Genomic DNA, 110,922 nt, shown 5'->3' on the forward strand with positions numbered 1-110,922 from the left:
GCGGCGCTCGGCGGCGAGTTCGGCGAGCTTGGTCTCCAGCGCCTCCCGGGCGTCCAGCACATCGGGCAGCCGACGCCGCCGCTCCACCAGGCGCTCCACGGGTTCGGTGTCGAGGCTGTCGCGGAGCAACCGCATGCCGCCGCCCTGGCGCACCTCGACCAGGCCCTGCACCTCCAGGACGACGATGGCCTGCTTGACGGAGGCGCGGCTGATGCCGAGCCGCTCGGCGAGTTCCCGCTCGGTGGGCAGCCGGTCGCCCGCGTGCAGCCCGCCTTCCTCGACGTAGGCGCGCAGCCGCTCCAGCACCTGCTCGTACAGGCGCTGACGGGTCATCGGGCGCAGTGCGTCGTCGGCCATGCGGGCTCCCCCCTGCTGCGGCTGGCTGCTGCGGTTGGTGACCGGCCCGATTCGCAGCGTAGCACCTCGTGGTCGATTGGCTCATCCAATGTGCCACCCATGTATTGACGGTTGAACCATCGCGCCCTCAACGTGAGTCGCGGCTGGGCCACTTGCGACGGGAGCGCGCTCGATGTCCGACGAACTGATCTCGATACTCGTGCTGGTGGTGGTCTTCGTGGTCGCCACCACCAGATCGATCAACATGGGCGCCCTCTCCTTCGCCGCCGCCTTCGGCGTGGGGGAGCTGGTCGCCGGTTTCGACGCGGACCAGATCTTCGCCGGTTTCCCGGGCGATCTGTTCGTGGTGCTGGTGGGCGTGACGTATCTGTTCGCGCTCGCGCGGGCCAACGGGACCACCGACTGGCTGGTGCACGCCGCGATCCGGCTGGTGGGCGGGCGGGTCGCGCTGATCCCGTGGGTGATGTTCGCGATCAGCGGCGTGCTGACCGCGATCGGTGCGGTGAGCCCGGCGGCGGTCGCGATCGTGGCGCCCCTCGCGCTGAGCTTCGCGGCGCGCTACCGGATCAGCCCGCTGCTGATGGGGGCCATGGTGGTGCACGGCGCCCAGGGCGGCGGCTTCTCCCCCATCAGCATCTACGGCTCGATCGTCAACGGCATCGTGGAGCGGGAGAAGCTGCCGGGCAACGAGGTCACCCTGTTCCTGGCCAGCCTCGTCGTCAACCTGCTCATCGCGGCCGTCGTGTTCGTCGTCTGCGGCGGGCTGAAGCTGCCCCGTACCGACCCCGCGGCCGCGGCCGCGTCGGAGGAGGAGAAGGAGGCGGTGGCGTCGGACGCGGACACCCGGCTCACCCCGGCCCGGATCGCGACCCTGGTCGCGCTGGTGGCCCTGGTGGTCGCGGTCCTCGCCTTCGACCTGGACGCGGGGCTCACGGCGATCACCCTCGCGGTCGCGCTCAGCGTCGTCTGGCCGGACCACGGCAAGCGGGCCGTCAACGAGGTCACCTGGCCCACCGTGCTGCTGATCTGCGGTGTCCTCACCTATGTCGGGGTGCTGGACGAGATGGGCACGATCACCTACGCGGGCAACGCGGTCACCGACATCGGCGTCCCGCTGCTCGCGGCCCTGCTGCTGTGCTACATCGGCGCGATCATCTCCGCCTTCGCCTCGTCCGTGGGCATCATGGGCGCGCTCATCCCGCTCGCCGTCCCCTTTCTCTCCCAGGGGCACATCGGCGCGGTGGGCATGATCGCCGCGCTCACGGTGTCGGCGACGGTCGTGGACATCAGCCCCTTCTCGACCAACGGCGCGCTGGTGCTGGCGGCCGCGCCCGACGTCGACCGGGACCGGTTCTTCCGCCAGCTGATGATCTACGGCGGCATCATGGTGGTCGTCGTCCCCGCCGCCGTGTGGCTGACGATGGTGGTCCCGGGCCTGGGCTGAGCGCCCCGGCCCGGGGCCCCGGGTTCAGCACATCGTGTAGTCGGCCCGGCTGCTGTTGTACGAGCAGGTGTCGACCGTGGTGCCGCCGCTCTTGCGGAGCGTGGCCTTGTCGCTGGTGTTGTTCCAGACGTAGGCGCGGCGGTCCTGGTACTTGGTGGCGGAGGTGTCCGAGCCGATGCCGGTCCGCACCGTCACGGTCTTGCCCGCGCCGAGGGTGTACGACGGGAAGGTGTACGCGTGGCGGCTCGCGTCGACCACCACCCACCCCTTGAGGCTCACCCCGCGCGAGGTGGAGTTCTTGATCTGCACATACTCGGCGTTGAGGCTGGTGTTGCTCCGGGTGTCCGAACCGGGAGAGTCGTAGTAGATCTTGTGCAGGTGCACGGAGCCCGCGGCCCCGGCGGGCGCCGCGGGATACAGCAGCGCGATGGCACAGCCCGCGGCAATCGCGGCGGCGGCCCTGGCGGTCGTTCGGAACATGACGTCTCTCCCCTTGCGTCGTGACGCGGTGGTGCGCACACAGACGGACGGACGGCCGCGCCCGAGATGGTTTGGGAGTCACGAGGTGACTCCCTCGGTGCGGCCGTCCGTCCGTCTTTCCCCCACCTGTGTGGGCAACCAGAGTGGACCGTGGGGCTCCGTGGCGGCAGGGCTGCGCGGCCCCTGATCCGGGGCCGTCCGGCCCTTGCGACACGCCGGGGTTGGTGCGGGGGCGCGTCAGCGGCCGTACTGCGCCCCGCCGTTGATGTGCAGGACCTGCCCGGTGACATACGCGGCCTCCGGGGAGGCCAGATAGCGGATGGCGGCGGCTATCTCGGCGGGCACGCCCGGCTGCCCGGTGAGCGTCTGCCCGATCTGCTGCGCGATGAACTCGGGAGTGCCGCGCTCGCCGAAGAACTCGGTGTCCTCGACATAGCCGGGCGCCACCGCGTTGGCGGTGACGCCCTCCGCGCCCAGCCGCTTGGCCAGTTCGAAGGTGTAGGTGTGCAGGGCGGCCTTGGTGCCGCCGTACGAACCGGGGCCGCGCAGCGCCGCCACCGAGGAAAGGTGCACGATCCGGCCACCGGGGCGGGCGATATGCGGAATGAGGGCTTCGGTCAGCAGGACGGCGGTGAGCACGTTGGCCGCGAAGTTGCGCTGGTACTGGTCGGCGATGCCTTCCAGGGTGCCGTCGTTGCCGGGCGCGACATTGCCGCCCGCGTTGGTGACGATCACGTCGACGGGGCCGTCGGCGGCGATCTCGTCGGCGGCGCGGCGGGTCTGCCCGGGGTCGCTCAGGTCGGCTCCGGTCCAGGTGACCAGGCCGTAGCCATGGGCGGCGTTCAGTTTGTCGGCCGCCGCGCGCAGCACCTCGGTGCGGCGTCCCACGATGACGACGCGGTCGCCGTCCGCGGCGAAGGACTCCGCGGTCGCCAGCCCGATGCCCGTACCGCCGCCCGACACCACGATCCGTCGCCCCATTACGGCCTCCATCGTGCAAATCGTTGAATCTCGATCATATGCGTGAACCGCACGCTAAGTAGAAAGGGCTTTCTCGTCAAGGGTGTTGGCTTGCGTTCTGTATTGACAGGTTCTGTCGCCAATGGCCGAATGATCGGCGCCCCAGCTTGTTCCAACAGCTGTTCCGGCAAGGAGGACATGTGCGTTTACGTTCGGCTCTCACCAGACCCGTGGTCGCGGCCCTCGTCATGGCGCTCGGCGTACTCGGTCTGCTGACCGGTCCCGGCCCCGCCGCGGCCGCCGCATCCGACGACCGCGATCCCGACCCCGTCGTCAACGGCCTGCGCGGCGACTACTACCTCCAGTCCGCCCCGGGCGCCTTCGACTTCCACGAACTCAAGGCGACCACCCTCGATCCGTCCCTCGACTTCGACAACCTGGAGCCGCGGCTCCAGACCGCCACCGGGCGGTCCGACGACGTCAGCGTCCGGTGGACCGGCCGGCTCGTCCCCGAGCGCTCCGGGACGCACACCTTCTCGATCACCGGCGACAACGGCTTCCGGCTGTGGATCGACGGCCGGCCCGTCATCGACCACTGGGTCGACGACTGGGACAAGGAACAGGTCTCCGGTCCGGTCGAGCTGACCGCGGGCCGCGCGTACGACATCAAGGTCGAGTACTTCGAGCACTACGGCGGCTCCAACTTCCACCTCGCCTGGACCCCGCCCGGCCAGGCCAAGGAGCCGGTCCCGGCGTCGGCGTTCCGGCTGCCCCCGGACTTCGGCTACGAGGGCCCGGTGAGCAGCGCCGTCCAGGCGGACGGCCGGACGCTGCTGATGGACTTCGCCCGTCCCCTCGCCGCTCCCCCGGCCGGGCTGACCGGCCACCTCACCGCCGTCATCGGCGGCGCGGCCTGGCCGCTGGGCCCGGCCCGGCTGGACCCGGCCGACCGCTCGCGGCTGCTGCTCACGCTGAAGGAGCCGGTGGTGGGCCGCGGCGGCGAGGCGATCGTGCGCTACGACGGCGAGGGCGGCCTCACGAACGACCAGGGGGCCGTCGGGCAGTTCCTCGCCTTCGGCGGCAACAAGTCGACATATCAGCTCAGCACCCCCTGGGCCGAGGACGTCGGCCCGGACAACGCCCACCCCGAATACCCGCGCCCGCAGCTGACCCGCGAGCGGTGGAAGAACCTCAACGGCACCTGGCAGTTCGCCGCCGCCGAGAAGGGCCAGGCACCCCCGTTCGGGCAGCGGCTGCGGGAAGACATCCTGGTGCCGTATCCGGTGGAGTCCGAGCTGTCCGGGCTGGAGCGCCACGAGGACCGCATGTGGTACCGGCGCACCTTCACCGTCCCCGCGAGCTGGAAGGTCGGCGACGGGCAGCGGCTGAACCTGAACTTCGACGCCGTGGACTGGCAGGCACAGGTCTACGTCAACGGCACCCGCGTCGCCGAACACCGCGGCGGCTACGACCGGTTCAGCGCCGACGTCACCGACGCCCTGCGCCCCGGCCGCACCCAGGAGCTGCTGGTCGGCGTGTACGACCCGACGGACGCCAAGGACGGCGAGAACCCGCCGATGGGCAAGCAGCGGCTGGACCCCAGCGGCATCTTCTACACCCCCTCCTCCGGCATCTGGCAGACCGTGTGGATGGAGCCGGTGGCGACCGACCACGCCGACGGCCTCAAGCTGACCCCGGACGTGCCGGGCAAGGCGCTCACCGCGGAGGTCCGCGGCGTACGGGACGGCGTGCCGGTCACCGCGACCGCGTACGACGGGAAGCGCGCGGTCGGCACGGCGACCGGGCGCACCGGCTCGGCGCTGAGCGTGCCGGTGCCCTCGCCCCGGCTGTGGTCCCCGGACGATCCGCATCTGTACCGGCTGAAGGTGACGGTCGGGCGGGGCGCGAAGGCCGACCGGGTGACAAGCTACTTCGGCATGCGCAGCATCGCGGTCGAGGAGGTCGACGGCAAGAAGCGCATGGTGCTCAACGGGAAGCCCTTCTTTTCGATGGCCACCCTCGACCAGGGGTTCTGGCCGGACGGTCTGCACACCGCGCCGACGGACCAGGCCCTGGCGTACGACCTGAAGATGCACAAGCGGATGGGGTTCAACTCCGTGCGCAAGCACATCAAGGTCGAACCCGACCGCTGGTACTACTGGGCCGACCGGCTCGGGCTGATGGTGTGGCAGGACATGCCGTCCATGAACACCATCGCGCCCTCGGAACAGGCGCAGGTCCAGTACGAGCGCGAGATGAAGGCCATGGTCGACCAGCACATCAGCAGCCCGTCGATCGGCATCTGGGTCACCTTCAACGAGGGATGGGGCCAGTACGGCGGACCGAAGGTGCCCGCGCTCGCCGAGGGCTGGGACCCGTCACGGCTCATCGACGGCGCCAGCGGCTGGAACGACACCGGCAACGGCGACCTCGCCGACATCCACGCCTACCCGGGCCCCGGCGAACCGCGCCCCGACGACAAGCGGGCGGGCGTCATCGGGGAGTACGGCGGTCTGGGCCTTGCCGTACCGGGGCACGCCTGGCCGGTGCAGCACACCTATGTGGGCGTGGACCAGGAGCAGTACACGGCCGAGTATCTGAAGCTGCTGGACAAGGTGCGGCAGCAGGTCGCCTGCCATGGGAACAGCGGCGCGGTCTACACCCAGATCACGGATGTGGAGGGCGAGCTGAACGGGCTCATCACCTATGACCGCAAGAAGGTAAAGCCCGATGTGGAGCGGCTGCGCCAGGCGCACCGGTCCCTGATCCGCGCGGCGGAGGACCCGGCGTCGATGGAGTGCACCGGCTAGACCGAGGAGCTGCGGCGCCCCGCCCGGTGGATCCCGGGCGGGGCGTCATGCCGGGCTTACTCGTCGACCCTGAGCGCGAAGTGGAGGAGCGGGCCCGCGAGGGTGATGGTGCCCTGGCCGTAGGCGGAGTGGTAGCGGCCGGTGCCGCCGACGATCGCCGTCTTGGCGGTGGCCGTCGCATGGCCCTTGTGGGTGACCTGATCGCTGAGCACCAGCGAGCCCTTCTTCAGGCGCAGCACCCGGGTGCACTGGACGACCAGCTTGTGTGCGGTGACGCGGACGGTGTCGCACCGCGAGGTGCCGTTGCCGGCGTACTTCTTGTTCTTCTCGGTGTACAGCTTCAGCCGGGTCTTCCAGCTGTCGCCGGGCTCGACGTGGCGGGGCTTGGTGCTGATCACGGTGACGCCGAGCAGGTCGACCTTCTCGATGTCCCCGCCCGCGGCGGCCCCCGCGGCGGACGGCGGGAGCAGGGTCAGGGCGGTGGTCAGTGCGGCGGTGGTGACGATGCCACGGACGGCTGACGGAATCATGGAACCTCCAGGCTCGGGGTGGGGTGTGACCGGCGGGCGAGCAGTACGGGAACTCAGTCGTCGACGGCGAGGGAGAAGCGGATCCGGTCCCGCCGCACGGTGACGGTGCCCTGGCCCTCGGCGTCGTTGTAGTGGCCGGTGCCGCCGAGGATGGCGGTCCTGGCGGTGACCGTGGCGCGGCCCTTGTGGGTGATCAGGTCACCGAGGATCAGCGAGCCCCTCTTGAGGCGCAGCACCCGGGTGCACTGGACGACCCGCTTGCGGGCGGTGACCTTGACGGCGGTGCACTGGGAGGTGCCGTCACCGGCGTGCTTCCGCTGGGGGGTGTACAGCCTCATATAGGTCGTCCGGCTGTCGCCGGCGGCACGGTCATCGGGTCTGTTCTCCGCAACCGTCACGCCGGTCACCGTGACCTTCTCGATGTCCTCGTCGCCCGCGTCCGCCAGCGCGACGGAGGCGGGGAGCAGCACACACGCGGTGGTCAGGGCCGTGGTGGTGACGACGCCGCGAACGGCTGAACTGATCATGGAACCTCCAGGCTCGCGGGATGCCCCGGACTTCCCGGAGCCCTGACCGGTCATTCCACGTAAATGATCACTTTTGGGCAAGGCGGCCCGCACAAGCGGCCCGTCGCGCCACCCGGACAGCTCCATCGCCTGGCCACGCGCGGGGCGTTTGTGGTCTTGAACGCCACCTCGCGCCGTGTCAGCGTGACGAACCGTCCGGCCCGTCCGACCATTCGGGAGACTCCTGGTGACCGCATCCCCCTCCCTGCCCGTGGACATCGTGCGCGCCCGTCGCCATGGCATCGCCGATCTGCTGGCGCGCAGCGCCGCCCGGCTGCCCGGCAAGACGGCCGTGGTGTACGGCGCGCTGCGCCAGACGTACGCGGAACTGGACGCGCTGGTGAGCCGCACGGCGGGCGCGCTGGCGGCGCGCGGTGTCGCCAAGGGCGACCGGGTGGTGCTGTACGCGCGCAACTCGCACGGCTATGTGGTGGCGTACTTCGCGCTGGCCCGGCTGGGCGCGGTGTCGGTGCCGGTCAACTTCATGCTGAGGCCCCCGGAAGTCGCGTACCTCCTCGCCCACTCGGGCGCGGTCGGTGTCATCGCGGGCGACGGCCTGCTGGAGGCGGCCGACGCGGCGCTGGCCGAGGCCGCGCCGCCCCGCCTCGTGCTGCGCGCGGCCATCGGCGGGGAGGGGCGGGACGGCTGGGAGGACTTCGCCGCGCTGGGCGAGGAGCACGGCCATCCCGTGCCCGACCCCGCGCTGGAGGACGACGATCCGGTCCAGCTGATGTACACCTCGGGGACGGAGTCGCGGCCCAAGGGCGCGATCATGACGAGCCGCAGTCTGATCTCGCAGTATCTGACGACGATCGTGGACGGCGGGATGGCGGCCGACGACGTCGAGGTCCATGCGCTGCCGCTGTATCACTGCGGCCAGTTGCACGTCTTCCTCACCCCGGACATGTACCTGGGGGCCACCTCGGTCATCCTGCCCGGCCCGGACCCGGCGGCGCTGCTGGCGACGATCGAGGCGGAGCGGGTGACCAAGCTGTTCGCGCCGCCCACCGTGTGGATCGGGCTGCTGCGGCATCCGGAGTTCGGGACCCGCGATCTGTCGTCGCTGCGGAAGGGGTATTACGGCGCCGCGGCCATGCCGGTCGCCGTGCTGGCGGAGCTGCGCCGCCGGTTGCCCGGGCTCGCGCTGTACAACCTCTACGGGCAGACCGAGATGTCGCCGATCGTGACCGTTCTGGGCCCGGCCGACCAGGAGCGCAAGGCCGGGTCGGCGGGGCGGGCCGGGCTCAACGTCGAGACGCGGGTGGTGGACGAGGACGACCGGCCCGTACCGCCGGGCACGGTCGGGGAGATCGTGCACCGCGGTCCGCACGCCATGCTCGGCTACTGGCGGGATCCCGAGCGGACCGCGGAGGCGTTCCGCGGCGGCTGGTTCCACAGCGGCGATCTCGGGGTCATGGACGAGGAGGGCTATCTGACGGTCGTCGACCGCAAGAAGGACATGGTGAACAGCGGCGGGGAGAACGTGTCCGGACGCGAGGTGGAGGAAGTCCTGCACGCGCACCCGGCGGTGGCGGAGGCCGCGGTGTTCGGTGTGGCGCATCCGTACTGGATCGAGGCCGTGACGGCGGTGGTGGTGGCCAGGCCGGGAGAGCGGGTGTCGGCGGAGGAGATCACGGCGCACTGCGGGGAGCGGCTGGCCGGGTTCAAGGTGCCCAAGTACGTGGTGGTGGCGGCGTCCCTGCCGAAGAACCCCAGCGGCAAGATCCTCAAACGGGAGCTGCGCGACACCTACGGACACCTCGGCACCGACGGTTGACGGTTCTGTGTCAACTGTTCGAGAGGGCTCCGGACCACGGTTTTAGGATGCGGTATTCCCCAGCCGTGACGACGAACCGCCCGAGGGCCCTCCATGAGCAAAGTCCTGAATCTTGACGCCCTACCCGAGCCATCCCGGCTCAAACGCGTGAAGCGACGGCGCCCAGGACTGCTGGTGGCCAATGTCGTGGTGCTGCTGTTCGCCGCGATGGCCGTGACCACGATATTCACCAACCCGCGCTTCGAGTGGGACACCGTCGGGAAATACTTCTTCGAGATCCGCATCATGAAGGGTATCGGTGTCAGTCTCGGGATGACCGCCGCGACCATGGCATTCGCCCTGGTACTCGGCACCGTTGTTGCGCTCATGCGGATGGGTTCCTCGCGGCTGATGTCGGCGGCCGCGGGCATGTTTATCTGGGTGTTCCGCTCGATTCCCATGCTGGTGCAGCTGCTTTTCTGGTACAACCTGGCGGCACTGTTTCCCACCCTGTCCCTCGGCATTCCCTGGGGCCCGCGTTTCGTCACCTTCGATGCGAATTCCCTGCTGGGTCCGCTTACCGCCGCGGTCATCGGTCTGACCCTGCATGAAACGGCATACGTGGCGGAGTTGATCCGTTCCGGTCTGCTGTCCGTACCGGAGGGTCAGCGTCAGGCGGCCGCCGCGCTCGGTTTGACCCCGACTCAGATCTTCTTCCGTATCACCCTCCCCCAGGCGCTGCGTGTGATCGTTCCGCCGATGGGAAATGAGCTGATATCTCTCCTCAAGGCCACATCTCTGGTCAGCGTGATCTCTCTGGCGGATCTGCTCTACTCGGTGCAGCTGATTTATTCGAAGAACTTCCAGACCGTTCCCCTGTTGATTGTGGCCGCGATCTGGTACATGATCATCACCGGCGTCATCACCCTCGTGCAGCAGCGCCTGGAGCGACGCCTGGGTCGACACACCCTGATACCGGCCGAAAAGGTCACCAAGGTGAAGAGGATCGAGCACTCGGTATGACCGTGGCATCGGAAAGGGAAGCGCAGCCCATCGTCTCCCTGCGCGGGGTCGTCAAGTCGTTCCGCTCCACAGAGGTGCTGCACGGCATTTCCCTGGATATCCACCGGGGTGAGACGGTCTGTGTCATCGGCCCGTCCGGGTCGGGCAAGAGCACGTTGCTGCGCTGCGTCAATCACCTGGAGGTCCCGGACGACGGCCTGGTCGTGGTCGACGGCGACGTCATCGGCTACCGGCTCCGTGGCACCTCCCTGCACCAGCTGGGCCCCCGCGAACTGGCCGCGCAGCGCTCGGTCATGGGCATGGCCTTCCAGAGCTTCAACCTGTTCCCGCACCTCACCGGCGAAGTGGCGCCCGCGCCGAGGAGCTGATGCGCCGGGTCGGGCTCGCCCACAAGCTGGACAGCTACCCCGAGCAGCTCTCCGGCGGCCAGCAGCAGCGCGTGGCCATCGCCCGGGCGCTGGCGATGCGGCCGAAGGTGATGCTGTTCGACGAGCCGACCTCCGCCCTGGACCCCGAGATGGTGCAGGAGGTGCTGAGCGTCATCCGGGACCTGGCCGGGGAAGGCATGACGATGATGGTCGTCACCCATGAGATGCGCTTCGCCGCCGAGGTCGCCGACCGCGTCGTCTTCATGGACGACGGGCGGATCGTCGAAGAGGGCCCGCCGGACCGGCTGTTCGCCTCCCCCTCCCATGAGCGCACCCGAACGTTCCTGTCGAAGGTCGGCGCATGAGCACCGAACGGCCCCTGCCCGCCAAGACCCGCGCCCGGCTGGAGCTGTGGGACGGCTACCGCTCGTACCACTACCTGGAGCCGGGCGCCGACTTCCGGGACTTCGAGCTGGTGCCCGCGGTGGGCCGGGTGCCCGGCTCGGCACCGGTGTGGAGCGAGGACGTCGAGGCCCGGGCGCGGGACTTCGAGGAACGCCATCTGGTGATCTCCGCGCACGACCATCTGTCGCTGCGGCCCGCGGACCCGGGTGACTTCGCCGCGTTCCGCCGCCAGGGCCGGGAGGCGATCCCGTACGAGGGCATCGCCCACTCGGGCGTGGACCTGTTCTTCGACGGCGGCCCCGCCGCCGTCAGCATGATCCGCTCGCACACCCCCTGGGACTGGGACGACGCGGTGAGCGATCTGGCCATGCGCCAGGCCGACTTCGCCCATCAGCGCCTGGTGGCCCCGGTGCGCACCCTGGAGGACGCGGAGCGGGCACGGGCCGGGAACCAGGTGGGCGTCGTGCTGACCCTGGAGTCCGCGACCCCCATCGGCAACGACGTCGACCGGCTCGATCTGCTCTACGGGCTGGGCGTGCGGCTGCTCGGGCTGGTGTACAGCGAGAGCAACCAGCTCGGCTCGGGGCTCGCGGACACCGGCGACACCGGGCTGACGGTGCTCGGCCGCCGCGCCCTGCGGCGCATGAACGACCTCGGCATCATCGTCGACGTATCGCACTCCGGGGACGCGACGGCGCTGGACGCGGTGCGCCGCTCCACGGACCCCGTGGTGATCACTCACGCCGGGTCGCGGGCGCTGTGGCCGACCCCGCGGATGAAGCCCGACGACGTGATCCGGGCGTGCGCGGGCTCCGGCGGATTCATCGGCGTCGAGGCGGCCCCGCACACCACCGTCACCACCCGGCACCCCCGGCACAGCCTGGAGTCGGTGATGGAACACGTGGAGCGCTGTCTGGACCTGGTCGGCATCGACCATGTGGCCTTCGGCCCCGACACCAACTTCGGCGATCACACCGCCTGGCACCGCACGTTCGCCCCGCTGTTCGGCAAGGACGACGCGCTCGACGGCCAGAGTTCGCAGCCGCCGCCGCACGAGCCGGTCGACTACGTCCACGGCTGTGAGAACCCCGCGGAGGCCGTCGGCAACATGATCCGCTGGCTGTTCGACCACGGCTACTCCGATGAGGACGTGGCGAAGCTCGCCGGGGGCAATGTGCGGCGCGTCGCCGAGACCGTCTGGGGCCGCTGACCGTCCCAGTCCCGTACCCCCCACGTCCCATCCGGATCTGCCGGATCTCCCGAAACGGAGCCCAGTCATGCGCCACCGATCTCGCGCCGCCGGGTGCGCCCTGCTCTTGTCCCTCGCGCTGACCCTCACCGCCTGTTCGGTGGATGACACTCCGGACGACAAGGGCAAGTCCAAAGAGGCCGTGCCCACCCCGACCCTCGCCCTGGAGCCGAAGGACGACGCCCTGGCGGCCCAGGTGCCCGCGGCGTACAAGAAGAAGACCCTGCTCATGGGCGTCAGCGAGTACGACCCGTATGTGACCATCGGCTCCGACGGGAAGATCACCGGCCTGGTCCCGGATCTGGCCAAGCAGCTCGCCTCCCAGCTCGACATCAAGATCAAGGTGGTGCGGACGCCGTTCGACGCGGTGATCCCGGGGCTGAAGTCCGGCCGGATCGACCTCAGCGCGCCCTCCGGTGACTTCGTCGAGCGCCAGAAGGAGGTCGACTTCGCCGACTTCGCGCAGAGCCAGGTGACCGTGATGGTGAACAAGGACAGCGGGTTCCGCCCGGAGTCCGGCATCGGCATCTGCGGACACAAGGTCGGCGTCGAGAAGGGCGCGGGCACCGAGAACGTCCTCGCGGGTCTCAGCAAGCGGTGTGCCAAGAAGGGCAAGAAGGCCGTGAGCCCGCAGGCTTACGCGGATCTGGCCGCCGCGAGCCTGGCCCTCCAGAGCCAGCGGATCGACGCGGTGGTCGCGCCCAGCGCCTCCAACACCAGCGTCAGCGAGAACTCGGACGACAAGTTCGAGACGCTGGAGCTGGAGGACATGCTGAGCCTCCCCGCGGCGACGGCGATCTACGGCATCCAGGCCAAGAAGGGCACCGGTCTCGCCGCCGTGATCGTCAAGGGGCTGCGGGAGATGCAGGAGTCGGGCACCTACGCGAAGCTGTTCGGCGGCTGGGGGATGCCACTGTCCACCATCACCCGGACGAAGATGCTCCTCAACGGCTCGAAGCAGTCCCAGGCCAAGTGAGCGCCACCCCCATGGCACCGACCGGGCGGACCGAGGCGGCGGAAGACCTCGGCGGAGGAGTGTGGCGGCACCTGTTGCGCGTACCCGTACGGGACGGGGTGGTCCTCGCCGCGGACCTGTACGCGCCCGAGGAGCGGCCCGGTCCCCGGCCGGTGATCCTGGAGCGCACCCCGTACGGCCGCCGCGACATCCGCGAGTCGGACCGCTGCCGACACGACGAGCCGGTGCCGACCCCCGAGGAGACGTCCGCGTTCTTCGTCCGGGCCGGATACCACGTGGTGCGGCAGGACTGCCGGGGCCGGGGCGACTCCGGGGGAACCTTCGTGAAGTACCTGGGCGAAGGCCCGGACGGCGCGGACACCCTCGAGTGGATCGCCGCGCAGCCCTGGTGCGACGGACGGGTCGCGATGATGGGCGTGTCCTACTCGGCGCACGCCCAGACGGCGGCCGCGGCCGAGTCCCCCGCCCCGCTGGCCGCGATGTTCATGGATTCCGGCGGCTTCGCGAGCGCGTACGAGGCGGGCATGCGGATGGGCGGCGCCTTCGAACTCAAGCAGGTCACCTGGGCGTTCCGGCACGGTGAGGAGAGCCCGGAGGCGGAGCGGGACCCGCTGGTGCGCAAGGCGTTCGCCGGGACCGACCTGCGGGACTGGTTCACCGTGCTGCCGTGGCGCACCGGCGTCTCCCCGCTGTCACAGGTCGGCCAGTACGAGCAATATCTGCTGGACCAGTGGCGGCACGACGCGTTCGGCGAGTACTGGCGGCAGCCCGCGATCTACGGGCGGGGGCACTACGACCGCTTCCCGGACGTGCCGACCCTGCACATGGCGAGCTGGTACGACCCGTATGTGCGCTCCACCATCGAGAACTTCACGGCCATGGGGCGGCTCAAGACGTCCCCGGCGTATCTGGTGATGGGGCCGTGGACGCACGGGGCGCGCTGTGTCACCTTCGCCGGTGACGTGGACTTCGGGCCCGCCGCCACGTTCAGCGACAACGTGGACACCTCGTATCTGACCTTCCGGCAGCGCTGGTTCGACGCGGTGCTGCGCGGCGGTGACCTCCAGGCGTTCCCGCGGGTGCGGTACTTCCTGATGGGCGGCGGCGACGGCCGCCGCGACGCGGCGGGGCGGATGCGGCACGGCGGCCGGTGGCACACCGACACCCGGTGGCCGCCGTCCGGGACCCGGGAGACCGCGTTCTACTGCCACACCTCGGGCGAGCTGAGCCGGGAGAGACCCACGGGCCGGGACGCGTGGGTCGAATACGACTTCGACCCGGGCGACCCGGTGCCGACCCTGGGCGGACAGGTGACCTCGGGCGAGCCGGTGATGGTCGGGGGCGCCTTCGACCAGGTGCCGGACGAGCGCTTCTACGGGGCGCGCGAGCCGTATCTGCCGGTGAACTCGCGGCCCGATGTGATCTCGCTGGTCACCCCGCCCCTGGACGAGCCGCTGGAGGTGGCGGGTCCCGTCACCGCCCGGCTGTTCATCTCCTCGACGGCCCCGGACACCGACTTCACGGTGAAGCTGGTCGATGTGCACCCGCCGAACGAGGACTATCCGCACGGGTTCGCCATGAACCTCACCGAGGGCATCTTCCGGTGCCGCTTCCACGCGTCGTTCGAGCGGCCCGAGCCGCTGGTGGCGGGCGAGGTGTACGAGATCGAGATCCCGGCGCCGGACACCGCCAACCGCTTCGGGGCCGGACACCGGCTGCGGGTGGACATCTCGTCGAGCAATTTCCCGCGCTTCGACGTCAACTCCAACACCGGTGAGCCCGAGGCCGTCACCCGGCGCAAGGTGGTCGCCACCAACCGCGTCCACATGGACGCCAGCCACCCCTCGGCAGTGCTGCTGTGGACGCGGCCCGGCTGACCGGACGCGGTGCGTGATGGTCGGCGCGTGAGGGCGCAGAGGGTCAGCGCATGATGGTGGCCAGCACGTCCTGCCCCAGCCGGAGCAGGGTGCCGGTGGCCAGCCGGTGGTACACGTACTTGCCCTCGCGCTCGGACTCCACGAGCCCGGCGTCCCGCAACTGCCGCAGGGTGCGCGACACCTGCGTATCGTCCAGGCCCAGCCGCTGGGCCAGTTCCGAGGTGGTGATCGGCTCGCCCAGCAGATGACGGCACAGCTCCATCCGGCCCAGCGACGCCAGCGCGGACATCCGGGCCCGCAGCTCCGCTTGAGTGAGCTGCCCGTCGGCCTGCCCCTCCAGCGCGGCGAACTGGAGCACGACGGGATGGGACTCCTCGTCCTTGACGGTCAGATGCGGCCAGACATGGACGGAGGGGACCAGGAAGAGCGGGCGCGGGCCGATGTCGATCTCGGCGACGGCCAGCTTGTCGTAGCGCACCCGCGCACCGCCCTGGGAGACGACCGCGGTGGGGCTGAGCCCGGCCAGCACCTCGGCCAGGCCGCTCCTGCGGACATCGGTGCGGAACCGCACCACGGCCGCCCCCAGCCGGTCGTACACCGAGCGCCATTCGGCGGCGAAGAACGCGGTGCCGCAGCGCTCCAGGAAGTCGATCAGCCGGGTCCGCGTCCCCTCGGGCGACGCCATCAGCTCGTGCGCCAACTCGCCGCGCCGGAACGAGCGCCGCTCGCACTGGGTGATGAAGCGGCAGGCGGCCTCCGGGTCGTTCAGCAGGCTGTGCGCGTCGGGCACCCGCTCCCGGAAGCCCAGCACCCCCTGCGCGCACAGCTCCGTGAACTCCTCCAGCGGCAGCTTCTCCAGCAGCCGCAGCTCGTCCTCGAAGGACTGGTCCAGCGGCAGCGCCAGCGGGAACAGCAGTCGGCAGCGCAGCCGCGCCCACAGGGGCGACAGGGCGCTCATCTCCTGTGCGAGCGACACGTCGAAGGTCGTGCCGAGGCGGCGCGTCCAGCGCTGCGCCTCGGGGTGGTGGTCCGGCTCGGCCAGGATGTGCAGCACCGACATGAGCTCGGCGAGCGGCGAGCGCCCGACGTGGATGTCGGCCGCTCGCGCTGACCGGAGGTTGAACGTGATCCCCACCCGCGCAGCGTACCGCCGGACACGGGCAGGGGAGGTGATCAGTCGCGGGGCAGGAGGGGGCCGAGCGGTCCGAGGTCCAGGTTCAGATCGTCCTCGGTGAGCCCGAAGTGCTCCCGCAGCTCCTCCATGTTCTTCTCCAGCGCCATCAACGTGAGCCCGAGCTTCTCGATCTGCTCGTCGCTGACGCCTCCCTGGTCGACGCGGCGCAGCGCCTGCCGTTCCATGAGCTGGCGCAGCAGCTCCACGATGGTCAGCACCAGACCGGCCAGGCTCTTGCGGACCGACTCCTCGTCCACCTCGAGCCGACGGGGACGGTCGCGGGGGTCGCGAGGGTCACGGGGGCGGTCGCGGGGGTGGTCAGGGCGGCGGTCGTCCGGGCGGCGCTCGATGCTCATCCTCGTCTTCCATTCGTACGGAAGCGATCAGCGCGCGAAGGGAAATGCGCACCAGATCGATGTCGGCGATGCTCAGGGTGATCTCCCCGGCGATCACGACGCCCCCGGCCAGCACCCGGTCGAGCAGATCGACCAGGGCCACCTCGCGCCGCTCGATCGCGTGGGTCACGTCGCCTCCTCGTGCTCGGGCGGCGCCGTGAACGAGTACGGCGGCCACGGCCCGCTCAGCTCCAGGTCGACGTCCGGGTACCGCTCCCCCAGCCCGGTCACCGCGGCGGTGAACTCCTCCGTCCGGTCGTCCGGCACCAGATAGGAGTTGTTGAGCACCATCCAGCCCTCGTACCCGGCCAGCCGCGCGTCCTGCGGCGGGTGTGCGGCGGTCGCGGCGGACAGCGCGGCGAGGGCGGTGTGGATCTCCTCCGCCCGCTCGGTGGCCCGCAGATGGGCGGTCTCCTTGTCGTCCCGCTGGGCGCGGCGGCGCAGCAGATAGGCGGTGCCGGGGCTGTCGCCGCCGGAAGGCCCCTCGTCGCCCGGGTCGGGCAGGAAGGCGCGCGGGTCGACGTACGCCTTGACGCCCCACTCGGTCCGTCCGGCCACCCGCGCCAGCGTGTCCGTCAGGTCGTCCCGCCGCTCCTGGAGCATCGTGCGGACCCGGCCGTCGTCGTGGTAGATCGTGGCGAAGCGCAGCGGGATGACCTGGCCGTATCCGGCCGCCCGGCCGATGACCCGGTGGTGGGCCCTGGCCGCCCGCTCCAGCCACGGCAGGTCCTCCAGATGGGCGCGCAGCGGCTCCTCGCCGAAGTCGGCCAGCGGTACGGAGCCCACCACGGCGGCCAGTCCGGCGTTCTCGACCAGGCGCACCGGTTCGTCCGCCACGCCGGTGAGCCCGGGTGGGGCGCCGCTCTCGTCGCGGGCCGCGGTCACCGCGTACAGCCAGGTGGCAAGGGCCTCCTCGGTCACGGTCCGTCCTCCCGTCCCCGTTCACGCTCCGGCTCGCGCTCCGCGTCGCGGCCCGATTCCAACTCCCCGACGCGCCGCCGCAGCCGCTCGTTCTCGTCCAGGACGTCGCGGGCGCCGGAGGAGAGCGTGGGGTCGTGCTCCCACCAGTCGATGCCCATCTCCTTGGCCCGGTCCACGGACGCGATCAGCAGCCGGATCTTGATGGTCAGCAGCTCGATGTCCAGCAGGTTGATCTGGATGTCCCCGGCGATGACGATGCCCTTGTCGAGCACCCGCTCCAGGATGTCGGCCAGGCTCGCCGACTCCCGGCGGGCCGGTTCGGGCGGGGCGCCCATGCGCCGGCTCGGCACGTTCCAGTCGGCGCCCTGGCTCATGTCCCCTCCTCCGACCTGCCGCGGTAGTAGCGCCGGGCGCGGCGGTACGAGACGAGGCCGCCCTCGCCGTCGACCTCGACCCGGTACTCGGCGAGGATGTCGGTGGAGTCCGGGATCCGGTGGGTCTCCAGCACTTCGACGCCGACGAGCCAGCCGTCTCCGTGGCGCTCCACCGAGGTGATGCTCTCCGGATCGTGTCCGGTCAGATCCCGCAGCTCGCGGGCGGCGCTGCGGGCGGCGGACCGGGCGGTGGTCGCGGAACGCCGGGTGTCGGACGCGGGGCGCGGGTCACGCCGGTCGTCGGACGCAGGACGCCGGTCGTCTGCCGCGGGGCGCCGGGCGCGCCGGGGCCGCTCCCGCTCCTCGCCGTGGTCGCGTTCGTCCCGTTCCTCACGGACCACGGCTCACACCTCCAGGCCTCCGCCGGGCGGGCCGCCCGCCATCAGCCGGCGGACCAGTTCGTCCTCCTGCCGGGCCGCCTCCTCCTCGCTCAGCTCCCCGGACTCCCGCTGCTCCGCGACCTCTTCCAGGCGCTGCTGGATCACCTTGGGGTCGTACAGCTGCCGGTGGGCCTCGTCGTGGAGCCGCTCGGCGATCCAGCCGAGGCCGCGCACCGGGGCCAGCGGCCAGGTGACCAGTCCGGAGAACAGTCCCATGGCTAATCGCCTTCCTTGGCCGGGTTCATCGCGTCGGCCACGAAGTCGTACGGGGCCAGGGGCCCGAGCAGGCGGATCCGGACCCGGCCGTTCCAGTGCTTGGCCAGTTCCTCGGCGGCCTGCTCGAAGGCCGTCCGCCGGTCGTCCTCGACCAGGAAGGAGGCGTTCACCAGCCCTTCGGCAGAGGACGGTTCCGTGCTCACCGAGGCGAGCGCGCACGGGCCCAGCCTGCGGTCGACTTCCAGGGCGTCCACGGCCCGTTTGGCGGCGATGGCGTCCATGACCAGCTGGCCCAGCTGGATGCGCTGGTCGTACCCGGCCTCCTCCGGCAGCCCCTGGAGCTCCTCGCGGAGCCGTACCGCCTCGGGCTGCTCCGTCAGCACCTCGCGCAGCACCGCGTCCTCCACATAGCGGGCGCGCAGGGTGAACTGGGAGCGGCCGCGCAGCCGGTCGAGGGCGCGCGCGAAGTCGTCGTGCCCCTCGCTGAGCAGTTCATCGGTCACCGCGGTGGTGTCGCGCACCACCGTGCCGAACCGGAACGGCAGCACCGGGGAGGACCTGGCCGCCAGGGAGTCCAGCACCCGGGCGTGGGCGCGCAGATCCTCGGGGGTGCCCAGCGGCTTGTCGAGGGGCACCTCGCTGACCACGGCGGCCTGGCCGCCGTGGCGCACCAGGGTCACCGCGGCGTCCGGATCGCCGACGGCGCCCAGATCCCGGACGGCGTCGTCGCTCCGGTCTTCGGTTACGACCCCATATACGTAGCAGGCACGTCCCTCTTCGGCCATCACCGCTCGCGCTCCCTGCTCGAACTCCGCCGGTGCCGGGGCCGGTCACCGGATTCCCGCCGTCGCGTCTCCTGCCGCTCCCCCGCCTCGTCCTCGGCCTCGGCGTACTCCTCGGACTTGTCGGACTGGTCGCCCTGGAGCAGGTCCGAGACGGTGTCCTTGACGCCTTCCAGGGCGCCCTTGGTCTTCTTCCGCCCGCCGCTCTCCTGCATCTCGTCCATGAGGCCGGGCAGCCCCTTGGTCTCGGTGCCGCTGCGGGCGAGGTCGAGGCGGTTCGTCGCCTCGGCGAACCGCAGATAGGTGTCGACGCTGGCGACGACGACGCGGGCGTCGATCGTCAGGATCTCGATGCCCACCAAGGAGACCCGGACGTACACGTCGATGACCAGTCCCTTGTCGAGGATCAGGTCGACCACGTCGACCAGGGCACTCGAACTGGCCCGGTCCAGATACTGACTCTGCTGGCTTGCTACGGTCACCACGCTCACCTGCTCCGGGGACAGGACCCGTCAGCGCCGCGAAGGCTGCGCCGGCTCCTCGTCCTCCTCGTACTCCTCCTCGTACTCGTCCTCGGACGGCTCGCCCTCTTCGGGCTCCTCCTCTTCGGCCTCTTCCTCGTCGTGTTCGGACTCGGCCTCGCGGTCCTCCTCCTCCACGACCTCGCCGTCGCGAATCTCACCGCGCCAGCCCTCGATCTCGTCGGGGTTCAGCAGCACCTCGGCCATCAGATGACGGCGGAAGTGCTTCAGCTCCAGGCGCACCCGGCGGCCCTGGGCGCGCCAGATGTTCCCGGTGCGCTCGAAGAAGCCCTGGGGGTAGTACTGGAGGACGATCATGATCCGGGTCAGCTCGGGGGCCAGCTCGTGGAAGGTGATCGCGCCGTTGACGTGCCCCTTCTCGGCACGCGACTTCCACACGATCCGCTTCTCGGGAATCTGCTCGATGATCTCGGCGCGCCACTTGCGGTGCGACCAGAAGACCTGGGCCTTCCACTCCATCTCGGTGTCGGACTCCTGCTGGACGTCCTCCACCTTCTTCATGAAGGTGGGGAAGTCCTCGAACTGGGTCCACAGGTCGTAGGTGAGGTCGATCGGGGCGCCGACGTCGATCTGCTCGACGATGTTGGTGACCTTGAGCTTCTTGTCCTTGTCGCCGTCCTTGCCACCGTCCTTGCCGCCGCCGAGACCCGGGATGGCTTCCTTGGCCTTGTCCACGGTCTTCTCCTTGAGCTGGTTCAGCCCGGCCTTGATCAGCGGCTTCACCGGGGCGCTGAGCCCGGGCCCGCCGCCGTCGCCGAGGTTGGTCACCGAGGTCAGGGCCTTCTCGCCGAGTGCGGTGAGCAGGTTCTGCGCTTCCTTCATCAGCCGCTCGGTGGGCAGCTCCTTGGCGAGCGTGCCGAGCCCGCCCGTGTGCTGGTCCGGTCCCTCAGCCATCACCGATCACCCTTGTCGCCCTTGTCGCCCTTGCCGCTCCTGCCGCTCCGGGTTTCGCCGCTCCGGCCGCCCTCGGCCTCGGCCCGCTTCCGGGGCCTGTCCGGACGGTCGCCCGACGGCCGCGCCCGGTCCCCGCGGGCAGTCCCGCCGCGCGACGACTCGCTCCGCGACTCACCTCGGGACTCACCACGCGACTCACCTCGGGACTCACCTCGGGACTCACCGCGGGACCGCTCAGCGCTCCCGCGCCGCTCGTGCTCCTCGTCGTCCGCCTTGTGCCCGTCCGGACCGTGCCCGTTCGGACGCAGCGACGAGGCACGCTGCTCCAGCCGGTCGCTCAGCGCGTCCATGCGGTGACTGGCCGCCGACAGCGCCGCCGACCGCCCCGCGGACACCAGCTGGCCGCGCAGCCGCCCGATTTCGGAGGACGCCAGCTCCTGCATGCCGCCCGGGAGGTGCCCGGACGCGAGGCGTCGACCCGCCGCCATCCCGGCGAGGGTCAGCGCCAAGCCCACCTTGTGACCACGCCCGAAGAGGTAGCCGCCGGTGAACGCCAGCGCCGTCTGACTGCTCTTCATGATCGCTCCTCCTCCCGCCGTCCAAGCGAGATACCCATATGGGCTCATTTTCCAATTATGGTGCATTTCGCCCATTCGGCCATCAGGGGCTGCGCGATCCCTTGACGTGGGCTAAGGGCCCGAGAACACTCCTGACTACGTAGTCATGACTACGTAGTCAGACGGCCCGAGAAGGGAGAACGCGCATGCGCAGGAGCCGCGGGCCGGGGATGAACGAGGTCGCCCGGGCCGCCGGGGTCTCCCAGAAGACCGTCTCCCGGGTGGTCAACGGCGAGCCCTACGTCAGCGCGGAGGTCCGCGACCGGGTGCTGCGGGTCATCCGCGAACTCGACTACCGCCCCAACACCGCCGCCCGCGCCCTGATCCGCGGCACCTACCACCGGATCGGCGTCGTCTCCCTGGGCAGCGCGCTGTCCGGGCCCGCCTCGGTCCTGATGGCGCTCGAACAGGCGACGCGCCGCACCGGCTACTCCTTCGCACTCGCCAGCACCCTGGAGAATCCCGGCGGCGGCTATGCCGCGGCCGTGGAATCCCTGCTGGAGCAGGGCGTGGACGGCATCATCCTGTCCGATCCCATCGACGACGGCGCCCCCTCGTCCCTCACCACCGACGTGCCCGTGGTCAGCCTCAACGTGGTCGGGAAGGAGGGCGTGGCGGCGGCCAGGGCGGGCACCGAATACCTGCTCTCCCTCGGCCACCGCACGGTCTGGCACATCCCCGGCCCGCAGAACTGGTGGTCCGCCCGGGACCGGCTGCGCGGCTGGCGGGAGGCGCTGGCGGCGGCCGGGGCGCCCGAGCCGCCGCTGCCCGACGCGGGCGACTGGTCGCCCGCCGCCGGGCATACGGCGGGACTGCGGCTGGCCCGTACGCCGGGCGTGACGGCGGTGTTCGCGGCCAACGACGAGATGGCGATCGGGGCGCTGCGGGCGTTCTCCGAGGCGGGCCTGTCGGTGCCCGGCGACATCAGTGTCGTCGGCTTCGACGACATCCCGGCGGCCGCGTATCTGGCCCCGCCGCTCACCACCGTCCGGCAGGACTTCCAGGCCCTCGCCGACCGGGCGCTGGGCGTCCTGCTGGCCCGGATCGAGGGCCGGGCCCGCCCGGACGGCCTCGCCGACCTGCCCGTGCACCTGTCGGTACGTCAGTCGACCGCGCCACCCCCTTAGTCAAGGCAGCACACCCCTCTGGAGCCGCAGATGAGAGGACCGTCCCCACACCTCACCCGACGCACACTCCTCGGCGGCGGGCTCGCGCTCGGCACCACCGCCTGCGCGGGCCACCGCGCCGCCGCCGTCCGCACCTCCGGCCCGGTGAACCTCTCCCTCTGGACCCATGACGAGGGCTACGAGACCTTCTTCCGCACCGGCATACCGGGCGCCGACCGGCGCACCGACTTCCGCTACCGGCTGGATGTGACCCGAGCCGGCGCCGCCGACCTCGTCACCAAGCTGCTCGCGCAGGCCGTGGCCGGGCGCGGGATCCCGGATCTGATGGGGTTCGAGATCAACGGCTTCCCCCGGATGCTGCGCGGGGACATCGCCGAGCGGCTGCTGCGCGACCTGACCGGCGACATCTCCGCCGTACCGGGGCTCATGGCCGATCTGCTGCCCGCGCGCACCGCGCCGTACCGCCAGGACGGCCGCCTCTACGCCCTCGACTCCGACACCCCGCTGGTCGTCCACTACTACCGCCACGACCTGTTCGCCCGGTACCGGCTGCCCCTCGACATCGCCACCTGGGAGGAGTTCGCCGAGGTGGGCGCCCTGGCCCACCGGCGCCATGGCATCGCGCTCAACGCGGTGGTGACGGGCAGCGACGTCAACCAGGTGGTGCAGTCCTTCCAGATGCTGCTGAACCAGCGCGGCGGCGCGCTGTTCGACGCGGAGCAGCGGCTGACCCTGGACTCGCCGGAGGCGGTGGAGGTGCTGGAGTTCCTGTGCCGGGGGCTGCGGGACGGCTTCGTCATCGACATCGGCGACTACTACGGCGGCGCCATGCAGGCGGCGCTCAAGCGGGGCACGGTGGCCGGGCTCGCCATGGCGAGCTGGTACAAGGTGTACGGGCTGATGGCAGGCGTCCCCGAACAGTCCGGCAGATGGCGCATCCGGCCGCTCCCCCGCTTCTCCCGCGGCGGCCACGCCACCTCCACGGCGGGCGGCACCGGTTTCGGTGTGCTGCGCGGCACGGCGAACGAGCGGGCCGCCGTGGACTTCCTGCGCGCCACCTGGCTCACCCACGAGGGGCAGGTGCGCCGCTTCCGCCGCACCGGCTATCTGCCCACCCGGCGCTCGGTCTTCGAGGACCCCGCGCTGCTGCGCACCGAGGACGCGTACCTGGGCGGTCAGCGGCCGTTCGACGTGTACACCGCGCTGCTGGCCGATGTTCCGCCCGTCCATATGAGCCCCGATCAGTCCATCCTCCACGACGTGCTCAGCGGCCATCTGCTGCGCGCCTACCGCGGCGACGCGTCCCCGCGGGAAGCGCTGCGCGAGGCGGCGGAGGACTTCCGCGACCAGGCCGGCCGGTAGACGGGAGCAACGCATGGCGACGCCCTATCTGTTCATCGCTCCCTTCTATCTGCTGTACGTGCTCTTCATGCTGGTGCCCATCGGGGTGGCACTGTGGCTCAGCCTGTGCGAATGGGTCGGGCTCGGCGCACCGCACTGGGTGGGCCTGCGCAACTATCACCATCTGCTGACCGATGGCAGCTTCCAGCGGGCGCTGGGCAACACCGGGGTCTACGTCCTGGTGAGCGTGGCGGTCATCGTGCCCGCCGCGCTGCTGATCGCCCAGGCCCTGAACGTCCGCGGGCTGCGCGCCCGCGATCTGTGGCGGACCGCCTACTTCGTGCCCATGGTGGTGTCGCCGATCGTCGTGGCCCTCGTCTTCGGGCTGATCTTCGACCGGCATTTCGGGCTGGCCAACGCGGTGTTGCGGGCCCTGTTCGGCACCGGCGGGGTGGACTGGCTGGGCGATCCGACGATGGCCCGGGTCAGCATCTGCCTGGTCATGGTGTGGCGCTGGACCGGGTATCTGACCATCTTCTTCCTGGCCGGACTCCAGAACGTACCGCGCGAGCTGTACGAGTCGGCGTCGCTCGACGGCGCCGGACGGCTGCGCACCTTCCGCGCCGTCACCCTGCCCGCGCTGCGGCCGGTCACCGCCTTCGTGCTGGTGACGTCGTTCATCGGGGCGGCCCAGATCTTCGACGAACCGTATCTGCTCACCGGCGGCGGACCGTCCGAGGCCACGCTGTCGGTGGCGCAGTTCGTCTACCGGGCCGCCTTCGAGCGGCAGCAGTTCGGGTACGCGGCGGCCGCGGGCGTCGTGCTGTTCGCGGTCGTCTTCACCGTGAGCCAGGTCTTCAACCGGCTGCTCGGCATAGGGAGGCCGGTGTGAACCCCATGAACCCGGGAGGACGACTCGGCCTGCTCGCCCGCCGGTGTCTGCTCTACGCGACGCTGGCCGCCCTGCTGGCCGCCTTCACCGCGCCACTGCTGTGGGCGCTCAGCGGCTCGTTCAAGCCGCGCGGGGACATCTTCGGCTATCCGCCGCGGCTGCTGCCCGACCCGGCGACCTGGCACAACTACCGGACGCTGCTGAGCGATCAGCCCTTCGGGCGGTGGTTCCTGATGTCCACGGTGGTCGCGCTCACGGCCACCGCCGTGTCGGTGTTCGTGTGCGCGCTGGCGGGGTACGGCTTCGCCAAGTTCCGCTTCGCCGGGCGGCGGCTGCTGTTCGGGGTGATGTTCAGCTCGCTGTCGATCCCGTTCGCGGTGATCCTGGTGCCGCTGTTCGTCGTCCTCGTCAAAACGGGTCTGGGCAGCCCCTGGTTCGCGCTGATCGTGCCCTGGGTGGCGCCCGCGTTCGGGATCTTCATGATGCAGCAGTACATCGTGCAGGGCGTGCCCGACGAGGTCCTGGACGCCGCCCGGATCGACGGCTGCGGGGAGTTCCGCATCTTCCTGCGCATCGTGCTGCCGCTGCTGCGGCCCTCGCTCGGCGCCCTCGGCGTCTGGACGTTCCTCCAGAGCTACAACAGCTTCCTGTGGCCGCTGGTGCTGGTCTCGGACAGCGAGCAGTACACCCTGCCGCTCGGTCTCCAGACCCTCTTCCGCGCCGAGAACCGCCAGTACGACCTGGTGCTGGCGGGGGCCGTGCTCGCGGTGCTGCCCGCCGTGGCGGTGTTCGTACGCCTGCGCAAGCAGCTCCTGGAGGGGCTGTCCACCGGAGCCGTCAAAGGCTGACATCACATCGTCCAGCACGCGAGAGGAATGGGAGTGTTTCCATGCACCAGTTGCCCGGCCGGGTCCTCTTCGGCGCCGCCTACTACCACGAGTACCAGCCGTACGAACGGCTCAAGGAAGACCTCGATCTGATGGCCGCGGCCCACTTCTCGGTGATCCGGGTCGGCGAATCCGTATGGTCCACCTGGGAACCGGAAAACGGCCGCTTCCAACTCGACTGGCTGCGGCCGGTCCTGGACGGCGCCCATGAGCGCGACATCTCCGTCGTGCTGGGCACCCCGACGTACGCCGTACCGCCGTGGCTGGCCCGGCAGTACCCGGAGATCGCGGGCGAGCGGCGGACCGGGCGCCGCACCCCGTGGGGCGCACGGCAGGAGGCCGACTTCACCCATCCGGCCTTCCGCTTCCACGCCGAACGGGTCATCCGCAAGATCCTCGGCCACTATGCCTCGCACCCGGCCGTGATCGGCTTCCAGGTGGACAACGAGCCCGGTCTCGAACTCTTCCACAACCACGGTGTCTTCCAGCGCTTCGTGGACGACCTGCGCTCCCGGTACGGCGACGTGGAGACCCTCAACCGCGAGTGGGGGCTGGTCTACTGGTCGCACCGGCTCTCCACCTGGGCCGACCTGTGGACGCCGGACGGCAACGCCCAGCCCCAGTACGACTACGCGTGGCGGCGCTTCCAGGCCCGGCTGACCACGGAGTTCATCGGCTGGCAGGCGGATCTGGTGCGGGAGTACGCGCGGCCGGAGCAGTTCGTCACCACCTGCATCGCCTACGACCGGCCCGCCGTGGAGGACGACCAGCTGACCCGGCGGCTGGACGTCACGGCGGGCAACCCGTACTACACCATGCAGGACGCGCTCGCCCTGCCCGACCGCTCGGCGGCCGACCAGAACTGGACCGCCACCGGCACCTGGGCCCTGTACCAGAGCGCCGACCGGATGTACTCCTCCCGGCAGGAACCGTTCCTGGTCACCGAGACCGACGCGCAGGCCATCGGCCACGCCTGGAACAATCGCCCCGCCTACGACGGCCAGTGGCGGCAGGCCGCGTGGGCCCTGATCTCGCGTGGCGCCTCCATGATCGAGTACTGGCACTGGCACACGCTGCACTTCGGCGCCGAGACGTACTGGGGCGGGGTTCTGCCGCACAGCGGCCGACCCGGGCGCGTCTACGCCGAACTCGCCCGCCTCGGCGCCGAGTTGGAGGCGGCGGGCGATCTCGTGGCCTCGCTCACCCCGGACGCCGAGGCCGCCTTCCTCTACTCCTCCCCCAGCAAGTGGGCCCTGAGCGGACAGCCGCCGCTCGCCACCCCCGATGGCGGGCCCGACCGGCGCTCGTACCACGGCATCCTCGACCCCTTCTACCGCGGCGCCTTCGACGCCGGGCTCCAGTCCCGCATCCTGCACGTGGGCCAGCTGGCGGACGACCCGCCGGAGCGGATCGCCGGGCGCTTCCCGCTGCTCGGCGTCCCCGCGCTGTACATCGCCGACGACGCCACGCTCGACCTGCTCACCGCGTACGCCGAGGCGGGCGGACATCTGCTCCTCGGGCCGCGCACCGGCTACGCCGACCACGAGGCGCGGGCCCGGACGGAGGTCCAGCCCGCCCGGCTCGCCGAGGCGGCGGGGGTGTCGTACGACGAGTTCAGCAACCTCGGGGGCGAGGGGCTCGCCGTGCGCGGCACGGGGCCGCTCGACCTGCCGTCCGGGGCGCGTGCCACCCGGTGGGCGGACGGTCTTGTGGCCTCCGGGGCGAAGCCCCTCGCGGCGTACGACCACCCCCACTTCGGCCGCTGGCCGGCCGCCACCACCCGCCGCCTGGGACACGGCCGGATCACCTGTGTGGGCACCGTGCCGGATCCGTCGTTCGCCGAGGCCCTGTTCCGCTGGGCGGCCCCGGAGACCGCGCCGGACGCCCCCGGCTGGCGGCTCCCCCAGCCCGCCGTCACCTCGACGGGGGCGACGGCGCGGGACGGGCGCCGGGTGCGGTTCCTGCACAACTGGTCGTGGGAGGAGGTGATCGTCACCCTGCCCGCGGCGGTGCGGGACGCGGTGTCGGGGGCGGAGTACGGGGCGGGTGACCGGCTCGCGCTGGGGGCGTGGGACGTACGGGTGCTGCGGGAGGTCTGACGGCGGGGGTCCCGGGGCCGACGCGGTCGGCCCCGGGACACCGCGCGGGCTCAGGCGGCCAGCGCCGGGTGGAGGACCACCTTGGTGTAGCCCTCGACCCGCTTGTCGAACTTCTCGTACGCCTGCGGCGCCTGGTCCAGCGGCAGCTCGTGCGAGACCACGAAGCTGGGCTTGGCGCGCCCGGCGATGATCAGGTCGCGCAGCTGGCGGTTGTACCGCTTGACGTTGCACTGGCCCGTGCCCATCCGCTGCCCCTTCTCGAACATCCGGCCGATCGAGACCAGCAGCTGGCCCCGCTTGGCGTGCTCGTCCGGGCCGCCCGGGTCGGACGGCACGTACAGGCCGGGCACACCGAGCATGCCGGTCGGCCGCACCGTGTCGACCAGCGCATTGAGGACGATCGCGGGCTCCTCGTGGCTGGCGTCGGGCGCCTGGGCCTGGTAGCCGACCGCGTCCACGCCCTTGTCCGTGCCCTCGCCGTCCGTAAGGTCCTTGATCTGCTCCGCCGGGTCGCCCTGGGTGAAGTCGATCGGGATCGCCCCGATCTCCTCCGCCTTGGCCAGCCGCTCGGGCACCCGGTCGACGACGAACACCCGCGAGGCGCCGCGCAGCAGCGCGGAGTAGGCGGCCATCAGCCCGACCGGGCCCGCGCCGTACACCACGACGCTCTCGCCCGGGGCCACCTGGGCCAGCTCACAGCCGTGGTAGCCGGTCGGGAAGATGTCGGCGAGCAGGATGAAATCGGTCTCGAGGTCGACCTCGGGCAGGGTCAGGCAGTTGAAGTCGGCGAAGGGGACGCGGAGGTGTTCGGCCTGCCCGCCGGTGTACGGGCCCATCGCCACGTAGCCGTAGGCGCCGCCCGCGAAGCCCGGGTTGACCGTCAGGCAGAATCCGGTGTTGCCCGCGAGGCAGTTCTTGCAGAACCCGCAGGCCACGTTGAACGGCATGACGACCCGGTCACCCTTGGTGAGCGTGGCGACACCGGGACCGACCTCCTCGATGACGCCGAGGTTCTCGTGTCCGAAGACGATGCCGGGCCGGGCCGCCGTGCGGCCCTCGTACATGTGCAGATCGGATCCGCAGATCGCGCTGGACGTGACGCGCACGATCACGTCGTTCGGGTGCTGGATCCGCGGATCGTCGACGTCCTTCACCGTCACGCTGAAGGGCTTCTCATAGACGACGGCCTTCACCTCGATCACCTCCGCGTCGGGTCGCTCCAGCGGTGGCAGGTGGCGGACACGCCGTCGTCCCAGGGTGTCGCGACGCCACCACCGGGTACTTCCAGCCAACTCCGGTTCGGTGGCCGATGCAACTCGCTCATGTGCGGCTCCGCCGCGCGGCCGGGGTCAGTCCACCGGGACCCAGTTCAGGGTGCGCTCCACGGCCTTCTTCCAGCCCGCGTAAGCCTCCGCGCGCTGCTCCTCGCTCCACTGGGGCTCCCAGCGCCGGGATTCGCTCCAGTGCGAGCGCAGCTCGTCGGTGTCCCGCCAGAAGCCGCTGGCCAGGCCCGCGGCGTAGGCGGCGCCCAGGGCGGTGGTCTCGGCGATGACGGGGCGGCTGACCGGGACGCCGAGGACATCGGCCTGGATCTGCATGCACAGCTCGTTGTCGGTGACACCGCCGTCCACGCGCAGGACGTCGAGGTGGATGCCCGCGTCACGTTCCATGGCCTCCACGACGTCCCGGCTCTGGTAGCAGATGGCCTCCAGGGTGGCCCGGGCCAGATGGCCGTTCGTGTTGTAGCGGGTGAGGCCCACGATGGCGCCGCGGGCGTCGGAGCGCCAGTACGGGGCGAAGAGGCCGGAGAAGGCGGGGACGAAGTAGATCCCGCCGTTGTCCTCGACGGTGCGGGCGAGGCGTTCGCTGCCCGGGGCGTCGTCGATGACCTTCATCTGGTCCCGTAGCCACTGGACGGCCGAGCCGGTGACGGCCATGGAGCCCTCCAGGGCGTACACGGCGGGGCTGTCGCCGAACTGGTACGCCACGGTGGTGAGCAGTCCGCTGGTCGAGCGGACCAGCTCGGAGCCGGTGTTCAGGAGCAGGAAGTTTCCGGTGCCGTAGGTGTTCTTGGCCTCGCCGGGGGCGAAGCACACCTGTCCGACGGTGGCCGCCTGCTGGTCGCCGAGGACACCGGTGATGGGGGTGGCGGTGCGCAGCGGGCGCGAGGTGCGGGCCCGGCCGTACGCCTCGGGGTGGGAGGAGGGGTTGATCGCGGGGAGCATGGCGCGCGGGATGCCGAAGATGTCCAGCAGCTCGTCGTCCCAGTCGAGGGTCTCCAGGTTCATCAGCATGGTGCGGCTGGCGTTGGTGACATCGGTGGCGTGGATGCCGCCCGAGGGCCCGCCGGTGAGGTTCCACAGCACCCAGGCGTCGGTGTTCCCGAAGAGGGCGTGGCCCGCTTCGGCGGCCTCCCGGACCCCGTCGACGTTCTCCAGAATCCACTTGATCTTGCCGCCGGAGAAGTAGGTGGCGGGCGGCAGCCCCGCCTTGCGGCGGATGGTCTCGCCGTGGCCGTCGCGTTCGAGGGCGGAGGCGATGGTGTCGGTGCGGGTGTCCTGCCACACGATGGCGTTGTAGTACGGGCGGCCGTCGCGCGGATCCCAGATGACGGTGGTCTCGCGCTGGTTGGTGATCCCGATCGCGGCCAGGTCGGAGGGTGAGAGCCCACCGGCGCGCAGGGCGTTCTGCATGACGGAGTTGGTGCGCTCCCAGATCTCCACCGGATCGTGCTCGACCCAGCCCGCGCGGGGCAGGATCTGGTGGTGTTCGAGCTGGTACCTCGCCACCTCGCCGCCGTCGTGGTCGAAGATCATGAAGCGGCTGCTGGTGGTCCCCTGGTCCACGGCACCGACGAAGTCCGGCATGCCCGCTCCTTCAGCTCTTTGGGCCCTCGGGGGCCGGGGTGCGGCCCACCTCCTGCGGTCCGGCCGTCGGCAGGAACCGGCTGACCAGCACCTTGTAGAGGGCGGCGCCGACGAGGCCGCCGACCAGCGGGCCGACGATGGGCACCCAGAAGTAGAGGTTTCCGTACTGGTCCCGCCAGGCGCTGTGGTAACCGGTGATGAAACTGGCGAGCCGGGGGCCGAAGTCACGGGCCGGGTTGATGGCGTATCCCGCGTCGGCCCCCCATGCCATGCCGATCCCGACCACGATCAGGCCGATGACGAACGGCGCCAGGTTGGCCTTCGGCGGCTGGTTCAGCAGATCGGTGACGGCGAAGATCAGCAGCACCAGGATCGCGGTGCCGATCACCTGGTCGCGCAGTGCGCCCCACTCGCTGACGGGCAGCGTGCCGTTGCCCGGGAGGGTGGAGAAGACGAACTGGGTCTTGAAGGTGTGCTTGGGGTCGGCGCCCGCCAGCACCTCGGTGTAGTTCCAGCGCACCAGGAGGGCCGCGACGAACGCGCCGAGCGTCTGGGCCGCGACGTACGGCAGCACCTTGCGCCAGGGGAAGCCCTTGAACGCCGCCAGGGAGAGGGTGACCGCCGGGTTGATGTGCGCGCCGCTGAGCCGCGCCGCCACGTACACGCCGAGGGTGACGCCGAGCCCCCACCCCCAGGAGATGGAGTCGTGGTCGCCGAGCGCGCCGACCGGCTTGGTCAGCGCCCCGCCCGCCACCACCTGGGCCACCACACCGCAGCCGAAGAGGATGAGGATCATGGTGCCGGCGAACTCCGCGCTGAGTTCGCCGAGCAGGCCGCCACGCGTGCCGTTGTCCTTCTCGTCCGCCATGGCCGCCCCTCTCCAGCGGTGCGCGAGCGGCGGTACCGATCGCGTTCCGCACCATCGTGTGCGCGCCCCCGCCCGGGTGGCCCGTCCTGCTGCTCCGTCCGGGTCACATCCGGCGGCGGCCGGGGCGGTCTGTACGGATCAGGGGGCGGGCCTGTACCAAGGTCCTTGCCACATCACCCCAGGCCCGGAGCGGGCCCAGCCCCCCAGCAGGAACAGGAACACGGATGCTGACTACCGGAGCGACCACCAACTGGGCAGGCAACATCACCTTCGGCGCGGCCCGGCTGCACCGCCCGGCCACGTCCGGCGAACTGCGGCGGATCGTCGGCTCCGCCGACCGGGTCCGGGTGCTGGGCACCGGCCACTCCTTCAACCGCATCGCCGACACCGACGGCGATCTGGTGTCCCTGGAGCGGATGCCGCACCGGGTCGACATCGCCCCCGACGGCTCGACGGCCACCATCGCCGCGGGCATGCGCTACGCCCAGGTGGCCGAGGAACTGCACACGGCGGGCTACGCCCTGGCGAACCTCGCCTCGCTGCCGCACATCACGGTCGCCGGGGCCTGCGCCACCGCCACCCATGGCTCCGGCAACGTGCAGCGCTGTCTGGCCGCGTCGGTGGCGGGCCTGGAGATCGTGGGCCCGGAGGGCGATGTGACCGAGCTGCGCCGGGACACCGAGACCGACCGGCTGTCCGGTGCGGTGGTCGGGCTCGGCGGGCTGGGCGTCGTCACCTCGATGACGCTGGACATCGAGCCGGCGTACGAGGTGGCGCAGTGGGTGTGGACCGGGCTTCCGCTGGACCGGCTGGGCGACAGCTTCGACGAGATCTTCGCCGCCGCGTACAGCGTCAGCGTCTTCACCGACTGGCAGTCGGACGAGGGCGTGGTGTGGCTGAAGTGCCGTACGGACCTGCCGGGCCCGCCCGAGCCGGGCCAGCCGTGGCTGGGCGCCCGCCCGGCCGACCGCCACCACCATCCGGTGCCCGCGATGCCACCGCTGCACTGCACCGAGCAGCTGGGCGCGCCCGGGCCGTGGCACGAACGGCTGCCGCACTTCCGGCCGGACTTCACGCCCAGCAACGGCGACGAGCTCCAGTCGGAGCTGATCCTGCCGCGCACCGCGGCCACCGAGGCCTTCGCGGCGCTGCGGGGACTCGGGGGCCGGATCGCGCCGCTGGTCCAGGTGTCCGAGGTCCGCACGGTCGCGGCGGACGACCTGTGGCTGAGCCCCGCGTACGGCCGGGACTGCGTGGCGCTGCACTTCACCTGGGTGCCGGACCACGCCGCGGTCATCGAGGTGGTGGCCGCGATGGAGGAGCTGCTGCTGCCGCTGGGGGCGCGGCCGCACTGGGGCAAGCTCACGACGGTGACCCCCGAGCGGATCGTCGCCTCGTACGAGCGGGCCGCCGACTTCGGGCGGCTGCTGGCCGACCACGACCCCGCGGGGAAGTTCCGCAACCCCTTCCTGGACGGCTTCTTCCCGGCGGACTCCTGGCGGGCCGACCGCTAGCCGGTCCAGGACCACTCGGCGACCTCGGGCATGTCGGTGCCGTGGTCGCGGATCCACCGGTGGTGGCGGGTGCGGGCGTCCTGCATCCGCTGCCGTACGGACACGGCGCGCACCGCGAGCCCCGGGGTGCGGTCGATGACGTCCATGACCAGGCGGTAGCGGTCCAGGTCGTTGCGGACCACCATGTCGAACGGCGTGGTGGTGGTGCCCGCCTCCCGGTAGCCGCGCACATGCAGGTGCGGGTGGACGGCGCGCCGGTAGGCCAGCCGGTGCACCAGCCACGGATAGCCGTGGTAGGCGAAGATGACGGGCCGGTCGCGGGTGAACAGGGCGTCGAACTCGGCGTCCGGCATCCCGTGCGGATGCGCGTCCTGCGGCAGCAGCCGGGTCATGTCGACGACGTTGACCACGCGCACGGCCACATCGGGCAGATGGCGGCGGAGGATCCCGGCGGCCGCCAGCACCTCCTGGGTGGGCACGTCGCCGGCGGCGGCCAGCACCACATCGGGCTCGCCCGTGCCGGTCTCCGTCCCCGCCCAGTCCCAGCTTCCGGCGCCGCGGGCGCAGTGGACGCGGGCCTGGTCGAGGTCGAGCCAGTCGAAGCAGGGCTGTTTGCCCGCGACGACGACGTTGACGTAGTCGCGGCTGCGCAGGACGTGGTCGGCCACGCACAGCAGGGTGTTGGCGTCCGGCGGCAGATACACCCGTACGGCCTGGGGGCTCTTGTTGAGCACATGGTCCACGAAGCCGGGGTCCTGGTGCGAGAAGCCGTTGTGGTCCTGCCGCCACACATGCGAGGTCAGCAGGTAGTTGAGGGAGGCGATGGGGCGCCGCCAGGGCAGGTCGCGGGCCACCTTCAGCCACTTGATGTGCTGGTTGACCATGGAGTCCACGATGTGCACGAACGCCTCGTAGCAGGAGAACAGGCCGTGCCGCCCGGTGAGCAGATAGCCCTCCAGCCACCCCTGGCAGAGGTGTTCGGAGAGCACTTCCATGACCCGCCCGTGCCGGTTCAGATGCTCGTCGGTGACGACGATCTCCTCCTGCCACGCCTTGCCGGTGGCCCGGTAGACGGCGTCGAGGCGGTTGGAGGAGGTTTCGTCGGGGCCGACGAGGCGGAAGTCGCGGCGGTCGGCGGTGTCCTCCATGATCTGCTCCAGCAGCCCGCCGAGGACCCGGGTCGGCTCGTGCAGGGTGGCCCCGGGCTTGTCGACGGGCACGGCGTACCGCGCCAGGTCGGGGACGGGCAGATCGCGCAGCAGCAGGCCGCCGTTGGCGTGCGGATTGGCGCCGAGCCGACGGTCGCCCTCGGGCACGAAGGTGAGGACGTGCGGACGCGGGCGACCCTCGTCGTCGAACAGCTCCTCGGGGCGGTACGAGCGCAGCCACCGCTCCAGCTGCCGCAGATGGTCCGGGTTCTCCCGGACGGCCGGCAGCGGCACCTGGTGGGCGCGCCAGGTGTTTTCGACGGGCAGGCCGTCGACCTCGGCCGGACCGGTCCAGCCCTTGGGCGTGCGGAGCACGATGACCGGCCAGCGCGGGCGCTCCACGGCGTCCTCCTCGCGGGCGGTGCGCTGGAGCAGGGCGATCCGGTCGAGCGCCTGGTCCATGGCCCGGGCCAGCGCCCGGTGCGTCCGCAGCGGATCGTCCCCGGGCCGCGCGGCGACGTGGATCGGCTCGTGGCCGTATCCGCGGAGCAGCTCGTCCAGCTCCGGTTCGGGGAGCCGGGCCAGCACCGTCGGGTTGGCGATCTTGTAGCCGTTGAGGTGGAGGATCGGCAGCACGGCGCCGTCGTGGACCGGGTCGAGGAACTTGTTGGCGTGCCAGGAGGCGGCCAGCGGCCCGGTCTCGGCCTCCCCGTCGCCGATGACGCAGACGGCCAGCAGATCCGGGTTGTCGAGCGCGGCGCCGTAGGCGTGCGCCAGGGAGTAGCCCAGCTCACCGCCCTCGTGGATCGAGCCGGGGGTCTCCGGGGCCACGTGGCTGGGCACCCCGCCGGGGAAGGAGAACTGGCGGAAGAGCCGGGCCATGCCCGCCCCGTCCCGGCTCACGTCCGGGTAGACCTCGGCGTAACTGCCGTCCAGCCAGGACCCGGCGAGCACCGCGGGCCCGCCGTGGCCCGGGCCCCAGACGCAGATCGCGTCCAGGTCGCGGGCCTTGATGACCCGGCCGAGGTGGGTGTGGACCAGGTTCAGGCCGGGCGAGGTGCCCCAGTGGCCGAGCAGCCGCGGCTTGATGTGCTCGGGGCGCAGCGGCTCGGTCAGCAGGGGGTTGGCCAGCAGATAGATCTGCCCGGCCGCGAGGTAGTTCGCGGCGCGCCAGTGGGCGTCCAGGGCGTGCAGTTCGTGCTCGGTGGGGTCGTTCGTCGTCGTCCCCGGTGCGTCGGACATGGGCCTCTCTCTCCGCTCGTCCTGACTCGGCGGGTATCCACTCGTCCCTGTACGGGTGATGCGTACCCCTTTTGCCGATCGGGTCACGGCCGGACCCGGGCCGTTCGGCCCGGACCCGACCCCGGGCAGCCCAAGAGGGCGGGCGGGCGGCCGGTGGAGGCTGGTCCGCGAGGAGGCGGGGATGAAGCATCGCAAGATCGGCAACGTGATGAGCGACGATGTCGTCCGGGTCGGGCACGGGGCCTCGTCCGAGGAGGTCGGCGCGCTGCTCGAACGGCACCGGATCGGTGGGCTGCCCGTGGTGGACGAGGACGACAAGGTCGTCGGCGTCATCACCGGCACGGATCTGGCCGCCCGGGCGGACGGTGCGGTGTCATCGGGGGATCTGATGTCGCGGCCCGCCGTCACCGTGCGCCCGCAGGACACCATCGTCGACGCCGCCCGCTCCATGGCGCGCCACCGCGTGGAGCGGCTGCCCGTCGTCGACGAGGAGGACCGGCTGATCGGCATCGTCACCCGCCGCGATCTGCTCCGGATCTTCCTCCGCCCGGACGACGAGATCCGCGCGGAGGTCATCGACGAGGTGCTGGTGCGATCGCTGTGGCTCCGGCCGCACTCCGTCACCGTGACCGTCACCGACGGCATCGTACGGCTGGAGGGGGAACTGGACCGGCACAGCGAGGTCCCGATCGCGGTGCGGATGGCCGGGCAGGTGGACGGGGTGGTGGCGGTCGTGGACCGGCTCACCTACCGCGTGGACGACTCGCGCCCGGCCGCCCCCTCGGGCGGTACGCCCGGAGGGGGTGCGCCATGACCGGCCCCGTACGGCCGACCCGGAACGGCGGCCGGGTCGTGGTCGGCCTGGACGGCTCCGACAGCGCCTGGCACGCCCTGGACCGGGCGGTCGGCGAGGCGCGGCGGCGCGGCGCCACGCTGGAGATCGTGCACGCCTGGCCCTGGGCGCGGACCGATCCGCTCGCCTTCGACGCGGACGCCGAACCGCAGCGGCCCCCCGTCGAGGTCGCCCGGACCGTACTGCGGCTGGCCATGGCCCGGGCCGCCGAACAGGACCCGGAGCTGCGGATCGTCCCCACCCTCACCCCGCAGGACGCGGTGCCCGAACTGCTGCGGATCGGCGGACGCGCCTCGCTCATCGTCATCGGCACCCGGGGGCTCGGCGGCTTCACCGGGCTGCTGCTGGGCTCGGTCGGACTGCGGCTGGCCGCCCACACCCACCGCCCGCTGCTGGTGGTACGCGGCGACGCACCGGCGCCCGCGTACGGGCCCGAGGGCCACCGCAAGGTGCTGGTCGGGGTGGAGAGCGGCGCGGACGAGGCGGCGGCCCGCTACGGGTTCGAGGACGCGATACGGCGCGGTGCGCGGCTGCGCGTGCTGTACGCCTGGGCCCGCCCCCGCCTCTTCGCGGGCGACCACGCGCTGCCCTCGCGGGAGGCCGTGGCCCTGCGGGCGGAGCGGGAGCAGGAGGTGACGTATCGCGTGGTGGCCCAGTTGCGCGAGGAGTTCGGGCAGGTGCGGGTCCAGGAACACACGGCGCACAGCGCCCCGGCCCAGGCCCTGGTGGAGGCGTCGCGCGCGGCGGACGTCCTGGTGCTGGCCGTCCAGCGGCGGACGACCCGCCTGGGCATGCAGCTGGGCCCGGTCACCCACGCGGTCCTCCACCACGCACACTGCCCGGTGGTCCTGGTCCCGGTGGGCTAGCCCAGCCCCGCCACGCCCGGCGTCCGCTCCGGCCCGCCCCCGGCCGAGCCCGGCAAGCGTGCGCCCACCGACTCCCGACCTCGCCGAGTCCGCCGGAACCCAGGACCGGACGCCGATCCGGCCGGTCCAGCGAGGGCCCGGAGGCCAACCCCCGGCCCCGCCGGACCCGGAAACCGTCACGGGCCAACCACCCGAAGGGCCCGGGCCTCAGACGCTCACTCCGGCCGGGCCCCGCGGGGCCCGGGACCGACTCCCGGCTTCGCCGCGCCCGGCGGGGGCGGGGGCCTGCCCCCGGTATAGGGAAGGGGCAGGGTAGGGGAGCAACCGCCCCGAGCGCCCGACGCGCGGAGCCGAGGCGCAGCCCGGAACGGCCCCGGGGCAGCCCCGGAACGACGTGCGGGCGCGGGCCCGGGGCCGGGCGCAGCCCCGAAGCGCAAGGCCGAGGCTCGGGCCCGGCGGGGCCTAGGGGACCGAACGCCGAACCGGCTGGTCCGGCGAGGGCCCGAGAGCGCCCCACGGACAGGCGTCCAGCCCGGCCGCGTCCGGCGGGGGTCCGGGGGCGTGCCCCCGGTCTCGGGAAGGGGCGGGGTGGGGGAACAGCCGCCCCAGGGGCCCGAGGCGCAGGCCGAACGGGGCCCCGGGGGCAGCCCCGGAACACCGTTCGGGCGCGGGTCCGGGCCGGGGCCCAGCCCCGAAGCGCGGGGCTCGGGCGTCGGCGCCGTGGCGGGGGTGGGCCGGATGACCTGGGCGGGGGCCGGTTGGCCCTAGGCGGCGGGTACCCCCGGCGTGGTCGCCTGGAAGCGGCACCGGGGGCATTCAACAGACGCGGAGAAGCGGACCGGTCAAGCACCACGCACCGGGTACCGCGCACCGCGCAATCCGGGCCCACGAGAAGCGGGCGGCCCCCGGCGCCGCCTGCCCCGTACGCGGCGGAGCACCGCACGCGGCGGCACGCATCGCACGCCCCGCACGAGAGGAAGCGGCCATGAAAGCACTCGTCTTCCAGGGGCCCGGGCTGTTCTCCTGGCAGGACGTGCCCGACCCCGGCATCGAGGACGCCACCGACGCCATCGTCCGCGTCGACACGGTCACCATCTGCGGCACCGATCTGCACATCCTCAAGGGCGAGGTGCCGGACGTCCGGGCCGGGACGGTCCTCGGCCACGAGGCCGTCGGCGAGGTGGTCGAGACCGGCGACGAGGTGCGCGGCGTACGGCCCGGGGACCGGGTGCTGGTGTCGTGCATCTCGGCGTGCGGCCACTGCCGGTTCTGCCGGGAGCGGGCGTACGGGCAGTGCCGTGGCGGCGGGGGCTGGATCCTGGGGCGTTCGGTGCACGGCACGCAGGCCGAGTACGTCCGGGTGCCGTTCGCCGATCTGTCGACGCATCCGCTGCCCGCCGCGGCCGACGCGCAGTACGCGGTGCTGCTGGCGGACGTCTTCCCCACCGCCTACGAGGTGGGCGTGCTCAACGGCCGGGTCTCGCCCGGCGACACGGTGGCGGTGGTCGGCGCGGGCCCGGTCGGGCTGGCCGCGATCGCCACTGCCGAGTACTTCTCCCCCGGCCGGATCATCGCCGTCGACCTCACCCCCTTCCGGCTCGACGCGGCCAAGCAGGTCGGCGCCGACGCGGTGGCCGACGCCGCCGAGGAACCCGAGCGGCTGATCGACGACCTCACCGAGGGGCTGGGCGCCGATGTGGTGATCGAGGCCGTGGGGACGCCGCGGAGCTTCGAGGTCTGCACCCGCATGGTGCGACCGGGCGGACGGATCGCCAACGTCGGCGTGCACGCCCGGCCCGCGACGCTGCACCTCGAAGAGCTGTGGAAGAAGAACATCACGATCACCACAGGGCTGGTCGACACGTACTCCACGCCCACGCTGCTGTCCATGCTGGCCGCCGGACGGCTGCCCGCGTCCTCGCTGATCACCCACCTGTTCGAACTCGACCAGATGGAGGAGGCGTACGACGTGTTCGCCCGGTCCGCCGACACCGGCGCGCTCAAGGTCGCGATCGGCGGGCACCATCCGCCCCTGGTCACCCGAGGGAAGTGAACGCGATGTCCGAGACATCCAGGACGGCTCAGGCGGACACCCGGCCCATCGGCGGCGGAGGCGACCTCGGTCGGCGGGTGGCGCTGCGGCGCGAACAGCTCGGCCTCTCCCGGGCTGACCTGGCCGCGCGGGCGGGCACCTCGCCGGCCTATGTGCGCTACGTCGAGGAGTACCCCGCCGATCCGGGCGCCGGAGCCCTGCTGCGGCTGGCCTCGGCGCTGGAAACCAGCACGGCCGAACTGCGCGGCGGCACCGCCATGTCGCCGCCCGGCCGCGGCCGGGCCGCGCACCACGCCGATCTGCTGGAGCTGAGCCCGTGGGAGTGCCGGGAGCTGCTCGCCACGCACGGCGTGGGACGGGTCTCGGTCTCCACCGCGCCGGGCCCGGCGATCGTGCCCGTCAACTACAGCGTCGTGGACGACGCCGTGGTGTTCCGGACCGCACCCGACGCCACACCGGCGGCCGCGGCGGGCGCCGAGGTGGCCTTCGAGGTGGACCACATCGACGAGGCGCTCAGCGAGGGCTGGAGCGTGCTCGTCGTGGGCCGCGCCCGGCGGGTCACCGACCCGGCGGCGGTACGGCGGCTGGACGACGCGGCGTACACCCCGCCGTGGCCGGGCGGCGGCCGCGATCTGTGGCTGCGCATCGAGCCCGAACGCATCACCGGCCGCCGGATCCGGGCGCGCGGCGAGCCGGGCTGACTGGACGCCGACAGGAGGATCCCGTGTCCCGGACCGCGCACATCGTGAGCGATGTGATGACCCATACCGTCGTCGCCGTCGGCCGCGAGGCACCGTTCAAGGAGATCGTCAGGACGCTGGAGCAGTGGAAGGTGAGCGCCCTGCCGGTGCTGGCGGGCGAGGGCCGGGTCATCGGTGTGGTGTCGGAGGCGGATCTGCTGCCCAAGGAGGAGTTCCGGAACAGCGATCCGGCGCGGCTGGCCCAGCTACGCGACCTCCCCGGCATCGCCAAGGCGGGCGCGGTGAGCGCCGATGAGCTGATGACGAGCCCGGCCATCACGGTGCACGCGAACGCGACGCTCGCCGAGGCGGCCCGGATCATGACCCACAAGCGGGTCAAGCGGCTTCCGGTGGTCGACGACGAGGGGCGGCTGGAGGGCATCGTCAGCCGCGCCGATCTGCTGAAGGTGTTCCTGCGGCCGGACGAGGAGATCGAGGAGGAGGCGCGCCGCGAGGTGGTGGCCCATCTCTTCCCGGCCCCGGGGCAGGCGGTCGAGGTGCGCGTGAGCGAGGGCGTGGTCACCCTCACCGGGCATGTCCGGGACGCCGTGCTGATCCCGGCCGCGGCCCGGCTGATCCGTGCGATCGAGGGCGTCGTGGACTTCGACAACCAGCTGACCACCGTCCATCTGACGGGCCCACCGGCCTGAGATCACCAGCCGTAGCGGGGTGGCTCAGCCGTAGCGGGGCGGCTCAGGTGTGGCGGGGTGGCTCAGGTGTGTGACTCAGGTGTGGCGGCGGGTCCAGCGGGGGCCGACCTCGGCCCACGCCCGCTCCCACTCACGCTCCCGGCCGCGGTCCAGCCGCCACCGCACCACCCCACGGCCCGCCAGCGACACCAGGCACACCCCCGCCGTCGCCGACGCACCGGCCAGCGTGGCCCGGGTCGCCGCCTGCCGCTCGGTGGGCGGGTCGGAGACGAGACGGCCGCGCTCATCGGTCCAGACCGTGGTGGCCGTACCGGCGCGCTTGCCCTCGTCGACCCGCGCCATGCCGGTGTGCACGACGCCGTCGGGTGCGGTCCACCGCACCTCGGCGCGCACCCGGGCGGTATCCGTGCCGTCGGCGGCGGGCAGCGCGGCGGGGGCGTTCTCCATCAGCACCGCGGGCACCCGGTGCCGGTCCGCGCGCTCCTGCCGCAGGTCGTCGGCCACGGCGTCGCCGGTCGCGACCCCCGCCGCCGGGCCGCCGACCACCATCACCAGGCCGGTCACCAGGACCACCCAGGCTTCCACCACGTCCGAGCGGCGTTTGAGGGGATTGCGCCGCCATCGCCACAACCACCGCCCCCGCACGTTCGTGCCCATGATTCAGACCGTGGCACGCGCGCGGTGAGGATACGAGGGCCGTGCAGCCCTCTCCGTCGGGGGCCTTTCGGTCCCGTCGCGGCCGCGCGGGGGCCCGTTCGGCCCTGGTGTGCACGTGGTGGATGCGCCACGCTCGTCTACCGGGGGCCGGGTGGACGGACGAGCGGGACCGACGAGCGGACCGACGAGCGGGATCGACGAGCGGAACGAGCGGAACGAGCGGTGCGAGGGCGCCATGAGCGAGACCTGGGCCGGGACACGGGTGACACCCCCTGCGCCCATCAGGGTGTTCCTGCTCGACGACCACGAGGTGGTACGGCGCGGGCTGCACGATCTGCTGGACGCCGAGCCGGACATCGAGGTCGTCGGCGACGCGGGAACGGTGGACCACGCGCTGGCCCGGGGCCCGGCGCTGCGGCCCGACGTGGCCATCCTGGACGTCCGGCTGCCGGACGGGGACGGCATCACGGTCTGCCGTGAACTGCGCTCCCGGATGCCGGGGCTGGCCTGCCTGATGCTCACCTCGTTCGACGACGACGATGCGCTGCTGGACGCGATCATGGCCGGGGCCGCGGGCTATGTGCTCAAGCAGATCAAGGGGTCCGACCTGGTGTCCGCCGTACGGACCGTCGCGTCCGGCCAGTCGATGCTGGACCCGGCCACCACCGCCCGGCTGATGAGGACCCTGCGCGGCGACGACGCCCCGCAGGAGCCCCGGGACGAGGCGCTGGCCGGGCTGTCGCCGCGCGAGCGGGAAATCCTGGCGCTGATCGGCGAGGGGCTGACCAACCGGCAGATCGGCAAGCGGCTCTTCCTGTCCGAGAAGACGGTCAAGAACCACATCTCGCGGCTGCTGGCCAAGCTGGGCGTGGAGCGCCGTATCCAGGCCGCCGTCCTGGCCAGCCACACGTCCCCGGCGGAGGGTCCCGACGCCCGTCCGGCCCCGCCCCGCTGACCCCGGTGACCGCCCCGCCCGGCGAGGAGAAGACCATGGAGCCCGCAGTACTGGACGCGGCGACGCTGGAGAAGCTGATCTCCGCCGCCGTCGCCGCTCCGTCGATGCTCCACGCCCAGCCATGGCGGTACCGGCTGAACCCGGACACCGTCACCCTGGAGGTCCGGGCCGCGCCGGAGCGCGGTCTGCGGCAGGCCGACCCCATGGGGCGGGCGCTGTGCGTCTCCGCCGGGGCCGCCGTGTGCAATCTGCGCGTGGCCGTGGCCCACTTCGGCTGGGAGCCGGTGGTGCGGCTGCTGCCGCACCGCTCCCAGCCGGACCTGCTGGCCACCGTGGGGCTGGCCGTGTCCCCGCCCGGCGGTGCCGCCCCGCACCCCAACGGCCTGTACGACATGATCTGGCGGCGGCCCGGCAGCCGGTTCCCGTTCCCGGGCCGGTGGCTGCCGCCGACGGAGCTGGGCGTGTTCGCCGAGGCCGCACGCGGGGACGGGGCGACGCTGTACCCGGCGGGCCCCGAGGAGACCGCGCGGCTGCTGCAACTGACCGCGGAGGCCGAGCGGCGCACCGCCGAGGACCACCGTGAACGCGCGGCGAGCGGTGGCCGGGTGCGCGAGAGCGGCCCGTACGGCATCGCCACGAGCACCCCCGCGGACACCCCCACCGGCACCCCCGCGCGCACATCCACCGGCACGCCTGCGGACACCCCCACCGGCACGCCCGTGGCCGCGCTCGGCCCCCGGGACACCGCCGGGCGGCTGCCGCCGCGTGAGCACCGCGCCGCGCCGGTGGACGGCCGCCCGCCGACCGCGATGCTGGAGAGCCGGCCGACGATCGCCGTGCTCACCACCGCCCATGACCGGCGTGCCGACTGGCTGCGGGCCGGTCAGGCGCTGGAACACGTCCTGCTGCTGGCGACGGCGCACGGCATCCGGGCCTCGCTGCTGCACCAGGCGCTGGAGTGGTCCGATCTGCGCTGGGCGCTGAGCGACGGGCGGCGCGCACCCGGCCATGTGCAGATGCTGATCCGGCTGGGGCCGGGCGTCAGCGGTGCGGAAGCGGGCGTCAGCGGTCCGGAAGCGGAACGGCCCACACCAGCCGGGTGCCACCGTCCGCGGGCGCGGTGAGCTCCAGCCGCCCGGCCAGCTTCTCGGCGCGCTCCGCGAGGTTGCGCAGCCCGCTGCGGCGGCCGCCGTCCGGCATGCCGACGCCGTCGTCCGTCACGGTCAGGGTCAGCCATCCGCCGTCAGCCATCCGCCGTGCACGGGCACGTTGGACAGCGCCTCGGCGAGCACCGCGACCATGTCGTCCGCGACCGGCCGCGGCACATCGGTGTCGACCAGTCCCTCGGTGCGCAGCGCGGGGGTGAAGCCGAGCGCGGGCACCGCCTCCTCGATCGTCTTGGCGGTACGGACCCGCAGCCCCTGTACCGCGGGGCCCGCCTCGTGGGAGCGCAGCCCGAAGATCGTGGAGCGGATGATCTTGATGGTGTCGTCGAGGTCGTCCACCACCCGCAGCAGCCGTTCGGAGCCCTCCGGGTGCTGGACGAAGCGCAGGGTGCTCTGGAGCGTCATCCCGGCCGCGAACAGCCGCTGAATCGCCAGGTCGTGCAGATCGCGGGCGATCCGGTCGCGGTCCTCCAGCAGGGCGAGCTGTTCGGCGTCGCGCCGCCGCTCGGCCAGCTTCATGGCGATGGCCGCCTGGCCCGCGAAGCCGAGCAGGGTGTCCGTCTCGATCTGGGTGAAGGCGGGGCTGCGTTCCGTACGGGCGAGGGAGAGGACGCCGCCGACCCCGTCGCTGGTGCGCATCGGGACCGCGACGGCCGGGCCGAGGCCGTTCCAGCGCTGGGGGCCGACCGTGATCCGGGGGTCGTTCGCCACATCGGTGCTGGTGACCGGCTCGGACGCGGTGAAGGCGGCACCGGCGAACGTGCCCTCGCGGGGCAGCACCAGGCCGCGGTGCGCCTCGGCGTCGGTGCCGGACGCCAGCGCGACCTGGAGGGAGTCGGATCCGGTGACGGGCAGCATCAGCACGCCCAGGTCGGCGGAGAGGATCCGGCGGGCGTGGTCGACGATCAGCTCCAGCACTCCGGTCTCGTCCACGCCGGACAGCAGGTTGTTGGTGACCTCGGCGTTCGCCTCCAGCCAGTGCTGGCGGTGCCGGGCCTCCTCGTACAGCCGGGCGTTCTCGATGGCGACCCCGGCGGCCACGGCGAGGGTGGACAGCACCGTCTCGTCCTCGCCGTCGAACTCCTTCCCGCCGCGCTTCTCGGTGAGGTAGAGGTTCCCGAACACCTCGTCCCGCACCCGGATGGGCACGCCCAGGAAGGAGTGCATCGGCGGATGGCCGGGCGGGAAGCCGTACGAGGCGGGGTGCTCGGACAGCTCGGCCAGCCGCAGCGGCTCGGGGTGGCGGATCAGCTCGCCCAGGATGCCGTGACCGGCCGGCAGCGAACCGATCGCCGCGCTCTGCTCCGGGCCGACCCCCACCGGCAGGAACTCGGCCAGCCCCTGATCGTCGCCGATCACGCCCAGCGCGCCGTACTCGGCGTCCACCAGCACCACAGCGGCCTCGACGATCCGCCGCAGCACCTGGCGCAGATCCAGCTCGCGGCCGACCGAGAGGACCGCTTCCAGCAGGCTGTGCAGCCGGTCCTGGGTGCCGCGCACCGCGTCGATGCGCACCTGTAGCTCCTCCAGCAGCTCGTCCAGGCGCAGCCGGGGCAGGTACTCGGAACTCCTCACGTGCTCCATGCCCACCACCGTGTTTTCCGTCAGCGTGTCCCGGCCGGCCCGTCGAGCAGTTCGCCGAGCCGGTCGAGGAAGATCTGCTGCTTCGCGATGATCTTCGTACGGGCCCGGCCGAGGTCCAGCCAGGCGACCCGGTCGACCTCGGGGAACTCCCGCGTCCGCCCGGACCCGCGCGGCCATTCCATGGCGAACGTGCCGGGTGTGATCCGCTCCGGGTCGAGGTCGCCCGCCAGGGCCCAGACGGTGACCAGCTTGCCGCCGGTCTGCCGTACGGTGCCCAGCGGAAGGAGGTCGCCCGCGGGCGGCGGCAGCCCCAGCTCCTCCTGGAACTCGCGCCGCGCGGCGGCCTCGGGAAGCTCGTCCCCCTCGTACTCCCCCTTGGGCACGGACCACGCGTGCTCGTCCTTGGCGGCCCAGAACGGCCCGCCCATGTGGCCGAGCAGAACCTCCGTGGCCGGACCCGTCCCGCGGTACAGCAGGATCCCGGCGCTGCACTTTCCCGTCACAGTGCCAGTGTGCGCCGGAACGCGCGCACTGCCGCGTTCAGCCGCCGGGGCGGCGCGGTCAGCCCTTCAGGGCGTAGCCGAGGTAGGTGACGCGCGGCCGGGCGCCCGGGGCCAGTACGAAACCCGCCAGCGGCGGGATCTGCTCGTCGGTGATCCTGCCGCGGCGACGGGCGACGGTGGCCCGGACGAGGCCGCGCGGGTCCCGGGGCCGGAAGTCGCAGATGTCCTCGTTGCGCAGGCCGTGCCGGTCGAGGGCGGCGGCCAGTTCGGCGGGGGTGCGCAGCCGGGCCGCGCTGTAGCGGCGGGCGGGCATGATCCGGGTGAGCGGGAGGCGCTGGAAGGCGCCGAGGTAGACGAGCCGGGACAGCGGGGTGCGGTTGACGGTGTCGTAGGCGAGGACGCCGCCGGGGCGCAGCAGCCGGGCGGCCTCCGCCAGCACCCGGTCGGGATCGGGGGTGATCTCGAAGGTGTCCGCGTAGTAGGCGAGGTCGAACGCGGCGTCCGCGAGGCCCGGTTCCTCGGCGGGCGCGGTCCGGTAGGCGACGGCGGGGTGGTCGTGCGGGTGCGTCTGGCGGGCGATGCGGGTGGCGGCGGCGGACGGGTCGACGGCGGTGACGTCGAAGCCGAGCCCGGCCAGCCCGCGCGCGAGCAGCCCGCGGCCGCTGCCCACGACCAGAGCACGGCAGCCGTCCGGGGTGCGGCCGAGGGCCGCGAGGGTGCCGCGGACGTACGCCATGCGGCACTCCTGGAAGGCGACGGCCCTGATCTGGCGGCCGTCGACGGCGTCGGGCGCGTCTGCGTCCAGCTCGATGCGCGGGGCGGCGGCCATGCTCTTCTCCCTCATCCCGGTGGTGGGTTCCCTGGGGGAACTTAACACCCTGGGTTCCCCGAGGGAACTCGGATAGGGTCGGGGCATGACCCGTACTCCGCTCGCCGATGTGGCCTGCTCGATCGCCCGCGCCACCGATCTGTTCGGCGACGCGTGGACCGCGCTGATCATGCGGGACGTGCTGACCGGGGTCGGCCGGTTCGACGATCTCGCCCATGACCTCGGCATCTCGCGCAAGGTGCTGGCGGCCCGGCTGGCCCGGCTGGTCGAGGAGGGCGTCCTGAGCAAGGAGCGCTACCAGGAGCGGCCGCCGCGCGAGCACTACCGGGCGACCGAGAAGGGCGAGGAGCTGTACCCGGTGCTGCTGGCGCTGATGCGGTGGGGCGACCGCTGGTGCGCCGGTACGGACGGGGCACCGGCCCGCGTCCACCACCTGACCTGCGGCCGGGACACCACCCCCGTCACCGCGTGCGCGCACTGCGGCGACCCGCTGACCGTGCACAACACCACCCAGCTGCCGGGCCCCGGCGGACGCACCGGCCCCGGCACGCGGGTCCTGGGCCCGCTGCTCGCCTCCCGCGAACCGGAGTGACGATTCGCGCGGGGCGGCCCCGGGCACTCGGCGGGGGACGCCGGGTAACCCGATCCCGAGGAGCGCCGATCATGCGCTACGAAGAACTGACAGGCCAGGTGCAGGCCCGGGCGCAGCTTCCCGACCGGCAGGCCGCCGAGCGGACCGTGCGCGCGACGCTCGAAACGCTCGCCGAGCGGATTCCGGGCGGTCTTGCCGACCATCTGGCGGCGCAGCTGCCCGCGGGGGCCGCCGAGCCGATACGCCGGGTCATCGCCTCCCACGAGGGCTCTCCGGAGCAGCGGGCGCACCACCGTGACCACGGTGAGCGGTTCGGCCTCACCGGCTTCGCGGGCCGGATCGCCTGGCGCATCGAGAGCACCGAGGAGGAGGCGATCCGGGAGGCGATGGCCTTCTTCGAGGTACTGGACTCGGCCGTGGACCCGGAGCTGATGGAGAAGGTGTACGGCGCGCTGCCGCACGACATCCGGGGGCTGCTGCCCGAGGCCCGGGCCGTCCAGTCCGGAGAAGCGGGGACCGGGAACGCGGAGGCCGGAGAGGCGGAGGGCCGCGGCGGCGCGGGCGGCTGAGCGGGGGGCGACGCACCGGCGGCCGCGGAGGTCAGGGCCTCCGCGGCCGCCGGCGGTTCGACTCCGGCCGGGAGCTGGCCGGGGCTGCCGCTCCGCCGTGTACAAACGGGGAGAGACACCGCGGAGCGGCAGCGAACCGAGTCTCGGGAGGACCCGGATGAGCCGCGGAGGCGTGGGATTCCCCGGCGGCTCACGGGCGGGTACGGAGCGCGCCCGCACCGGGTTCACCGTTTGTCCGATCGTGAGCATCGGGCGGAGGCGCTAGGGATCCCCCCTAGTTCCGGGGACCGCCGCCCGCCGATGGATTGCCCCCGCCCGGCCTCCTTGTCAGGCTGTCCCCATGCCCACCACCTCCCTGTCCGAGCTGGTCGAAGAGCTGCTCGACGGCTGCCGTCCGCTCCCCATCGTCTCCGCCGGTCTCCCCGTCCTGCGGCAAGCGGCCCTCCCCTACGACGGCCAGCTGCCCGACGGTCAGTTGGACCGGCTGCTGCTGGCGATGCGCGAGACGATGCACAACGCACCCGGGGTGGGGCTGGCCGCTCCGCAGATCGGCGTGCCGCTGCGGCTCGCGGTGATCGAGGACCCGGCCGAGGTGGCGGCCGAGGTGCGCGAGGCGCGCGGCCGGGTGCCGCAGCCGTACCGGGTGCTGGTGAATCCGTCGTACGAACCGGTCGGCGACGCCCGGGCGGCGTTCTTCGAGGGGTGCCTGAGCGTCCCCGGCTGGCAGGCCGTGGTCAGCAGGCCGGAGCGGATCCGGCTGCGCGGGCAGGACGAGACGGGGCGTGAGCTGGACGAGGAGTTCACCGGATGGCCCGCCCGGATCGTCCAGCACGAGACGGACCATCTGGACGGGGTGCTCTATCTGGATCTGGCCGAAACCCGCTCCCTCTCGTCCGCGCAGGCCGTCGCCGACCACTGGTCGCAGCCGACCCCGACCGCCGCGGCCCGGGCGCTCGGCTTCCCGCTCCCCGGGGATCACGGGCCCCAGGGACCGCACGGCGCCCTATAACACCTCGCCGTTCGACCTGCGGCATGTTTTCGTCATCGGCTGGCAGTCGTCGAATCACCACGCGGACACTGTGCCGTTCGGAGCCGGAGCAAGGGTGGTGTCGTCACCGCTCCTGACGGTCCCCTGAACGGAGAACAGGAATGTCCGTGCTCACGACGTCCCCGGCTGCGGCCTCCACGAGCTCGTACGTCACCTCCATCGCCCATACCGAGGAGCAGATCCACGCCGCGCAGCGGTTGCGCCACCAGGTGTTCGGCGAAGAACGGGGAGGGGTGCTGACCTCGCCCTTCCCGGGCCGCGACGTGGACGAGTTCGACGACGTCATGGACCACCTCATCGTCACGGACACCGCGACGGACACCGTGGTCGGCACCTACCGGCTGCTGCCCCCGGGGCGCAGCGAGCGGCTCTACTCCGACACCGAGTTCGATCTGCGGGGGCTTCCCGAGGACGTGCGCTCCTCGATGGTCGAGGCGGGCCGGGCCTGTGTGCACGCCGATCACCGCTCCGGCGCGGTCATCAACCTGATGTGGGCCGGTCTCGCCCGCTACGTCCTGCTCTCCGGCCACCGCTACCTCGCGGGCTGCGCCTCGGTCCCGCTCGGCGACGGCGAGCAGGCCGCGTCGAACGCCTGGCTGCTGGGGACCACCAAGCACGCCGCCCCGCCCGAACTGCGGGTCCACCCGCTCGACCCGTGGGTCCCGACGCAGACGCTGGACGCCCGGCCCAGCTACGCCGAACTGCCGCCGCTGCTCCGCGGCTATCTGCGGGTCGGAGCCTGGATGTGCGGCTCCCCGCAGCACGACCGGAGCTTCAACGACGCCGACTTCTTCGTCCTGCTGGACACGGAGCGGATGAACGACCGCTACCGCCGCTACTTCCTCGGCGAGTCCCGGTGACCGTGCCGGTGAGCGTCAACGCGAACCTCCCCGCGCACGCGTGGGCGGCCTGGTCGCCGTGCTCCCCCAGCTGTGTGTCACACGCCGCGGACCGGCTGCCCGCCCCCCGGATCGCCCGCCGTTACGCGGCGTTCAGCCGGGCGATCATGAGCGCGCTGCTCCGGGGAGAGCGCATCGGCGACCCGGAAGCGCTGCGCTCGACCGCCGCGGCGATGCTGGACGCGCTGGACATCCGGCTGGAGGTGGCGGGCGACCGCACGCTCGGCGCACCGGGCGGCACCGGCACCCTGGTGGTGGCGAACCACATCTCCTGGCTCGACATCATCGCGCTGCTCGCCGTCGAGCCGGTGGTCATGCTGGCCAAGCGGGAGGTGGGCACCTGGCCGGTGGTCGGCCCGCTGACGAAACGGGCGGGCACGATGTTCATCGACCGCGGCTCCCTGCGCCAACTGCCCGGCAGCGTACGGGAGATGGCCGAGCGGCTGCGTTCCGGCCAGTCGGTGATGGTCTTCCCGCAGGGCGTCACCTGGTGCGCCGGGACGGGCGGCAGCTTCCGGCGGGCCACCTTCCAGGCGGCCCTCGACGCGGGCGCCCCGGTGCGGCCGGTGTCGCTGGACTACGTCCAGCACGGCGCCCCGACCACGGTGGCCGCCTTCGTCGGCGAGGACGACTTCGGCACCTCGCTGCGCCGGGTGGTCAGCGCCACCGGCCTCACGGTACGGGTGCACACGCACCCGCCACTGCTGCCCGCGCGCGGAACCGACGACCGGCGCACCCTGGCCGCCCGGGCACAGGCGACGGTGTGCGGTGCGCAGCCGTCGGCTCACGGCTGACGGCTCACGGCTCACGGCTCACGGCTGACAACTGGCATGCGACAAGTAACAGATGACAGATGACGTACGGTGTCCGCCGCACTCCGGACACCGTACGTCCCGGGCGCTAGTTCCGCTCCGCGCCGTCGCCGCCCTCGCCGCCGGTGGCGGGGTCGGTGTGCGGGATCCGCCCGGCCGGGATCACGCCGAGGCGTCCGCTCTGGAAGTCCTCGACCGCCTGGGCGATCTCGGCCTTGGTGTTCATCACGAACGGCCCGTAGTGCGCGACGGGCTCGCGGATCGGCCGTCCGCCAAGGATCAGCACGTCGAGGTTGGGGGTGCGGCTGTCCGGGCGCTCGGTGGCGGCGACGCTCAGGGAGCCGCCCTGGCCGAAGACGGCCAGCTCGTGCGCGTCCAGCGGGCGCTGTTCGGCGCCGACCGTGCCGCGCCCGGACAGGGAGTAGACGAGCGCGTTGAAGTCGGGGCTCCAGGGCAGGTCGAGCCGGGCGCCCGGGCCGAGGGTGGCGTGGATCATGGTGATCGGGGTGAAGGTGCCGCCCGGCCCCCGGTGTCCGGCCACCTCTCCGGCGATGACGCGCACCAGCGCCCCGCCGTCCGGCGAGGAGAGCAGCGCGGCCTGCGGGCCCTCGATGGACTGGTACTGCGGCGGGTTCCACTTGTTGGCGCGGGGCAGGTTCACCCACAGCTGGATGCCGTGGAAGAGGCCGCCGGAGACCACCAGGTGCTCCGGGGGCGTCTCGATGTGCAGGATGCCGCCACCGGCGGTCATCCACTGGGTGGCGCCGTCGGCGATCAGCCCTCCGCCGCCGTTGGAGTCCTGGTGCTCCATCTGGCCGTCGATGATGTACGTGACGGTCTCGAAGCCGCGGTGCGGGTGCCATGGGGTGCCCTTGGGCTCGCCCGGGGCGTACTCCACCTCGCCCATCTGATCCATGTGGATGAACGGGTCGAGATCGCGCAGCGAGGCCCCGGCGAAGGCCCGGTGGACCGGGAAGCCCTCCCCCTCGAAGCCCCGCGGGGCGCCGGTCACCGAGCGGACCGGGCGCGGCGGGGCGGTCTGCGGGTCGGGCGCGGGGACGCGGGGCAGCTGCACGGTGCTCTCGACGGTCACGGCGGGCATGACGCTCTCCTCCCTGCGGGTGCTCAGCGGTCGGTCGGCCACCGATGTCTGGTTGAACGCTAAACCATCTCGGTGCATTCCCGCACACCACGCCGCAGCGCGCCACGCCGCCGCGTCCCCCGTAACGCGTCAGGCCGCGCTCTTCACGGACTGCGACCGGATCAGCCCGTCCGCCAGCGGCTCGCCGCCCTTGCGGGCCTTCCCGGTGCGCAGGTAGTAGATCACCCCGGCCACGACCAGGCCGAAGACCCAGGAGAACGGGGCGACGTCCTTGAACGCCTTCGCCAGGGCGAGGACCGCGGCGACGGCCGCCGCGGGAACGAAGGCGATGATCGCCTCCGGGTTGAAGCCCTTGCGGTAGTGGTACTCCCCCGCCTCGTCGGCGGAGAAGAGCGCATCGATGTCGATGTGCCCGCGCCGCACGAAGTAGTAGTCGACGAGCAGGATCGCGACCAGCGGGCCGAGGAAGGCGCCGAGGGCGCCCAGGAAGTACTGGATGACGACGGGGTTGGAGTAGAGCTTCCACGGCATGACGACGACCGCGAGGACCGCCGTGAGCATGCCGCCGCGCTTGAAGTTCAGGTATTTGGGGGCGAGGTTGGCGAAGTCGTACGCGGGGGACACGAAGTTGGCGACGACGTTGATGCCCACCGTGGCGATGACGAAGGAGATCGCACCGACGATCGTGACCACCGGGTTGTCGATCTTCGCGATGACCTGCACCGGGTCGGAGATCGCCTCCCCGAAGACGGAGATGGTGCCCGCCGTCATCAGCACCGAGACGAGGGCGAAGGCGGTGAAGTTCACCGGCAGCCCCAGCAGATTGCCCCGCCGGTAGGAGCGGTGGTCGGGGGTGAAGCGGGCGAAGTCGGCGTAGTTCAGCACCAGGGTGAGGAAGGTGGCCACGGTCAGGCTGACCGCGATCAGGCTCTGGTGCAGCTGCTCGCCTCCGCTGAGGCCGGTGAGGCTCGCGGTGAGCGAGATGTCGCCGCCCGCCTTGACCACCAGCCAGACGGCGAGCACGAGCATGACCAGCCAGACGACCGGGCCGGTCGCGAAGTCCTGCACCTTGCGGATGAACTCCATGCCGCGCGTGAGCAGCACCGCCTGGAGCGCCCACATCAGGAGGAAGGCGATCCAGCCGAGCGTGGAGAGGCCGAGGAAGGAGTTGTGGTCGTACGCGGCGAGGCCGGGGGCGACCTGGACGCCCAGCAGCACGACGGCCTCGGAGGCCAGCCAGGTCTGGATGCCGTACCAGGCGACGGCCATCACCGCCCGTATCAGCGCCGGGATGTTGGCCCCGTACACGCCCCAGCTCGCGCGGGCCAGGACCGGGAAGGGGACGCCGGTGCGATGGCCCGCGTGGCCCATGCGGTTCATGAACCAGTGGACGATGGTGATGCCCACCAGAAGGGAGAGGAAGACCTCCCAGGTGGGCAGGCCGAGGACGAAGAGACTGGCGGCGAAGGCGTAGTTGCTGATCGCGTGGGTGTCGGACATCCACAGGGCGAAGATGCTGTACGTGCCCCACTTGCGCTCTGCCGCGGGTGCGAGGTCTTCGTTGTAGAGGCGGGGGTCGGGCTGGGCGGGTCCTGGCATCGGTGAGGTCATCAGGCGCTCCGGGGGACGAGCGGTAGTTCTTCTCAGGCGGTTCACGTAGGGCGGTTCACCGAGGGTGGTGTGCCGCGATTTCGGGGACGTTGCGGATCCGGGTCGGGAGGATCACCCCGGCGCCGTCCTCCTCACACGCTCCGGGAAACCGGAAACTACTTTCCGTAGTACGGAAGCCGTTTTTTTGATGGCCAGAACATACCCGCTGGAAGTCAGGTGTCAATGGGTGCGGCGCCCTGAACAACCGCTTCCGCTCGTCCGTACCCCTGGGCGTGAGGTACGCAGCGGTGTGCGCACGCCCCGGCCCAACCAGAACGAGAGGGAGCCTGATGGAAGCTTCACCCCACCCGGTCAGAACGCGGCGCCGCCCCGGTCGGCGCATCGCTCCGGTGCTGGCGGTGGCGAGCGTGCTGCTGGCCGCCGGGTGCGGCGACGGCGGCGGTTCGGCGGACGCCAGGACGGGTGGTAAGGGCGGCAAAGGTGCGACGGCGGGGCCGGGCGGCGAGGCGAGCGCCGCGCCCAAGCCCGCGCGGGTGGAACAACTGGCGAAGTCCGCGGGCTGCAAGCCGGACTTCACCACCGAGGTGGACGACTACCGGCAGGCGGTCTGCCGCAACTCCAAAGGGAAATTCCTCTTCCTCGACTTCATCAGCATGAAGGCGCAGCGCGACTGGCTGGAGACCGCGCAGATGTACGGCGGCGTCTATCTGGTCGGCAACCGCTGGGCGCTGTCGTCGTCGCCGACGAAGAACATGAAGGCGTTCCGGAGCGAGTTCGGCGGCACCATCGAGGAGAACGGCGCGTTCGGCTCCTCACCGGGCGCGGCGTCTTCACCGGGCACCGCGTCCTCGCCGGGTGCGGGCTGATCCGCCCGCACCCGGCCCGCAGAGGGACCGCTCACACGGCGGCGAGGGCCCTGAGCGTCGCCGCCTCCCGCGGCAGCAGCCGCTCGTCGTCCCCGGGGACGAACTCCAGCAACACGTCCAGGGGCGCGGCGCCCTCCGTGCTCAGCCGCTCGAACGCGCGGCGCCACAGCGGGGCGCGCGCGGTCAGCGGCAGCCGGGTGGTGCCGGGCCACCAGGAGAAGGCGTGGACGGCGGCGACCCGGCCACCGAGCACATCGAGCCCGGTCAGCGCCTCCGCGTCGGGCAGGTCGACCGGCGGCTGCCAATAGGTGCGCACCTCGGCGCGGTCCACCTCGTCGAGCAGCCGGAGGGTGTGCGCGGCGCCGTCGGTGAGCGTGTTGCGGTGGAACTCGTAGGCGAGTTCCACGCCCGCGTCCGCCGCGAGCGCCGCGGCGCGCCGGGTGTCCTCGACCACCGCCCGGCGCCGTTCGGGCGGTGTCGCGTCGGTGCCCGTGACGCCCGCCCAGATCCGGACCCGGGGCGCTCCGAGGGCCACGGCCGAGCGCAGCACGGCGTCGAACTCCCCCGGGTCGGTGTGCCCGGCGCGGTAGTACGAACCGTACGAGGCGACGGCGAGCCCCGCGTCCAGGGTGGCCGCGCGCACCGCCCGGGCGACGGTCTCCTCGCCCGGGGGCACATGGACGTCGCCACCCCATTCGACGCACTCCAGGCCCGCACCGGCCACGGCGGAGATCACCGCGGCCGGGTCGAGGTGGCGAAGGGTGACCGAGCAGATGCCCAGCCGGCTCACGCGGTCTCCTCCCTCACGGTGGGGACGGTGTGCGCGCCCCCGTCGCCGAAGTCCACGACGGTGCGGGTGCCGTCGGACCAGCGCACGGTGACGGTGTATCCGCTGACGTCGACCGCGACGAGCCCGGTGAGCGGGGCCGGTCCGGGGTCGCCGGTGAGCGAGGCGAGCGCGGCGAAGAGGGTGCCGGACGGGTCCTCGCCGACGGTGCCGGTCAGTTCGGGGACCAGGGCCCAGGTGCCGTACGCGGTGCCCCGGGGCGCCCGTACCGTACGGGAGGTGTCCCAGCCGTGCAGGCCGAGGAGCTGGCCGGTGACCTCCGCCCCGGCGAGCGACACTTCGGGTGCCCCGTCGGTCGCGCCGGTCTCGGTGGCCGTGCCCGGGGGCAGCGCGATGGCCCAGCCGGTGTGGTGGACCGCGGTCCCGGCGGGGATGTTCACGGTGCGGTGGACCCGCAGTTCGAGCCTGCCGCGCACCAGGGTCAGGCTGTCCAGGCGCGCCGCGGGCAGGACGGGGCCGCCGGGCGGGAAGAGCGGGGTGTGGGAGGAGGCCAGCCAGCCGGGGCCCGCGGCGAGCGGCTGGATGCGCAGCCGGTCGCTGCGTACGCCGCGCATCTGGAGCGCGATGTGGTTGTCGGGTGTGTTGTCGGCGCTGGTGGGGCCGGTGCGAGTGGAGTAGGCGAGCCGCCCGTAGAGAGGTTCGGCCGGTGGCCGCTCCGCCTCCCAGGGGCGCACCTTGCAGCTGCCGTGGTTGTGCAGCCGCACCAGGCCGTCGCTCGCGGTGGTCTGGACGAGCAGCCCGGGGGCGGGCAGCGCGAGCGCCCGGTCGGGCCCTTCGGCCGGGGCGGCCTCCTCGGGGGCTGTCCATACGGGGTGGTCGGCCGGGAGCAGCAGGCCGAGGAAGCCCTTCGACGCCCAGTAGGGCGAGGCGGGTCCGGAGTAGCGCTGCACGGTCGGGGCGTGCGGCCCGTACCAGCCGAGGCCGAGGATGCCGTCCGCGCTGAGGGCGCCGCGGTCGAGGAAGTGGCGGAGTGCGCCGCTGAGGAGGCGGCGGGTGGTGCCGGGTGCGAGCGGGGTGTGGCCGGTGAGCGCGCCGAGCGCCACGGCGGCTCCGGCGGCGAAGCGGTAGGTGAGGGAGCGTCCGTGGTGGATGGGCGCGCCGTTCGCGTCGAAGAGCAGGGCGAAGCCGTCGAGGAATTCTTCGAGGCGGGGGCCGAGGCGGTCCAGGAGGGCGCGGTCCTCGGCGAGATAGGCGTGCAGCAGCGGATACATGTGCAGCGCCCAGCCGTTGTAGTGGTCGAAGGCGCGCCCGTCGCCGTCGGAGTACCAGCCCTGCCCCTGGTACCAGCCGTCCAGCAGCCCGAGGGGGCGGTCGATGGCGCGGGCCGTTTCGGCGTCGCCGCGTCCGACGGATTCGAGGAAACCGGCGACCGTGAGCTGGAAGAGGTACCAGTTGTTGGGCGCGGGCGCGTGGCGCAGCGCGCCGCGCAGCCACTCCTCGGTGCGGTCCCGGGCGTCGGGGGTCAGCGCGTCCCAGGTCCATGGCGCGGTCAGGCGCAGCCCGAGCGCGATGGAGGCGGACTCCACCATGGGCTGCCCCTGCACCCCGTGGTGTCCGATGAGCGGCCAGGACTCGGCGTCGTCCCGCCCGGGGGTGCGGGTACCGTGGTCGATCCCCTCGGTGTAACGCTCCAGGAAGCCGTGCGGGTCCTTGCCGTAGGCACCGGCGCTGCGGAGCGCGGCGAGCAGGAAGGTGCGGGCGAACCCTTCGAGCCCGTCGGAGCGGACACCGGACTGGGACGGCGGCCCCGGCAGGTCGAGCAGCGCGTGGTGGGGGGTGGCGAAGCGGAGCGCGGCCCGCAGCAGCCCGTCGGCGGCGGCTTCCCAGTGGGCGCGGGTGTATCCGGTGTGCGGGCTGAGGTCGCGGTCGTCTTCGGGGAGGTCGAGTACGAACATGTGGGGGTGGGTCTCCTTGTCCGGGGCGGCCGTGCAGCGGGGTGGTTACGCGGAGCGGTCCAGCCGTTCGTGGAGGACGGGATGTGCGAAGTCCCGTCCGGCCACGTAGTTTTCGACCTCGCCGATCGCGAGATCGGCCAGCCGCCGCAGCTCACCGCTCTTCGATCCGGCGATGTGCGGGGTGAGGAGCACGTTGTCGCAGGTGTACAGCGGCGACTCGGCCGGGAGGACCTCCGGCACGGTGACGTCGAGGACGGCGTGGAGGCGTCCCGCCACCACCTCGTCGGTCAGCGCCGCCTGGTCCAGCACCGCCCCCCGCGCGGTGTTGATCAGGGTGGCGCCGTCCGGCATGGCGGCCAGCAGCTCCCGGTTGACCAGGCCGCGGGTGGCGGGCAGCAGGGGGGTGTGCACGCTGACGATGTCGCTGGTCGCGAACAGCTCCCGCAGCCCCACCTGCCGTACGCCCAGCTCCCGGGCGTCCTGCGCCGTGACGTACGGGTCGTACAGCTGGACGTCGAGGTCGTACGGCTCCAGCAGCGCGATCACCCGGCGGCCGATTTCCGAGGCGCTGAGGATGCCGACCGTTCTGCGGTAGTTGCCCGCGTCCGGGTAGCGGCCGCTCCAGTCGATGGTGCGCCGTTCGGTGCGGTAGTCGCGGGCCATGGCGAGGACGCGCTTGTTGGAGAGCAGGATCATGGCGAGGGTGTATTCGGCGACGGGTACGGCGTTGGCCGCGGCCGCCGAGGAGACCGCGATGCCGCGCTCCCAGCAGGCGTCGGTGATGTGGTGGCGTACCGTCCCGGCGGTGTGGACGACGGCGCGGAGCCGGGGCGCGGCGTCCAGGGCACGGTGGTCCAGTGGCGGGCAGCCCCAGCCGGTGACGAGGAGTTCGGTGTCGGCGAGGGCGCGGCGCGCGGCGGGGGTGGTGAAGTCGTCGAGGACGAGCTGCGGATCGAGGTCGAGGAGTGCGGTGAGCCGGTCCAGCGCGCCGGAGCCGAGCACCTGGCGGGCGGTGCGCGCCGCCATGGCCAGGGCGGCGCGCGGCCGGGGACGGGACGGCGGCTGCGATGCGATCACTTGACACTCCCTGCGGTCAGTCCGGACTTCCAGTAGCGCTGGAGCATCACGAACGCGACGATCAGCGGTACGACGGCGAGCAGCGAGCCGATGACCACCAGCGGGTAGTACTCGGGCGACACGGTGGCGGAGCTGTTCCAGGTGTAGAGGCCGAGGCTGAGCGGATACAGATGCTGGTCGGAGAGCATCACCATGGGAAGGAAGAAGTTGTTCCAGATGGCCGTGAGCTGGAACAGGAAGACGGTGACAAAGCCGGGGCCGAGCATGCGCAGGCTGACGCGCACATAGGTCTGGAGTTCACCCGCACCGTCGACCCGGGACGCCTCCAGCACCTCGTTCGGTACGTAGCCGCTGCTGAGCAGGCGGGCGAGGTAGACGCCGAACGGGTTGAAGAGGACGGGGATGAAGACCGCCCAGAAGGTGTTCACCATGCCGATGCCGGAGGCCACCAGGTAGAGCGGCAGGGCGAGGACGGTGGGCGGCACCATGACGCCGGTGAGGACGAGGGCGAACAGCTTCTCCTTGTGCCGGAACTCGTACTTGTCGAACGCGTAGCCCGCGGCGACGCTGATCAGCGAGCCGGTCAGGGCGCCGACGACCGCGTACAGCAGGCTGTTGACGTACCACTCGCCGTACAGCCCGCCGTCCATGGAGAACAGGTCGGAGAGGTTGCTCGCGAAGGAGAAGTCGCCGAAGGAGAGGATGTCGCTGCCGAAGAGCGCGTCGGCGTTCTTGGTGGACGCCAGCAGCAGCCACAGGGCGGGCAGCATGGTGTAGAGCGCCGCGATCAGGACGACGGCGTTGGCCACGCCGCGGCTGGTCAGCCGGGACCGGAGGCCGGATCCGGGGGTGGTGCGCAGGGTGCTGTTCGGGGTGGTGGTGGTCATCGCGCGCTCCGTTCCCGGCGGCCCGACCATCTCGTCACGGCGTACGACAGGGCGCAGGTGACGATCAGGAGGATGACCGAGGCCGCGGAGGCGAGTCCGTAGTTGTTGCGGCGGAAGGCCGCGTCGTAGATGTACATGTTCGGGGTGAAGCGGGAGTTGACCATCGGGGTGGCCTGGTTCATCAGCATGGGCTCGGTGAACAGCTGGAGCGCGCCGATCAGGGAGAACATGCACACCATCACCAGGGAGCCGCGGATGATGGGTACCTTGACCTGGAGCGCGGTGCGGATGCCACCGGCGCCGTCGATGGTCGCGGCCTCGATCACCTCGCGCGGCAGCGCCTGGAGCGCGGCGTAGAAGATGATCATGTTGTAGCCGAGTCCGCTCCACAGGGCGATGTTGACGATCGACGGGAGCACGGTGTGCAGGCCGAGGAAGTCGATGGTGATGTCGGCCTGGGCGAAGACCTTGATGATCGGGCTGAGCCCGGGGGTGTAGAGGTACAGCCAGAGGACGGCCGCGATGATGCCGGGCACGGCGTGCGGCAAGTAGAGCAGCATCTGCGCGGTACGCCGCAGCCGGACCAGGCCCGAGTCCAGCAGCAGGGCGATCGCGAGGGCGCTGACGACCACGAGCGGAACGAAGATCACGCAGTACAGGGCGATGGTGCCGAACCCGGTGAGGAAGCTCGGGTCCTGGAGCACCGCGAGATAGCTGCGCAGTCCGGTGAAGACGGTACGCCCGCCGCCGAAGCCGAGCCCCTCATGGTCCTCGCCGAAGAAGCTGAGGTAGATGGCGTACCCGACGGGGACCAGGAACACGGCGACGAGCAGTGCCGTGAAGGGGGTCAGCAGCACGGCGGCGGCGATCCGCTGCTGGCGCCGGCCGGTTCTGGAGGGCGATTCGGCGGCGGCCGCCGGTGGCGGTGCCGTCGGTTTCGGGGAGATGACGGTACTCACGGGATACCTCGGCTCACGGTGAAAGAGGAAGCCGGCTCGGCGAGACGCGGCGGAGGTGACGGGGGCTCAGCGGGTGGTGACCGACAGGCCGAGGCTCTTCAGGTCGGGCATCGTCCGGCTCTGGGCATCGCGCAGGGCTTCCAGGACGCTGCCGCTCCCGGCACCGGCCTTGGCGAGCCCGTCGTCACCGGAGGTGGTCGTCGACACCATCCGCGGTCCCCACTTCCAGGTGGGGGCGATCAGCTTGGCCTGCTCACCGAAGAGGCCGAAGATGTCCTGGCCGGAGAAGTAGCTGGTGTCCATCTCCTTGCGGGCCACCGGGAGCAGGCCGGGCACGGACGGGAAGGCGCTGCTGACACCGCTGGAGAGCTTGGCGCGCAGGGCGGCGGGGCTGGTGACCATCCAGGAGATGAACTCCATGGCCTCCTTGGGATGGTTGCTGTCCTTGGTGACCATGAAGGTCGAGCCGCCCTGGGTGCTCACCTTCGGCTTGGCCGCGTCCCACTGCGGCACCGGCGCGATGGCCCACTTGCCCTTGCCGTCGGGGGTGGACGCCATCATCGAGCCCGCCGCCCAGGCGCCCGCCAGATAACCGGCCGTCTCACCGCTGCGCAGATGGGCCCGCCACTGCTGGCTCGACCCGGGCTCCACGCGCACCAGGTCGTCGTCCTTCAGGCGCTGCCAGTAGGCGGCGACCTTGCGGGTGGGGGCGTCGTCCATGGACACGCGCCAGGTGTCGCCGGAGGTGTCGTACCACTGGCCCCCGGCCTGCCAGGCGTACGCGGCCATGTAGAGGGTGCCGCCGGTGGTGAAGAGGCTGGCGATCCGGGAACGGGGCGCGGCCTTCTTCAGCTTGCGGGCCGAACTCTCGAACTCCGCCCAGGTCTTGGGGACCGGGATGTGGTTCTTGGCGAAGATGTCCTTGCGGTACAGGAAGACCATCGGCTCGATGTCCACCGGTACGGCGTAGGTGCGCCCGTCGAAGGTGGTGAGGTCCAGCGCCTGCGGCAGGATCTTGCGGCGCACCGAGTCGGGCAGCAGCTCGCTGATGTCCCGGGGCACCCCGTCGATCGTGAAGCCGGGCAGCTGGGGGTATTCGATCGTGGCCACATCGGGGGCGTTGCCCGCGCGTGCGGCGTTGCTGAGCTTGGCCCAGCCGCCCTGTTCCCCCGACGGGACCTGCGCGAAGTCGACCTTGATGTTGGTGTGGGTGCGGTTGAACTCGTCCACCACCTCCTGGCTGCCGCGCAGCGCGGACCAGAAGGTGAGGCGGACGGGGCCGTCCTTGGCGGTGTCCGCTCCGCCGCCGCCTGAGCAGCCGGTCAGCAGGAGGGCGAGCAGTGTGAGCAGTGCCGTTGTTCCGGCTGTCGCCCGGCGTCCGGTAGCCGGGCGTCCTGGGCGTCTGTGACCAGGCATGGACCCTCCCCTGTTCGCGGTGGAGCGGTGGAGTCAGGGGGAATCCTGATCGCTTGACGGAAATACCGTCAATACATCGAACAGAAGAAACCAAAGCGGTCAAACGATCAGACGCTGGGATCAGGTGAGCGGGGCCGTCGAATCCCGGGCCACCAGACCGGGCAGCAGCTCCAGGTGGCGGGCGGCCCCCGGCCACCGGCCCTCCCTGGCGTGGTCGAGCTGCCGGAGCAGCAGCCCGAGGGCGGCCCGGCCGACCTCCGCCTTCGGCGGGGCCACGGCCGTCAGCGCGATCTGGCCCATGTCGGCCACCACATCGTTGTACGCGACCACCGAACAGTCCCGCGGCACCTCGACACCGGCCTCCCGCAGCCGCTGGACCAGCACCAGCGCGTCCATGTCGCTGTGGATCAGCGTCGCGGTGGCCCCGGTCCCGCGCAGCGTCTCCGCCAGGTCGACCGCCCGCGGATCGGCGGCGCGCGGGTCGGGGCCCGCGGTGCGCGAGCTGAGGATGGCCGTACAGCCCTCGCCGATGCCCCGCGCCGCGGTCTGCTCGGCGAACTCCGACCGGATCACCCGGGCGGTCGGGCTGTCGTCGCGCGCGGCCAGCACGATGCGCCGGTGGCCGAGGGAGATCAGATGGCCCAGCGCCAGATGCACCCCGTACGCGTGGTCCGAGCGCACACAGTCCAGCTCGTACAGGGAGCTGCCGCGCTCGGGGCGGCGCTCCAGCAGCACCACGGGGACGTCCAGGGCGCGCAGCCAGGAGTGATCCCGCGCCGCCTCGGCCGCGGTGCGCCAGTGCGGCGAGAGCAGCAGCCCGCGCGCGCCCGCCTCCAGCGCCGAGCGCACCGCGGTGCGCTCGGCGTCGGGCTCGTCGGCCGCGATGTGCAGCGCGAGCCGCAGCCCCGCCTTCTCGGCGGCCTCCCGGGCCGCCTGCACGGCCTCGGTCAGATAGGTGTTGCGCTCCGGGATCACCATGCCGACGGTGTCGCCGGTCCCGGTGGCGGTGGACTCCGCGGCCATCGGCTGGAGCGAGCGGGCCACCCCGTGACCACGGCGCACCTCGCCGCGGCGGGCCAGCTCCTCGACGTCCCGCCGTACGGTGACGACGGAAACCCCCAGCTCATCCGCGAGATCGGTGATCCGCGCGATGCCCCGGGACTCCACCAGGTCCGTGATCCGCGCCTGCCGCTTCCGCGCCGACTCCCGCATGTCCTACCGCCCGTCTCGCCGGACGCGTACGGCCGGACTGAGCGTCGACGCGATCGGCTTTCGTTATCCGCTGAACACCGCCATAGTAGCGATCATTCGATCAGGGGCGGCGGGGGCGTCGTCACGCATCGGGCGGGAAGCCGTCGGGAAAGCCATCAGGGGGGTAGCGGCGCATCAGCCACTCGGCCTGCACCTCCAGGACACGCTGCTTGCGCCGACCGGCGCGGACCATCAGGATCAGCGCCACTTCCAGGAAGACGAAGAAGGCGATCGGCACCAGCAGCACCGGCTTGCCGGTCAGTATCAGCTGCACCACCAGCCAGATGGCGACGAACGGTACCACCGCCATGGCCGGGACCAGCTTGACCGGGCTGCGCTCCCGCTCGATCATCTCGGCGTGGTTCCGGGCGGCCCGGGCGCTGCGGTCGTGGAAGGCCGGGTGCCGGGCGGCCACCTCGAAGGGGGTGCCGGGCGGCACCGCCTCCCGCTGCGCCCCGGCGTCGTGGTCCGGTACGAAGACGCGGTAGCGGACCGACTTGGAGCCCCGGGTGCGATGGTGGCGGTAGCCATACGCGGTGGCCAGCTGGACGGCCTGGTCGGGGCGGAGTTCGGTGGTGGAGATGTCCACTTCGGGCCGCCCGTCGAAGAGATGGGCGTAGTGGCCGGGCAACTCCCGCCGCGCCTGGGCCACCCGCTTCGACAACATCCCTCGCACCGCGGCCACGTCTCACCTCTTGCTGCACCCTGCACGACCGGCTGACCGGGCACACGCTACCTGCGCGGTGGTTGGGCCGTATCAGCAGGTCAGAGGTGGTCGAAAACCGCTCGGCATAGTGTCATACGTCAGGAAACCGACGATGACGGCCGGGCAGCGGGCCTGGGCGCGGGGACCGTACGGTCTACGCGGCTTCGGGCCCGCCGGGCGGCCGCCCGGCCCGGCCCTCTCCCCTATAACGGCTCTGTCCCCTATACCGAGCCTCTCCCCTCTTACGGTCCTCTCCCCTATACCTGTCCCCTCCTATAGAGAGGACAGAAGCAGAGAGGACAGGAGCAGAGGGGACAGGAGCAGAGGGGACAGGAGCAGAGGCAAGACGCAGAGAAGGCAGAAGACGTAGAGAGGGGAGACGGCCCGGGGCGGAACCCGCTTCGCCGTCACCGTCCGGTGGGAGACCCCGGCCACCCGGGAGCAGCCGGACCACCGCGGCGCCCGTCCCCTCCTCGGCGGGCTCGTGGGGCGCGGACTCCTGTCGCGTCGGGGTTCGGTCCCAGGCCGGTGGGAGCACCGTCGGTTTCCGCGCGGGTCGGTTTCCCGGGACGGTCCGCGAAACACTGGTCACCGGCGTCGGGTTCATCGCGGTCGCTCGCACGGCTTGGGCCCTTCCAGTCGTGGTGATGACGAGGGGTTCTCCCTGCCGTACGTACGCCGGCGCCGCCGTGCTCAACGCGGCGGAAAAAAACTTTGAGCGATGCGGAACCAGGGGCGGAACCACGCTCCCAACACGCGGGCGCGGAGGGTACCAACGGGTAGAGATCTCTGTCCCGGCTTTATTCACTAGTGATGAGGTCTCCACGACCGTGCCACACCAGGCACTAGCGTCCGGTGTCACTCCGAAGCAAGGAGGGCGCTGTGCGATCAGCAAACCTGAGCAGATCCATCGCATCCAGCCGTACGATCGGCAGCGGGCTCATCATTGGTGCGCTCGCCGTTACGCTCGCGGCAATTCTCATCCCCGTGAGCCTGTTCAGCTCGAGCAGCGCCGCGGTACTGCCCAACGGTGTCTCGGACGACGGCGGAGGGACGGTCACCACCCAGTACGGACCGCTCACGCCGACCGATCGGGACTTCGTACGCAAGGTCAAGCTCGCCGGCCTCTGGGAACTCCCCTCCGGACGGATGGGCAAGGAACGCGGGACCTCGGAGGCCGTCAAGACCGCGGGCCAGCACCTCATCGACGGCCACACCGAACTCGACCGCCGTACGAACGAAGTCGCCCAGGCCCTGGGCGTCAGCCTGCCCACCCAGCCCAACGACCAGCAGCAGGGCTGGCTGAACGAGATGTCCCAGGCACCGAGCAGCGCAGAATTCGAGCGTTTGTTCGCGCAATTCCTGCGAAGTGCCCACGGGAAGGTGTTCAATCTGGTGGCGCAGGTTCGTGCCCAGAGCAAGAACTCCATGGTCAGGTCTCTGGCCACCAGGGCCAACACCATCGTTCTCGACCACATCACGGTCCTCGAGGACACCGGGCTTGTCGACTACGACGCCCTCTAACGACTAAGTGAAGTGATCTCATGAGGCAACAGACCCACAAGCGCGGGCGGTTCAAGAACAAAACGGTCGCCATCGTCGCCGCACTGGCACTGGGTGGCGGCGGGGCTGCGATCATCACCGCCAACGCATCAGCAAGCGGGGACAACAACAACTCCGCTCAAGGTGGCGCCGTATCCGCCAAATCCGCCGGTGGCACGATCAGCTGCCCCGACGTGAGCCAGAAGCTGAGCGGCGATGTGCCGAAGGGTTCCCAGGCCCAGGTCGCCAAGGGCCTCGGTGAGCTGGACAACCAGGTGGCCACCGCCTACCAGCAGATGAACAAGGGCCAGGCCTCGGGCGACGAAGTCCTGAGCAAGCTCAACGACCAGCGCCAGCAGACGCTCAGCCAGATGGGCCAGGCGATGGGCCAGGGCGGCGGGGAGAACTCCCAGCTCCAGAGCATGAGCGAATGCAAGATGCAGCAGGTCGCGCAGCAGGCGGGCCAGCAGGACGGCCAGCAGCAAGGCGGTGAACAGCAGCAGGGCCAGCAGGGCGGCGACCAGCAGCAAGGCGGCGACCAGCAACAGGGCGGCGAGCAGCAGGGCGGCGACCAGGGCGGCCAGCAGCAGGGCGGCGAGGGCGCCAACGAGGTGCCCGGCAACGCCGGCGGCCAGGCGGGCAACGGCCCCTCGCAGGACGACTTCGTCGACATCACCCAGGTGCAGCCGAACGCCGAGCAGGCCCCGCAGGCCAACGGCAACGGCTCGACCGGCACCTTCACCTCGGAGTGCGGCGTCGGCGAGGCGGGCCTGCGCAACAGCGACAACGTCATCGTCGCCCCCGGCGTGTCCAACGGCGCCCACCACATGCACGACTACGTGGGCAGCGACAAGAACGACGCCTTCGCCAACAACCAGACGTTCGAGCAGGGGGGCACCTCCTGCGCCAACCAGGATGACAAGTCGACTTACTACTGGCCGGTGGTCCGCCTCCAGGACGGCAAGGACGAGGCCGACGCCAACGAGCTCGGCGGTGGCCAGGAAGGCAACGTCGGCACGATCCTGACTCCCAAGGAGTCCAAGATCGAGTTCAAGGGCAACGCCCAGAGCAAGGTCGAGGCCATGCCGAAGTTTCTCCGGATCATCACCGGTGACGCCAAGGCCTTCACCAATGGCGATGCCAACGCCAACGCCGCCTGGAGCTGCTCCGGCTTCGAGGACCGTCAGCTGACGGACAAGTACCCGCTCTGCCCCGAGGGCAGCGACCTGCTGCGCATCTTCGACTTCCAGGGTTGCTGGGACGGTCAGAACATCGACAGCGCCAACCACCGTGACCACGTGGCCAACGCCAACGATGACGGTTCCTGCCCGCAGGGCTTCAAGGCCATCCCGCAGCTGGTGAACACCATCAGCTACGAGAACCCGGGTGACACCCCGTTCGCCGTGGACGGCTTCCCTGAGCAGTTGCACAAGCCCATCACCGACCACGACGACTTCATCAACGTGATGTCGGAAGAGCTTATGAACAAGGCTGTGGACTGCATCAACAGCGGTCAGCAGTGCAAAAACTGATGGCAGGTGATCACCTGGCGCGCGCCGGCCGCAAGGCGCGCGCCGCGCTGCATCGCACCACCGGGCCGCGGGTGACGCGGCCGCCGACGACACCGCCGGGGACCATCCCGGCCACCCCGGCCACCCCGACCGTCCGGTCCTTCCCGCCACCCGGGAGCCGGGCGGTCCGTGCGTGCGGGGGGTCTGCGCCACCGGCGCCGGTGCGCCCTCCGACCAGGAGCTGACCCGTCGGCTCAAGGAGGAGTACGCGTCGGGCGCCACCAGCCCGGCCTCGGGCGACATCCTGTACCGCCGCCACCACCAGGCGACGCTCGCGTACGCCCGGACCTGCTGCCGGGCGCTCCATGACGCCGAGGACCTGGCCTCCGAGGCGTTCATCCGCACGTTCCAGGCGGTCAGGGCGGGCGGCGGCCCGCGCGGGCCGTGGCGGCCGTATCTGCTGACCGTCGTGCGGCACACGGCGCTGGAATGGTGCGAGGGCGAGCGCCGGATCCTGCTGACCGCGGACTTCGAGTCCTGGCGGCAGCACGCCCCCATGGCCGACCCCCAGTGGCACGTGGTGGCGCGCGAGGACCGTCAGCTGCTCGTGCGCGCCTTCCGCAGGCTTCCGGAGCGCTGGCAGACCGTGCTGTGGCACACCCTGGTCGAGGAGGAACCCCCGCAGCGCGTGGCGTCGTTATTGGGCATCTCCCCCAGCGGGGTCACCTCACTGGCCTTCCGCGCCCGTGAGGGGCTGCGGGAGTCGTATCTCCAGGCCCATCTGGAGTCCGCGGCGAACGACCGCTGCCGCCACTTCAGCGCCATGCTCGGCGCCTCGGTGCGGCGCGGCGGGGTGCGTGGCCACGCGCTCGCGCGCCATCTGGCCGAGTGCGCCTTCTGTGCCCACGCGTACAAGGAACTGCTGGGTCTCAACGCCGCGATGCGCACGGCGAACCCCACGGCGAACCGCACGGCGACGCCGTCCCTGCGCTGACGCACCGAACCACGCGGGCTCGCCGAGCACGCAGACTCACCGACCACGCACCGGACTGCCGACCGCGCCATCGCGATCGGCAGTCCTGGGTGGTGCCGGTGTGTTCGTCGGTGGTCAGAGTCCGTTGACGCGGGCCTCCCGGGCGATTCCCAGCGGACGGACGCCTGGGGCAGCGCCGGTGCGGGGTCGTCGGCTCACCCGGGACGCATGGCGCCGGATGCGGTCCATCTGCGCCATCAGCCTGCGGCCGCGCAACGCCATCTCCAACTCGAACCGTATTCGCGGGTCACGCAGGCCCGGGCCGAAGAGCTTCTCTATCTGGCGCAGCCGGTATCGCACGGTCTGCGGATGCACCTTCAGCGCCTTGGCGGCCTCGGGAGCGCCACCGCCCTCAAGCCAGGCCAGCAGGGTCATCTGGAGCCGTTCGCTCTGCCGGGGGGTCAGCCCGACCAGCGGCTTGAGCCAGCGCGCGGCCAGCGCCCTGACGAGGGACTCGTCCTGGAGCAGCAGCAGCATCGACAGGTGGTCGTCGACGAAGAGCACCCGGGGTTCGGGCCCGCCACGGCCGGGGGCCATGGTCAGCAGCCGACGGGCCCAACGGACCGATGACGCCGCGTCGTTCAGCGGCACCACATGGCCGACGGCGGCGGTCCGGCCGCGCAGCGCGGCTTCCAGTGCGCCACGGGTGCCGGGGTCCACGGGGGCTTCCCGGTCCGGGTCCCGTTCGCCGTCCTGGAGCCGCTCCGTGCCCTGGTCGGGGACGGGGTCGGAGTCCGCGTCCGGGTCGGGGATCAGCAGGCACAGCTCGTCGCCGACGGCACCGATGAGGGTGTCTCCCAGCACGGAGGCCAGTGGCGGTGCCTCGCCCGGAGTGGGCAGGGCGATGGCCTGGACCGTCTCCGGCAGCGGCCAGCGGGCCGCCCGGGACAGCTCGGCCAACGTCCGCTCGGATACCGAGACTTCGCCGACCAGGGCCTCGAACAGGTCGCGCCGGGCCCGCTCGGGCGGTATGTCGGTGGGCGTCTCCTCGCCGTAAGCGGCGTCGGAGAGGGCCGGTGTCCCGGCGCCCTCCTCGCCCGGCTTCCGGTAGCCGAGCGCCGCCAGGAGAGTCTGCTCGACTTCCCAGCGGACCTTTTCACGCTCAGTGTCCTCCAGAAGGTCGGCGAATCCCGGGATTCTGTGCCGGAGGTTCTCGATCACCTCGTCGGCCAGGGACGGGAGCTCATTGCGCAGCACGCGGGTCCACTCGCCACGGGGGCGGGACCAGATGCGGTTCACCAGTTCGCCCATCATTACCTCGTTCTTGCCGGGGGGAGGTCCGACCGTTGGGGGGTCGGTCGGACCCGTGGAGGTTGCCTCCGTCTCCGGCTCATCCGGTCCGGAAAGGGAGTCGAGGGTCCTCCGCTACCTCATAGAGGACCCCCGCCCCTACCGGTCCCGGCGCTTTGCCGGGTCTTTGCCATCGGGATGACAGTGGATCAGCCGAAGACGGTCTGGGCAGTGTTCATACACGAGAAGTTGTCACGTTACGACAAATCTTATGGAGATCACGTGTAGTTCCGAGAAGCTGCTGCCCCCAAGACGACTTTGACGTATCTCGTCATCCGCGCGGAACACGCGCGATCGGGAGGCTCCATGTCCATGTCCCAAACGCCTTCTCCCTCACAGGGGCGCCACGGGGGACGCCAAGCACCTGGAGGACGACGAGCCGCTCGCCGGACTCGGCGGGACCAGCCCGGTATCGGGTGGTCCCGGAACATCCGCATCTACGCTATCGTCGCGACCGTCGTGCTGTCCCTCATCGTGACGTACAACGCCGGCGCTTTCAGCCAGACTTTCGCGTTCCTCGACTTCGGCGCCGGGGTGCTCGCCCTGGTCTGCCTCAGCTCCGCGGTGCTGTGGGGGCTCGCCGCGACCGACCAACTGATCCTGCACTCGAACCACCGGCTCATCGCCCAGGGCATCCACCGGGCGGCCGCGGTCGCCGGCCTCCTGTTTCTCGGCCTTCACATCTGGGTGAAGGTCGCCGAGAGCCACACGAACGCAGCTTCGATCGTGTTACCGTTCGCTGACGCAAAGCAGCCGGTGCTGATCGGGCTCGGAACCATTGCCGGTTACCTCTTCGTCATCGCAGCGGTGACCGGAGCGGTCCGCAGCTCGTTCGCCGCCGCGGGCAACTCCCGCTGGCGGTACCGGTGGTGGCGGGCACTCCATGTGGGCGCCTACCCTGCCTGGGGCCTCGCGCTGGTCCATGGTCTGAAGGCCGGACGTGAGGCCAAGATCTGGGCGACGTACGGCTACATCGCGGCTCTGGCCGGGGTGGCCATCGCGCTGTGGATGCGGCTCGCAGCCCGGCGCAGCCAGGACGACGATCGAGGGGACGGCATCTCGGTGAGGAACCCGCCCGCCCGCGGCCTTCAGGAAGGCCGCACCCGGCGCGCCGCGCCCACCGTGCCGCGGCCCCGCTCGGCCGACTCGGGCCGGCGGGACGGTGCATCACTCGGTGCCTCCCGTGGGTGGGACCGGTGATCAAGACAAAACCCAGGCTGGCCTGTGTCGATCCGCCCCGGCTGCTGGCCGGGCTGGACGAGGCGTACCGGCTCGACCGGGTCGGCCACCTGACGGTGCACGGCACGATGCCCGCCCTGAGGGCGGACGAACTCGTCGCGCTCGCGGAGAACATCGATCTCCGCGGGCGCGGCGGGGCCGGTTTCCCCTTCGCCAAGAAGGTCAGCGCGGTCGTCGAGGCGGCCGGCCGCGCGGGCGGCCGTTGCAACGTGGTGGTCAACGGCAGTGAGGGCGAGCCGAGTTGTCTCAAGGACACCGCGCTGCTGCTGCACACCCCGCACCTGGTCATCGACGGTGCCACCCTGGCCGCCGAGGCGATCGGCGCCGAGGAGGTCGCCATCGCGGTGCACCGGGCGGACGTCGAGGAGTCACTGAACGCCGCCGTGGCCGAACGCGGCCCCAGCGGCGTCCCGGTGTCGGTCACCCTCACGCCCGACCGGTTCGTGGCCGGTGAGGGCGGTGCCGTCATCAACGGCATCAGCGGCGCCCCGGCCATCCCCAACGGCCGGAAGATCCGGTCCAGCGAGAACGGTCTCGGCGGGCTGCCCACCCTGCTGTCCAACACCGAGACCTATGCCCAGCTCGCCGTCGCGGCGCGGATGGGCGCCCTGCCGTACCGCTCGGTGGGGCTGCCCACCGAGCCGGGCACGACACTGCTGACGGTCGGCGGCAAGTACGTGATGGAGACGCCGACCGGAGTGCCGCTGACCTACGTCCTGGAGCTGTGCGGGCTCACCCCCGGCCAGGGCGTGCTGGTGGGCGGCTACCACGGCAAGTGGCTGGACCCGAAGAGCATCAACGCCACCACCATCTCGCGCGAGTCCATGAAGAAGCACGGCGCGCGGCTGGGTGCGGGCGCGGTGCTGCCCATCCCCGAGGACACCTGCCCGCTCGGCGAGACCTCGCGGGTGGCCCGCTGGCTGGCCGCCGAGACGGCCGGTCAGTGCGGTCCCTGCTTCATCGGGCTGCCCGCGCTCGCGGACGCGATCGGCCAGGTGGAGCGGGGTGGCGGGCAGTCGGCCATCGACAATGTGCGCGCGTACATCAACTCGGTGCGCAAGCGCGGCGCGTGCAGCCACCCCGACGGTACGGCCGGCTTCGTGACCACCGCGCTGGACGCGTTCCCCGAGGAGTTCGAGTCCCATGCACGCGGCGCGGGCTGCGGGCGGCCCACCATGGGTGTCCTGCCGCTGCCCGAGGAGTCCCAGCCGCTGGCCCTGCCGCCCGGGCCGACGTCCGCCCCGCCGCGCGGGGAGCGGCAGCAGCGGGGCCCGATGGAGAAGCTCCTGGTGGACTGGTCGCTGTGCCAGGGCCACGGGCTGTGCGCGGACATCCTGCCGCCCGAGGTGCTGACGCTCGGCATCGACGGATATCCGTCCTCCGCCCGGATGGATGTGCCCCGTCAGCTGCGCGGACAGGCGGTGCGCGCGGTGCGCCGGTGCCCCGCGCTGGCGCTGCGCATCGAGGAGTAGCCCGCCTTCGAAGTCCCCCTCCCGCGACGGCCGTTGCGCAACGGCCGTCGCTTGTTTGTGCGCCCTCGTATCCAGCGTTTTTTGCGTCTGGTGACAAATTTTTAACTGGCTGAACGTCCCTCGGCGCGGGCTCCGTATGGGCATGGTGTCGGCGCCTTCACCGCCGGACACCGATAAGGATTTCGCAGGGAGTGGTCATGGAGAAGCGGCGTCAGATCGCATTCGCGGGAGTGTCCGCGGCGATGGTCATGCTGACGGCGGCGTGTGGCAGCAATGACACCTCCGCGGGCAGCGCGAACGTCCAGCCCGTGGGTGGCAGCAGCCAGACGGCGAGTGCGGGTGCTTCGGCGTCGGCGGGTGCGGGCGCGGCGGCCGCGGGGGCCGGCGCGACCGGCGGGTACGGTGACACCGGCGCGGCGGCGGGCAGCGGCGAGGCGGGCAGCGGGAGCAAGACGGGCCCGGCGAAGGAGCTCGCGGTCAAGAGCGACGCCAAGCTCGGCAAGTTCGTCTCCGACAGCGCCGGTATGACCCTCTACCGGTTCGACGAGGACACCCCGAAGCCGGCCAAGTCCAACTGCAACGACGCGTGCGCCACCAAGTGGCCGCCGGTGCCCGCGGACGACGCCACGGCCGGTGCGGGCATCGACTCCAAGAAGCTCGGCAAGGTCAAGCGCGCCGACGGCAGCGAGCAGCTGACCCTGGAGGGCTGGCCGGTCTACCGCTACGCGGGCGACACCAAGGCGGGCGACACCAAGGGCCAGGGCGTGGGCGGCACCTGGAACGCGCTGGCCCCGGACGGGAAGCCGGCCGGCAAGAAGGCCGGTGGCGGCGCCCTGGAGCTGATGGTCAACAACAACGCCGACCTCGGCAAGATCATGGTGAACGGCGAGGGCATGACCGTCTACCGGTTCGACAAGGACAGCGCGTGGCCGATGAAGACGGCCTGCGTCGACGCCGCCTGCCTGGACAAGTGGAAGCCGGTCAAGGCCATCGACACCACCAAGGTCTCCGGGGTGGACGCCTCGAAGGTGACCTCCTTCACCCGCCCCGACGGCACCAAGCAGGCCGCCTTCGACTGCTGGCTGCTCTACACCTTCGCCGGGGACAAGAAGCCCGGCGACACCAACGGCCAGGGCGTCAAGGGCACCTGGTTCGCGCTCGACGACAAGGGCAAGAAAGTGACCCAGTAAGACGGCATGATGGTCCATCCCGACGGGGGCCCGGAGCGGCGGCGCTTCGGGCTCCCCGCCGGACGTCGACGGGAGGGTTGAAGTGTCACGCGTACTCCGTGCCGCGGCGCTCGGTGCGGCATTGCTCTGTGCGGGCGGCCTGGTGAGCGGCTGCGGCGGAAGCAGCCATGCGGACGGCAAGAAGAAGGAGAAGGCGCACGCCGCCAAGGAGCTGGGGAAGCCGGGCAAGCCCGCGGCTCTGACGCAGATCGCCGACGCCATCGGCTGCAAGGCGACCATCGTCACCGAGGCGGACGAACTGCGCCAGGGCTCCTGCCAGTCCAGCAAGGGCGACCGGTACACCATGGTCACCTTCGCCACCGCGAAGGGTCAGAAGGACTGGCTGAACACCTCGAAGGACTACGGGGGCATGTATCTGGTCGGCGCCCGCTGGTCGGTCACCGGTCAGTCCTCGGGATCCCTCAAGCCCCTGCGCGCGAAGCTCGGCGGGGCCATCGAGCAGGGCTCGGTGCACCACGGTGGGTCGAAGTCCCAGGGCGGTTCCGGGTCCCACGACGGGGGCATGAAGCACGACGGGATGAAGATGGACTGACCGGTGCCCGGACCCTCGCTCGGGGCTCAAGCCGCCCGGGAATCGGCCCACTTGAGCAGATCGGGGTCGGCGAGCGTGGAGACCCACAGATCCACCGGCGGACGTTCGTCGACGGGTTTGCGCGGTCCCACGCCGAGCACCCTCAGCCCGGCCCGGGAGGCGGACAGGAAGCCGCAGTGGGAGTCCTCCACCGCGAGCGCGTCACCGGGGGCCGCACCGCACAGGCGGGCGGCCGCCAGATACACATCGGGGTGGGGTTTGGGCCGCACTTCCCCGCCGGGGACCAGCACATGGTCGAAGTAGCGCAGCAGCCCGGCCTTGGAGAGCCCGTCCTCGACCACGTCGCGCGGGCAGTTGCTCGCCACGGCCAGCGGTGCGAACGCCGCCGCCTTGTGGACGAGTTCGGCCGCACCCGGCATGGTGACCGGGTTTTCCGCGACCAGTCTGCGGAATGCGCTCAGCAGCTGCCGGGTCATCTCGTCGGCGAGATCGGGAAGTCCGGCGAATTCGGCCATCATGCGGCCGCATTCGGTGTAGTGGAGGCCCTTGGTGCGCCGCGCGAACTCCTCGTCGCAGACGGCCCCGTAGTCCGCGAGCACCACTTCGCGAGCCTCTTCCCAGTGCCGTTCGGAGTCCATCAGAGTGCCGTCACAGTCGAAGACGATGGCGGCGGGGGTCCATGCGAGAAGCGTTTCTGCTGTCATCTGCCTGCCGTTCCAGGAGAGATGGGGGAATCGGCGCAGGGTGTGCCTGTAGCCACGGGGAGCAGCGCGGTGAATTTCTGGGCGGGCGCTGCGCGCGGAATGCCGGATGCGGCATGGGAAAGCCGTACAGGCGGAGAATTGCCTGCCCGAAACATAACGATCACTACGTTAGTGAGATGACTCCAGGTAAGCAAGGTGTCACCGAGCGTCGGCGATTTGTTCGTCGCTCAGTACGTTCGTAGCTCGCTGTGTTCGTCGCTCGGGGCGTTCGTCGTCCTGGTGTGCGGTCAGCCGTACTGGAGCACACCGACCGCCGTGCAGATGTCCGCCTGGCGCAGCCGGAAGACACACGTTCTGCCGTGGGAGACGCACTCGACCACGGCGGGCGGATGGGACTCGGTGAACCGGATCGCCTTCATCCGGCAGGCCAGGGGCCGGATCAGCAGGCCCCCGGTGGCCAGCGCCGCGGCCTGCCGGGCGCCCTCCAGCAGCACCAGCCCCGGCACATGGTCGCTCCAGTGGTCGAAGAAGAACGGGTGGCGGGGGTCCGCGGGATCCAGGTACACCACTCCCCCGTCCCGCACCACCAGCACGTCCCGGGCCGCCGGCACGCCCAACTGCGCTGGTGAGGGCCGTACGGCGGCACGCAGTCGGCGCCTCGCGGTCTGGCCCGAGTGTGCGGAGCGGGTCTCCGCGTAGGCCGTGCCGTCGAGGAAGCGGGCGGTGCCCCCGGCCCGTGCGAAGATCCGGCCACCCGCCCACAGGCCGACGTCGAGCCGCATCCCGGACACGAACCGCCCGGTGGGCTGCGCGGTGCGGACGTCCGTCACCGCGATCCGGCAGGTGATGTCGGTCGCCCCGTGCGGGGCGCGGGGCTCGGCCTCCGGGTCGAGCCGGAAGGACAGGTCGCGGATCAGGAAGTGTGCGCCCGCGGGCACGGCGTAGTACCGGGTGGGGATGTAGATCCCCAGTTCGCGCAGCGTTTCGGCGATCATCAGCGGATGGTGCCGACCGTCCCCGCCGTGCGGGAACGTCGGATGGGACCGGGGCCACTGGGCGGCCGCCTCGAACCGTCCGTCACCCAGCGTACGGACGTCGGTGAGCAGCACCTCGGCCACCGAGACCCGGTGCACGGCCTCACGTGCCACGGTGCGGGACCAGCTGAGCGGCCGACCGGTGGGACCGGTCGGCTCCGAAAGGCCGCGAGCCTCGCGAACGATCACCATAAAATACTAATAATGTTTGACCTGTCTGTCCTCATCACCATCAGCGGCCGAAAGTCCGCTAAGTTCACTCCGTCACACCGGACCGGCTGATGAAGGACGACGAACACGTGCAAGAACGGGCCGAACAAACACGCCGGTCTCTTCTGGAAGCGGCCGCATCCCTTTTCGACGAACGCGGATACGCGGGAACGAGCATCAGCGACATCACCGCCCGTTCGGGTCACACCAGCGGCGCCATTTACTTCCACTACACCAGCAAGGAAAGACTCGCCCTCGCCGTGGTGCAGGAACACTTCGCCACCTGGCCGCCCCTGATCGACCGGCACACCGGGCTCCACGTGCCCGCCCTGGAGCAGCTCGTCCGGCTCAGCTTCGCGGTGGCCCGCGCCTTCCGCGATGACATCGTGGTACGGGCGGGGGCCCGGCTGTGGACCGAGCGCTCCCTGATCGCGGCACCCTTCCCGCCCCCGTTCATCGGCTGGATCGACGCCGTCGGGGCCATGCTGGAACGGGCCCACGGCGAGGGCGAGCTGGCCGCCCACGTCGATCCGCTGCCCGCGGCCCGGAGCATCGTGTGTGCCTTCTTCGGCCTGCACACGGTGTCCGAGGCCCTCGACGGGCGGCGGCTCGTCGAGGACCATCTGGGCGAACTGTGGACCCTGCTGCTGCCCTCGCTGCGGGCCGCCCCCGGACACCCCGGACACACCGCCGAGCTGCTGGCGGCGGCCCGGGGCGCGTGACCGGGGGCCGGGCTACTTCCAGATCTCGGCGACCCACTCCGGGTGGTCGATGAACGGGTTCCGGTTGTGCTGGAAGTCGTCGTAGATGACCTGGTTGCGCTTCTTCTCGAAGGCGTCCGGCGGGTCCTCGTCGTTCCACTTCTTCAGCACGGAGAGCCGTCCCATATAGGGCTGGCTGCCGTTGTCGACCTTGTCGTTGGGCTCCAGGTCGGGGAACCCCTCGCCACCCTCGTAGCGGACCGACATGTACAGGATCATCCGGGCCACATCGCCCTTGACCTGGTCACGGGGCTCGAAGGAGTCGTCGTCGGTGCGGTTGCCCGGCGCCTCCCCCACCTCCGAGCCGCCCTCGTCGAAGTCCTTGTTGCCACGCGTGCTGTTGACCGAGACGTCGGTCGGGCGCAGATGGTGGATGTCCGTGCCGGGCCCGGTGGACGTGCCGAAGTCGCCGTGCGACTTCGCCCAGACGTGTTCGCGGTTCCAGTCGTCGGCGTTTCCGCCGTTCGAGTCCTTGCTCTGGGACCGGCCGGTGTAGAGCAGGATGACGTTGGCGGAGTTGTCCGGGTCCTCGTCGGTCTTCTTGAGGGCGTCCCAGACCTCGTCGTACGAGAGCTTGCTGACGTCCCTGCTGATGATCTGGTTCAGGGCGTCCTTCAGCGGCTCCCCGGTCTTGCCTATCGCGTCCTTGTAGTACGTGTCGTCGTACGCCGTGCTGGTGGGTACCGCGGTGGCCGGGGTCTGCGCCGTGACGGCGACCGTCACGACGCCGGCCAGCAGTGCCAGGGATTTCCAGCGGGTCACACGGGTCATGTGTGGTGTCCTCTCCCCGATTTACGACCGTTGTTCGATCCCCGAAAGCGTGTCAGACACAGGATCGTCCAATGGTGAACATCATGAAGAGATTCCGTGTCAGGGCCATGACCGAATCAGGACCCTGGACCCGGCCGTCACAGCGAGGCGCCCCCGCACATCACCAGCGTCTGGCCGGTCACCGCACCGCCCTCCGGGCCCAGCAGGAACGACGTCAGCCCGGCCACCTCCTCGGGGCGTACGAGCCGACCGAGCGGCGGAAGGACGGGCGGGGTACGGCTGCGGCCCGGGTCCCGCAGCATCGGGGTGTCCGTCGGCCCCGGCGCCACCACGTTCACGGTGATCCCGCGCGGCGCCAGTTCGGCCGCCCAGGACCGGGCCAGGCCCGTCAGCGCCGCCTTGGTGGCCGCGTACTGGCTCTTGCCCGGGACGCCGGTCATCGTCCGGCTGCCCACCAGCACCACCCGGCCGCCGTCCCGGACCCGGTCCACCAGCGCGTCCGCCAGGACGGTCGCCGCCTGGACGTGGATGCGCCACATGAGGGACCCGTCCTCGGCGTCCAGTTCTCCCAGCCGGGCGGAGCGCTGGACGCCCGCCGCGTGCACGAGGGCGTCCAGCGGGCCGTCCTCGTCCATCGGGGTGAGCGCCTCCGGCAGCTCCTCCGGCCGGGCCAGGTCGGCCGGGAGCCAGCGCAGCCGGTCGTGCCCGTGCGGCGGGGCCGTACGGCTGATCCCGGTGACCCGCCACCCCTCGTCCAGCAGCCGGGTGGCGATGGCGGCGCCGATGCCGGAGCTGACGCCGGTGACCACGGCGTGACGGTGGCGGGGCTCGGCCGGGGGCTCAGTCATCGGCCGCCCAGTCCGGGCTGACGCGGACGTACTTGATGGCCTGGCGGTGGTACGTGTACGCGATGTGCAGCGTGCCGTCCGGGGTCTGCCGGATGGTGGGATACGACAGCTCCCGGTTGAGCCGGTCGCGTGAGTTGTTGGTCAGGCAGTGTCCGTCGCCCACGTCCAGATCGCGCCGTACGGGCCAGGTGCGGCCGCCGTCGGCGGACAGCGCGAGGGTCATCGGCGCCCGGGGCGCGCCCCAGAAGGCGCCGGCCGTGTCTTCTGGTTGCGCGGGTGCGGCGGCCGGGGAATCGCCCGCCTGTCCGTCGTCGTCGATCTCGTCGTACAGCGAGACCCGGCGGGCCGTCGCGTCCGCGCGGCTGCTGTGGTTGTACACCAACGCCAGCCGTCCGTCGCCGAGCGGGACGTACTGGACGGAGGAGTTGTTGTTGGGCAGCTCGGTGGGCTCCGGCTCGCTCCAGCTCTCCCCGCCGTCCGTGCTGTGCGAGCGGTACACCGCGTCGGCCCAGCGGCTGCGGAACAGGGCCAGCAGCGTGCCGTCCGGGAGCGGGTGGACGTTCATGTGCACACAGCCGGTGGAGCCCAGCACGGGCCGCTCCCGCCAGGTGCGGCCCTCGTCGTCGCTGAGCATCACCGCGCTGGTGTCATGGTCGCCGACCCACTTGGCGCCGGGGGTGGACACGCAGTGGAACACCGGCAGCAGCCACCGCCCGCCGTCCAGGACCGCGATCGGCTGACGGATGAACACCCCGCCCCCGCCGGTGGCCGGGAAGAGGGTGCGCGGCGCGCCCCAGGTGTCCCCGTTGTCGTCCGACACCCGGACCCGGACCTCCGCGGTGTCCTGGTTGCCCGCCTGCTGGGCGGTGTAGAGCAGCCACAGCTCACCGGCCGGGGTGGGGAACAGCAGCGGGTTCTGCTCCGAGCGCGCCGGATCGTCGGACAGCCGGACCGGCTCCGACCAGGTGTCGGAGCCGGGGGCCAGCCGGGAGAACCACACGGAGATGTCCGGCACGCCCTCCTGGGTGCCGCCGAACCATACGCAGCCGAGGTCGCCGCCGGGCAGCACGGTCAGGTTGGCGGCGTGGTTCTGGACGGCGGGTGCGGGCAGGAACGCCTCCTGGCGCGCCGGGTCGCCCGGCCGCGGCCGGAGCCGCCCGTCCGTCAGCGGTATCGCGGTGTCATGGTCGGCGGTCATGGCGCCGGGCTCCTCGTGGTGTGCGGTGGTACTGGTGTACGTCATCGGCCGGGGCTCCCCGCCCTGGCCCTCCCCCGGCACCCGGCCCCACGGGACACGCCCGGGGCGTTCGGGGGCCCGGGGGCGGGGCCCCCGGTTCGGGAAGGGGCGGGGTGGGGAAAGTCCACGGGCTTACCTGTTGTACGCGGGCATCGGGCCCCTCAGCCGGGCGCCCACCTCGTCGCACGCCGCCACCACGTCCTCCGGCAGCGGACCCGCGGCGGCCGCCGCCAGGTTGGCGCGCAGATGCTCGATCCGGGAGCCGCCCAGCAGCAGGGCGTCCACGCCATCGCGGCCCAGCAGCCAGCGCAGCGACAGGTCGGTCAGCGGGATGGACGCCTCGTCCGCGATCCGCCCCAGGTCGCGGACCGCCTCGAAGAGGCGGGGGTCCCAGTAGCGCTGCCGGTACATCGCGGCGAGCTTGGAGTCGCCGAAGCGGCCGGTCTCGGGGGTCTCCTCGAAGGCATGACGCCCCGTCAATAGGCCACCGCCCAGCGGGTTGTAGACCATCGTGCGCAGGCCACTGGTGGCCGCGTACTCCCGGTACTCCTCCTCGATGCGCCGGGCCAGCAGGTTGTACAGCTGCTGCGCCACCACCGGGCGCGGGGCGCCCACCCGGTCGGCGGTGTGGGTCAGTTCGGCGATCTGCCAGGCGGCGTAGTTGGAGACGCCGAGTGCGCGGACCTTGCCCTCGGCGACGAACTCGGCGACCGTGCTCAGCGTCTCCTCCAGCGGGGTCGCGCGGTCGGGCTGGTGGAGGTAGAAGAGGTCGACGTGGTCGGTGCCGAGGCGGCGCAGGCTGCCTTCGAGGGCCGCGCGCATGCCGCGCGCGGACAACGGGGAGTGCTCACCGGCGTCGGCGTGCGGCATCCCGGCCTTGGTGGCGAGGACGATCCGGTCGCGGCGGCCGGGCAGCAGCTCGGCGAGGAGGGTTTCGGTGACGCCCCCGACGTACGCGTTGGCGGTGTCCACGCCCGTCACCCCGGCGTCGAGCGCGGCGTCCAGCATCGCCTCGGCGCCCGCCCGGTCCACCGTGTCGCCGAAGGTCATGGTGCCCAGCACCAGCCGGGACAGCGGCACCGGGGCCCCGGGCACCGTCACCCCGCCGGGCGACGCCTGGGAGGTGGTGTGGGTCTGCGCGTGCGCGTTCACTGCGTTGCTCCTGATGTTCGGTGATGGTCCTGGCCATGGCCATGGTCCTGGTCGGTCACGATCGCGGACACCAGTGCGCGCGGTTTGCGCCCCCGCATCGTCGCCGGGTCGAGCGCCGCGCGCCGCAGCGCCCTGGTGTACGGCTCGGTGGGCGCGGCGAGCACGTCCGCGGTCGGTCCCGATTCGACGATCCGCCCGCCGCGCATCACCACCACCTCGGAGCTGATCTCGCGGACCACTCCGAGGTTGTGGGAGATGACGATGTAGGCGAGGTTCCGTTCGGCCTGGAGTTCGCGCAGCAGCTGGAGCACCTGGGCCTGTACGGAGACGTCCAGCGCGGACGTGGCCTCGTCGCAGACCAGCAGGTCCGGCCCGCTGGCCAGGGCGCGGGCGATGCCGATCCGCTGCCGCTGGCCACCGGAGAACTCGGCCGGGCGGCGCTGGAGGGCGCTGGTGGGCAGGCCCACCTGGTCGATCAGCTGGGCGGCCCGGCGGCCGCGTTCGGCGGCGGACCGCATCCCGGCCAGCCGCAGCGGCTCGGCCACGATCTCCTCGGCGGTCAGATGCGGGTCCAGTGAGCCGTACGGGTCCTGGAAGACCATCTGCACCCGGCGCCGCAGCGGCCGCAGCCGCCGCTCGGGCAGCGACGCGATGTCGGTGCCGTCGAGCAGGATGCGTCCCTCGGTGGGGCGCAGCAGCCGGACGAGGGAGCGGGCGATGGTGGACTTGCCGCAGCCGGACTCGCCGACGATGGCGAGCGCCCCGCCGGGCGCGACGGTGAAGCCGACGCCGTCCACCGCGCGGAACACACCGCCCGGGACCGGGTATTCGACAACCAGGTCCTCGACGGCCAACAGGGGTGTGCTCACAGCGACGCCTCCTTTGCGGAAGGAGCGGCAGGGGTCTCGTCCCAGGGGCCCAAGGTGGGGACGGCGGCGAGCAGATCGCGGGTGTACGCCTCGGCGGGGTGTTCCACGATCTGTTCGACGGGGCCGGATTCCACGAAGCGGCCGCCGCGCATGACGTGGATGCGGTCGGACACCAGCCGGGCCACCCCCAGATCGTGGGTGATCATGAGGATGCCGATGCCGGTGCGTTCCTGGAGTTCCATCAGCAGGTCGAGGACGCCCGCCTGGACGGTGACGTCGAGCGCCGAGGTCGGCTCGTCGGCGACCAGCAGCTCGGGGTCGGCTGCGAGCGCGATGGCGATGAGGACGCGCTGGAGCATGCCGCCGGAGAACTGGTGGGGGTAGGCGCCCCACCGGGTCTCGGGGCGGGGGATCCGTACCCGGCCGAGCAGTTCGATGCCCTGGGCGCGGGCGTCGGCGCGGGACAGCTCCGGGTGGCGGATGCGCAGCGCCTCGCCGAGCTGGCGGCCGATGGTGTGCACCGGGCTGAGCGCGGTCATCGGGTCCTGTGGGATGAGGGAGACGCCGCGGCCCCGGATCCGGCGGGCCGCGCGGGGGTCGGCGACGACGTCGACGCCCTGGATACGGGCGGTGCCGGACAGCACGGCCAGCCCCTCGGGCAGCAGCCGCAGCAGGCCCATCGCGGTGGTGGACTTGCCGGAGCCGGACTCGCCGATGAGGGTCACGGTCTCGCCCGCGGCGAGGGTGAAGCCGACGCCGTCGACCGCGCGGACCACGCCGCGGTCGGTGATCAGCTCGATCTGGAGGTCCTCGACCTCCAGCAGCGGGGCCTGTCGGTCGCTCGTCACGATCGCGTCGCTCATCAGGAGCCCTCCGTCGCACGTCGGCGGGTACGGTCGCGCAGCCCGTCGCCCAGCAGGTTGACCCCGACCACCAGCAGCGCGATGACGAGGCCGGGCAGGGTCACCAGCCACCAGGAGGTGGTGATGTAGTCCTGGCCGTCGGAGATGATGCGCCCCCAGGTGGCGAACGGCCGCTGGGGTCCGGCGCCGAGGTAGCTGAGCGCGCTCTCCAGCAGGACGGCCTGGGCGAGCAGCAGCAGGACGACCAGGGACGCCTGGCGGACGATGTTGGGGATGATGTGGCGGGCCAGGATGGCGATCTGGCGCAGCCCCAGCACCCGGGCGGCGGCCACGTACGGCTTCTCGCGTTCGACCAGCACCAGCGAGCGGGTCAGCCGGGCCACCTCGGGCCACTGGGCGATGGCGATCACGCAGGTGATGACGGTGACGGACGGGCCGAACAGGGCGACGACGAGCAGCAGCATCATCAGCAGCGGCAGCGACATCTGCGCCTCCAGCAGCCGGGAGACGATCGCGTCCACCCAGCGGCCGAAGTATCCGGCGGCGGCGCCCGCGACGATGCCGATGAGGCCGGAGACGAGGACGGCGAGCACACCGATCGACAGGGACACCTGGCCGCCGTGCAGCACCCGGGAGAGCAGGTCGCGGCCGAGCTGGTCGGTGCCGAAGAGATGGCCGTCGGTCAGCGGGGGGAGCCGGCGCCGGGAGAGGTCCTGGTCGTTCGCGCCGGGCAGCGGCAGCAGCTGCGCGAGGGCGACGGGCACCACCACCAACAGGGTGCACACCGTGCCCGTCCACAGCTTCAGGCTCGCGCTGCGGCGGCGCCGGGTGGCGGTCGCGCGGGCCAGGTCGCGGGCGGTGACCCGGCTGGGGCGGGCCGCGGGCGTGGCCTCGGCGGGGGCCGGGGGTTCGAGGGCGCCTTTCATGTCTCAGGCCGCCTTTCCCAGGCGTACCCGCGGGTCGAGCAGCGGGTAGGCCAGGTCGATGAGGAGTTGGACGAGGACCGCCAGCGCGGCGGTGACCAGGACGGTCGCCTGGATCAGCGGGTAGTCGCGGGTCTCCAGGGCGCGGACGACCAGCGAGCCGACACCGGGCCAGCCGAAGACCACCTCGACCACCACGACACCGTTGAGCATCGCGGCGAACCGGGTGCCGAGCGCGGTGAGCACCGGGATGGCGGAGTTGCCCATGGCGTAACGCCAGGTCAGGGCGCGCTCCGAGACACCGCGGGAGCGGGCCGTGGTGACGTACGGCGAACTGAGGGCCGCGACCATCTCGCGCCGCACCAGCCGGGAGATGAGCGCCATCTGAAGGGTCGCCACGGTGATGGTGGGCAGCACCAGGCCGCTCCAGGTGGTGAAGCCGGAGGCGGGCAGGACCGGCATCAGCACGGCGAAGACGGTCAGCAGCATGACGCCGATCCAGAAGTCCGGCATGGACTGTCCGGCGATGGTCAGCACATTGGCGCCGAGTTCGCGCTTGGTGTCGGCGCGGCGGGCCATCCACACCCCCAGCGGCACGGCGACCAGGGTGGTGAGCAGGATCGCGGAGAGGGCGAGGGTGATGGTGTAGGGGACCCGGTCGAACACCACGTCGAAGGCGGGGGCGTGGAAGGAGTAGCTGGTCCCGAGGTCGCCGGTGAACAGATCGCGCAGGAAGACGCCGTACTGGGTGAGCAGGCTCTGGTCCAGCCCGAACTGTTCACGGATCCGGGCGAGGTCCGCGGTGCTGGGGTTGGGTCCGGCCAGGGCGGCGGCCGGGTCGCCGGGTGCCATGCGCACCAGGACGAAGACGGTGGAGAGGGTCAGGAAGATGGTCAGGACGCTCTGGCCAAGGCGGCGTATCAGATAGCGCGGCACGGCTCAGCCCTCCAGGCGCACGGCGGCGAGGTCGTAGCAGTTGAGCTGGAGGAGCCGCACGTCCCGGACCCGGGAGCGGCGGGCCAGCACCACGTCGGGGACGAAGGCCCACAGGCAGGGGCGGGTGTTCCAGATCTCCTTCTGGACGGCGGCGAGCTTGGCGTTCCGCGTCTTCTCGTCGGTCTCGGCGGAGGCGTCGGCCAGCCGGTCGGCGATCTTCGGGAAGACGTAGCCCTGGTAGGTGTCGCGGGTCTTCTCCTTCTCCGGGGTGCCGCCGTACATGCCCTGGAGGCTGGTGCTGGCGTGTCCGGTGGGGACGGAGAAGCCGTTGCCGAGCACGTCCCAGTCGCCGCGGCGGCCCTGCCGCCACTGCTGGATGTCGCCGCCGGGTTCGAACTGCTGGAGCGTCGGGCGGACTCCGACGGCGCGCAGCATCTCCAGGACGGCTTCCATCACCGAGGTGTCGCCGGGGAACTCCCCGGACTCCCAGATGATCTTCACCTTGAGGTCACGGTGGCCGAGCGCGGCGAGCTGCTTGCGCGCCTTGCCGGGGTCGTGGACGTAACCGCCGGTGCGTATCGCGCCCTTGAGGGCCAGCGGGACCACGCCCTCGGCCTGCTGGGCCGATCCGGTGAGCACATCGTCGACGAGGGACTCCCCGTCGATGGCGTAGCTCAGCGCCTCGCGCACCCGCGGGTCGGCCAGCGGATGGCCGTGGGGCTTGCGGAAGTTGAAGAACAGCTGGTTGACGCGGGTGCCGGTTGTGCGGTCGAGGCGCACCCCGGGCAGCCCGCGCAACTGCTCGGCCGAGTCGGGGGTGATGGTGTCGATGACGTCCAGTTCGCCGCTGCGCAGGGCGACCACGCGGCTGGACTCCTCGGGGACGAAGCGGACCCGCACCCCTGGGGTGGCGGGGCGCCGTCCCCAGTACCGGTCGTTGGCGGCGAGCGCGTATTCACCGGTGCCGGAGTTCGCCGAGGTGACCACGTACGGACCGGAGCCGACGCCGCCGGACAGCTCCTCGGGCCGGTTCTTGGCGGCCGGGCTGATGAGGATGTTGGCCATCAGCTGGTCGAGGATGGGGACCGGGCGCTTGGTGTGCAGATGGAACGTGCGCTCGTCCACCGCCTCGAGGGCGGGCCGCTCGGGGAAGAGCCCGACGATGAACGAGCCGTTGACGCCCCAGTACATCTTCAGCGCGGTCGCCACGTCCTTGACGGTGACCGGGCTGCCGTCGGAGTAGCGCACCCCGTCCCGCAGCCGCACCGTCCAGCGGGTGGGCTCGGTCATCTCGAAGCGGTCGGCGAGCACCAGCTCCGGCAGGAGCCCCTTGCCCATCCGGGTCAGGCCCTGGCGGACCGCGCGCTGCACCGTGACGGCCGCGTCGAACTGGTTGAGCTTGTTGTCGAGGCTGACCAGGGAACGGTTCAGCCCCAGGCTGATGGCGCCGGGGCCGGGGCCACCGGTGGGGCCCGCGCACCCGGCGAGCGGGGCGAGGGCGAGACCTGCGGAGGCGCCCGCTCCGAGGCGGAGCATGGCCCGGCGGCTGATGTCCGGACCGCGGACGTCCGGACCGCTGCGGTCCGGGTCTTGGGGGATACGGGTCATCGTTGACCTCTCGGCGGTTCTGAGGCGAGCGACCGGCTCGCTCGACCCGCTCGGACCGGGGGCCGGACGGGTCAAGGTGTCGCGGCGGTCACCGTGACATGACTGCGCGCTTTACGCAATACCTCTCGCGCGATTCGCGCAACGTGTGTCATCATCGAGACCACGGAGGCCGCGTGTCCGCCGTCTGCTCACGTTCGATCACATCTGATCACTCCCCCTGTCATGGCCATTCAAGGAGGTACCGGTGGAGATGCCGCCCTTCCGCAGGGTGCTGGCCATCGCGGACGACCTGTCCGGTGCCGCCGAGACCGCCGCCGGGCTGAGGTCGCGCACAACGCGCAGTCGGGTACTCCTCCTTGGGCCTGCCGCAACCGGTCCCGAGGAGATATCCGCGGCCGACGCGCGGGCCGTGACCGTGCTGGACCTCGACTCGCGCCACTGCCCGGCCGAGGACGCGGCCGACGCGGTCCGCGGCGCACTGCGGATGGCGCCCACGGGCGACACCCTGGTCCTGAAGAAGATCGACTCGCTGCTGCGGGGCAATGTGGCCGCCGAGGTCGCCGCGCTGGCGGCGGACGGGCCGGGCGTGGTCGTCGCCCCCGCCCTGCCGGTCGCCGGGCGCGTGGTGCGCGCGGGCGTGGTGCACCTCGGCGGGGTGCCGCTGCACGAGGGCGAGGCCTGGCGCGCCGAGGCCACGGCCCCGCCGTCCTCGGTGGCCGACGCGCTGGGCGGGTTGCCCACCGCGCTGATCCCCCTCGCGACCGTACGCGCCGCGCGGCCCACCCTGCTGTCCGCGCTGCGGGCCGCGGTGGCGGCGGGACGGGTGGCGGTCTGCGACGCGGAGACGGACGCCGACCTGGACGCGATCGTCGCGGCCTCGCTCGCCGACGACCTGCGGCTACGCCTGGTCGGCACCGGCGGCCTGGCGACCGCCCTCGGCCGCCACCTGGCGGCGGAGGGCGCCGCGCACCCGGCCCCGGCGGCGGGGCCGGAGGCGGCGGAGCCGACGACGCGGGGCCGAACCGCGCCGCGCGCCGGGACCGCTACGCGGCGGGAAACCGCAGCACGGGCGGATACGGCGGCACAGCCCGAGATGGCGGACGCGGCGCCGCGCGCCGAGACCGCAGCGCAGGCGGACAGGGCAACGCGGCCCGAGACGGCGAACGCGGCACCCCACGCGGAAACCGCGCCGCGGGCCGAAGCCGTGGAGACCGCCGACCGGCCCGTGCTGGTGGTCGTCGGTACGGCCGAGCCGGGCGCCGTCGAGCAGGTGCGCCGACTGGTCGCCGACGGCGCCGTACACGTCCCGCTCGACCTGGCCGGACTGCTGTCGGAGCCGCCCGCGGCCGCCCTGCCCCCGCTCACGGCCCCGGTCACGGTCGTCACCATCGCGCCGCCCGCCGGTCCGCCGCGCGGCGTGACATCCCCCGCAACGACCGCCGCCCCGGAGGCCGTTGGCACGGCCTCCGCCGTGGCCGCCACAGCACGGCACCACACCGCGACCACCACCGCACCCGACGGCACGGCCAACGCCCCCGCCCCGGCGCCGCCCCGGCCCGAAACCGGGTCCGGCGACGGCGCCGCGCCCGGCCCCGTGCCCGCCCGGCGGCTGGTGCACGGGCTGGCCCGTGCCGTCGCCGCCGCGCTCGCGGCGCACGACGGCGGTGCCGACCTCGTCCTGACCGGCGGGGAGACGGCCCGCCGGGTGCTGGACGCGCTTGCGATCACCCGGCTCGACCCCGTCGGGCAGGTGCACCACGGCGCCGTACACCTCCGCACTCCCGACGGGCGATCCGTCGTGACCCGCCCGGGCAGCTTCGGCGATCCCGATTCCCTACGTCACATCGTCCGGGCGCTGCACCCCCACTCGACCGAACGGAAGGTCACCTCATGAACGCACCCACCCACCTCGCCCCCGCCGGTCCGCTCCCGCTCATCGCGGTCACCATGGGCGACGGCGCGGGCATCGGGCCCGAGGTGATCGTCCCCGCGCTGCTCGCCCCGGAGACCCTCCGGCGCTGCCGTCCGGTGGTCATCGGGGACGCGGAGCGGCTGCGGCAGGCGGCCCGGCTGCGCGACATCGCGTGCGACATCGTGACGGTCGGCGCGCCCGCCGAGGCCGAGTTCACCCCGGACCGGATCAACGTCATCGACCTCGGGCTGCTCCCCGCCGAGCTGCCCTGGGGCGAGCTGTCCGCGGTCGCCGGGGACGCCGCGTACCAGTACGTACGGGCGGCCGCCCGGCTCGCCATGGACGGTGAGGTGCAGGGCATCTGCACCGCGCCGCTGAACAAGGAGGCCCTGCACGCGGGCGGGCACGTCTTCCCCGGCCACACCGAGCTGCTGGCCCATCTCACCGGTGTCGAGGAGGTGTCGATGATGCTGGCCACCCCGACGGTGAAGGTCATCCACGTCACCACCCACATCGGGCTCATCGACGCCGTCAACAAGATCGAGCCGGGGCTGGTCGAACGCACCGTGCGCCGCGGCCACGACGCGATGGTCCGGGCGGGGACCCCACAGCCGGTGATCGGGGTATGCGGCATCAATCCGCACGCCGGGGAGAACGGGCTGTTCGGCTACGGCGAGGAGGAGGAGAAGATCGTGCCCGCGCTGGAGGTGCTGCGCGAGGACGGCATCGACGCCCGCGGACCGCTCCCCGCCGACACCGCCTTCTTCCTGGCCGGGCGCGGCGACTACGACCTGATCGTGGCCATGTACCACGACCAGGGGCACGGCCCGGTCAAGGTGCTGGGCCTGGAGGCCGGGGTCAACCTCACCGTCGGCCTCCCCGTGATCCGCACCTCCGTCGACCACGGCACCGCGTTCGACATCGCCGGTACCGGCAAGGCCGACGCCGGTAGCATGATCGAGGCGCTGCGGCAGGCCGCCGACATGTCGCCCTCGCCCGCCCGCTGAAGCCACGTGATCGAGAAGATCGAGGAAGACCGAGAAGGACGAGTGACATTGCCGGTACAGGGAGCACGGGCCCGGCGCGACCAGATCGTCCACCTCGCGACGACCACGGGCCTCGCCAGCGTGGAGGAGCTGTCCCGTACGTTCGGGGTCACCGCCTCCACCATCCGCCGTGACCTCGCCCAGCTGACCGCCGACGGTCGGCTGGCGCGGACGTACGGCGGGGCGATGGCCCTCGTCGCCCACCCCGAGGCGTCGCTGCGCCAGCGCACCGGCGAGGCGTTCGATGCGAAGCGGGCCATCGCCCGCTGGGCGGCGTCGACCGTCCGTACCGGCGAGACGGTGCTGCTGGACGCGGGCTCGACCGTCGGCGCCCTCGCCCATGAGCTGCGCACGGCCGAGGGGCTGACGGTGGCCACGACCGGGCTCACCGCGCTCCAGGAGCTGGCGGACGTGGAGTCCGTGCGGGTGGAGTGCCTGGGCGGTACGCTCCGGCCGCTGAGCCAGAGCTTCCTGGGTCCGCTCGCCGAGGCGGCGCTGGAGCGCATGACGTTCGACCGGGTCTTCCTGGGCGCCGACGGGGTGACGGCGGAGCACGGCATCTGCGAGGCGGATCTGCGCCAGACCCGGCTGAAGGAGCTGATGGCCCGGCGCGCCGAGCGGGTGTACGTGCTGGCGCACGCGGCCAAGGTCGGCCGGCGCCCGTTCCACACCTGGATACGGCTGCCGCCCGGCTGGACCCTGGTGACCGACGGCGGCGCCGACCCGGACGAGATCGGGGCGCTGCGCGCCGGGGGCGTCGAGGTCGTGATCGCGGACGCCGGGAATTCCGAATAAGCCACCGAGGAATAGCGAATTACGCCGATAAGCGGCAATCCATGGGCAATCCATAACGGATAGGATGGAATAGGCCGTTATGGCGTCGGGGATTTTCTCCCATTCGGCGCCGTAGCCATGCGTGGGCAGGGGGCGATCGGGCACCCGCCCCGCATATGAGGTGGCCACCGTCTCATGAGCTTTTGGAGGACACCGTGGCACGGCACACCGACCCGATTCCCGCCGCCGACCCGACGCAGCCCGACGACCCCGTGCCGCCGAACCCGACCCCGTCGCCCGGACCGGGCGGCCCGGAGCCCGGCCCCGCGCCGGGGCCCGTGCCCGGTCCGCCGCCGGGACCGCCGCCGGACCCGGTGCCGTCGCCCCCGCCGGAGCCGCCGCCGAACCCCACCCCGGGGCCGCCTCCGGGGCCGTCCCCGGACCCCATCCCCCATCCCCCGGGCCCCGATCCGGTCCCCGACCCCTCCCCGGCGCCGGGCCCGCTGACCTGATCAGGAATACGCTTCTCCCCCTGCCGGCGTAAGCGGACGAGTGCGGGCGCGGTCGCGGTGAGATGGTCGAGTCCCGGACCGGATCCCGGACCGCCAAGGAGCCGCAGATGCCGCGCACCGCACCGTCCCGCCCCGTCCTGGAGCCCGCGGCCGCCGCGTTCGCCGAGGGCCGCAGGACGGTCGACGAGGTGCAGTCCGGTGAGGTTCCCAAGCCCGAGGTGGACGAGGAGTGGATCAGCGTCACCGGGATTCCGGCCGGTGGGGTGAAGGCCCGGATCATCCGTCCGCCGAACGCCTCCGGGACCCTTCCGGTGATCCTCTATGTGCACGGCGCGGGCTGGGTGTTCGGCAATGCGCACACGCATGACCGGCTGGCCCGGGAGCTGGCGGTCGGAGTCGGCGCGGCCGTGGTGTTCCCCGAGTACGACCTCTCCCCCGAGGCCCGCTACCCGGTGGCCCTGGAACAGTGTTACGCGGTCGGGCAGTGGATCGTGGCGCACGGCGAGGGCGCCGGGCTCGACGCGAACCGGCTCGCGGTGGCCGGGGACTCGGTGGGCGGCAACATGACCGCCGCGCTGACCCTGCTGGCCAAGGAGCGCGGCGACGTCTCCCCCGTCCAGCAGGTGCTGTTCTACCCGGTGACCGACGCGAACTTCGACACCGGCTCGTACGACCAGTTCGCCGACGGCTACTACCTGACCCGCGAGGGCATGAAGTGGTTCTGGGACCAGTACACCACCGACCCCGCGCAGCGGGCCGAGATCACCGCCTCCCCGCTGCGCGCGGACACCGGCCAGCTCAAGGGGCTGCCGCCCGCGCTGGTCATCACCGGTGAGGCCGATGTGCTGCGGGACGAGGGCGAGGCGTACGCGAACAAGCTCCGCGACGCCGGTGTGCCGGTGACCGCGCTGCGCATGCAGGGCATCATCCATGACTTCCTGATGCTCGACGCGCTGCGGGACACCCATGCGGCACGAGCCGCGCTCACCCTGGCCGTGGACACCCTGCGCGACGCGCTCGACACGGCCTGACCCCGGTATCCCCGGTGTTCAGCTCCCGGCACCGCGCGCCTTGGCCTGCTGCTTCATCTGCTGCTTGTAGGCGCGCACCTTGCCCAGGGACTCGGGTCCGGTGATGTCGGCGACCGAGCGGTACGAGCCCTCCTCGCCGTACGACCCCGCCGCCTCGCGCCAGCCCTCGGGCCGCACCCCGAACCGCTTGCCGAGCAGGGCCAGGAAGATCTGGGACTTCTGCTTGCCGTAGCCGGGCAGCGCGTTCAGCCGCTTGAGGAGTTCGGCGCCGGTGGGGGCGTCGCGCCACAGGGCGGCCGCGTCGCCGTCGTAGTGCTCGACCAGGTACTGGCACAGCTGCTGGATCCGCTTGGCCATCGATCCGGGGTAGCGGTGCACGGCCGGCTTCTCCGACAGCAGCTCCGGGAACCGCTCGGGGTCGTACGCGGCGATCTCATGGGCGTCCAGGTCGTCGGCGCCCATCCGCCGCGCGATGGTGTACGGGCCGGTGAACGCCCATTCCATGGGCACCTGCTGATCGAGCAGCATGCCGGTCAGGAGAGCGAGGGGGCTGCGCGCGAGCAGGGCGTCGGCCTCGGGCTGCTGGGCGAGACGAAGGGTGGCGTCCATCCCCGGCGGATACCCACCGCTCCGATACCGAATCACCCAGCGTCACAATTCCCCCCAAAGGTGCAGGAAAGGCGGGGCGATTTGGTCGAATTGCACGACCTTGGGGGGCGTGCGAGCCTGGTTGCGACCGCAGAACCGACCGTGAAACCGATCGCCCTCTCAAGAGCGGGACCTCACCGCTTCACCGCTGTGCCGCGGGCAGGCCGTGACATCGGACCACGGAGGCGAGTGACCATGTCAGCAACCGCGACTCGCCGCCGACGCCATGACGACACCCCCGACACCGGCGGCGCCTTTCTGCGAATGTCCCGGCTGCCGTCCGGGCCGGAGCGCGACGCGCTGCGCGAGGCGATCATCTGCGAGTGGCTGCCGGTCGCCAAACGCCTGGCGCTGCGCTTCCGCAACAAGGGCGAGAACATGGAGGACCTCACCCAGGTCGCCTCGCTGGCCCTGGTGAAGGCCGTCGACCGCTACAACCCGGACCTCGGCCACGCCTTCCCCTCGTATGCGATCCCCGTCATCACCGGAGAGCTGAAGCGGCACTTCCGCGACTATCTGTGGACGCTGCACATCCCGCGCAACATCCAGGAGGTCCGCTCCCGCACCCGCTCGGCGCGCGACGCGCTGGAACAGGAGCTGGGCGGCCGTACCCCGACCATCGGGGAGATCAGCACCCGCACCGGCATGCCGCAGGAGGACGTACGCGCCGGTCTGGAGGCGAGCGCCTCCTGCACCCCGCTGTCCCTCAACGCCGCGGTGCAGGGCGCCGAGGAGCGGCTGCTCGCCGAGACCGTCGGCGCGGACGACGCCGCGATCGAACGGGTCGTCAACCGGGAGTCGCTGCGGGTGCTCATCGCGAACCTCTCCGAACAGGACCGCTACGTGCTCTACCTGCGGTTCTTCGCCGGGCTTTCGCAGAGCCAGATCGGCGAGATCCTCGGCTTCTCGCAGATGCACATATCCCGCAGGCTGTCCCGGCTCTACAGCGAGCTGCGCCAGGGGCTGCTGGCCCACGCGTAGCCCGCCCGGTCCCCGTTGTTCTCCCCCGGCAGGAGGTGCCGATGCGCTCCGAGACCGCCCGTATCGCCGCGGACGACGCCCTGCTCGTGGGCGATCTGGCCATCCCCGAACACCCCTCGGCCGTGGTGGCCTTCGCACACGGCAGCGGCAGTTCCCGGCACAGCCCGCGCAACCGCGCGGTGGCCGGGGTGCTCCAGGGGGCAGGGCTCGCGACGCTGCTGTTCGACCTGCTCACCGACGCCGAGGAGCGGGTGGACGCGATCACCGCGGAGCACCGCTTCGACATCCCGCTGCTGGGACGGCGGCTGGTGGCGGCGGTCGACTGGCTCGCCGGGCACCCCGGCACCAGCGGGCTGCCGGTGGGCCTGTTCGGAGCCAGTACGGGCGCGGCGGCCGCCCTGACCGCCGCGGCGGAGCGGCCGGAGCGGGTGCGGGCCGTGGTGTCCCGGGGCGGGCGCCCGGACCTGGCGGGCGGGGTGCTGAACCGGGTGGGCGCGCCGGTGCTGCTGGTGGTGGGCGGGGACGACCACGAGGTGCTGGGGCTGAACGAGCAGGCCGCCGCGATGCTGGCCGCGCCGCACGAACTCCATGTGGTGCCCGGGGCGACCCATCTCTTCGAGGAGCCCGGGGCGCTGGAACAGGCGGCGGAGGCGGCGCGGGACTGGTTCGCGCGCATGGCCGAGCAGCGCGACACCCAGCGCTAACCCAACGCTAGCCCCCAGCACCTCTCGGCTAGCCGCCCAGCACCTCGCGCAGGTCGTACGAGACCGGCTCCTCCAACTGTGCGTAGGTGCACTCCCCCGGCTCTCGGTCGGGCCGCCAGCGCCGGAACCGGGCGGTGTGCCGGAAGCGGTCGCCCTGCATGTGGTCGTACGCCACCTCGCACACCCGCTCCGGACGCAGCGGCAGCCAGGAGAGGTCCTTGACGCCGGTCCAGCGGCTGGGCGCACCCGGCATCCGGCTCTGGGCGTGCGCCTCCTCCCGCGCCCAGTCGGCCCACGGGTGGCCCTCGACCGACTCCATGCGCAGCGGCTCCAGTTCGGTCATCAGCTCCTGGCGGCGGCGCATCGGGAACGCGGCGCAGACGCCGACGTGCTGGAGGCGGCCGGTGGCGTCGTGCAGGCCGAGCAGCAGGGAGCCGACGACCGGTCCCGACTTGTGCAGACGGAGCCCGGCCACCACGCAGTCGGCGGTCCGCTCGTGCTTGACCTTGACCATGACGCGCTCGCCGGGCCGGTAGCCGAGGTCGGGGCGCTTGGCGACGATGCCGTCGAGCCCGGCGCCCTCGTAGTGGTCGAACCACCGACGGGCCACCTCGACGTCGTCGGTCCAGGGGGCGGTGAAGACGGGGGCGGTGGCCTCGCGCAGCGCCTCGGTCAGGGCGTCGCGGCGCTCGCTGAGGGGTGCGTCCATGTACGAGGTGTCGCCGAGGGCGAGGAGGTCGAACGCGACGAAGCCCGCCGGGGTGGTACGGGCCAGCAGCCGCACCCGGGAGTCGGCGGGGTGGATGCGCTCCAGGAGGGCGTCGAAGTCGAGGCGCCCCTCGCGCGCGATGACGATCTCGCCGTCCAGGACGCAGCGCGGCGGCAGATGGGTGCGGAAGGCGTCGACGAGTTCGGGGAAGTAGCGGGTGAGCGGCTTGCCGGTGCGGCTGCCGACCTCGACCTCGTCCCCGTCGCGGAACACGATGGCCCGGAAGCCGTCCCACTTCGCCTCGTACCGCATGCCGGGCGGGATCGTGGCCACCGACTTGGCCAGCATCGGTGCCACCGGGGGCATCACCGGAAGGTCCATGATGTCTTCGATTGTGCGGCCGCCGGGACCCGCGCGCCCGCCGGGAGGTGGAGCGGGCGGAGTGGACCTAGCTTTGGTGTATGGCAGAGACGGTGGAGCTTGACGTCGGTGGGCGCACGGTGCGGCTGTCCAACCCCGGGAAGGTGTACTTCCCGGAGCGGGGCTTCACCAAGCTCGACCTCGCCCGCTACTACCTCGCCGTCGGCGACGGTGCGCTGCGCGCGCTGCGGGACCGGCCGACGACGCTGGAGCGCTACCCGGACGGGGTGGAGGGGGAATCGTTCTTCCAGAAGCGGGCGCCGAAGAACCTTCCCGACTGGATCCCGACCGGCCGCATCTCCTTCCCCAGTGGGCGGTACGCGGACGAGCTGTGCCCCACCGAGACGGCGGCCGTGGTGTGGGCCGCCAACCTGGGCTGTCTGACCTTCCACCCGTGGCCGGTGCGGCGCCCGGACACCGAACACCCCGATGAGCTGCGCATCGACCTCGACCCGCAGCCGGGCACCGACTACGGGGACGCGGTACGGGCCGCGGGCGAGCTGCGCCAGGTGCTGGACGAGCTGGGGCTGCGGGGCTGGCCCAAGACCTCCGGCGGGCGGGGGCTGCACGTCTTCGTGCCCATCGTGCCGGAGTGGACCTTCACCCAGGTGCGGCGCTCGGCGATCGCGGTCGCGCGGGAGCTGGAGCGGCGGGCGCCGGAGCGGATCACCACGGCGTGGTGGAAGGAGGAGCGCGGCGAGAAGATCTTCGTGGACTACAACCAGACCGCGCGCGACCGCACCATCGCCAGCGCCTATTCCGTACGCCCCCGGCCGCACGCCCCGGTCTCCGCGCCGCTGCGCTGGGACGAGGTGCCCGACGCCCGGCCGCGCGACTTCGACCTGGCGACCATGCCGGTGCGCTACCGGGAGATGGGCGATGTGCACGCGGACATGGACGAGCACGCGTACCGGCTGGAGGCCGCGCTGGAACTGGCCGACCGGGACGAGCGGGAGCACGGTCTCGGCGACCTTCCGTATCCGCCGGAGCACCCCAAGATGAAGGGCGAGCCGAAGCGGGTGCAGCCGAGCCGGGCCAAGCACTGAGCCGCGCATCAGGTGCGAGAATCGCGTCATGGCTGTCTTCACTCATCCGGACCGCCACCGGGTGGCCGTGCTCGTCCGGCACGGGCTGCTGCCCTTCGAGCTGGGCATGGCGCACCGCCTGTTCGGCCGTGCCGTCTCGGCGTCCGGCGAGCCGCTGTACGAGGTGGTGACGTGTGCGCTGGTGCCCGGTGAGGTGCGTACGGACTCCGATGTCAGCGTGAACGTCGCCCATGGCCCGGAGGCGCTGGCCGAGGCCGACACGGTGATCGTCCCGGCCGCCAACGAGAAGGACGAGCCGCAGACCGAGGGCCGTCTCGGCCCCGCGCTGGCCGACGCCTTCGCCCTCATCCGGCGGCCCGGCACCCGCATCGCCTCCATCTGCACCGGCGCGTTCGTCCTGGCCGCTGCCGGGCTGCTGGACGGCCGCCGGGCGACGACGCACTGGCAGGCCGCCGACCAGTTCCGGACGCTGTTCCCGTCGGTCGAGCTGGACCCGGACGTCCTGTACGCCGACGAGGGCGACGTCCTCACCTCCGCCGGGGACGCCTCCGGCATCGACCTGCTGCTGCACCTGATCCGGCTCGACCACGGCTCCGCGGTGGCGGGCGAGGTCGCACGGGGCGCCGTGGTGGCGCCGCACCGCGACGGCGGCCAGGCCCAGTTCATCCGCCGCCCCGTCCCCGCGCCGCGCGGCTCCTCCACGCGGGAGGCGCGGGCCTGGGCCCTGACCCGCCTCGACCGCCCGCTGACCCTCGCGGAGCTGGCCGCGCACGAGTCGATGAGCGTGCGGACGTTCTCGCGCCGGTTCCGGGAGGAGGTCGGCATGACGCCCGTGCGGTGGCTGACCCAGCGCCGGGTGGAGCGGGCCTGCCAGCTGCTGGAGGAGACGGATCTGCCGGTGGACCAGGTGGCGGCGGAGGCGGGCTTCGGCACGGCGGCGTCAATGCGGATGCACCTGCGCGACGCGCTGGGCGTCTCCCCGAGCGCGTACCGCTGCACGTTCCGCGGCGAGTAGCCCTACCGCCGGGGGGCCACGAACCGTTCCGTGCCCAGGGTGGTGAACCAGTGCTGGATCCGGTCCTCGTCGTGGGTCCGCGCCAGCGACAGCGTGAGCAGGATCCGGGCCTTCTGCGGGGTCAGGTCCTGCGCGCCGACCACGCCGCGTACGTGCGGGTCGTACACCGCGCCCGACCCGGTGCGGGAGGCGGACGCGAAGAGCACGCCGTTCTTCACGGCGTCGTCGCGGGCCTCCGTCACGCCGGGAGAGGCGCCCGCGGCCCGGGTGACCCGGCCGCGCCCGCGTCGAACGCCTGACGGATCTGGTTCTGGTCGACGACGCCCAGCTCACCGCTGCTGCCGCTGGTGAAGGCGTTGAGCCGCAGCGCGTCGGCCTTGCGGACCTCGCGGGCTGCCTGGATCTGGTCGTTGAGCATGACGACGGTGCCGAAGCAGGTGGTGCGGCCGCCGGCGGCGAGGCGGATCGCGTTGTAGAGGTTGGCGGGGCCGTCGGAGCCGATGACCGTCCAGGGGCGCAGGGCGCCGGTGAGCACCACGGGCTTGTCGCTGCGGACGGTGAGGTCCAGCCAGTACGCGAACTCCTCCATGGTGTCCGTGCCGGTGGTGACGACGACCGCGTCGTTGGTGCGCAGCGCGTCGTCGACCGCGGTGGTGAGCCGCCGGTACTCGGGGAGGGAGTAGGCGTTGGAATCCTTGTTGCCGAACTGCCGCGTCGTGACGTCGGCGAGCCGGTTCACCTCGGGTCTGAGGTCCTCGACCAGCCGGGACACCGGGAGCTGTCCGGATTCGTAGCTCTGGAAGGACACCCGGCTCTTGCTGACGCCCGCGATGGTGCCGCCGGTGCCGATGACGGCGACCTGCGGTTCGGGTCCGCGCTCCGGCTTCGGTGACCGCTCGGCGACGGCGAGGGCCGCGGCCGGGGTGCCGAGGCCGACGGCGACCAGGACCGTCAGGACGGCGGAACCGCGGGCGATCCGGTGCATGGGACACCACCCAATGCGGCATGTGCGGTCATACGCGGACTATTCACCGTAACCACGTTTGCCCGGCGGCGGCGAGGCAGCCGAGGGCGAGCGCCCGCACAGCCGCGCCAGCAGCAGCGCCACATCGTCGTCCGGCGCGCCGTGCAGCGCCGCGAGCACCTGGTCGCAGATCCGGTCCAGCGGGCCGTGGTGGTGGCGGCGCAGCAGCTGGACCAGGGTGTGCAGCCCGACGTCCAGCGACTCGTGCCGCTTCTCCACCAGACCGTCGGTGAACAGGGCCAGCACCGCGCCCTCGGCCAGTTCGCAGTCGACCGCGGCGAACGGAACGCCGCCGACCCCCAGCGGTGCGCCGCTGGGAGTGTCGATCAGCTCGGCGTCGCCGTCCGGGTGGACCAGGACCGGCGGCAGATGGCCCGCGGTGGACAGCTCGCAGTGCCCGGTGCGGGGGTCGCAGACCGCGTACAGGCAGGTGGCGATGGAGTCCCCCAGCGTCTGGGTGATCTCGTCCAGGTGGCGCAGCAGCTCGACGGGCGGCAGGTCGAGCTTGGAGAAGGCGCGGGTCGCGGTGCGCAGCTGCCCCATGATCGCGGCGGCGTGGATGCCCTTGCCCATGACGTCCCCGACGACCAGGCCGACCCGGCCGTCCTTCATCGGCAGCACGTCGAACCAGTCGCCGCCCGCCGCGCTGACCGCGGGCAGATAGCGGGAGGCGGTCTCCAGGCCGTCGAGGGCGCGCGGCGGCAGGGACAGCAGGCTGCGCTGGAGGGTGAGCGCGGCGTCGCGTTCCCGCCCGTACAGCCGGGCGTTGTCGATGGCGAGCGCGGCGCGCATGGCCAGCTCACAGGCGAGGGTGAGGTCGTCCTCGTCGAACGGCTTGGTGTTGACCGTGCGGTGCAGGCTTAGGGTGCCGAGCACGCTGCCGCGGGCGATGAGCGGGGCCGCGATGTAGGAGTGGACGCCCTCGCGCCGCAGCACGTCGGCGGCGGCCTCGTCCCGCGCGATACGGCGTATGTCCTGCTCGGAGGTGTGCGGCACCAGGATCGGCGCGCCGTCGCGCACGCACTGGGCGATCAGGCGGTTCGGGCCGTAGCGGGCGATCTCGCCGACCGGATCGGCGGCGTGGACGGCCTCGGTGGGGTAGCCCGCGGCGACGGCGAGCGCCCGGAAGCGGGCCGAGCCGTCGCTGCGCACCCGGGCCACGGGTTCGCGGTGCACCACCGCGTCGAGGACGTCGACGGCCGCGAGGTCGGCGAGCCGGGGCACCGCCACGTCGGCGAGTTCCTGGGCGGTCTGCCGCAGGTCCAGGGTGGTGCCGATGCGGACGCCCGCGTCGGCGACGACGGCCAGCCGCTCGCGCGCCTCGGCGACCTCGCTGGCCGCCCGGTGGCGTGCGGACACGTCGATGACGGAGACGGCGATGCCCAGGACCCGGCCACCGGCGTCCTCCAGCCGGTAGTACGACTCCGACCAGGCGTGGTCGTGGTCGGGGTCGGCGGGGGTCCGGCCGATGGTCTGCTGGTCCAGGATCGGTTCCCCGGTGGCCAGGACGCGCCGCATGGCGGTCTCGATGGCCTCGGTGTCGAGCCCGGGCAGCATCTCGCTGATCCGGCGCCCGCGCACCAGGGGTTCGGGCATGCCGTTCATGCTCTGGAGCGACGGGTTGGCGCGCAGCCACCGCAGCTCGGTGTCGAAGACCGCGAGCCCGACGGGCGACTGCTCGATCAGCAGGCCCGATACGGCCAGGTCGGTCTCGACCCGCCGTACGGTCGCCTCGTCGGCTGCCAACCCGAGGGCGTACGCGTCGCCGTGCCGGTCGTGGAGGCCCATGGTGTGGAACTCGACGCGCACGGTGGAGCCGTCCCGGCGCCGGACGGGAAAGACGCCCGCCCAGGTGTCGCCCGCCCGGACCCGGGCGAACAGGTCCCTGGCCGCCCGCCGGTCCTCCGGGCGGACGAGCAGGTGGTCCGCGCGGCGCCCCAGGGCCTCGGCCGCGGAAAAGCCGAACAGCAGCTCCGCCTCGGGGCTCCACAGGGTGATGCGGCCGTCGGCGTCCAGCACCACGGCGGCGACCCGCAGGAGGTCGAGTACCCCGCCCGCGACGGTGGTCAGGCCGTCCCCATCCGTCGGGTCCGCCTCGCTGTCCTGGTCAAGACGGTCATGCGTCGTCATACCGGCACCTCACCGGCTCGCCGTGCCCTCCCTCTGTCATACCTCGCCCCGCGCACCGCCGCACCACCGATGGGGGATGCGGGCACGGTCAGATGGTGAACGGGCGCTGCCGGGCGAAGGCCGGGCGCTCGGCTCCGGCCATGACCAGATGGGGGGTCTGGTCCGGGGGCATCCTCTTGACGATCTCCCGGTGCAGGGCGCGGTAGCTGCCCGGGAACGCGCCGCCCCGCCACACCTCCAGCAGGGTGCCGGTGAACAGTCCGTTCACGGCGCCGTCGGCGGAGGTCTGATTGTCCTGGCAGCCGGAGATGTGCAGCACACTGGCGTCGATCTTCGCGAGGTCCTTGGCGGTGCAGGTCTTCTGGATCCGGTCGTAGAGGTCGCGGTCGCGTGCGTAGACCGCGGACTGCACGGGCTGGGGCATGGCCCGCAGCCTCCTGCCGACCTCGTGGGGGTCGTCGGTGTCGAAGCGCCGGCCGAGTTCGCCCGCGCTGAGCACCTCGGGCAACCGCCGGGCGACCGTACCGCTGTGGCAGCTGTCGGAGAGCATCCAGATCCGCACGCCCTTGGCGAACTTGCCGAACAGCGCGAACAACTCGTCGTCGACCAGCTGACGGTCGTACAGCACCCAGGTCCCGTCCAGCCGGTCGCCGGTCTCGTCGTGGTTGAGGTCGGGCACCTGGCCGCCGTGGCCGGAGTAGGTGAGGAAGAGGATGTCGCCCTCGGCCAGCCGCCCGGCCGCGGTCTCCAGCGCGGAGGTGACCGCCTCGGCGGTGGCGGCGGCGCCCAGCAGCGGGCCGGTGACCTCGAAGCCCGCGGCACCGGCGAGCCGGGCCATGTCGGCCGCGTCCTGCTCGCAGGCGTTCAGCTCACCGCTCCAGCCGTCGTACGCCACGGGGTCGACCTGGTTGAGTCCGATGTGCACGGAGAGACCGGTGGGCATGGGGGCTCCTCGGGTGGCGGTCGGTGGGCCAGTGCGCGGCGCGGCCGCCCCGCGGGCGACGGATCGCCCTCCCCAGGATGATGCGGGCCCCTCCCCCGCCCCGCCCTGTTTTCCGGGCCCATACGGGGACGACGCCGGGGAACTACTCCCCCGTGCCCGGGGTCGCGGGGCGGAACGACAGGGCGTGCACGACGAGGTCGGCGGTGCGCTCCAGATAGCCGGGCTCCGGCGGCACGCCCCGCACCGCGATACGCCAGTAGACCGGCGCGGCGAGCAGGTCGAGGGCCAGCTCGCGGTCCGTGTCCGGCGGCAGCTCACCGCGCTCCACCGCCCGGTCCAGCAGGGCGACCGCGCGGGCGCGGCGCGGCTCGCCGATGCCGACGGCGAGCGCCTGCGCCAGCGCCTCGTCCCGGCGCGCCTCGACGATCAGGTCCGGGATGATCCGGCTGAACCGTGGATGGGTCAGCCAGTCGGCGACCGCCCGCAGCGCGGCGAGCACATCGCCGCGCAGCGACCCGGAGTCGGGCAGGTCGATCATCGCGACACTCAGCTCGGACGCGACGTCGATGACCATCTGCTGCTTGGAGGGCCACCGCCGGTACAGCGCGCTCTTGCCGACCCCGGCACGCTTGGCGACGGCCTCCATCGACAGCCGCCCGTAGCCCTGCTCGGCGAGTTCGTCGAGCACGGCCGCGCGGATGGCCTCGGTCTTGGCCGGGCGCAACGTGGCGGCACCGCTCGGTGCGCGCCGGGTGGACGAGGTGGGGCGGGAGGGTTCCGGCATGGGCCGACCCTAGCAGATGGACGGGACGGTACCGTTCTGTTTACAGTGCGAACGGGACGGTACCGTCCCGTCCATTCAGCGAAAGGGAAGCGTCATGGACGAACGCGTCAGGGTGTACGAGCGGATGAAGAAGCTCCTGCTCGCCCACGACATGCGGGGGTTCGCGGATCTGTGGGCCGAGAACGGCACCATGGAGTTCCCGTTCGCCCCGCCCGGATGGCCGCGCAGGCTGGAGGGGCGCGAGGCGGTGTGGGACTACGTGCGCGACTACACCGACCACATCGATCTGCGGGCCGTCGCCCAGGAGACCGTGCACCGGACCGCGGACCCGGGCGTCCTGATCGTGGAGTTCTCGGTGGACGCCGTCGCCGTCCCCACCGGCCGCCCGCTCCGGATCGACTACGTCGCCGTCATCACCGTCGAGGGCGGCGAGATCGTCTCGTACCGGGACTACTGGAATCCGCTCGTGCTGAACGACGGGCTGACCTTCGCCGCCGAGGGAGGCCGGACCGATGGCTGAATCCACCGCTGGACCCACCACTGGACCCACCGCGGGACCCACCGTGCTGGTCACCGGCGCGACCGGGAACACCGGCTCGCGCGTCGTACGGCGCTTGCGGGAGCACGGCGCGGCGGTCCGGGCGGCCGCCCGGCGGCCCGGACCGGAGGCGGGCGCGGACGGGGTGCGCTTCGACTGGTACGACCCGGCCACCCATGCCGCCGCGCTGACCGGGGTGGAGCGGGTCTATCTGGTCGCCCCCGTCGGCGAGGCCGACCCGGTGCCCCTGGTCGAACCGTTCCTCGCCGCCGCGCTCGACCGGGGCGTACGGCGGGTGGTGCTGCTCAGCTCCTCCGCGATCCCCGCCGACGCGCCGGGCCTGGGCGCGCTGCACCGCCTCGTACGGGACACGGTGCCCGAGTGGGCGGTGCTGCGGCCGTCGTGGTTCATGCAGAACTTCACCGGCGACCACGCGGTGGCCCATGCCATCCGCGGCGACGGCTGGATCGTCACCGCCACCGGTGACGGCCGGGTCGGCTTCGTCGACGCGGACGACATCGCCGCCGTCGCCGTCCGGGCCCTGCTGGACGACCGCCCGCACAACACGGACCACGTCATCACCGGCCCGGAGGCGCTTCGCTACGCCGACGCGGCGCGCATCGTGGCCGAGGTCTCCGGACGCCGGGTCAGCCATGTCCCGGTGACGCCCGGGGCGTTGCGGGAGAGGCTGGCGGATGCGGGGATGCCACGGGAGTTCGCGGCGGTGCTGGCGGGCCTGGACGAGGACATCCGGGGCGGCACGGAGGACCGTACGACGGACACGGTCCTCCGGGTCACCGGCCGCGAGCCGCGGTCGTTCCGGGACTTCGCGAAGGCCCACCGGGCGGCTTGGGAGCAGGGCCTTGGGACTAGCCGCTAGCGGCTTGGGGCTGGAGGGCGTCAGCGCAGCAGCAGTTGCAATCCGCCCAGCACGGTCGCCGCGATCACCAGCCGCTCGAAGAGCAGCTGGTCGATGCGGTCGACGCACAGCTTGCCGAGGATGGCGCCGGGTATCACGAAGAGCGCGAGGCCCGCGTCCAGCAGCAGGGAGTGGCCGTCGATCAGGCCGAGACCGACGCTGAAGGGCACCTTGCACACGTTCACGATGAAGAAGAACCAGGCCGACGTGCCCAGGAAGCCGAGCTTCTGGAATCCGGAGGAGATCAGATAGAGGGACATCACCGGGCCGCCCGCGTTGGCGACCATGGTGGTGAACCCGCCGAGCGCACCGTACGAACCGGCCTTGGCCCGGCCGCCGGTGCCACCGGCCGGCCGGGCGGCCGCCGCCGCGTCCGCCCCCGTGCGCCGCCGCCACACCGTGACGGCGGCCATGAACAGCAGGATCGCGCCGATCGACACGCGCACCGCCGCGTCGTCGGCCCACAGCATGAACACCCAGCCCGCCACCACCCCGACGGCGACCGCGGGAAGCAGCCGCCACAGCGTGGCCCAGTGGGCGTGCCGCCGGTAGGTGAGGACGGCGAGCACATCGCCGACGATGAGCAGCGGCAGCAGCACCCCCGTCGACTCACGGGCGGGCAGTACGGCCGCGAAGATGGCGAGGCTGACCGTGTTGGCCCCGCTGACGGCGGTCTTCGAGAAGCCGACGAGCAGGGCCGCACCGGCGAGCGCGGCCAGTTCCCAGAGGGCGATGGTGTTCATGCCACGACACGATGCTACGTCCCCACCTGCGCGGATACGGCGGGGTGGCGCCAAGCCCGTCCAGCCCCCTAACGTCCCGCCGCCTCCTCCAGCGCGGCCCGCAGCGTACGGCTGTCGGTGAGGCCGTCCCCGGGCCGGGTCAGCCAGACGTGCCCGCGCCGCACGCACCCCGGGCGGGGGCACCGCAGCACCCGTCCCGCCCCGGCCGCCGCGACCGTGCGGCGGCGTGCGTACGGGGTCCCGGCCAGCCATCGCTTCCACTCGGCCGCGGACCCGGGCGGGACGAGGAAGGTCAGCACATGGCTGGAGGTCGCCAGCATCACGGGCCCGGTCGCGGCGTCGCGCCGCTGGAGGGCCTGGATCACCGCCGTACCGATGTCCTCGGCCATGCGGACCAGGTCGAAGACGGTGCCCACCGGCAGATCGGCGAGGCCGTCGCCGCTGGCCCACTGGAGCCGCACCCGTCCGGGATCGTCGCTGGCGGACAGCAGCCAGTCGGCCGCGTCGGTCTGCACGGTGCCGCCCACAGGGCTCATGAGGCGCGCTCGAGCGGCAGGGTGAACCACACCTTCTTCCCCTCGCCGCCCGGGTCCGGCGGCTCGGTGCCCCAGTCGCTGGCCAGGCAGTCGACGATGGCGAGGCCACGGCCGGACTCCTCGGTCAGCGAGGCGCTGCGGAAGATGGGGATGACGGGCGAGCCGTCGGCCACCTCGACCCGCAGCTCATGGCCCAGGTGCCCGGCGGAGAGTTCGAGGGAGACGGTGATGGTCACGGTGTCGGCGGGGCCGGAGCTGCCGTGCTCGACCGCGTTGGCGAACAGTTCGTTGGTGGCGAGGACGGCGCCGTCCACGAGCGCGCCGAGCCGCCAGTCGTTCAGATGGCCGGTGACCATGCGCCGCACCGCGGCGGCACGGTCGGGTAGGGCGGGGAATTCGGCCCGGAAGAGCCGGCGGGTGACGAGGGCACTCATCGTCCCCTCCCCGCGCGGTTCGGGCCCGGTGATCCGGACGCAATGGCGGTTGACGGACACCGCGAGGGCAGGGCGGTCGCGCCCCAGGTCCTCGTCATCGGCCGGTGCCGGCCGCTGCGGCAGTCCTGGGAGGGATCGGCTCACGGTGTCCGTCCTCGTCGGTCTGTGGGCTCTCATGACATACAGGCACATGGGGTGGTTGATGTTCCGTTACGCGGGTAGGCGCTTGCTGGCGACTGACGGCGCTGCATCTGAGCCGGTGGCGGTTGGTGCGCGCCCCCCGTCCGACCCGCCTGGACCGGCTGCCACGGACGGAGTCGACGCGGTCGCGATGTGTGCCGGAAACCGGCATGGTTCCTCCTTCGAAGGCAGCTCGGAGCGTCATCGGTCACCGTCATGTAGAAAAACGGTTGAACCGACCGGTGGGCGAGAGGGCATGGGGGTTGTCCGGTTGTACGGGCGTAGTGGTTCGGGCTGTACGGCCCTGGCGGGGCAGGCGTGAGCGGCGACCGCGGCGGGGAATCCGCCCCGGGGCCGGGGGCCGGTCCGTCCGATGTGTTCCGTCTGGACGGCAAGCGCGTGCTGGTCACCGGGGGCACCCGGGGGCTGGGCGAACAGATCGTGCGGCTGCTGGCCGCGGCCGGGGCGCGGGTGGCCACCTGTGCGCGAACGACGCGGGATCTGGGGGCCCTTGAGGCGTCGTTACCTACGGAGGAGCCGGGGGCGCTGTTCACCGAGGCCCTCGACCTCACCGCACCGGACCGGCTGGAGGCATTCGTCCAGGCAGCGGCGGAACGTTTCGGCGGGCTGGACGGCGTGGTGGCGTGTGCCGGTGGCGCACGGGGTCGCGGACTGGAGGAGGCGGATGCCCGGGACTGGTCCGCGACCTGGGAGCTGAACGTCGGTCATGCGGCACGGCTGGTCAAGGCCGCCGTGCCGCATCTGCGGCGGAGCGGCGGCGGCTCGGTGGTGGTGATCGCCTCCATCTCCGGGTGGAAACCGGGGCCGCAGGCGCAGTACGGGGCGGCCAAGGCCGCCCAGATCCATTTGGCGGCCTCGCTCGCCCGCGAACTGGGCCCGGACCACATCCGGGTGAACGCCGTCTCGCCCGGCTCGATGCTCATCCCCGGCAAGCGCTGGGACCGCATGCGCACCGAGGAGCCCGAGCGGTACGCCCGGTTCACGGCCGAGGTCCCGTGCGGCGGGCTGGTCACACCGCTGGAGGTCGCCCGGGTCGTGGCGTTCCTGCTGTCCGACGCGTCGAGCGGGGTCTCGGGCGCGCATCTGCCCGTGGACCGGGCCCAGAACGCCCCCACCCCGAACGGCTACTGATGCCGAAGGACGCGCCTCGGGGGTGACACCCGGATCGGGTGACACCCCCTGGGCCCGTCGTGCCCGTTCGCCCGGTCACGCGGCAGCCCTCCGGTCCCCCGCTCCGGGGGCCCGCCGCGCGCGGCCGCCAGGGGGTGTCCTGCCGATCATGCCGGGCTCCCGACGCCTGGCACGGCATCTCGCGGCCCCGCGCTCGCCGCACTCCGCGCCTCCCCCGGCTACCGCTGGGAGGTGCCCCCCTGCACCAGACGCCGCTCGCTGATCGCGCCTGATCGACAACCCCTAGGCCGCGGAGCCGAGCACCGCCCGGGAGCGATGCTCGAAGTCCCGCACCATGGGCTCGCCCCGCCGGGGCCGCAGCCGGGAGCGGAAGTCGCGCAGCGCCTGGATCGAACGCTCGCTGTGCACCCCGCTGAGGGTGTCCAGCGCCTCGCCCGCGGTGCCGATGGCCTCGTCCAGCCGGTTCTGCTGGAGGTAGGCCGTGGCGAGGACGGAGCGGCTGATGGCCTGGCGGCGGCGCCGGTCGGCGTTGGCGCGCACCGACTCGGAGGCCGCGTGCTCGGCCTCCGCCGCGTTCCCCAGGTCCCGGAAGCACAGGGCCGCCTCGGCCGCCAGATAGTGGTGGTCCAGGAAGCGCACCCAGGGCGATTCCTGCTGGGCGCCCCGGCTCGCCTCCAGCTGGGCGTCGGCGGCGCGCAGCGACTTGGACGCCTCCCGGGGCTGGTCGAGCGCCGCATGGCCGCGGGCGGCCATGGCGTGCAGCCGCATCAGGCCGAGCGGGCTGCCCGCGTGCTTGGCGGTGGCGACGCCGACCCGGGCCAGCTCGACCCCCGCCTCCGGCTGGCCGAGGTTGGTGGACAGATGGGACAGACCGGCCAGGATCTGACCGCCGAGCACCCGGTCGCCGCCCTCGGCACACAGCCGCAGCGCCTGGGTCATATAGCGCTGGGCCAGGCCGTATTCGGCGTTGTCGTAGGAGCTCCAGCCCGCCATCGCGGCCAGCTTGGCGGCCGCGGTGAACAGCTGGCGCCGCTCGTGCGGCGGCGCGCCGCGCTGCTGGAGCATGGGCACGACCTCGGTCGACAGATAGAGCACGATGCTGGCGCGGACCTGGCCGCCGCCGAAGCGGTTGTCCATCTCGTCGAACATGCTGATGGCCGCGTGGACCTGCTCGACACGGCCGCCATCGGCCGCGGAGGAGAGCCGGGGGGTGTCCTGGTTCTCGACCAGCCACAGCAGCCATTCGCGCTGCGGGGTCACCAGGGCTCCGGCGACGAAGGGCACCGCACCCAGCAGGCTGCGGCGGGAGATATCGGTGGAGCCGAGTTCGGCGAGCGTGTGCAAGGTCTCTGCTACGTCCTCCCGGTAGGCCAGCGCTCTGGCGACGACGGGGCGCTGACGGTCGGCGATGAAGCCGAGCTCGGCGGGCGCCAGCGGCCGGCCGAGCCGGTTGGAGAGCACGGCGGCGATCAGCTCCGGCGTGTTGCCGCGCGGCTGGCCGCCCTGCAACCAGCGGGTGACGGACGCCTTGTCGTAGTTCGACTCGTGTCCTTGTCTGCGGCCCAGTTCGTTGACCCGGTGCGCCAACGAGGCGTAGGAGCACCCGGATTCCTTGAGGGCCGCGGCCAACGCGGCGTTGGCCGGGGCGCCCTGGCGCCCGCTTCCCGGCTGTGCGCCCGGCATCACCGTAACCCTCCCCGGCACGCGCCACGGAGGTGTACGGGATCCCCGCCGCGCGGCGCCGCACTCATCGGCTGTGTCAACGACGTTGTGGACAAAGGAGGTTGGGAGCCCCCGCCGTGGAGGGTGAGATGGGTCACCCGCTCACTATGCGTGGTGAGTCGCTCACCCCGCAACCTTCGTTCTGATAATTTCAGAACGATCCGCATAGCTCTGTCTGTATCGTCGGGCACGTGGCACACTGTCCAGGCACACTGTGCAGGCATATGACAGCCACTCCGGGAGGCGGGACGTGAGCGAGGCACGGCCGAGCGGCGGCGCCCCCACCGTCTTACGCAGGGTCCTCGGCAAGCGACTGCGGCACTTGCGCGAGCGGGCCCAGGTTTCCTTCGAAGAGGCAGCTCAGGCCATCGAAGTGACCCCGCTGACGGTGCGTCGGATGGAGAAGGCGGAAGTCGGCCTCAAGATCCCGTACGTCAAGGAACTGTTGCGGAATTACGGCGTCCGGGGACCCGAGATCGAGAGCTTCCTCGCCCTCGCCCGGGAGGCCAACCAGCCCGGCTGGTGGCACCAGTTCCGGGACGTACTGCCCGACTGGTTCAGTGCGTATGTCAGCTTGGAGAGCGAGGCCACCGTCATCCGAGCGTATGAGCCGCACTACGTCCCCGGGCTGCTCCAGACGGAGGACTACGCCCGGGCGGTGCTGCGCATCGGCTTCCCCAACGACACCGAGGAGGAGCTGGAGCGCCGGATCGCCCTGCGCCTCCAGCGGCAGAGCCTGCTCACCAAGCCGGACGCGCCGATCATGTGGGCCATCCTCGACGAAACGGTGCTGCGCCGTCCCGTCGGGCCCGACGAGGTGATGCGGGACCAGATCGACCACATCATCGACACCCTGTCGATGCCGAAGGTCCGGCTACAGATCATGCGCTTCGCGGCCGGGCCGCACCCCGGGGCCTTCGGACCCTTCCACTACTTCCGCTTCGGGTTCTCCGAACTGCCCGATGTCGTCTACACCGAGAGCCTCACCGGCGCGGTCTACGTGGACCGGCCGAAGGAGGTCGTGGCGTATCTGGAGGTCCTGGACCGGATGGCCGTCCAGGCGGACCCGATCGGCGATACCAGCACCATCCTGGCCGAACTGCGTAAGGAGCTGTGATGACAGACCCCGTCTACACCGGGATGCCGGCCACGGACCTGGGTACCGAGGGCTGGCAAAAGCCCTGGAGCGGGTCCAACGGAGGCACCTGCATCGAGGCCAAGCGGCTGCCGGACGGCCGGGTGGCCCTCCGCCAGTCCACCGACCCGGCCGGCCCCGCCCTGATCTACACCCGCTCCGAGGTCGCCTCCTTCCTGGAGGCCGCCAAGGCGGGCGGCGCCGACTTCCTCATCGCCTAGCCGCTGCCCAGGGGGTGCCCCCGGCTGCCCCGGCTGCCCCCGGAAACGCGCCGGGCGCACCCCCTGACGGGCCACGATTCGAAAACCACTACGGTCGCACAACCGCACAACCCCGCAGCGCACTCCCACCCCCGCCACCCCGCCACGCACACTGAAGGCGCCGTGGCGGGCGGCTGTGTCGTCCCTCCATCCAATCCGGGTCGGTCCGGAACGACGGGAAGACGGGATGAAGCTCCAGCATGCGTTCGCACAGCGGCGCACACTGATCGTCGAGGGCTGTGACGGCGTCCGCCGGGACGGGCTGCTGTCCCGGCTCGCGGAGCGGCACGGCTTCGCCGTCACCCGCGCCTCCCCCGACCTCCCGCACCTGGACCCGGTCCGCCCCTACCGCGAGCTGCTCCAGCACGAAGGATCGCTCGCGGTGGACGCGGGGCTGGTCGGCGAGCTGGTCTACGGGCCGCTGCGGCGCGGGCAGTCCCGGGTCACCTGGATCCAGGCGTTCGACTTCGCGGAGGCGGTGGCCGAGCGCGACGGGCTGTTCGTCCATGTCACCGCGCCCGCGAACGTGCTGGAGGACCGGCTGGCCGCGGGCGGCGCGGGCGCCGCGGACCTCGCGGAGATCGACGCCGCGCTGACCGGCTTCGACCAGGCCTTCCGGACCCTCGCCCAGCACGCGCCGGTGGTCACGGTCGACGAGGAGCCGCCGATGGACCCCGGTTCCGGACCCGGCGCGGAGCCGGGCCCCGGCGAGACTCCGGTGACGCTCGAGACGGCCTCCTTCGCCCGCCGCCTGCCACGGATTCGCTCACCCGTCCGCCGCTACGCCGGGAATCGCTGAACTCCCGGGCACAGTGGGTAAGTTGGAGCCTCTCACAGGCATGACGCACGGCAGGAGAAGTCCCGATGACCAACGGCTCGTCCACCCCCGGCCCCGCCCAGCAGGCATGGTCGAAGATCGACACCACCGTGCCGCACTCGGCCCGGATCTGGAACTACTGGATGGGCGGCAAGGACAACTACGAGGTCGACCGGATCGCCGGCGACCAGTACCGGGAGGTCGCCCCGAACATCGAGGTCATGGCCCGCGCCTCGCGCGCGTACCTGATCCGCACCGTCACCCATGTGGCGGGCGAGTGCGGGATCCGCCAGTTCCTGGACATCGGCACCGGGCTGCCCACCTATGACAACACCCACCAGGTCGCCCAGCGGATGGCGCCCGAGGCCCGGATCGTCTACGTCGACAACGACCCCCTGGTGCTGCGGCACGCGCAGGCGCTGCTCACCAGCACCCCCGAGGGCGTGACCGACTACATCGACGCCGATCTGCACGAGCCGGAGCGGATCCTGGAGATGGCCGCCAAGACGCTGGACTTCGACCAGCCCGTCGCCCTGATGCTGATGGGCATCCTCGGGCACATCCAGAACTACGACGACGCGGTGTCGATCGTCCGCCGGTTACAGGACGCCCTGCCCTCCGGCAGCTACTTCGTGCACTACGACAGCACCGACACCGACCAGGCGCTCAAGGAGGCCCAGCAGGGCTACGACGACACCGGCGCCATTCCGTACGTGCTGCGCGGTCTGGAGGAGATCAGCCGCTTCTACGACGGGCTGGAGCTGATCGAACCCGGTATCGTCTCGTGTCCGCTGTGGCGGCCCGGGCCGTCCGAGACGCCCATCGAGACGACGGACGTGCACGGGGGTGTCGCGCGGAAGCCATGACCGCGGCCGCCGCGGTGCCGACCAAACGAATGGTTCGGGCACCGGGCAGGTAACCCGCGGCCCCGCCCCGTCGTCAGACACGGCACCGGGGAAGCCGAGGCGGAGGGACGCGCGGGTGTTCGAGGTCGGAGCCTGGAGGGTGCCCTCGGTGAAGCGGCTGCTGCGGGCGTCCGTCGCCGACGCGCCCGCCGTCGTACGGCAGCGCCGCGGCCCCCGGGAGGAGGCCCCGGGGATGCCCCGGCACCTCGCCATCATCATGGACGGCAACGGCCGCTGGGCCGCCTCACGCGGCCTCTCCCGCACCCGGGGCCATGAGGCGGGGGTGCTGGCGCTGCCGCGGGTGGTGGACACGGCGCTGGAGGAGGGCGTCGAGCATCTGTCGCTGTTCTTCTTCTCCACCGAGAACTGGAACCGGCCGCGCGCCGAGGTGGCCGCCCTCATGCGGCTCACCGCCCAGCTGGCCGACGTCTTCCGCGCGTACGGCGAGCGCGGCGTACGGCTGCGCTGGCTCGGCTCCGAGGCCCGGCTCCCCCGCGCCACCCTGGCCGCCCTGCGCCGGGCCGAGGCCGAGACGGCGGGCAATCGCGCGATGACGCTGGCCTTCTGCTTCAACCACGGCGGGCGGGAGGAGATCGCCCGCGCGGCGACCTCGCTGGCGCGGGCCTCGGCGGACGGGGCGCTGGACCCGGGCCTGATCGACGAGGCGCTGTTCACCCGGCACCTGCCGCACGGCGACCTCCCGGACATCGACATGCTGGTGCGGACGTCCGGGGAGCAGCGGATCTCGAACTTCATGCTGTGGCGTGCGGCCTACGCGGAGCTGTTCTTCGTGGACACGCTGTGGCCGGACTTCACGGCCGAGGAACTGCGCGGCCTGCTGGCGGCGTTCGCGGGGCGCAAACGCCGCTTCGGCGCGAGGTGACTCCGGGGATCCGCTAGCGGATCGGGACGCCGGAGAGCGTGCGGGCGATGACCAGGCGCTGGATCTCGCTGGTGCCCTCGAAGATCGTGTAGATCGCGGCGTCGCGGTGCATGCGCTCGACCGGGTATTCGCGGGTGAAGCCGTTGCCGCCGAGGATCTGGACCGCCTGGGCGGTGACCGTCTTGGCGGTTTCGCTCGCGAACAGCTTGGACATGGAGCCCTCGGCCGAGTCGAAGGGCTTGCCGTTCACGGCCATCCAGGAGGCCCGCCACACCAGCAGGCGCGAGGCGTCGATCCGGGTGCGCATGTCGGCGAGCTGGAAGGCGACGCCCTGGTTGTCGATGACGGGGCGGCCGAACTGCTGCCGGGTCCTGGCGTAGTCGAGCGCGACCTCGTACGCGGCGCGGGCGGTGCCGACGGCCATGGCGCCGACGGCCGGGCGGGACGCCTCGAAGGTGGCCATCGCGGCGTTCTTCAGCCGCTCGCCGCCCGCCGTGGCCCTCTCGCGGGCGCGGGCGAGGCGTTCGTCCAGCTTCTCCTTGCCGCCGAGGAGGCAGCTGCCGGGCACCCGTACGTTGTCGAGGACCACCTCGGCGGTGTGCGAGGCGCGGATGCCGTGCTTCTTGAACTTCTGGCCCTGGGACAGGCCGGGGGTGTCGGGCGGGATGATGAAGGACGCGTGGCCCTTGGAGCCGAGTTC

The 110,922-nt window shown here is 72.0% G+C and carries 108 protein-coding genes and 2 pseudogenes (2 of these 110 cut by a window edge); 52 read left to right on the forward strand and 58 right to left on the reverse strand.

The genetic code is table 11. The features are described 5' to 3' along the window. Positions 1 to 357: the 5' portion of a FadR/GntR family transcriptional regulator gene (locus HYQ63_RS03935; RefSeq protein WP_179932532.1), read on the reverse strand. It extends 354 nt beyond the left edge of the window; 357 of the gene's 711 nt are visible here — the first part of the coding sequence; the start codon lies at positions 355 to 357; its stop codon lies beyond the left edge, outside the window. A gap of 172 nt (positions 358 to 529) precedes the next feature. Here HYQ63_RS03935 and HYQ63_RS03940 point away from each other — a divergent pair, with 172 nt between their 5' ends. Then, positions 530 to 1,801 carry an SLC13 family permease gene (locus HYQ63_RS03940; protein ID WP_179932533.1) on the forward strand — a complete coding sequence of 424 codons (1,272 nt, stop codon included), beginning with the start codon at positions 530 to 532 and terminating at the stop codon, positions 1,799 to 1,801. Between the two features lie 24 nt (positions 1,802 to 1,825). Here the strand turns inward: HYQ63_RS03940 and HYQ63_RS03945 are convergent, their stop codons facing one another. Continuing rightward, the gene (locus HYQ63_RS03945) at positions 1,826 to 2,281 is read right to left on the reverse strand and encodes a lamin tail domain-containing protein (protein ID WP_179932534.1); all 456 of its coding nucleotides are present in this window, start codon (positions 2,279 to 2,281) and stop codon (positions 1,826 to 1,828) included. A gap of 237 nt (positions 2,282 to 2,518) precedes the next feature. Further along, entirely contained in the window at positions 2,519 to 3,262 is a 744-nt protein-coding gene (locus HYQ63_RS03950; protein WP_179932535.1) for an SDR family NAD(P)-dependent oxidoreductase, read from the reverse strand. A 179-nt stretch (positions 3,263 to 3,441) separates the two neighbouring features. On the opposite strand from HYQ63_RS03950, the gene HYQ63_RS03955 reads away from it, so the two are divergent. Further along, entirely contained in the window at positions 3,442 to 6,051 is a 2,610-nt protein-coding gene (locus tag HYQ63_RS03955) for a PA14 domain-containing protein (protein ID WP_373689021.1), read from the forward strand. 56 nt (positions 6,052 to 6,107) lie between these two features. Here HYQ63_RS03955 and HYQ63_RS03960 read toward each other — a convergent pair whose 3' ends face one another. Next, positions 6,108 to 6,581 (reverse strand): hypothetical protein, encoded by a 474-nt coding sequence (locus HYQ63_RS03960; RefSeq protein WP_179932536.1) that lies wholly within the window; start codon positions 6,579 to 6,581, stop codon positions 6,108 to 6,110. Positions 6,582 to 6,634: 53 nt separating this feature from the next. Next, the gene (locus HYQ63_RS03965; RefSeq protein WP_257231587.1) at positions 6,635 to 7,108 is read right to left on the reverse strand and encodes a hypothetical protein; all 474 of its coding nucleotides are present in this window, start codon (positions 7,106 to 7,108) and stop codon (positions 6,635 to 6,637) included. Between the two features lie 226 nt (positions 7,109 to 7,334). On the opposite strand from HYQ63_RS03965, the gene HYQ63_RS03970 reads away from it, so the two are divergent. The 6 genes and pseudogenes from HYQ63_RS03970 (at position 7,335) to HYQ63_RS03995 (ending at position 14,801) form a co-directional block, all read left to right on the forward strand. Continuing rightward, positions 7,335 to 8,924 carry an acyl-CoA synthetase gene (locus tag HYQ63_RS03970; protein ID WP_257231588.1) on the forward strand — a complete coding sequence of 530 codons (1,590 nt, stop codon included), beginning with the start codon at positions 7,335 to 7,337 and terminating at the stop codon, positions 8,922 to 8,924. 93 nt (positions 8,925 to 9,017) lie between these two features. Further along, positions 9,018 to 9,926, forward strand: a complete 909-nt coding sequence (locus HYQ63_RS03975; protein ID WP_179932538.1) for an amino acid ABC transporter permease — start codon at positions 9,018 to 9,020, stop codon at positions 9,924 to 9,926. Next, positions 9,923 to 10,659 (forward strand): annotated as a pseudogene (locus HYQ63_RS03980) (amino acid ABC transporter ATP-binding protein). Before HYQ63_RS03975 ends, HYQ63_RS03980 begins: the two are co-directional and overlap by 4 nt. Further along, positions 10,656 to 11,909 (forward strand): dipeptidase, encoded by a 1,254-nt coding sequence (locus tag HYQ63_RS03985; RefSeq protein ID WP_179932539.1) that lies wholly within the window; start codon positions 10,656 to 10,658, stop codon positions 11,907 to 11,909. Before HYQ63_RS03980 ends, HYQ63_RS03985 begins: the two are co-directional and overlap by 4 nt. Before the next feature lie 67 nt (positions 11,910 to 11,976). Then, positions 11,977 to 12,924: a transporter substrate-binding domain-containing protein gene (locus HYQ63_RS03990; RefSeq protein ID WP_179932540.1), complete on the forward strand. Its 948-nt coding sequence runs from the start codon at positions 11,977 to 11,979 to the stop codon at positions 12,922 to 12,924. An 11-nt stretch (positions 12,925 to 12,935) separates the two neighbouring features. Next, positions 12,936 to 14,801: a CocE/NonD family hydrolase gene (locus HYQ63_RS03995; protein WP_179932541.1), complete on the forward strand. Its 1,866-nt coding sequence runs from the start codon at positions 12,936 to 12,938 to the stop codon at positions 14,799 to 14,801. A gap of 43 nt (positions 14,802 to 14,844) precedes the next feature. On the opposite strand, the gene HYQ63_RS04000 is transcribed toward HYQ63_RS03995, so the two are convergent. Genes HYQ63_RS04000 through HYQ63_RS04050 form a run of 11 tightly spaced genes read right to left on the reverse strand, consistent with a single transcriptional unit; the run spans position 14,845 to position 21,117 of the window. After that, the gene (locus tag HYQ63_RS04000; RefSeq protein ID WP_179932542.1) at positions 14,845 to 15,936 is read right to left on the reverse strand and encodes a helix-turn-helix domain-containing protein; all 1,092 of its coding nucleotides are present in this window, start codon (positions 15,934 to 15,936) and stop codon (positions 14,845 to 14,847) included. Between the two features lie 38 nt (positions 15,937 to 15,974). Next, complete coding sequence (locus HYQ63_RS04005; protein ID WP_257231590.1) at positions 15,975 to 16,331, reverse strand: gas vesicle protein K; 357 nt, start codon at positions 16,329 to 16,331, stop codon at positions 15,975 to 15,977. Further along, complete coding sequence (locus tag HYQ63_RS04010) at positions 16,294 to 16,500, reverse strand: gas vesicle protein (RefSeq protein ID WP_123107025.1); 207 nt, start codon at positions 16,498 to 16,500, stop codon at positions 16,294 to 16,296. Before HYQ63_RS04010 ends, HYQ63_RS04005 begins: the two co-directional genes overlap by 38 nt. Continuing rightward, positions 16,497 to 17,291, reverse strand: a complete 795-nt coding sequence (locus HYQ63_RS04015; RefSeq protein ID WP_179932543.1) for a GvpL/GvpF family gas vesicle protein — start codon at positions 17,289 to 17,291, stop codon at positions 16,497 to 16,499. Before HYQ63_RS04015 ends, HYQ63_RS04010 begins: the two co-directional genes overlap by 4 nt. Further along, a complete protein-coding gene (locus HYQ63_RS04020) occupies positions 17,288 to 17,665 on the reverse strand; it encodes a gas vesicle protein (RefSeq protein ID WP_373689022.1) in 378 nt (125 codons plus the stop codon). The genes HYQ63_RS04015 and HYQ63_RS04020 overlap by 4 nt, the downstream gene beginning before the upstream one ends. Then, positions 17,662 to 18,066, reverse strand: coding sequence for a gas vesicle protein GvpO (gene gvpO, locus HYQ63_RS04025; protein WP_179932544.1), 405 nt, complete (start codon positions 18,064 to 18,066; stop codon positions 17,662 to 17,664). Before gvpO ends, HYQ63_RS04020 begins: the two co-directional genes overlap by 4 nt. Before the next feature lie 3 nt (positions 18,067 to 18,069). Further along, positions 18,070 to 18,321 carry a gas vesicle protein GvpG gene (locus HYQ63_RS04030; protein ID WP_179932545.1) on the reverse strand — a complete coding sequence of 84 codons (252 nt, stop codon included), beginning with the start codon at positions 18,319 to 18,321 and terminating at the stop codon, positions 18,070 to 18,072. A 2-nt stretch (positions 18,322 to 18,323) separates the two neighbouring features. Further along, the gene (locus HYQ63_RS04035; protein WP_179932546.1) at positions 18,324 to 19,106 is read right to left on the reverse strand and encodes a GvpL/GvpF family gas vesicle protein; all 783 of its coding nucleotides are present in this window, start codon (positions 19,104 to 19,106) and stop codon (positions 18,324 to 18,326) included. Next, positions 19,106 to 19,588 carry a gas vesicle protein GvpJ gene (gene gvpJ, locus HYQ63_RS04040; RefSeq protein ID WP_373689023.1) on the reverse strand — a complete coding sequence of 161 codons (483 nt, stop codon included), beginning with the start codon at positions 19,586 to 19,588 and terminating at the stop codon, positions 19,106 to 19,108. Before gvpJ ends, HYQ63_RS04035 begins: the two co-directional genes overlap by 1 nt. 27 nt (positions 19,589 to 19,615) lie before the next feature. Next, positions 19,616 to 20,539, reverse strand: coding sequence for an SRPBCC family protein (locus tag HYQ63_RS04045; RefSeq protein ID WP_306664807.1), 924 nt, complete (start codon positions 20,537 to 20,539; stop codon positions 19,616 to 19,618). Continuing rightward, on the reverse strand, positions 20,539 to 21,117 hold the full coding sequence (locus tag HYQ63_RS04050; protein WP_179932549.1) for a hypothetical protein: 579 nt from the start codon (positions 21,115 to 21,117) through the stop codon (positions 20,539 to 20,541). Before HYQ63_RS04050 ends, HYQ63_RS04045 begins: the two co-directional genes overlap by 1 nt. Before the next feature lie 185 nt (positions 21,118 to 21,302). Between HYQ63_RS04050 and HYQ63_RS04055 the strand changes: the two genes are divergently transcribed. From HYQ63_RS04055 to HYQ63_RS04075, 5 genes are read left to right on the forward strand one after another with little or no spacing between them, the layout of a single operon-like run. Beyond that, positions 21,303 to 22,283, forward strand: coding sequence for a LacI family DNA-binding transcriptional regulator (locus tag HYQ63_RS04055; RefSeq protein WP_179932550.1), 981 nt, complete (start codon positions 21,303 to 21,305; stop codon positions 22,281 to 22,283). A gap of 30 nt (positions 22,284 to 22,313) precedes the next feature. Then, positions 22,314 to 23,645, forward strand: coding sequence for an ABC transporter substrate-binding protein (locus tag HYQ63_RS04060; protein WP_179932551.1), 1,332 nt, complete (start codon positions 22,314 to 22,316; stop codon positions 23,643 to 23,645). A 13-nt stretch (positions 23,646 to 23,658) separates the two neighbouring features. Next, entirely contained in the window at positions 23,659 to 24,516 is an 858-nt protein-coding gene (locus HYQ63_RS04065) for a carbohydrate ABC transporter permease (RefSeq protein ID WP_123106958.1), read from the forward strand. Positions 24,517 to 24,521: 5 nt separating this feature from the next. Beyond that, entirely contained in the window at positions 24,522 to 25,364 is an 843-nt protein-coding gene (locus tag HYQ63_RS04070) for a carbohydrate ABC transporter permease (RefSeq protein WP_179939724.1), read from the forward strand. 41 nt (positions 25,365 to 25,405) lie between these two features. Beyond that, the gene (locus tag HYQ63_RS04075; protein WP_179932552.1) at positions 25,406 to 27,502 is read left to right on the forward strand and encodes a beta-galactosidase; all 2,097 of its coding nucleotides are present in this window, start codon (positions 25,406 to 25,408) and stop codon (positions 27,500 to 27,502) included. A 50-nt stretch (positions 27,503 to 27,552) separates the two neighbouring features. On the opposite strand, the gene HYQ63_RS04080 is transcribed toward HYQ63_RS04075, so the two are convergent. The 3 genes from HYQ63_RS04080 to HYQ63_RS04090 form a co-directional block, all read right to left on the reverse strand. Beyond that, complete coding sequence (locus HYQ63_RS04080) at positions 27,553 to 28,695, reverse strand: glutathione-independent formaldehyde dehydrogenase (RefSeq protein ID WP_179939726.1); 1,143 nt, start codon at positions 28,693 to 28,695, stop codon at positions 27,553 to 27,555. A gap of 156 nt (positions 28,696 to 28,851) precedes the next feature. After that, positions 28,852 to 30,369: a glycerol kinase GlpK gene (gene glpK, locus HYQ63_RS04085; protein WP_179932553.1), complete on the reverse strand. Its 1,518-nt coding sequence runs from the start codon at positions 30,367 to 30,369 to the stop codon at positions 28,852 to 28,854. Between the two features lie 10 nt (positions 30,370 to 30,379). After that, a complete protein-coding gene (locus HYQ63_RS04090; RefSeq protein WP_179932554.1) occupies positions 30,380 to 31,237 on the reverse strand; it encodes an MIP/aquaporin family protein in 858 nt (285 codons plus the stop codon). 224 nt (positions 31,238 to 31,461) lie between these two features. Between HYQ63_RS04090 and HYQ63_RS04095 the strand changes: the two genes are divergently transcribed. Further along, positions 31,462 to 32,751: an FAD-binding protein gene (locus HYQ63_RS04095; protein WP_179932555.1), complete on the forward strand. Its 1,290-nt coding sequence runs from the start codon at positions 31,462 to 31,464 to the stop codon at positions 32,749 to 32,751. On the opposite strand, the gene HYQ63_RS04100 is transcribed toward HYQ63_RS04095, so the two are convergent. Then, positions 32,748 to 35,141 (reverse strand): phosphoketolase, encoded by a 2,394-nt coding sequence (locus HYQ63_RS04100; RefSeq protein ID WP_179932556.1) that lies wholly within the window; start codon positions 35,139 to 35,141, stop codon positions 32,748 to 32,750. The genes HYQ63_RS04095 and HYQ63_RS04100 overlap by 4 nt on opposite strands. A 181-nt stretch (positions 35,142 to 35,322) precedes the next feature. On the opposite strand from HYQ63_RS04100, the gene HYQ63_RS04105 reads away from it, so the two are divergent. From HYQ63_RS04105 to HYQ63_RS04125, 5 genes are all read left to right on the forward strand, one after another. Beyond that, on the forward strand, positions 35,323 to 35,955 hold the full coding sequence (locus HYQ63_RS04105; protein WP_179932557.1) for a CBS domain-containing protein: 633 nt from the start codon (positions 35,323 to 35,325) through the stop codon (positions 35,953 to 35,955). Beyond that, positions 35,952 to 36,860 carry a universal stress protein gene (locus tag HYQ63_RS04110; protein WP_179932558.1) on the forward strand — a complete coding sequence of 303 codons (909 nt, stop codon included), beginning with the start codon at positions 35,952 to 35,954 and terminating at the stop codon, positions 36,858 to 36,860. Before HYQ63_RS04105 ends, HYQ63_RS04110 begins: the two co-directional genes overlap by 4 nt. Positions 36,861 to 37,845: 985 nt before the next feature. Continuing rightward, positions 37,846 to 38,913 (forward strand): alcohol dehydrogenase catalytic domain-containing protein, encoded by a 1,068-nt coding sequence (locus tag HYQ63_RS04115; protein ID WP_179932559.1) that lies wholly within the window; start codon positions 37,846 to 37,848, stop codon positions 38,911 to 38,913. Positions 38,914 to 38,918: 5 nt separating this feature from the next. Beyond that, on the forward strand, positions 38,919 to 39,614 hold the full coding sequence (locus HYQ63_RS04120; protein WP_179932560.1) for a pyridoxamine 5'-phosphate oxidase family protein: 696 nt from the start codon (positions 38,919 to 38,921) through the stop codon (positions 39,612 to 39,614). A 23-nt stretch (positions 39,615 to 39,637) separates the two neighbouring features. Beyond that, the gene (locus HYQ63_RS04125; protein ID WP_179932561.1) at positions 39,638 to 40,303 is read left to right on the forward strand and encodes a CBS domain-containing protein; all 666 of its coding nucleotides are present in this window, start codon (positions 39,638 to 39,640) and stop codon (positions 40,301 to 40,303) included. Between the two features lie 75 nt (positions 40,304 to 40,378). Here the strand turns inward: HYQ63_RS04125 and HYQ63_RS04130 are convergent, their stop codons facing one another. Continuing rightward, on the reverse strand, positions 40,379 to 40,960 hold the full coding sequence (locus HYQ63_RS04130; protein WP_179932562.1) for a hypothetical protein: 582 nt from the start codon (positions 40,958 to 40,960) through the stop codon (positions 40,379 to 40,381). Between the two features lie 235 nt (positions 40,961 to 41,195). On the opposite strand from HYQ63_RS04130, the gene HYQ63_RS04135 reads away from it, so the two are divergent. Then, on the forward strand, positions 41,196 to 41,915 hold the full coding sequence (locus tag HYQ63_RS04135; protein ID WP_179939728.1) for a response regulator transcription factor: 720 nt from the start codon (positions 41,196 to 41,198) through the stop codon (positions 41,913 to 41,915). Between the two features lie 35 nt (positions 41,916 to 41,950). After that, positions 41,951 to 43,039: a hypothetical protein gene (locus tag HYQ63_RS04140; protein ID WP_179932563.1), complete on the forward strand. Its 1,089-nt coding sequence runs from the start codon at positions 41,951 to 41,953 to the stop codon at positions 43,037 to 43,039. Here the strand turns inward: HYQ63_RS04140 and HYQ63_RS04145 are convergent. From HYQ63_RS04145 to HYQ63_RS04155, 3 genes and pseudogenes are all read right to left on the reverse strand, one after another. Then, a pseudogene (locus HYQ63_RS04145) lies at positions 42,978 to 44,665 on the reverse strand (GAF domain-containing protein). The gene HYQ63_RS04140 and the pseudogene HYQ63_RS04145 overlap by 62 nt on opposite strands. A gap of 20 nt (positions 44,666 to 44,685) precedes the next feature. Then, complete coding sequence (locus tag HYQ63_RS04150; protein ID WP_179932564.1) at positions 44,686 to 45,168, reverse strand: NUDIX domain-containing protein; 483 nt, start codon at positions 45,166 to 45,168, stop codon at positions 44,686 to 44,688. Positions 45,169 to 45,226: 58 nt separating this feature from the next. Then, the gene (locus tag HYQ63_RS04155) at positions 45,227 to 45,997 is read right to left on the reverse strand and encodes a methyltransferase domain-containing protein (protein WP_179932565.1); all 771 of its coding nucleotides are present in this window, start codon (positions 45,995 to 45,997) and stop codon (positions 45,227 to 45,229) included. An 85-nt stretch (positions 45,998 to 46,082) separates the two neighbouring features. On the opposite strand from HYQ63_RS04155, the gene HYQ63_RS04160 reads away from it, so the two are divergent. The 5 genes from HYQ63_RS04160 (at position 46,083) to HYQ63_RS04180 (ending at position 49,899) form a co-directional block, all read left to right on the forward strand. Further along, complete coding sequence (locus HYQ63_RS04160) at positions 46,083 to 46,589, forward strand: helix-turn-helix domain-containing protein (protein WP_179932566.1); 507 nt, start codon at positions 46,083 to 46,085, stop codon at positions 46,587 to 46,589. Positions 46,590 to 46,660: 71 nt separating this feature from the next. Then, positions 46,661 to 47,158 (forward strand): DUF2267 domain-containing protein, encoded by a 498-nt coding sequence (locus HYQ63_RS04165; RefSeq protein ID WP_179932567.1) that lies wholly within the window; start codon positions 46,661 to 46,663, stop codon positions 47,156 to 47,158. A 340-nt stretch (positions 47,159 to 47,498) separates the two neighbouring features. Further along, complete coding sequence (def, locus tag HYQ63_RS04170; protein WP_179932568.1) at positions 47,499 to 48,167, forward strand: peptide deformylase; 669 nt, start codon at positions 47,499 to 47,501, stop codon at positions 48,165 to 48,167. A gap of 140 nt (positions 48,168 to 48,307) precedes the next feature. Beyond that, positions 48,308 to 49,066 carry a GNAT family N-acetyltransferase gene (locus HYQ63_RS04175; protein WP_179932569.1) on the forward strand — a complete coding sequence of 253 codons (759 nt, stop codon included), beginning with the start codon at positions 48,308 to 48,310 and terminating at the stop codon, positions 49,064 to 49,066. Then, positions 49,063 to 49,899 (forward strand): 1-acyl-sn-glycerol-3-phosphate acyltransferase, encoded by an 837-nt coding sequence (locus HYQ63_RS04180; RefSeq protein ID WP_257231593.1) that lies wholly within the window; start codon positions 49,063 to 49,065, stop codon positions 49,897 to 49,899. The genes HYQ63_RS04175 and HYQ63_RS04180 overlap by 4 nt, the downstream gene beginning before the upstream one ends. Positions 49,900 to 50,005: 106 nt before the next feature. Here the strand turns inward: HYQ63_RS04180 and HYQ63_RS04185 are convergent, their stop codons facing one another. Beyond that, positions 50,006 to 51,019, reverse strand: a complete 1,014-nt coding sequence (locus HYQ63_RS04185; RefSeq protein WP_179932570.1) for a pirin family protein — start codon at positions 51,017 to 51,019, stop codon at positions 50,006 to 50,008. 129 nt (positions 51,020 to 51,148) lie between these two features. Then, on the reverse strand, positions 51,149 to 52,630 hold the full coding sequence (locus HYQ63_RS04190; protein ID WP_179932571.1) for an NCS1 family nucleobase:cation symporter-1: 1,482 nt from the start codon (positions 52,628 to 52,630) through the stop codon (positions 51,149 to 51,151). 329 nt (positions 52,631 to 52,959) lie between these two features. Between HYQ63_RS04190 and HYQ63_RS04195 the strand changes: the two genes are divergently transcribed. After that, positions 52,960 to 53,496: a hypothetical protein gene (locus HYQ63_RS04195; RefSeq protein ID WP_179932572.1), complete on the forward strand. Its 537-nt coding sequence runs from the start codon at positions 52,960 to 52,962 to the stop codon at positions 53,494 to 53,496. Positions 53,497 to 53,527: 31 nt separating this feature from the next. Here the strand turns inward: HYQ63_RS04195 and HYQ63_RS04200 are convergent, their stop codons facing one another. The 8 genes from HYQ63_RS04200 to HYQ63_RS04235 form a co-directional block, all read right to left on the reverse strand. Then, the gene (locus tag HYQ63_RS04200; protein WP_179932573.1) at positions 53,528 to 54,286 is read right to left on the reverse strand and encodes a sugar phosphate isomerase/epimerase; all 759 of its coding nucleotides are present in this window, start codon (positions 54,284 to 54,286) and stop codon (positions 53,528 to 53,530) included. Further along, positions 54,283 to 56,238 carry a DUF2264 domain-containing protein gene (locus HYQ63_RS04205; RefSeq protein ID WP_179932574.1) on the reverse strand — a complete coding sequence of 652 codons (1,956 nt, stop codon included), beginning with the start codon at positions 56,236 to 56,238 and terminating at the stop codon, positions 54,283 to 54,285. Before HYQ63_RS04205 ends, HYQ63_RS04200 begins: the two co-directional genes overlap by 4 nt. Positions 56,239 to 56,283: 45 nt before the next feature. After that, entirely contained in the window at positions 56,284 to 57,264 is a 981-nt protein-coding gene (locus HYQ63_RS04210) for a hydroxyacid dehydrogenase (RefSeq protein WP_179939732.1), read from the reverse strand. A 47-nt stretch (positions 57,265 to 57,311) separates the two neighbouring features. Beyond that, entirely contained in the window at positions 57,312 to 58,202 is an 891-nt protein-coding gene (locus HYQ63_RS04215; RefSeq protein ID WP_179932575.1) for a carbohydrate ABC transporter permease, read from the reverse strand. Beyond that, positions 58,199 to 59,161, reverse strand: a complete 963-nt coding sequence (locus HYQ63_RS04220) for a carbohydrate ABC transporter permease (RefSeq protein ID WP_179932576.1) — start codon at positions 59,159 to 59,161, stop codon at positions 58,199 to 58,201. The genes HYQ63_RS04215 and HYQ63_RS04220 overlap by 4 nt, the downstream gene beginning before the upstream one ends. Positions 59,162 to 59,227: 66 nt before the next feature. Beyond that, positions 59,228 to 60,577: an ABC transporter substrate-binding protein gene (locus HYQ63_RS04225; RefSeq protein WP_179932577.1), complete on the reverse strand. Its 1,350-nt coding sequence runs from the start codon at positions 60,575 to 60,577 to the stop codon at positions 59,228 to 59,230. A gap of 120 nt (positions 60,578 to 60,697) precedes the next feature. Further along, complete coding sequence (locus HYQ63_RS04230; protein WP_179932578.1) at positions 60,698 to 61,789, reverse strand: LacI family DNA-binding transcriptional regulator; 1,092 nt, start codon at positions 61,787 to 61,789, stop codon at positions 60,698 to 60,700. A gap of 121 nt (positions 61,790 to 61,910) precedes the next feature. Next, positions 61,911 to 62,513, reverse strand: coding sequence for a hypothetical protein (locus HYQ63_RS04235; protein WP_179932579.1), 603 nt, complete (start codon positions 62,511 to 62,513; stop codon positions 61,911 to 61,913). A gap of 1,008 nt (positions 62,514 to 63,521) precedes the next feature. Here HYQ63_RS04235 and HYQ63_RS04240 point away from each other — a divergent pair. The 3 genes from HYQ63_RS04240 (at position 63,522) to HYQ63_RS04250 (ending at position 66,581) form a co-directional block, all read left to right on the forward strand. Further along, entirely contained in the window at positions 63,522 to 64,058 is a 537-nt protein-coding gene (locus tag HYQ63_RS04240) for a DUF4142 domain-containing protein (RefSeq protein WP_306664808.1), read from the forward strand. Positions 64,059 to 64,078: 20 nt separating this feature from the next. After that, the gene (locus HYQ63_RS04245) at positions 64,079 to 65,608 is read left to right on the forward strand and encodes a DUF1996 domain-containing protein (protein ID WP_179932581.1); all 1,530 of its coding nucleotides are present in this window, start codon (positions 64,079 to 64,081) and stop codon (positions 65,606 to 65,608) included. A 172-nt stretch (positions 65,609 to 65,780) separates the two neighbouring features. After that, complete coding sequence (locus HYQ63_RS04250) at positions 65,781 to 66,581, forward strand: RNA polymerase sigma factor (RefSeq protein WP_257231594.1); 801 nt, start codon at positions 65,781 to 65,783, stop codon at positions 66,579 to 66,581. 114 nt (positions 66,582 to 66,695) lie between these two features. On the opposite strand, the gene HYQ63_RS04255 is transcribed toward HYQ63_RS04250, so the two are convergent. Further along, positions 66,696 to 67,874 (reverse strand): CdaR family transcriptional regulator, encoded by a 1,179-nt coding sequence (locus HYQ63_RS04255; protein ID WP_179932582.1) that lies wholly within the window; start codon positions 67,872 to 67,874, stop codon positions 66,696 to 66,698. 495 nt (positions 67,875 to 68,369) lie between these two features. Between HYQ63_RS04255 and HYQ63_RS04260 the strand changes: the two genes are divergently transcribed. The 4 genes from HYQ63_RS04260 (at position 68,370) to HYQ63_RS04275 (ending at position 72,403) form a co-directional block, all read left to right on the forward strand. Next, positions 68,370 to 69,110: a hypothetical protein gene (locus tag HYQ63_RS04260; RefSeq protein ID WP_257231595.1), complete on the forward strand. Its 741-nt coding sequence runs from the start codon at positions 68,370 to 68,372 to the stop codon at positions 69,108 to 69,110. Beyond that, on the forward strand, positions 69,107 to 70,621 hold the full coding sequence (locus HYQ63_RS04265) for an NADH-quinone oxidoreductase subunit NuoF family protein (RefSeq protein ID WP_179932583.1): 1,515 nt from the start codon (positions 69,107 to 69,109) through the stop codon (positions 70,619 to 70,621). The genes HYQ63_RS04260 and HYQ63_RS04265 overlap by 4 nt, the downstream gene beginning before the upstream one ends. 197 nt (positions 70,622 to 70,818) lie before the next feature. Further along, entirely contained in the window at positions 70,819 to 71,811 is a 993-nt protein-coding gene (locus HYQ63_RS04270) for an SCO0930 family lipoprotein (protein ID WP_179932584.1), read from the forward strand. Positions 71,812 to 71,893: 82 nt separating this feature from the next. Continuing rightward, the gene (locus HYQ63_RS04275; RefSeq protein ID WP_179932585.1) at positions 71,894 to 72,403 is read left to right on the forward strand and encodes a hypothetical protein; all 510 of its coding nucleotides are present in this window, start codon (positions 71,894 to 71,896) and stop codon (positions 72,401 to 72,403) included. A 26-nt stretch (positions 72,404 to 72,429) separates the two neighbouring features. Here HYQ63_RS04275 and HYQ63_RS04280 read toward each other — a convergent pair whose 3' ends face one another. Together HYQ63_RS04280 and HYQ63_RS04285 are read right to left on the reverse strand one after the other, a co-directional pair. Next, positions 72,430 to 73,107 (reverse strand): HAD family phosphatase, encoded by a 678-nt coding sequence (locus HYQ63_RS04280; RefSeq protein ID WP_179932586.1) that lies wholly within the window; start codon positions 73,105 to 73,107, stop codon positions 72,430 to 72,432. A 287-nt stretch (positions 73,108 to 73,394) separates the two neighbouring features. Continuing rightward, a complete protein-coding gene (locus HYQ63_RS04285; protein WP_257231596.1) occupies positions 73,395 to 74,255 on the reverse strand; it encodes a ScbA/BarX family gamma-butyrolactone biosynthesis protein in 861 nt (286 codons plus the stop codon). Positions 74,256 to 74,422: 167 nt separating this feature from the next. Here HYQ63_RS04285 and HYQ63_RS04290 point away from each other — a divergent pair, with 167 nt between their 5' ends. Then, complete coding sequence (locus HYQ63_RS04290; RefSeq protein ID WP_179932588.1) at positions 74,423 to 75,073, forward strand: ScbR family autoregulator-binding transcription factor; 651 nt, start codon at positions 74,423 to 74,425, stop codon at positions 75,071 to 75,073. 12 nt (positions 75,074 to 75,085) lie between these two features. Here the strand turns inward: HYQ63_RS04290 and HYQ63_RS04295 are convergent, their stop codons facing one another. The 9 genes from HYQ63_RS04295 to HYQ63_RS04335 all read right to left on the reverse strand — a co-directional run bounded on the left by HYQ63_RS04295 (position 75,086) and on the right by HYQ63_RS04335 (position 84,319). After that, entirely contained in the window at positions 75,086 to 75,883 is a 798-nt protein-coding gene (locus tag HYQ63_RS04295; protein WP_179932589.1) for an endonuclease I family protein, read from the reverse strand. A 137-nt stretch (positions 75,884 to 76,020) separates the two neighbouring features. Then, entirely contained in the window at positions 76,021 to 76,731 is a 711-nt protein-coding gene (locus tag HYQ63_RS04300) for an SDR family NAD(P)-dependent oxidoreductase (RefSeq protein ID WP_179932590.1), read from the reverse strand. Next, positions 76,724 to 77,974, reverse strand: coding sequence for an exo-alpha-sialidase (locus tag HYQ63_RS04305; protein ID WP_257231599.1), 1,251 nt, complete (start codon positions 77,972 to 77,974; stop codon positions 76,724 to 76,726). The genes HYQ63_RS04300 and HYQ63_RS04305 overlap by 8 nt, the downstream gene beginning before the upstream one ends. Before the next feature lie 126 nt (positions 77,975 to 78,100). Further along, a complete protein-coding gene (locus tag HYQ63_RS04310) occupies positions 78,101 to 79,120 on the reverse strand; it encodes an aldo/keto reductase (protein WP_218929543.1) in 1,020 nt (339 codons plus the stop codon). Continuing rightward, on the reverse strand, positions 79,117 to 79,989 hold the full coding sequence (locus HYQ63_RS04315) for an ATP-binding cassette domain-containing protein (RefSeq protein ID WP_179932591.1): 873 nt from the start codon (positions 79,987 to 79,989) through the stop codon (positions 79,117 to 79,119). The genes HYQ63_RS04310 and HYQ63_RS04315 overlap by 4 nt, the downstream gene beginning before the upstream one ends. After that, a complete protein-coding gene (locus HYQ63_RS04320) occupies positions 79,986 to 80,852 on the reverse strand; it encodes an ABC transporter ATP-binding protein (protein WP_179932592.1) in 867 nt (288 codons plus the stop codon). The genes HYQ63_RS04315 and HYQ63_RS04320 overlap by 4 nt, the downstream gene beginning before the upstream one ends. Next, positions 80,852 to 81,778 (reverse strand): ABC transporter permease, encoded by a 927-nt coding sequence (locus HYQ63_RS04325; protein WP_179932593.1) that lies wholly within the window; start codon positions 81,776 to 81,778, stop codon positions 80,852 to 80,854. Before HYQ63_RS04325 ends, HYQ63_RS04320 begins: the two co-directional genes overlap by 1 nt. Before the next feature lie 3 nt (positions 81,779 to 81,781). Further along, positions 81,782 to 82,711: an ABC transporter permease gene (locus tag HYQ63_RS04330; protein WP_179932594.1), complete on the reverse strand. Its 930-nt coding sequence runs from the start codon at positions 82,709 to 82,711 to the stop codon at positions 81,782 to 81,784. A 3-nt stretch (positions 82,712 to 82,714) separates the two neighbouring features. Further along, positions 82,715 to 84,319 carry an ABC transporter substrate-binding protein gene (locus HYQ63_RS04335; RefSeq protein WP_179932595.1) on the reverse strand — a complete coding sequence of 535 codons (1,605 nt, stop codon included), beginning with the start codon at positions 84,317 to 84,319 and terminating at the stop codon, positions 82,715 to 82,717. A 250-nt stretch (positions 84,320 to 84,569) separates the two neighbouring features. Between HYQ63_RS04335 and HYQ63_RS04340 the strand changes: the two genes are divergently transcribed. From HYQ63_RS04340 to HYQ63_RS04360, 5 genes are all read left to right on the forward strand, one after another. Then, positions 84,570 to 86,213, forward strand: coding sequence for a four-carbon acid sugar kinase family protein (locus tag HYQ63_RS04340; protein WP_257232569.1), 1,644 nt, complete (start codon positions 84,570 to 84,572; stop codon positions 86,211 to 86,213). After that, positions 86,210 to 87,238 (forward strand): 4-hydroxythreonine-4-phosphate dehydrogenase PdxA, encoded by a 1,029-nt coding sequence (pdxA, locus tag HYQ63_RS04345; RefSeq protein WP_179932597.1) that lies wholly within the window; start codon positions 86,210 to 86,212, stop codon positions 87,236 to 87,238. The genes HYQ63_RS04340 and pdxA overlap by 4 nt, the downstream gene beginning before the upstream one ends. A gap of 48 nt (positions 87,239 to 87,286) precedes the next feature. Then, positions 87,287 to 88,072: a DeoR/GlpR family DNA-binding transcription regulator gene (locus tag HYQ63_RS04350; protein WP_179939740.1), complete on the forward strand. Its 786-nt coding sequence runs from the start codon at positions 87,287 to 87,289 to the stop codon at positions 88,070 to 88,072. A 194-nt stretch (positions 88,073 to 88,266) separates the two neighbouring features. Next, entirely contained in the window at positions 88,267 to 88,563 is a 297-nt protein-coding gene (locus tag HYQ63_RS04355; protein WP_179932598.1) for a hypothetical protein, read from the forward strand. Between the two features lie 107 nt (positions 88,564 to 88,670). After that, positions 88,671 to 89,594: an alpha/beta hydrolase gene (locus HYQ63_RS04360; RefSeq protein ID WP_179932599.1), complete on the forward strand. Its 924-nt coding sequence runs from the start codon at positions 88,671 to 88,673 to the stop codon at positions 89,592 to 89,594. Positions 89,595 to 89,612: 18 nt separating this feature from the next. Here HYQ63_RS04360 and HYQ63_RS04365 read toward each other — a convergent pair whose 3' ends face one another. Continuing rightward, on the reverse strand, positions 89,613 to 90,203 hold the full coding sequence (locus HYQ63_RS04365; RefSeq protein ID WP_179932600.1) for an HhH-GPD-type base excision DNA repair protein: 591 nt from the start codon (positions 90,201 to 90,203) through the stop codon (positions 89,613 to 89,615). Positions 90,204 to 90,437: 234 nt separating this feature from the next. On the opposite strand from HYQ63_RS04365, the gene HYQ63_RS04370 reads away from it, so the two are divergent. Then, the gene (locus HYQ63_RS04370) at positions 90,438 to 91,223 is read left to right on the forward strand and encodes a SigB/SigF/SigG family RNA polymerase sigma factor (protein ID WP_179932601.1); all 786 of its coding nucleotides are present in this window, start codon (positions 90,438 to 90,440) and stop codon (positions 91,221 to 91,223) included. Between the two features lie 41 nt (positions 91,224 to 91,264). Beyond that, entirely contained in the window at positions 91,265 to 91,927 is a 663-nt protein-coding gene (locus HYQ63_RS04375; protein ID WP_179932602.1) for a dienelactone hydrolase family protein, read from the forward strand. A 28-nt stretch (positions 91,928 to 91,955) separates the two neighbouring features. On the opposite strand, the gene HYQ63_RS04380 is transcribed toward HYQ63_RS04375, so the two are convergent. Next, complete coding sequence (locus tag HYQ63_RS04380; RefSeq protein ID WP_179932603.1) at positions 91,956 to 93,017, reverse strand: ATP-dependent DNA ligase; 1,062 nt, start codon at positions 93,015 to 93,017, stop codon at positions 91,956 to 91,958. Between the two features lie 80 nt (positions 93,018 to 93,097). Here HYQ63_RS04380 and ligD point away from each other — a divergent pair, with 80 nt between their 5' ends. Together ligD and HYQ63_RS04390 are read left to right on the forward strand one after the other, a co-directional pair. Continuing rightward, positions 93,098 to 94,102 (forward strand): non-homologous end-joining DNA ligase, encoded by a 1,005-nt coding sequence (ligD, locus tag HYQ63_RS04385; RefSeq protein ID WP_179932604.1) that lies wholly within the window; start codon positions 93,098 to 93,100, stop codon positions 94,100 to 94,102. Between the two features lie 28 nt (positions 94,103 to 94,130). Then, complete coding sequence (locus tag HYQ63_RS04390) at positions 94,131 to 95,117, forward strand: GlxA family transcriptional regulator (protein ID WP_179932605.1); 987 nt, start codon at positions 94,131 to 94,133, stop codon at positions 95,115 to 95,117. A 2-nt stretch (positions 95,118 to 95,119) separates the two neighbouring features. Here the strand turns inward: HYQ63_RS04390 and HYQ63_RS44325 are convergent, their stop codons facing one another. The 5 genes from HYQ63_RS44325 to HYQ63_RS04410 form a co-directional block, all read right to left on the reverse strand. Next, entirely contained in the window at positions 95,120 to 95,359 is a 240-nt protein-coding gene (locus HYQ63_RS44325; protein ID WP_257231601.1) for a hypothetical protein, read from the reverse strand. Further along, the gene (locus HYQ63_RS04395; protein ID WP_257231602.1) at positions 95,356 to 96,102 is read right to left on the reverse strand and encodes an asparaginase domain-containing protein; all 747 of its coding nucleotides are present in this window, start codon (positions 96,100 to 96,102) and stop codon (positions 95,356 to 95,358) included. Before HYQ63_RS04395 ends, HYQ63_RS44325 begins: the two co-directional genes overlap by 4 nt. A 39-nt stretch (positions 96,103 to 96,141) precedes the next feature. Then, the gene (locus HYQ63_RS04400) at positions 96,142 to 98,271 is read right to left on the reverse strand and encodes a SpoIIE family protein phosphatase (protein ID WP_179932606.1); all 2,130 of its coding nucleotides are present in this window, start codon (positions 98,269 to 98,271) and stop codon (positions 96,142 to 96,144) included. Positions 98,272 to 98,359: 88 nt separating this feature from the next. Further along, positions 98,360 to 99,214: a caspase family protein gene (locus HYQ63_RS04405; RefSeq protein WP_179932607.1), complete on the reverse strand. Its 855-nt coding sequence runs from the start codon at positions 99,212 to 99,214 to the stop codon at positions 98,360 to 98,362. 142 nt (positions 99,215 to 99,356) lie between these two features. Next, on the reverse strand, positions 99,357 to 99,998 hold the full coding sequence (locus HYQ63_RS04410) for a TetR/AcrR family transcriptional regulator (protein WP_179932608.1): 642 nt from the start codon (positions 99,996 to 99,998) through the stop codon (positions 99,357 to 99,359). Between the two features lie 94 nt (positions 99,999 to 100,092). Between HYQ63_RS04410 and HYQ63_RS04415 the strand changes: the two genes are divergently transcribed. Both HYQ63_RS04415 and HYQ63_RS04420 read left to right on the forward strand, forming a co-directional pair. Beyond that, positions 100,093 to 100,518: a nuclear transport factor 2 family protein gene (locus HYQ63_RS04415; RefSeq protein WP_179932609.1), complete on the forward strand. Its 426-nt coding sequence runs from the start codon at positions 100,093 to 100,095 to the stop codon at positions 100,516 to 100,518. Then, a complete protein-coding gene (locus tag HYQ63_RS04420) occupies positions 100,511 to 101,416 on the forward strand; it encodes an NAD(P)H-binding protein (RefSeq protein WP_179932610.1) in 906 nt (301 codons plus the stop codon). The genes HYQ63_RS04415 and HYQ63_RS04420 overlap by 8 nt, the downstream gene beginning before the upstream one ends. 20 nt (positions 101,417 to 101,436) lie before the next feature. On the opposite strand, the gene HYQ63_RS04425 is transcribed toward HYQ63_RS04420, so the two are convergent. The 3 genes from HYQ63_RS04425 to HYQ63_RS04435 form a co-directional block, all read right to left on the reverse strand. After that, a complete protein-coding gene (locus HYQ63_RS04425) occupies positions 101,437 to 102,198 on the reverse strand; it encodes a sulfite exporter TauE/SafE family protein (RefSeq protein ID WP_179932611.1) in 762 nt (253 codons plus the stop codon). Between the two features lie 68 nt (positions 102,199 to 102,266). Then, positions 102,267 to 102,734 (reverse strand): hypothetical protein, encoded by a 468-nt coding sequence (locus HYQ63_RS04430; RefSeq protein ID WP_179932612.1) that lies wholly within the window; start codon positions 102,732 to 102,734, stop codon positions 102,267 to 102,269. After that, complete coding sequence (locus HYQ63_RS04435; RefSeq protein ID WP_257231604.1) at positions 102,731 to 103,312, reverse strand: ATP-binding protein; 582 nt, start codon at positions 103,310 to 103,312, stop codon at positions 102,731 to 102,733. Before HYQ63_RS04435 ends, HYQ63_RS04430 begins: the two co-directional genes overlap by 4 nt. Before the next feature lie 354 nt (positions 103,313 to 103,666). Between HYQ63_RS04435 and HYQ63_RS04440 the strand changes: the two genes are divergently transcribed. Beyond that, positions 103,667 to 104,500 (forward strand): SDR family NAD(P)-dependent oxidoreductase, encoded by an 834-nt coding sequence (locus tag HYQ63_RS04440; protein ID WP_257231605.1) that lies wholly within the window; start codon positions 103,667 to 103,669, stop codon positions 104,498 to 104,500. 282 nt (positions 104,501 to 104,782) lie between these two features. Here the strand turns inward: HYQ63_RS04440 and HYQ63_RS04445 are convergent, their stop codons facing one another. Next, a complete protein-coding gene (locus tag HYQ63_RS04445; RefSeq protein WP_257231606.1) occupies positions 104,783 to 106,183 on the reverse strand; it encodes a hypothetical protein in 1,401 nt (466 codons plus the stop codon). A 289-nt stretch (positions 106,184 to 106,472) separates the two neighbouring features. Between HYQ63_RS04445 and HYQ63_RS04450 the strand changes: the two genes are divergently transcribed. From HYQ63_RS04450 to uppS, 5 genes are all read left to right on the forward strand, one after another. Further along, complete coding sequence (locus HYQ63_RS04450; RefSeq protein WP_179932615.1) at positions 106,473 to 107,339, forward strand: helix-turn-helix transcriptional regulator; 867 nt, start codon at positions 106,473 to 106,475, stop codon at positions 107,337 to 107,339. After that, positions 107,339 to 107,578 carry a DUF397 domain-containing protein gene (locus HYQ63_RS04455; RefSeq protein WP_179932616.1) on the forward strand — a complete coding sequence of 80 codons (240 nt, stop codon included), beginning with the start codon at positions 107,339 to 107,341 and terminating at the stop codon, positions 107,576 to 107,578. The genes HYQ63_RS04450 and HYQ63_RS04455 overlap by 1 nt, the downstream gene beginning before the upstream one ends. A gap of 226 nt (positions 107,579 to 107,804) precedes the next feature. After that, positions 107,805 to 108,416: a hypothetical protein gene (locus HYQ63_RS04460; RefSeq protein ID WP_257231607.1), complete on the forward strand. Its 612-nt coding sequence runs from the start codon at positions 107,805 to 107,807 to the stop codon at positions 108,414 to 108,416. A 65-nt stretch (positions 108,417 to 108,481) separates the two neighbouring features. Further along, entirely contained in the window at positions 108,482 to 109,300 is an 819-nt protein-coding gene (locus tag HYQ63_RS04465) for an SAM-dependent methyltransferase (RefSeq protein ID WP_179932618.1), read from the forward strand. Positions 109,301 to 109,415: 115 nt separating this feature from the next. Then, positions 109,416 to 110,222: a polyprenyl diphosphate synthase gene (gene uppS / locus HYQ63_RS04470; RefSeq protein ID WP_257231608.1), complete on the forward strand. Its 807-nt coding sequence runs from the start codon at positions 109,416 to 109,418 to the stop codon at positions 110,220 to 110,222. A gap of 13 nt (positions 110,223 to 110,235) precedes the next feature. Here the strand turns inward: uppS and HYQ63_RS04475 are convergent, their stop codons facing one another. Further along, a protein-coding gene (locus tag HYQ63_RS04475) for an acyl-CoA dehydrogenase family protein (RefSeq protein ID WP_179932620.1) crosses the window boundary here: on the reverse strand, positions 110,236 to 110,922 show its 3' portion. The gene runs 540 nt beyond the window's last position; only the last 687 of its 1,227 coding nucleotides appear in the window; its start codon lies off the right edge, out of view; its stop codon occupies positions 110,236 to 110,238.

It is taken from the genome of Streptomyces sp. Rer75, assembly GCF_013414305.1.
GTDB classification, from domain to species: domain Bacteria; phylum Actinomycetota; class Actinomycetes; order Streptomycetales; family Streptomycetaceae; genus Streptomyces; species Streptomyces himastatinicus.

What these genes read in the sequence shown, in the direction of transcription:
- HYQ63_RS04280 (WP_179932586.1), bottom strand. Translation starts at nt 73,107, where the DNA reads ATGACAGCAGAAACGCTTCTCGCATGGACCCCCGCCGCCATCGTCTTC.
- HYQ63_RS04175 (WP_179932569.1), top strand. Translation starts at nt 48,308, where the DNA reads ATGTCCGTGCTCACGACGTCCCCGGCTGCGGCCTCCACGAGCTCGTAC.
- pdxA (WP_179932597.1), top strand. Translation starts at nt 86,210, where the DNA reads ATGAACGCACCCACCCACCTCGCCCCCGCCGGTCCGCTCCCGCTCATC.
- HYQ63_RS03945 (WP_179932534.1), bottom strand. Translation starts at nt 2,281, where the DNA reads ATGTTCCGAACGACCGCCAGGGCCGCCGCCGCGATTGCCGCGGGCTGT.
- HYQ63_RS04295 (WP_179932589.1), bottom strand. Translation starts at nt 75,883, where the DNA reads ATGACCCGTGTGACCCGCTGGAAATCCCTGGCACTGCTGGCCGGCGTC.
- ligD (WP_179932604.1), top strand. Translation starts at nt 93,098, where the DNA reads ATGGCAGAGACGGTGGAGCTTGACGTCGGTGGGCGCACGGTGCGGCTG.
- HYQ63_RS03950 (WP_179932535.1), bottom strand. Translation starts at nt 3,262, where the DNA reads ATGGGGCGACGGATCGTGGTGTCGGGCGGCGGTACGGGCATCGGGCTG.
- HYQ63_RS04055 (WP_179932550.1), top strand. Translation starts at nt 21,303, where the DNA reads ATGCGCAGGAGCCGCGGGCCGGGGATGAACGAGGTCGCCCGGGCCGCC.
- HYQ63_RS04205 (WP_179932574.1), bottom strand. Translation starts at nt 56,238, where the DNA reads ATGTTCGTACTCGACCTCCCCGAAGACGACCGCGACCTCAGCCCGCAC.
- HYQ63_RS04030 (WP_179932545.1), bottom strand. Translation starts at nt 18,321, where the DNA reads ATGGGACTGTTCTCCGGACTGGTCACCTGGCCGCTGGCCCCGGTGCGC.
- HYQ63_RS03975 (WP_179932538.1), top strand. Translation starts at nt 9,018, where the DNA reads ATGAGCAAAGTCCTGAATCTTGACGCCCTACCCGAGCCATCCCGGCTC.
- HYQ63_RS04360 (WP_179932599.1), top strand. Translation starts at nt 88,671, where the DNA reads ATGCCGCGCACCGCACCGTCCCGCCCCGTCCTGGAGCCCGCGGCCGCC.
- HYQ63_RS04130 (WP_179932562.1), bottom strand. Translation starts at nt 40,960, where the DNA reads ATGGGCACGAACGTGCGGGGGCGGTGGTTGTGGCGATGGCGGCGCAAT.
- HYQ63_RS04005 (WP_257231590.1), bottom strand. Translation starts at nt 16,331, where the DNA reads ATGAGCATCGAGCGCCGCCCGGACGACCGCCGCCCTGACCACCCCCGC.
- HYQ63_RS04225 (WP_179932577.1), bottom strand. Translation starts at nt 60,577, where the DNA reads ATGCCTGGTCACAGACGCCCAGGACGCCCGGCTACCGGACGCCGGGCG.
- HYQ63_RS04140 (WP_179932563.1), top strand. Translation starts at nt 41,951, where the DNA reads ATGGAGCCCGCAGTACTGGACGCGGCGACGCTGGAGAAGCTGATCTCC.
- glpK (WP_179932553.1), bottom strand. Translation starts at nt 30,369, where the DNA reads ATGCCGGACTTCGTCGGTGCCGTGGACCAGGGGACCACCAGCAGCCGC.
- HYQ63_RS04090 (WP_179932554.1), bottom strand. Translation starts at nt 31,237, where the DNA reads ATGGCGGACGAGAAGGACAACGGCACGCGTGGCGGCCTGCTCGGCGAA.
- HYQ63_RS04135 (WP_179939728.1), top strand. Translation starts at nt 41,196, where the DNA reads ATGAGCGAGACCTGGGCCGGGACACGGGTGACACCCCCTGCGCCCATC.
- HYQ63_RS04405 (WP_179932607.1), bottom strand. Translation starts at nt 99,214, where the DNA reads ATGCCCACCGGTCTCTCCGTGCACATCGGACTCAACCAGGTCGACCCC.
- HYQ63_RS04305 (WP_257231599.1), bottom strand. Translation starts at nt 77,974, where the DNA reads ATGACGTACACCAGTACCACCGCACACCACGAGGAGCCCGGCGCCATG.
- HYQ63_RS04155 (WP_179932565.1), bottom strand. Translation starts at nt 45,997, where the DNA reads ATGGCCGCCGCCCCGCGCATCGAGCTGGACGCAGACGCGCCCGACGCC.
- HYQ63_RS04195 (WP_179932572.1), top strand. Translation starts at nt 52,960, where the DNA reads ATGGAAGCTTCACCCCACCCGGTCAGAACGCGGCGCCGCCCCGGTCGG.
- HYQ63_RS04340 (WP_257232569.1), top strand. Translation starts at nt 84,570, where the DNA reads ATGCCGCCCTTCCGCAGGGTGCTGGCCATCGCGGACGACCTGTCCGGT.
- HYQ63_RS03995 (WP_179932541.1), top strand. Translation starts at nt 12,936, where the DNA reads ATGGCACCGACCGGGCGGACCGAGGCGGCGGAAGACCTCGGCGGAGGA.
- HYQ63_RS04215 (WP_179932575.1), bottom strand. Translation starts at nt 58,202, where the DNA reads ATGACCACCACCACCCCGAACAGCACCCTGCGCACCACCCCCGGATCC.
- HYQ63_RS04255 (WP_179932582.1), bottom strand. Translation starts at nt 67,874, where the DNA reads ATGATGGGCGAACTGGTGAACCGCATCTGGTCCCGCCCCCGTGGCGAG.
- HYQ63_RS04425 (WP_179932611.1), bottom strand. Translation starts at nt 102,198, where the DNA reads ATGAACACCATCGCCCTCTGGGAACTGGCCGCGCTCGCCGGTGCGGCC.
- HYQ63_RS04375 (WP_179932602.1), top strand. Translation starts at nt 91,265, where the DNA reads ATGCGCTCCGAGACCGCCCGTATCGCCGCGGACGACGCCCTGCTCGTG.
- HYQ63_RS04325 (WP_179932593.1), bottom strand. Translation starts at nt 81,778, where the DNA reads ATGAAAGGCGCCCTCGAACCCCCGGCCCCCGCCGAGGCCACGCCCGCG.
- HYQ63_RS04065 (WP_123106958.1), top strand. Translation starts at nt 23,659, where the DNA reads ATGGCGACGCCCTATCTGTTCATCGCTCCCTTCTATCTGCTGTACGTG.
- HYQ63_RS04365 (WP_179932600.1), bottom strand. Translation starts at nt 90,203, where the DNA reads ATGGACGCCACCCTTCGTCTCGCCCAGCAGCCCGAGGCCGACGCCCTG.
- HYQ63_RS04185 (WP_179932570.1), bottom strand. Translation starts at nt 51,019, where the DNA reads ATGCCCGCCGTGACCGTCGAGAGCACCGTGCAGCTGCCCCGCGTCCCC.
- HYQ63_RS04070 (WP_179939724.1), top strand. Translation starts at nt 24,522, where the DNA reads ATGAACCCGGGAGGACGACTCGGCCTGCTCGCCCGCCGGTGTCTGCTC.
- HYQ63_RS03960 (WP_179932536.1), bottom strand. Translation starts at nt 6,581, where the DNA reads ATGATTCCGTCAGCCGTCCGTGGCATCGTCACCACCGCCGCACTGACC.
- HYQ63_RS04060 (WP_179932551.1), top strand. Translation starts at nt 22,314, where the DNA reads ATGAGAGGACCGTCCCCACACCTCACCCGACGCACACTCCTCGGCGGC.
- HYQ63_RS04160 (WP_179932566.1), top strand. Translation starts at nt 46,083, where the DNA reads ATGACCCGTACTCCGCTCGCCGATGTGGCCTGCTCGATCGCCCGCGCC.
- HYQ63_RS04190 (WP_179932571.1), bottom strand. Translation starts at nt 52,630, where the DNA reads ATGACCTCACCGATGCCAGGACCCGCCCAGCCCGACCCCCGCCTCTAC.
- HYQ63_RS04460 (WP_257231607.1), top strand. Translation starts at nt 107,805, where the DNA reads ATGAAGCTCCAGCATGCGTTCGCACAGCGGCGCACACTGATCGTCGAG.
- HYQ63_RS04400 (WP_179932606.1), bottom strand. Translation starts at nt 98,271, where the DNA reads ATGACGACGCATGACCGTCTTGACCAGGACAGCGAGGCGGACCCGACG.
- def (WP_179932568.1), top strand. Translation starts at nt 47,499, where the DNA reads ATGCCCACCACCTCCCTGTCCGAGCTGGTCGAAGAGCTGCTCGACGGC.
- HYQ63_RS04415 (WP_179932609.1), top strand. Translation starts at nt 100,093, where the DNA reads ATGGACGAACGCGTCAGGGTGTACGAGCGGATGAAGAAGCTCCTGCTC.
- HYQ63_RS04100 (WP_179932556.1), bottom strand. Translation starts at nt 35,141, where the DNA reads ATGTCCGACGCACCGGGGACGACGACGAACGACCCCACCGAGCACGAA.
- HYQ63_RS03940 (WP_179932533.1), top strand. Translation starts at nt 530, where the DNA reads ATGTCCGACGAACTGATCTCGATACTCGTGCTGGTGGTGGTCTTCGTG.
- HYQ63_RS04165 (WP_179932567.1), top strand. Translation starts at nt 46,661, where the DNA reads ATGCGCTACGAAGAACTGACAGGCCAGGTGCAGGCCCGGGCGCAGCTT.
- HYQ63_RS04455 (WP_179932616.1), top strand. Translation starts at nt 107,339, where the DNA reads ATGACAGACCCCGTCTACACCGGGATGCCGGCCACGGACCTGGGTACC.
- HYQ63_RS03965 (WP_257231587.1), bottom strand. Translation starts at nt 7,108, where the DNA reads ATGATCAGTTCAGCCGTTCGCGGCGTCGTCACCACCACGGCCCTGACC.
- HYQ63_RS04410 (WP_179932608.1), bottom strand. Translation starts at nt 99,998, where the DNA reads ATGCCGGAACCCTCCCGCCCCACCTCGTCCACCCGGCGCGCACCGAGC.
- HYQ63_RS04245 (WP_179932581.1), top strand. Translation starts at nt 64,079, where the DNA reads ATGAGGCAACAGACCCACAAGCGCGGGCGGTTCAAGAACAAAACGGTC.
- HYQ63_RS04115 (WP_179932559.1), top strand. Translation starts at nt 37,846, where the DNA reads ATGAAAGCACTCGTCTTCCAGGGGCCCGGGCTGTTCTCCTGGCAGGAC.
- HYQ63_RS04095 (WP_179932555.1), top strand. Translation starts at nt 31,462, where the DNA reads ATGCTGACTACCGGAGCGACCACCAACTGGGCAGGCAACATCACCTTC.
- HYQ63_RS04110 (WP_179932558.1), top strand. Translation starts at nt 35,952, where the DNA reads ATGACCGGCCCCGTACGGCCGACCCGGAACGGCGGCCGGGTCGTGGTC.
- HYQ63_RS04020 (WP_373689022.1), bottom strand. Translation starts at nt 17,665, where the DNA reads ATGAGCCAGGGCGCCGACTGGAACGTGCCGAGCCGGCGCATGGGCGCC.
- HYQ63_RS04120 (WP_179932560.1), top strand. Translation starts at nt 38,919, where the DNA reads ATGTCCGAGACATCCAGGACGGCTCAGGCGGACACCCGGCCCATCGGC.
- HYQ63_RS04290 (WP_179932588.1), top strand. Translation starts at nt 74,423, where the DNA reads ATGAAGGACGACGAACACGTGCAAGAACGGGCCGAACAAACACGCCGG.
- HYQ63_RS04300 (WP_179932590.1), bottom strand. Translation starts at nt 76,731, where the DNA reads ATGACTGAGCCCCCGGCCGAGCCCCGCCACCGTCACGCCGTGGTCACC.
- HYQ63_RS04420 (WP_179932610.1), top strand. Translation starts at nt 100,511, where the DNA reads ATGGCTGAATCCACCGCTGGACCCACCACTGGACCCACCGCGGGACCC.
- HYQ63_RS04035 (WP_179932546.1), bottom strand. Translation starts at nt 19,106, where the DNA reads ATGGCCGAAGAGGGACGTGCCTGCTACGTATATGGGGTCGTAACCGAA.
- HYQ63_RS03985 (WP_179932539.1), top strand. Translation starts at nt 10,656, where the DNA reads ATGAGCACCGAACGGCCCCTGCCCGCCAAGACCCGCGCCCGGCTGGAG.
- HYQ63_RS04075 (WP_179932552.1), top strand. Translation starts at nt 25,406, where the DNA reads ATGCACCAGTTGCCCGGCCGGGTCCTCTTCGGCGCCGCCTACTACCAC.
- HYQ63_RS04395 (WP_257231602.1), bottom strand. Translation starts at nt 96,102, where the DNA reads ATGCACCGGATCGCCCGCGGTTCCGCCGTCCTGACGGTCCTGGTCGCC.
- HYQ63_RS04445 (WP_257231606.1), bottom strand. Translation starts at nt 106,183, where the DNA reads ATGCCGGGCGCACAGCCGGGAAGCGGGCGCCAGGGCGCCCCGGCCAAC.
- HYQ63_RS04230 (WP_179932578.1), bottom strand. Translation starts at nt 61,789, where the DNA reads ATGCGGGAGTCGGCGCGGAAGCGGCAGGCGCGGATCACGGACCTGGTG.
- HYQ63_RS04045 (WP_306664807.1), bottom strand. Translation starts at nt 20,539, where the DNA reads ATGGCTGAGGGACCGGACCAGCACACGGGCGGGCTCGGCACGCTCGCC.
- HYQ63_RS04390 (WP_179932605.1), top strand. Translation starts at nt 94,131, where the DNA reads ATGGCTGTCTTCACTCATCCGGACCGCCACCGGGTGGCCGTGCTCGTC.
- HYQ63_RS04465 (WP_179932618.1), top strand. Translation starts at nt 108,482, where the DNA reads ATGACCAACGGCTCGTCCACCCCCGGCCCCGCCCAGCAGGCATGGTCG.
- HYQ63_RS04270 (WP_179932584.1), top strand. Translation starts at nt 70,819, where the DNA reads ATGGAGAAGCGGCGTCAGATCGCATTCGCGGGAGTGTCCGCGGCGATG.
- HYQ63_RS04430 (WP_179932612.1), bottom strand. Translation starts at nt 102,734, where the DNA reads ATGAGCCCTGTGGGCGGCACCGTGCAGACCGACGCGGCCGACTGGCTG.
- HYQ63_RS04335 (WP_179932595.1), bottom strand. Translation starts at nt 84,319, where the DNA reads ATGACCCGTATCCCCCAAGACCCGGACCGCAGCGGTCCGGACGTCCGC.
- HYQ63_RS04380 (WP_179932603.1), bottom strand. Translation starts at nt 93,017, where the DNA reads ATGGACCTTCCGGTGATGCCCCCGGTGGCACCGATGCTGGCCAAGTCG.
- HYQ63_RS04320 (WP_179932592.1), bottom strand. Translation starts at nt 80,852, where the DNA reads ATGAGCGACGCGATCGTGACGAGCGACCGACAGGCCCCGCTGCTGGAG.
- HYQ63_RS04050 (WP_179932549.1), bottom strand. Translation starts at nt 21,117, where the DNA reads ATGAAGAGCAGTCAGACGGCGCTGGCGTTCACCGGCGGCTACCTCTTC.
- HYQ63_RS04210 (WP_179939732.1), bottom strand. Translation starts at nt 57,264, where the DNA reads ATGGCGGCGCGCACCGCCCGCCAGGTGCTCGGCTCCGGCGCGCTGGAC.
- HYQ63_RS04105 (WP_179932557.1), top strand. Translation starts at nt 35,323, where the DNA reads ATGAAGCATCGCAAGATCGGCAACGTGATGAGCGACGATGTCGTCCGG.
- HYQ63_RS04370 (WP_179932601.1), top strand. Translation starts at nt 90,438, where the DNA reads ATGTCAGCAACCGCGACTCGCCGCCGACGCCATGACGACACCCCCGAC.
- HYQ63_RS03990 (WP_179932540.1), top strand. Translation starts at nt 11,977, where the DNA reads ATGCGCCACCGATCTCGCGCCGCCGGGTGCGCCCTGCTCTTGTCCCTC.